Source organism: Variovorax sp. DXTD-1, from assembly GCF_003984625.1.
Taxonomy (GTDB): Bacteria; Pseudomonadota; Gammaproteobacteria; order Burkholderiales; family Burkholderiaceae_C; genus Variovorax.
On the sequence record NZ_RWKH01000005.1, the window covers coordinates 1 to 110,320 of the forward strand.

The window sequence follows — 110,320 nt, forward strand, 5'->3', positions numbered from 1 at the left end:
ATGTGCCATCCCAAGCTGGCCCAAAGTAGACATCATCCACTTAGCGGCATGGCGCGCGAGCGATTGCGAGCTGCAGCGTCATCACATTCAGATGTGACTGCAAAGGACGAGTCGAACGAATCCATCAAGCCGAACCGTCGGGTCAAGCGGCAGGGAATTTGTTGTTAATTGACTGCACATAGGCCTTGCCAGCCCAACTTTCCTTGACCAAATGTAACTCCTGCTTGCAGCATGGAATGCCCAAGTCTCGGGAGATGGGCTGTGTCCATAGTTCTGTCAGAGAAACGAGGTGCACTAACCGCCAGCCGGGACGTGTCTAGCGTTACCACTTTCATCGAGAAGTGGGGCCCTGGGGGCAAGTCGTACAAACTCGGTGAGCGGGCAGGCGCGCAAGCCCACTTCTACGAGTTATGCGGTGTTCTCGACGTGCCACTGCCGGATGACCCAGAAAGCTACTGCTTCGAAAAAGGGTTCCGCGCTATTGCTACCAGCCGCGGCTTTGCTGATGTGTGGAAACGGGGACACTTTGGCTGGGAGTACAAGGCTCCCAAGGGTGACCTCAACGCGGCGTTGCAGCAGCTCATTCTGTACGCGCTGCCTTTGGAAAACCCGCCCTTATTAATTGTCAGTGACCGGCTGACAATCGAAATCCACACTCATTTCACTGGACATCCCTCAGTGAAAACTGTGATTGGACTTCAGGAACTTCGCGATCCAGTGATTCGTGAACTCCTTCGAAGCGCGTTTACCGACCCCTACCGCTTCAGGCCTGGGACAACGGTACAACAGCTCACGGCAGATGTTGCCAGTACCTTCGCTCTGATTGCAGATCGACTGCGCGCGCGCGGGGTTGCACCGAGGCGGGCGGCGCATTTCCTAACGCAATGCGTCTTCTGCTTCTTTGCAGACGACGCAGGACTACTACCAGCGGATGTGTTCAAGAGGCTGATCCAGAAGAGGATCGCGCCCAAGGCACTTCGCAGTTCCCTCATCGAGCTGTTCCAGAAGATGCAAGCGGGCGGTAGCTTTGGTGTTGACGACATTCCATGGTTTAACGGCGGGCTGTTCAAGGAGATCGATGTCCCTGACCTCGTGAAGGAGGATGTCCACGCCCTTGCAACGGCTGCAAGTGAGAACTGGCGCTTCATAGACGCTGCGATTTTCGGCACGCTGTTCGAGCGCGGCCTCGATCCGTCCAAGCGGGCTCAACTGGGCGCACACTACACCGATCCGGAGACAATCATGCGGCTCCTGGAGCCCGCAATTCGGCACCCCTTACTCACAGAGTGGGCCGGCACACGAGAGCAGATCGCTTCGCTGCTCAGTAAACGCGACTACATGCGCGTCCGCGCCAAAGGCATTTCCAGCAAGTCACCGACCCTCCGCGATAGGTACGCGCGGCTGCGCACCCAGGCGAATGAGGTCGAGCGGGATGCAAAGGCTATTTTTTCGGGCTTCCTTCATCGCCTTTCTGCATTCAGGGTTCTCGACCCAGCCTGCGGCAGCGGAAACTTTCTCTACATGGCATTGAAGTGCCTGAAGGACATCGAGCACATCGTCAACATAGAGGGCGAGCAGCTCGGGCTGGAACGCCAGTTGTCTGTGACAGGGCCGCACAATTTGCTTGGGATCGAGACAAACGAATTTGCTAGCGAGCTGGCAAAGGTCACGGTATGGATTGGGGAGCTGCAGTGGCTGCGAGAGCACGGCTACACCGTGCACGAGACACCGATCTTGCAGCCTCTCGATCACATTCAAACAAGCGACGCTCTCATCGCGCTGGATGGAAGTGCAGCCATATGGCCGGAGGCGACAGTCATCGTCGGAAATCCTCCGTTCCTCGGCACAAAGAGGCAGTGGAAGGAGCTTGGCGTCGAGTACTCAGCGCACCTCCGCGGCAGATACAGCAAGCGCGTCCCAGCTTTTGCCGACTTGGTCTGCTACTGGTTCAGCAACGCTCATGAAGCCCTGAAATCAGGCCGCGCCGTGGTCGCTGGCCTGGTAGCCACAAACTCGATCCGCGGCGGTATGAATCGCGCAGTCTTAGATGCCATCGCGAAGGATTGTGAAATCTTCGATGCTTGGGACGAATTGCCGTGGATCAATGACGGGGCGGCCGTCAAAGTCTCACTGATCACCTTTGCTCTCAAGGGACACGGCCAGCCGGTGCGGCTGAATAACGTAGCAGTGAGCGCGATCAATCCTGATTTAACTGCTGGCAGTGACCTATCTAAAGCCGCTGTCTTGCCGGAGAACGTTGACTGCTGCTTCTACACGACCGTGAAGGGCGGCCCGTTTGAATGCGATCCCGTACTCGCTCGGCAATGGCTACAGCAGCCCAATCCGAATGGCTTGTCCAACGCGCAGGTGCTTCGCCGTTGGGCAAATGGCTTGGATATTGTTCGCCGCCCTGCGGACAACTGGCTGGTCGACTTCGGGTGCAACATGGTCGAAGCAGACGCCCAATTGTTTGCGGCTCCATACCGCCACGTTCGCGAGAACGTTCGCCCACTGCGGCTGAAAAGCAACCGTGAGAGCTACCGAAAGTACTGGTGGCTCTTCGCAGAGCCTGTGCCGCGTATGCGCGCCGCTGTGGCCGGTCTTCGGCGGCAACTTGTGACGGTCGTCGTTGCCAAACACCGCATCTTCACCTGGCTTGATCATCGAATTCTCCCTGACCACGCCTTGGCAGTGGTCGCCAGAGAAGATGACTACACGTTCGGCGTTCTGCAGTCGCGGTTCCACCGCCTTTGGTCGCTCCGGCTGGGCACGTCACTGGAAGATCGCCCAAGGTATACCCCGACCACCTGCTTTGAAACATACCCTTTCCCGGGGGGACTCACGCCTGCCGATACGGCAGGTAGAGGCACTGAAACTTGCGAAGGAGTGCTTCTCCCGGCCGGACTCGATATGGCCACCAAAGCCCGTGCGAGGAGCGTCGCCGTAGCAGCCAATCGCTTGTACGAGTTGCGCGAGCGATGGCTGAATCCGCCGGAGTGGACCATTAGCGTTCCTGAAATCGCTCCTGCCGGAATGTCTGCGTCTCCCTATCCAGACAGAATCGTCGTACGCCCCGACATCTCGGATGAGAATTCCAAGGTTCTAGCCCGCCGGACTATGACCAACCTCTACAACGAGGAACCGGAGTGGCTTCGGACAGCGCATGAGAATCTAGACCGGGCCGTCGCCGCTTGCTATGGATGGGAGTACGAGCCTTCTCTGTCTGACGAACAGGTGCTCGTAGCCCTTTTGCTGGAAAACAAGGCGCGAGCCCCCATGAAACAGCTCGCCTTGGGCGGCTCCGTCGCCGCCACTGCTAGCACTCACAACTCGACCGCAATGCCGATTAGTTGATTGGCAGTTTTAGGCGTGTTGCATCGTCAGCGGTATGCGTCCGGCAAATTCATTCTGCGCCAGGATGACGGCGAATTTTGCGCTCGATGCAAATGGATAGGCGCTGGGTTTTGGTCCTCTCAGCGGCTCGCTGCGCTTTTTGCTCACCCCGGCCGCAAACCCGGAATCACGCCATAAGAGTCCCACTCACGACGAGCGCAACGACTGGAGCTGACGATGCCCACTGATGAACAGGTCCACGTGCTGGTTGACCTTGAAAACGTGCAGCCACCTGCGGCTCTTCTGGATGAGCTGGCTCCCGGCTTCGCGGATGCCTGGATCTTTCATGGCCCCCATCAGCAGAAACTGAGCCAGACCTTCAAGACTCTGATCGGAGGTCGGGCTACGTTGGTGCCCATCACCCGAACGGGCAACAACGCGCTTGATTTTCATCTCTCGTTCTATCTTGGGTATGTCGCTGCAAAACATCCCGACGCACGGCTTGTGGTCATCGCCAATGACAAGGGCTACGAGCCCATGATCGAGCACGCCGTGGCGCTCGGTTTTGAGGTCCGCCGCGAAGGCTACGCCGCCGCGAAGAAGACCGCACCACCACTCAAGAAGGCTGCTACACCTAAGAAGTCGGCTGCTAAGAAGATAGCGGTGCCGGCGAAGAAGGCGGTTGCGAAGAAAGCAACGAAGCCCAAGAAGAAGCCTGCGGCCACGATGGCCGCACCATCGAAAAAGTTGGTTGCTGCAAAGGACAGCAGCGTTCCGGCAAGACTGCGCCGTGTTGCGAAGGCATTCGGGAAAATGGGTGCGGAGCGGCCCCAGAAGAAAGCCTCGTTCCTTCGGCATCTCGAAGCCATGCTCGGAAAAGATGCATCCGAAGCAACGCTTGCAGAAGCAGTGGCACATCTCAAGAGGTCCAGCATCGTTGCAATTGACGGCGACAAGGTGACATACCTACCCTGAGGGGTGCCTTCTAGAGAGCTGGCAGCAGCGACATTGATCATCGACAATGCTCCCAAGGAGCATGAAACCTATGATCCACGCACAGATGAACGGCATCGTCGAACAATCGGACGATGACCTCGCTATTCGCCTGACCGCACCGTTTGCTGAGATGGCCGGCCTCGCTGCTGGTATGCGTATCACCGTTGAAGCGATCCATGGAGGCGTGATAGTTCGGCGAGTCGATCGTTCGAAGGACTCCCTGGAAGCACTCTTGGCGCGGTTCGATCCTGCCTTGCATGGCGGAGAGGCCATGGCGTTCAGTCCTTACGGACGTGAGGTATTTTGGTGAGCACAACTACGACTCTTGGTCAGCTACCTCGACAGCTTGCGATGGAACAGGCGTTGGCGAACACGCGGATCTCAGGTCATGCACCAACACCCGAGTTCATAGCCGATTGCGACGCAGTCATAGAAGGCCGAATGACATACGAGCAGGCCGTTGCCGCCAGCCTTGAGCGAGCCACCCGCGGAACCGTCGCGGACGATCGTTCGTGAGCTGCACGAATTTTTCACTTTTCGTGGCGAGACTGCGGGATTTTTTCAATAATGGTGGCGCGTTCCGAGAACGTTGCGACACGGAAACTGAAAAACGCGTTTTAAATCAACGCTGCGTTTTTCACTTTTCGTGTCTTCCGACAAGAAGCGGGGCAGCGACTTGGCTGCCATGAACCGATTCGACAAAAGAAAAAGCGCCCAGCATTGCTGGGCGCTTTTTTAACGCCAGGCTCTACGTGCAGCCTGGAGTTCTTCGTGGTTTTTACTGAGGACTGGGGACTACTTCCCCTGTGCCTGTCCCAGGATATCCACCACCACGCGGCGGTCCGGCTGCAGGCAGGCCACCAGGCGCGGCGAGCGCTGCAAGCCCTGGCAGTCGCGCGTCACCGGCTCGCGCTCGCCCATCGAGCGCACCTCCATCGGCGCGCGCACGCCTGCGGCCTTCAGGTAGTCGCGCACGGTGTTCGCACGCTGCAGCGCCAGCCGGTCGTTGTAGGCCTCATCCCCCAGCCGGTCCGTGTGTCCCGTGATCGTCAGGCTCTGCACCTGCATCTCCGGGCCCTGCAGCACACGCGCCAGCGCATCCAGTTCGGCGCGGCCTTGCGGCAGCATGTCCGCCGCGCCCGAGCGGTCGAACCGGAACAGCGTGTCCGCGCTCAGGTTCACCCGCCGCGTCGTCGGCTGCGCCGGAGCCGGGGTGGGTGCGGGCGCCGGCGTCACCACCGGCGTGAGCGCGCAGTTCTGCCCCTGGCACCAGTTGTAGCGCTCGTCGTGCAGGCTGCCGCAACCGGCCAGGACGAGAGTGGCGAGAGCTGCGGCGCCGAGCGCGAGCCGTGTCGGAGTGTTCTTCGTTTGCATGTGTTCTTTCCTTGGCGTTGTCTGTTTATCGGCGGCGCTCACCACGCCACCCGCACGCCGAGTTGCCCCGAGACGCCCTCGCGGCCCTTGCCGCTGAGCGAGCGCTGGTACTGCACCCCGCCGTACAGGTAGGCCGCCTTGCCGAGCGGCAGCTGCGCCCCCACGCCCAGCTCGGCCCAGGTCTGCTTGGCCCACTGCTCGTCCACCGTGGTGTTGCCGATGGTCACGCCCTTGGGGTCCTTGAACTCGTGCAGCACATTGGCCGTCACGTAGAAGGTGTTGGTGCGCGTGAGCTTGTCGGCGCGCTCGGCCTTGTCGTTCCAGGCCAGGCGTGCGCCCAGGCGCCCGCGCAGGCTCTGGCTGGTGAAGCCGTCCACCGTGGAGATGTTGTCCGCAAAGCCGCGGTAGCGCGTGAGCTGGTAGCTCAGCTGCGCCTGCGGCTCGATCAGCCACTGGCTGTCGCCGATCTGCCAGGGGCGGCCCACTTCCACGCTCAGCCCCCCGCCGGTGCCCTTTTGCGTGCCCTCACCGCCGTACTTGTCGGTGTACTTGTTCTGCACCGCATGCAGCTGGCCGACCAGGTCCAGGTAGCTGCCGTTGTCGGCGTAGCGCGTGTGGTACGCACCCAGGGTGAGCATCTGGCCCTTCATCTTGCCGGTGTCGTAGCCCATGCCCGCGTCGCCGCGGCGGCGGTCGTTGAAGTGGGTGCTGGTGCGGCCATAGCCCACGCTCAGGCCGGTGTGGCTGCGCGACTTGTCGCCGGCGTCGCCGCTGTAGCGCACGGCCAGGTCCTTGCCCAGCTGGAAGAACTGCATTTCCTGCTCGAAGCCGAACTGGCGCTTGCCGTCCAGGTCCAGGCGCTGCGCGTGCAGGCGCATCCACGCCTGGTCGGCGGGGGCCTTGTCGTCGCAGCCGCAGTGGTCCCACTTGAGGGTCTGCTGCTCGCCCACGCGCTGGTGCAGCGTGCCCAAGAGGCCCAGGCCCAGTTCCTGGGTGGCGACCTGGCCCATCACGTAGCCGGCCACGGCGGGGCGCAGCACTTCGGGGGCCGGGACCGGTGCAGGTGCAGGAGGAGTCGGAATGCCGGGCACAGGAATGGGCACCGGCGTGTTGTAGACGCTGCTCAGGTAGAAGCTGTTGGCGTCGCCGTCGGTGCGCCCGCCGCGGTGCAGCCCGTACTCGTAGGCACCGGCCTGCACGGGGGCGGCCAGGGTGAAGTTGCCTTCGGAGGAGGTGCCGCTGACCTGGACCACCTGGATGCCGTTGATGGTGGCGGCGCCGGCGCCGCCGGCGTTGGCCACGAGCACGCGGGTGGTGCCGCTGGTGTTGCCGTTGACCACCAGCTTGTCGGTGGCGCTGGCGTCGTTGCCCAGTGCTGTGTTCAGCCGTACGAGGCCGTTGGTGCCGGCGTAGTTGCCATTGACGGTGAGCGCGTTGCCGGGCGTGCCGGCGGGGTTGCGCAGGTCAATGAGGCCGGCGTTGTGCACGTCGCCGGTGACGGTGAAGGCGGGTTGGCCCATGAAGACGCTGCTGGTGGGCTGGATGAACAGGCCCATCGGCGCGCCGCTGGTGTCCGCGCCTGCGCCGACCACGAGCGGGGCGCCGGCGAGGGTCAGGCGGGTGTTGTCCAGCGTGATGGTTTCCCAGTTGCGCAGGGTGTCGCCGCCCGCGGTGGCGGTGACGCCCTGCAGAGTCAGCCGGTCGACCCAGCCGTCGGCGGCCGAGACGTCGTCGCCGCCGTCCAGCACCTGGCTGCCGTTGTAGCCGGGGGCGGACACGAAGGCGGTGTCCGAGCCGTTCTGGCCGTAGAAGCCGCCCGCGAGGGTGCCGCCGGTCCAGGTGAAGCTGTCATTGCCGTCGGTGGCGCTGGCGACTTTGTCATCGCCGTAGATGTTGCCGCTGAAGCTGCCGCCGGTGAGCGTGAGGTTGTCGTTGCCCAGGCCCAGGATGGCGTCGCCGGTGACGGTGCCGGCGGTGGTGACGACGGCGTTGCCGCCGAGCGTGTCGGTGCCGGTTTGGGCGAAGTCGCCGTCGCGGATGGCGATGCCGGAGGCGGCGCCGTTGACGGTAGCGCCCGTGCCGATGTCGATGGTGCCGCCTGCGGCGGCCGTCGTGTGGATGGCTGCGCCCGCGCCGCTGCCGCCAGTCAGGGTGCCGCCGGTGACGTCGACGTCGTAGGTGCCGCCCCTGGCCGCAACGCGCAGGCCATCCCCATTCACGCCGGTGGCCGTCGCGGTACCGGCGCTCATGGTCGCCGCTGCAACTCCCGATCCCGTATTGGTGACGCTGATGGCGCGGTCGCCCGTCACCGAGCCGCCCTGCATGACCACCGCCGCAGTGCTCGTGCTCGCAAAGTTGGTGATGGCGCTTGCGACCCCAATGGATCCAGAACCACTGGTGGAGTTGATGGCGCCACCCGTGACTGTCACGGTCGAATTGCCCAACCCGCTCGTAACGGCGCCAAGGCCGTTGCTGAGGCCCGACGTGACAATCTGGCCATTCGTCATCGTGACGTTGACATCGGACGTATTGGCCTTGTTGGTGATTTGACCGATAAAGCCATTGGCGTTGTCGCCACTCGTTTTGATGCTGCCACCGCTCATTGACGCGGTCACGGCGCCAAGACCGTCGGTGATGGCACGTGCGCCATCGGCGGCGAGGCCGGTGGTTTCCACGGTCCCGCCCGTCATGGCCAGCGTGGTCGCCCCGGTGCCGTTGACATTGCTGGTTTTAGCGAAAATGCCATTCGCCGCGTCACCGCTGGTGGAGATGCTGCCGTTCGACAGCGTGGCGGTGGCCGCGCCCATGCCGGCGTTGGAACTGACGATGCCTGTGGCAGCGGCGCCCGATGTGGTGATCGACCCGCCGCTCATGATCGCCGTCGCCGTCGACGTGCTGGCAACAGTCCCGATGCTCGCTGAAATACCAACCGCATCTTGGCCAACCGTTGTGATCGTCCCTGAGTTCAGTACCGTTGCATTGCCCGCAGCGCCCTGATCAACTGCTGCTTGCATGCCTTGGGCTGCAATACCCGTGGTGGATATCGTCCCTTGATTCACGGCCGTGGCGTCACCTGCACCATAAAGCACGCGGGCTGCCGTTCCCTGCGCGAACTGCCCCTTGGTAGCGATGGCCCCCTGGTTGGTGGCAATCGCATCCCCATAGCCCATGACGTCCGCAAAAACGCCAATGCCGTAGGGAGACCCATTGGTCGCGACGGTTCCGCCGGCCTGTAGCGTTGCAATCGCAGTGCCGTGCTTTGACGAATCACTGTTGTCGATATGCGCACCGATCCCGGTGGAGTAGGGACCGTTGGTCGTGATAGCGCCGCTGGAGGTGGCCGTGGCCGTGCCATTGCCGCTGGTCACGGCATAGACGCCGTAGCCGAATGTGCCGGCGGTCGTGACGGTTCCGGTATTGCTCGCGCTGGCGTTACTGCCAGTCGCAACTGCATAGACACCAAAATTGCCGTCCAGGGCGCCGGCACCGGTCGTCAAGACAGATCCATTGTTGATCGCCGTCGCATTGCCGGTTCCCATGGCATGGGCCAGGATGCCCTTGGCGCCGTCGACGCCACCGGTCTGGATGGAAGTGCCCGCCGAAGAACTGGCAACCGCATCGCCAGTGCCGAGCGTTTCGGCATGCAGGCCGTAAGCGTAGGCGCCCGCGGTGCTGATGCTGCCGTTCTGCAGCGTGGCCGTGGCCGTGCCATTGCCGGCGTTGTGTGCGTAGACACCAGAGCCGGCGGCGCCGTTGGTGGTGATCTTCGAAGCTGCGGCATCCATGGTTGCCGTTGCCGCCGCCGTGCTGCCAGAGTTCAGGACAGAGGCCCAGATTCCGTAGCCGTTGCCACCTTGGGTCGCGATGCTGCCACCCGTCATCGACGCGGTCGCCGCGCCCGTGCCGACGGCCACCGCGTACAGCCCGGTGCCACCCGTTCCGTTGGCGATCACCGACCCTCCCGTCTGACTGGCAATCGCAGCGCCAGATCCTGAGCCGAATGCGCCGACGGCCCCGCTGGCGGCGTTGGTCGTCGCCGTGCCGCCAGAAATGGTGGCGTAAGCCGTGCCGGAGCCCATTGTCTGGGCCACAACGGCCGAGTTGTTCAAGGCCTGTGTGGTGGCCGTACCGCCCGTCATGGTGGCCACGGCATTGCCATTGCCGCGCGCCAACGCGTATGCCGCGTGCGAGCCATTTGTCGGGCTGACACCTGTATTGATCGAGCCGCCGTTCACCGTGACCGTCGCTGTGCCGATGCCGTTCGTTTCGGCAAACAGACCCACCGCCCAACCTTGCTGGCCGGTGGTGGTGATGGAGCCGCTATTGAGAATCGCGGTTGCGTTGCCGTTGCCGAAAGCGACTGCGGTGGGGCCAGTCGCGAAGTCGCCGGTGGTAGCGATCTGCGCACCATTGATGACGACGCTCGCATTGCCGTTACCGGCTTTCGTTTCGGCCAGCACCGCCCACATCGCAGTGGCCCCAGTGTTGCCCGCAGGCGCTGTCACATTGATCGTGACCGGGCCGTTGACTTCAATCTCTTGATTGCCTGCGCCGCTACCGCTCGAATAAACACCATGGGTGTTGACCGGCGCGATGGTGAAGGGCGCCGCGGTGCCGTCCACGACGACTTTGATGTTGTCGGTGCCGTACGCAATGCCGGTGGTGTTCGGGTTCGCGTCTCCCACGGGCGTTCCGTCACCGTTGCAAATCACGGTGCCGCCTGAAGCAACAACACCGCACTCGTTGGCTGCCCAGGCGGACGATGCGCTGCCGAAAGCCGCCGTGGCCAAGAGGGCCGCGCCGAGCGTGATGCTCGAGGATTTCTTGCCGCGCGCGCTGCAAACCTCGCTGGCCGCCACCCAGGCGCCGAGCGCCTCATTCCAGATGCTTCTAAATGACCGGTTCATTTTTTGACCCTCGCTCCAAAAAGTCCCAGCGATGCGGTCGATCCGGAAACCATTTCCGGCAACCCACTGCTGTGGCGCGCCGGCTTATGCGGCAGTCGTGGAGGCTATTGGAAGGGGCCCAATAACCCGAAGGCATTACTTCACAAAATTCAGCTTTTGTTTACATTACTTTGCGAAGGGATTTTTCATAAGGAAATTTATCACGACTTCGAGCGCAGGAGCAACCTGCAAAGTACCTATCTGTACTGGGAAAAACGAAAAAATCGACAGCATCCGATGACGTGCCTCTAGCGCTGGCCGCCAACACGTTCGACAGATTGGTTAAAATTTCAAAGTCGACTAGACGAATATTCGAATATGCAAATGCGCACAAAAGTAGTAAGTGCCGCTGGCTGACAGAAATTCTGAGAGTCTCCAAAGACAGTTTGCGATTGCCGAGGTGGGGGCATGAAAAATAAGCTTCCGGCGGGCCAATGAAAGCGGCCGGCATGGAAGGTGAATCTCTTCACCTTCCATGCCGGCCGAATCGTTTGGCAGGCTCAGTTGGGCAAGCTCGCAATGAAGCTGCGCATGTAACGGACGAACTCCGCAGGCTCTTCCTGAAACGGCCAGTGGCCGCTGTTGGCGAAATACTTCAGCGTCGCTCCGGGAATGCTCTTTGCCAATTTCTCATCGTCGCCAAAACGCCAAATATCACCTGCACCGTAGTGAACAGCGGTCGGAACGTTGATTGACGGCAATCGCAGAACAAAGTTGTAGTCGGCCAGGAGCTGATTGCCACGGTTGAACGCCGCTGCGGAGTAAATCGTCCGTTGGTCGACATCTGCGAGTACGCCTGCGGGCGGGCTCGCATTGTTGTAATACAAAGCTTCCACCTCCGCCCATTTTTTACGAAGATCCTCGTCACTGGCTGTCGGAGCGAGCAGCAATTGCCCCAGGGCAGCCTGTTGTGCAGGCGTGCCGCCCAACGGGCTGCGTTGGACGAACGATGAGGTATCAGGCGCGGTGCACGACAACACCAGGCCCGCGAGACGATGGGGGAATCGAAGCGCAAAGTCGAGCGCAATAAACCCGCCGTACGAGTGGCCGACGAGAACAAATTTGTCAATGCCGAGCGCCTTGGTCAAGACGTTGCAATCGGAGCTCAAGCGCTCGAGCGTCAGCTCGTCGAAATTGGCCGGCCGGTCCGATTTGCCTTGCCCCAGCTGGTCGTAGCAGATGATCTGGGCGTTGTCGGCAAGCGGATCGATGAAGGGTCGGAAATACTGATGGTCCAACCCCAAGCCACCGTGCAGAAAGACGACCGGAATTCCTTTTCCCACGCTCACGTGGTAGAGGTTTTTTCCGTTCACGGAAACGAACCCGGAGGTCTCGGCCTTGGAAGCACCCGGGGAATTTGCGGGCCATGCGCCGTTGCCGGCTCCGCCGCCTCCACTGCCGCCTCCACCACCACCACAACCTGCGACGGTCAGGACTGAAAAAATAGATCCGGCTGCATTGAATGTACGTCGACTGATCGTCAAGAAAATCTCCACGAAGCGGGCCCGGCAAGCGAGATTGCGGCCACCCCTGAACTGTCTCGGAAAGCCGCGAAAGCGGTGCGAAGGGCCTTTGAATTGATAAGCCCAAGCGAGTCTAGTTTTGCTTTTGCGCGGCTGATGCAAGCCTTCTCTTCGGATGATCTTTTTGAATCGATATCGAGAGATCGTTCACAGTCCAAATTCGATGGGATTACGCGTGACCGCTTCAATGTCCAATTCGGAGGAATATCTTTTACATTGAATTGAATTCGATCGTTGGTGCCAGCGAAAGTTACCGCTGCGTCTTTTGTATGGCGCAGCCGATCCCGCGTGATCCGCGACCTACGGCATCCGCATCGGGCGCCCGCCACCCATGCCGCCCTGCAAAAGCCGTGCGACACGTGCCAGTCCACCAGTGCCGCTTGCCGCGCGGCCGACCAGCGCGCCGCCCGCAGCACCAGCCAGCAGACGGCGAGCCAGCGAGCGGCTTCGCCCGGCGGTCAACAGCAGGAAGAGGCCTGCGCACAGCACCGCGAGGTGCTCACCCGGAAAGTCCGGCCGCTGCGCGTCCATCTTCTTGACTGCCTCGATCTTGGATCCGATGTTCATTTGAAGCTCCTTTTCTGTACGGACTTCTTCATAACAAGCGAGGCTGTGCACCGGTGTAGGCGCCGGCCACGTGCAACCCGCCGAATCGGGTGTACGGACACATCCCTCAGGGTTTTCATATAGAGGAAGAGCAGAAACAGCTCATGCGCCTGTCATACGGGCGTCATCAGCTATTAAAACAATAGCATTCAACATTTCCGCGAGGATCGTTCCTCGTAAACGCTATATCTAGCCCGACTCTTGCTAAGCAAAATCCTCGACGGATTCACGTCACCCATGATCGAGGACATCGAAGCAATGAACCTTATGCGTCTCCGGCAGCCGATGGCTGCGTTGGTATTGGGCGGCACAGCAGCATTGTTCGGGGCGATGACCACATCGGCCCATGCGTTCTCGAACCCGCCCATACAGATGGCGCAAGGCGTCGAATACATGTGCGGGGGCGCGAGCAAGGCCGAGGCGTCGTTCATGCAGATGGTGTCGCCGCGATGGGCCGCGACCATCGAGTTCGGCATCAACGACAGCACGCAAAAGAGCAACTTCCCGGTGCGGGCCGCGGTTCAGGTGCGTGAAAAGTACACGGGCCGTCCGGTGATGGAGGCGCAGTCGAACGGCCCTTACATGCTCGCCCGGCTCGATCCCGGTGCATACGACGTGAACGTGACGCTCGGCGGCTTGACGATCACGCAAACGCTGACCGTGATTGCCGGCGTGCCGGCCCGTGCGGTCTTCATGTGGCCTTCGAATTTCGACATGGCCTCGGTGCTGCCGCCCGCGCCGCAAACGCAGGCGCTCGCGCAGACCTCCACCGCCCGCTAGGCGGGGTTTTCTCTCCGGCTTCCGTCCGGGGCAGACGCCGGTCCTTCCTGTTAAGCCTTGTCTAAGCCGTGCGCCGCACAGTGGCGCCGTGGCCTTCCGCCACGCAGACAAGGAAGAAAGGATTCGGACCATGAGCACCCTGATTTCATCTCGCAGGCGGCCCGCTGCGGCCGCTGCACTGTGGGGCGCCGTTCTTCTCGCGGCGCTTTCTTCGGCACAAGCAGCAGTCAACCCGCCGATCTACATGACGCATGGCGTCGAATACATGAGCGGCGGCATCGGCAGCGACGAAGCCAAGCTGATGGAGACCGTGGCGCCGCGCTGGCCGGCCACTTTCGAATTTGCCATCAAGGACCACAAGGGCGCCGAGTTCGCGGCCGACGTCCACGTCACGGTGCGCGACAGCCGGGGTACGGCACTGATCGACAACGTGGTGTCAGGCGGCCCGTTCATGGTGGCGCGGCTCGACCCCGGCACCTATGAAGTGGAGGCTCGCTTGCTTGGAAACACGCTCAAGCAAACGCTGCATGTCCTGCCGGGGACGCCCGCCAAAGTGGCATTTGTGTGGCCGGCGGGCACCGACATGGCATCTGCCGGCACGCGCACGGTGCAGTAAGAAGGCAAGGCCGGTTCTCAGGCCCGCCGCCTGCGGCCTATATTCCGTCGCCGGTATCGTCCGCAACGCCTGCTATCCGGGTGCACCACTATGGAAAAAATAGCGCGCCGCGGGCCAGCCGGCGTCTTGAATGCACGGCATGCGCCTTGCAGATGTTGCCTCCCGGGCAGTGCCCGTTCCCATTGCCCCCATGCCGATACGTCCCCTGAGCGTTCTGACCGCGCTCCTGCATGTCTACATCGCGCTGCGCCTGGTGCCCGCGCTGGCCATGCTCACCCCGGCCTGGCCGCTGGCGCTCGTGGCGCTTGCCGTTTCGGCCTTCACGATTCCGCTGCCGTTCATCTCCCGCCGTTCCGAGCGCAACGCCTCCCTGAAGGACGCGCTCAAATGGACCGGGCTGATCAGCATGGGCTGGTTCTCCTCGATGTTCGTGCTGACGCTGGCGCGCGATGCAGGCCTGCTGCTCACCTGGCTGGCGAGCGCGTTGGCGGGCCTGCAGGTTTCCTGGAACGCAGTGCTGCCGTGGAGCGCCATGGCCGTGCTGGTGGTCGCCACGCTGGCGTCTTTTGTCGGTTTTCTCAATGCGCGACGCACCGCGGCCGTCAAGCGTGTCGAGGTTCCCATTCAAGGGCTGCCTGCCGCGCTCGAGGGCTTCACGATTGCGCAGCTCAGCGACATTCACGTGGGTCCGACGATCCGGAGCGACTACATCCAGCGCATCGTCGATGCGGTGAACCGGCTCGGCGCGGATGCCATCGCGATCACCGGCGACCTGGTGGACGGCACCGTGGCCGAGCTGCGCGAGCACATCGCACCCTTGGCCGGGCTGCGCGCGCGGCACGGTACTTTCGTGGTGACTGGCAACCACGAGTACTACGCCGGCGCGCACGCATGGATCGATGAGCTGCGCCGGCTCGGACTGAAGGTGCTGCTCAACGAACACGTGGTGCTGCAGACGCGCAATGTGCGCGGCGCGCAGAACGACGAAGAACTGTTCGAAAGCCAGCTGGTGCTGGCCGGCGTGACCGACTTCACCGCCGGCCATTTCGATCCCGCGCACGAAAGCGATCCGCATCTTGCGCTGCACGACGCGCCGCCGCTCGTGCACACGCGCGTGCTGCTTGCCCACCAACCGCGCAGCGCACCGCTCGCGGCCCGGGCCGGCTACCAGCTGCAGCTGTCGGGCCACACGCACGGCGGGCAGTTCTTTCCGTGGAACCTGTTCGTGCCGATGCAGCAGCCATTCACGGCCGGCTTGCACCGGCTGCACGACATGTGGATCTACGTGAGCCGCGGCACGGGCTACTGGGGGCCGCCGAAGCGCTTTGGCGCGCCTTCCGAAATCACGCTGGTCACGCTGGTGCCGGCGCGCAGCTGACGCTCTTGCCGGTCAGGCGCGCAGCTCGGCCAGGCGCCGGGCGTTCGACGTGGCCGCTGCATGGATCGGCTTCAGCCCTTCGCGCGCGATGCGAACCGCCGCACCCGAGAGCTGGCCTGCCGTGCTGGCCGCGCGCGTCGCGGCCTTGACGAAGGCATCGCCGCGCACCGCCGCCTGTGCGGGCGTGATGCTGCCGGCCATCGAAAGAAAAGCTCCCGCGCTCAGAAACCATTGCTGCAGCACGCGGCTTGAGAGCGACACATGGCTGCTGTGCCACTGCCTGACCATGGCGGCGCCCGCTTTGCCCGCCGCGGCGAGCTTTTCGTCGCCCATGAGCTGGAACTCGGCAAGGTCCGCCGCGCTGGGCGTGAGCCCCGCCTTGGCCATGCGTTCGGTGCGCATGTGGATCACCGAGCCGGAAGACAGCAGCATTTCCTGTGTCTTCAAGGCCACGTCGGCCCACAGCATCAGTGGGCTGGCCAAACGCGCGGCGGAGGTAAGGGACGACATGGATGAGGGCCGATCTATGGGAGATGAACGAACACCCACTATAGGCTTGGACGGCGGAATTTGTTGCGGTGCAACAAATTCAACTTTGCAGGAATGTTGAACAAGTACTACCTTTCGGCATGGCAATAGCCTCCGGCCAAGGCGCGGAACGGAGCGGAGCGGAAGGTAATTATTTCCATCCTTTCCTTGATTTGCTTTCAAAACCCACATCATGAAAGTACAACCGTCCGCGTCCTCCGGGGCTGCCGTGTCCGCAGGCGTTCGCTGCCTGCTGGGCACCGCGGCTCATGCGTTCGAAGACAGCGCACGTGGCATCTATTTCGAGGGCGGCCGTGCGCCGCACGGCGGCAAAGGGGCTACCAATCCGGCCACCGTGGGGGTCACGCTGCCCTGGTCGTTGCGCCAGCCGGTGCACGAAGGCGCGCTGACCTCCTATTGGGACCTGTTCATCAGCCAGTGGCATGCGCCGGCGCTTGGCGACGGCTCGCGCAACTACACGCAGATTGGCGCCATCTACACCTGGCACTATCGCTTCGGCGCCGGCAGCTCCCCGTGGTTTGCCGAAGGCGGCGTGGGCGCCACGGTGATGGACCACCTCTACAAGACGCCCGACCGCACCTTCAGCACCGCATTCCAGTTCACCGAGGTGCTGGGCGTAGGACGCAGCTTTGGCGAGAACGGCCGCCATGAACTCACGCTGCGCCTGCAGCACTTTTCGAACGCCGGCATCAAGAAGCCGAACCCCGGCGAAAACTTTGTCCGGCTGCGCTACACCTATCACTTCTAGAACAGGAAGAACGCTCAGCGCGTGGTCGTGCGCAGGCGCCGGGTGCGCAGTTCGGTCACGAAGTAGGCCACCGTGGCCACGGCCAGCGGCAAGAGGTAATAGAGCCCCCGGTACACCAGCAGCACGCCCAGCAGCCTGCCCTGCGGCACCTGGTGCGAGAGCAAGGCAATGAACACCGCTTCCAGCACGCCAAGTCCCGCCGGCACGTGCGTGACCACGCCCGCCACCGCAGCCACCAGCAACACCGCGAGCACCTGGTGGTAACCGACCTGGCCCTGCAGCAGCACCCAGATCACGCCGCCGATCAGCGACCAGTTCAGGCACGACATGGCCAGTTGCAGCAGTGCCATGCGCAGCTTCGGCACCTTGAACAGATAGCGGTGTATGCGAAAGCCGCGCCCGCTGGCCACCGCACACAGCACCAGATAAGCCGCCGCCACCAGCAACAGCACCGCGCCAAGAATGCGCAGGCCGCCGTTGTCGATCTTCCATTCGTCCGGCAGCCCCATCGGCCAGAAGCAGAAGGCCGCGCCCGCCACCACCAGGTAGCCGAGCCAGTTGGTCAGCATGCTGAAGCCGAGCACGCGCGTGATGGTGTCATTGGAAAGGCCCAGGCGCGAATAGAGCCGGTAGCGAAACGCCACGCCGCCCACCAGCGAGCCCAGGTTCAGGTTGAATGCGTAGCTGATGAAGGTCACGCCCATCACGCTTGCGGCGCGGAGCCGGTGGCGGGTGAGGTACCGCCCAAGCAGGTCGTACGTGCTGTAGGTCGCAAAACTGCCGGCGGCCAGCGCGCCTGCCAGCAGCAGCGTTGAAGCAGGCAGCGCGCGCATGGCGTCCAACACTTCTTGCCAGTCGATGGCCCGCGCCTGGTTGACCAGCAGCCAGGCAATGAGGCCGAAGAAGCTCCACACCGCGATGCGGCGAACCCAGGGCCACCAGGGCCGGTGCGCGAGGCTCATGGTGCTCATGGGAAAGCCGCCGCACCGCTCGCAGCCTGGTTCGCCTGGTGAGCAGCCGGCCGGGTCATGCCGCTTCCGTCGTCTGGGTGGCACCGTTCTCGCCGGTCTTCTCGCGCTGGTCGCGCTTTTCGGCAAGATCGGTGGCTTGGGCGAGCGTGAGGCGCGGCACCTGGCGCGGCAACCAGCCCAGCCATGAGGGATACCAGCGCAAGAAGTGGAAGATGAAGAAACTGCGCACCAGCCGCCAGCCGCTCCACTCGCTCTCCAGGTCGTCCTCGCGAATCAGCTTGCAACTCTCGCGCATGAGCGTGTCCATGCGCTGCCACAGCAACTCGTTGAACGCCTTGTCGCGCGCGATCACGTTGGCTTCCAGGTTGAGCGAGAGGCTCAGCGGGTCGAGGTTGCTCGAACCCACTGTGCTCCAGTCGTCGTCGATCAGCGCTATCTTTGCGTGCAGCGGACGGTCGCAGTATTCGAAGATGCGCACGCCCGAATGCAGCAGGTGGTGATAGAGCATGCTCGCAGCCGTCTTGACGATCGGCATGTCGGGCTCGCCCTGGAGGATGAGCCGCACATCCACGCCGCGGCGCGCGGCGCGTCGCAGCTCCTTGATGAGCCGGTAGCCCGGAAAGAAATACGCGTTGGCAATCACGATGCGCTTACGCGCGGCGCGGATGACGGCCAGGTACTGGCGCTCGATGTCGTTGGTATGGCGGCGGTTGTCCCGCGTGACGAACATTGCCTTCACTTCGCCCACGTGCTCCCGCTCAACCGGCGGTGCCTGCTTGAGGCGGCGGCGAAACCAGCGCGGCCCCTTGTCGCCGAGCGCAATGGCACGCAGCACGAACTGGTGGATCGGCGCCACGATCGGCCCGCGAAGCTCGACCGCGTAGTCCTGCTTGGCCTTGGGCCCGAAGTCGAGCAGATGGTCGGCCGAATAGTTGATGCCGCCGACGAACGCGAGCTCACCGTCGACCACCACGATCTTGCGGTGCATGCGGCGGAACACGTTGAGCCGCTGGCCGAGGATGCGCTTGCCCGGATCGAACACCCGCACCTTCACGCCGACGGAGCTCAGCCCTTCGATGAACTCGCGCGAAAGATCCGGCGAGCCGAAGCCGTCGACCAGCACATCGACCTTCACGCCGCGCTGGGCCGCCGCACGCATGGCGGCATGCAGCGCCATGCCGACCTTGTCCTCGAAGAGGATGAAGGTTTCGATGATCACTTCGCGCCTGGCCTGGCGAATGGCATCGAACACGCGTGGAAAGAACTCCTCGCCGTTCTCCAGCAATGAAATGCTGTTGCCACCGACCCAGCGGGCTCTCTGGTCCATGTCGGCCACCCTCTTCAAAGGTCGATGTTCGCCACCAGCGGCGCATGGTCCGACAGGTGCGACCAGGGCTTGCGCGGCAGCACCACCGGCGCATGAACGCCCGCGTTGCGAACATAGATGCGGTCGAGCGACAGCAGCGGAAAGCGCGACGGAAAAGTCTTGGCGGCCGAGCCGTTTGCACTGACGAACACCTCGCGCAGTGCGGCGCCTTCTTCGAGCACCCGGTGGGCACGCCCGCGCCAGTCGTTGAAGTCGCCCGCCACGATCAGCGGCGCATCGGCGGGCACCTCGTCGCGCACGATGTGGCACAGCAGCTCCAGCTGCTGCTGGCGGTGCGCCTCTGCCAAGCCCAGGTGGGCGCAGATCGCATGCACGTCGATGGGCCGGCCGGGGAGCCGCAGAACGCAATGCAGCAGCCCGCGCTTTTCAGGGCCGGCCACCGACACGTCGTGGTTGCGGTAATGCACGATCGGAAACTTGGACAGCACCGCATTGCCGTGGTGCCCGCGCGGGTACACGGCGTTGCGCCCGTAGGCGAACTGCGGCCACATGGTGTCGGCCAGGAATTCGTAATGCGGCGCCTCGGGCCAGTTGTTCACCTTGCGCGAGTGGCGCGAATGGGTGCCGAGCACTTCCTGCAAGAACACCACGTCGGCGCCCACCGTGCGCACCGCATCCCGCAGTTCCGGCAGGATGAACTTGCGGTTGAGTGCGGTGAAGCCCTTGTGGGTGTTCACGGTCATCACCTTGAGCGAGGTCGGCGCGGCGGCGGCGAGTGGAATCGGGGAAGAAGACATCGGTTCTGCGGTTGTACGTTGCCGCGCCGCCCGCGCCTGTAGGAACGCGCCACCTTCTTGCCGCCTTTGCTTCCGGCCTTCGCCACAGGAGGGCGGGCTCCTACAGGCAGGCCTGTCCCACCCCGACATGAGCGCCTTCGAGGGCCTCCTACGGTGAATTCAGGGTCAGGAGACGACCCGTCTTTCCACTTCATTCATCCGTCGAGACAAGCAAAGGAACACACCATGAAGCACGCAGTCTTTCACGCCACGGTGCTGGCCGGCCTGATGGCCGCCGCCGGCGCCGCCATGGCGCAAGCCACATCGATACCCGCGCAGCCCGACCCGGCCGTGGGCGGGCAGGCCAGCACGCAGACGCCCTCCGGCGTGCCCAACCCGCCGCAGCGGCCCGATGCGAGCATGCCCAATTCGCGCGAAGCGGTGAAGGCCGAGGCCCGCGCTCACAACCGCAACAACGTCAACAACCCGGTGCCCAAGGGCGAGGCCAGCACCACGGTGAACGCGCAGCCCAATGCCGTGCCGCAACCGACGGGCGCAATGTCGCGCGCCGAGGTCAGCCAGCAGGCCCGCAAGACCAAGCCGCAGTTCGGCCAGAAGGGTGAAAGGCCCGATGTGCCGACCAACCCGACCGAGAAAACCGGCACGCCGCAATAAGCACCCGTGTACGAAAAAAGCCCGCCATGCAGGAGTGCATGGCGGGCTTTTGCATGCGTGCGCCTTGTCAGGCGCCATCAGGCACGCAGGGCTCAGCTCTTGGCGGGAGCCGCGGTGTGGCCGGCGTCGCCATGGCCGTGATGACCACGGTGGCCGCGGTGCCCGTGCATGCCGGCATGCACCGTTTCCGCATCGAAGGTCTTCTGCTGCTCGGGCGTCAGCGCGGCATAGAAGGTCTTCGTGGCTTCAGCGCGCTTGGCGAACCTGGCGCTGCGTTCGGCCTGGCGGGCCTGCATGCGCTCCAGCCGCTCGGGCGTGGTCAGCTTGGCGAATTCCGCGCGGTCCATGCGCTGCGGACGGGCACCGGCCGGCGGCTGGGTGGCGGTCGTGAAGCTGGCCCATGCGCCTTCCTGCGCGGTGGTCAGCTTGAGCTTTTCCTTCAGCGCGGCCAGGCGTTTGGCGCGGTGCGCTTGCATGCGCTCCATGCGCTGGGCCGGGTCCATGCGCTTGTGCTGCGCCTTGGGTGCCGCGCCGTCGGCTTGCGCGACGGCGGCGGGCGGGGCGGCGGAGGTTGCGGGCGCAGCCGGGGCCTGTGCAAAGGCGCCTGAAGAGGCGAGGGCGGCCGAGCCGAGAAGGCTGGCCCAGACGATGCGTTGGCGAAGAGAGATCATGAGAAGTGCTTCCTTTCGAAGAAGCCCGCCGCCAATGGGCAGCAGGTGAAGCGAAGTGTGGAAGACCTCTGTATCTCCCAGGTGAGCCGAAAGTGAGCGTGCGTAAAGAATCATGAACCACCCGGCTCCCACCGCCCGAAGCGTGATTTATTTGGGCCTGGGGCGCTTCAATCCACGATCGGGCGACTGCAGCTTGCCGGTGCGCATCTCGCCCACCGCCAGCGCCACGGCGCGCGCCACGTTGCGCACCTCTTCCTGCACGTCTTCGTCGGCGTCGAGCACGTCGTGGCTGGTGGCATAGGGCTCGTAGTAGCCGATGTAGCGGTCGAAGCGGGCCTGCGGGCCGGCATCGATCAGGCCCATCCAGTCGAGCCAGTCCGACAGGTTGCGGCGCACGCTCTCCACGCCGGCCACGTCGCCGTGCGCCACCACGCCGTAGACGCGGCCTTCAAGGTGCTTGGGATAGCCCCAGCCCTCGAGTTCGAGCGCCTTGGCTTCTTCGGGCTTCTTGCCGTGGGTGCTGGTGGGGTCGGGATTGCCGCCGTCGGCGCACACCAGGCGATCGATCATGAGCTTGAGCGGGCTGGCCGACTGGTACCAGTGCGTGGGCGTGAACACGATCACCCCGTGCGCGGCCACCCAGCGTTCGTAGATCTCGTTCATCCAGTCGCCGGTCTGGCGCATCGAGTGGTTGGGGTAGCAGCTGCAGGGCCAGTGGCACAGCGGCATGGCGGTGGAGACACAGCCCTTGCAGGGATGAATGTGGCGCCCGTAGTCGGAGGTGAGCAGGCTCAGGTCGAGCACGTCGGCCTCGATGCCGCAGCCCTCGAGCACCTCGCGCGCAAGCTGCACCAGCCGCCAGGTCTTCGAAACTTCACCGGGGCAGGTGCCGTCGTTGCGCGGCGAGCCGTTGACCAACAGCACGCGCGACCGCGTCTGCGGGCTGCGCCAAGCCGTCTGGGCCGCATCGATGCGCGCCTTGGCTTCGAGCCAGTCGATGGAGAGGTCGTAGTCCGGGTCGGCATAGCCCGGGCCGGCCTTGCGCGTGACGGGCGCCTTGCGGCCCTCCTGGTAGGCCTCCCACGCAACGAGCTCGATGCGCTGCAACGCTTCTTTCTCGGCTTCGAAGGCGGGGTCGCGAAAAGGCTGCATGAAGCGCTCGTGAAACTGCTCGCGCTTCAATGTCTCGGGTGCCTGGCCCTTGCGGACTTGGGGAGTTTTGGTCGCGGCTGTCGGAGGGGTCGTGCTGGAGGGCATGACGGCAATCTATGCCGAGCCCCCGCGCCTGTGACCTGCGGACGGTGCCGATTTTCGGTAGGCCTGCGACTACAGCGTCATCCGAATTTGCCGTTCTGAAAGTCGTGCACGGCCTCTTTCACCTGCTCCTGCGTGTTCATCACGAAGGGGCCGTATTGCGCAATGGGCTCGTTCAGCGGCTTGCCGGCAATCAGCAGCACGCGCGCGGGGCTGTGGTTGGTGGCGCCCGCGCGCAGCACCACGCCGTCGCTGCCCGGGTCGTTCGCCAGAATGGCCATGCGGCGCGTCGGCACCTCGCTGCCCGCAATCCACACCGACTCCCGGTACACGTACACCAGCGCGTTGTGGTCGTCAGGCAGAGGCTGGGCAAACTCCGCGCCCGGCGGCAGGCTGAGGTCGAGGTACAGCGGCTCGGTGTGCTCGCGCCGCACCGCGCCTTCGATGCCGTGGCTTTCGCCCGCGATCACGCGCACGTGCACGCCCGCGGCGGTGGTGTATTCAGGAATTTCCTCGCTCTGGATGTCGCGATACCAGGGCTCGCGCATCTTGTCCCTGGCCGGCAGGTTGAGCCAGAGCTGAAAGCCCTCCATCAGGCCTTCTTCCTGCTCGGGCAACTCGCTGTGCACCAGCCCGCGGCCGGCCGTCATCCACTGCACGCCGCCGTTTTGCAGCAGCCCCTCGTGGCCCGCACTGTCGCGGTGGCGCATGCGGCCCGCAATCATGTAGGTCACGGTTTCGAAGCCCCGGTGCGGATGGTTGGGAAAGCCGCCGATGTAGTCGCCCGGGTTGTCGCTGCCGAAGGAGTCGAGCATCAGGTAGGGGTCGAGCCGCTTCTGCAGCGGCTGCTGCAGCACGCGGGTGAGTTTGACGCCGTCGCCATCGCTGGTGGAAACACCGGCCACGATGTGGTCGATGCCGCGCGGCGTGGCCACGGGATCGGTGGGGTGGTTTGCGTTCTTCATGCGGCCATGGTGGCACTAACGCCCCGACCGCGCCACCCGTGGGGGTGCCGGTTTCAGGCTACGAAATCAGCGCGGCCACTGCTGCCGCTGCCAGTAGCGGTACTGCCACTGCGTGGAAAAGCCCGCGCGCCGGTAGAGCGCGTGAGCCGGCATGTTGTGCGCATCGACCTGCAGGAACACGCGTTCGAAGCCGCGTTCGAGCGCGGCCTGCGCCAGCCCGGCCAGTACGCGCCCGGCCAGGCCCCGGCCACGGTGCGACTGCTCGGTGCGCATGCCGTGGACGCTGGCCCATCCATGACTGAAGGCCATGGCGCCCGCCGCGACAGTTCGGCGCCCCTCGCGCACGCTGGCATAGAGCGAGCCCTTGGCGCGGGAGAGCGCACGCACGCGGTGCGCCCCGTCTACCGGATCGAAGCCTTCGCCGAGGAACAGCGTGGCCCAGGCTTCGTCGGGTGCGGCATCGACGTCGGCCAGCGCCGCATCGGCCGACGCCACCTGCCGCATGCGCCTAGCGGAGCCGATCTGCACGCAGGTGGGCGAATCGCCCACGTAATGCCGCTGCTCCAGTTCGGCTCTCAGCGGGTCGAAGCATGCCGTGTCGGCCAGGCGGAACGCGGGCACGAACTGGTGGCTGTCGTAGCGGGCTTCGATGCGGTCGAGCGTGCTGTCGCTCACGGCCCCGCGGTGCAGCGGAACGGCCGACCTCGCGCGCTTGACGGTGCCATCGTCGAACGGCAGCAGCCAGCCGTCGAGCTCTTCGATGACAAGGGGCGACACGGCGGCGACGGTGGCGCGCTCGATGGCTTCGATCTCGCCGCTCTCCACGAATCCGCGGGTGTCGTTCATGGCGCGGCCTCCGGCGCCGGGAATTTGGCGGCCGCCACGCTCTTGAGCAGCGCCTCGCGCTGGTTGCGGCTGATGCCGCGCACGCTCTCGGCCACCCACCTGGTGCGGTCGGGGTCGATGCGGCCGTCGCGCCGCCATTGTTCGAGCACCGCATGCGGCTTGTGCAGCATGGCCGCGAGCCACACGGCCTGCGCAGGCTCCAGGTTGCGTGCCGGGCGCTTGAAGTAGCGCCGCGCGGCAGCTTCGGCGCCGCACAGGTTGCCGCCCCAAGGGGCGTTATCGAGGTACAGCTGCAGGATGCGCGCCTTGCCGAGCGTCTGTTCCATTTCGACCGCATAGAGCAGTTCGCGCAGCTTGCGTTCCGCCGTGCGGTCGCTGCCCGTCACCAGCAGCTTGGCCAGCTGCTGCGTGAGCGTGCTGCCGCCGCGCTTGGTCTGGCCGTCTTTCTGGTTGTTGTCGAGCGACGCGACGATTTCCGCCAGGTCGTAGCCGGCATGGCTGAAAAAGCGCTGGTCTTCGGCCGCGATGACGGCGCGCGCCAGCCAGCTGTCGTTGGCCAGCTTCGACGGGGCGCCGCAACCGGTGCGCGCGCCAAGCATGGCTTCGGTGCCCAGCCCTTCGACGGTGAACTGGCTGACGACGGGAGCCACCGCGAACGTGCCTTCGGGCAGCGCGACCTGCCCGCGAAGCGCCAGCGTGCCGCCGATGCGCGCGCGCTGCAGTTCGGGCAGGTTGGGCGCAAGCACCGCGTACCAGCGGGCAATGGGCGCGTCCTTGATGTCAGCGCTGAGCAGCAGGTTCTTGGGCGTGAGCCGGCCTTCCCACTGGCCGTGGATCACGGCCGACGCCTCGGCGCTGCGGGGCGTGGCCTCGAGAATGCCCGTCAGGGTGTTGCCGTCGCGCTTGACGGTGGCAAGCAGGCCTTCGACCCGGATCGGCTGCGTGCCGAGCGCCGGAACCTCGACCGTGCAGGGGGCGCAGCGCAATTCGAGCGCGCCGGCCTCGTACTTCCAGGCGAAATGCACGGTGCCGAAGCGGGTGTCGAGCGCGTGTCCGTCGAGGTGCGGCGCAAGCCACGGAGAAGTGGCCAGGCGCACCGCCGTGGGCATGCCGACTTCGAAACTCAGCGGACCGGCCTTGACCGTGCCGCGCCATTCGCCCGGTGCGGGCGCGAGGGCGAACTTCACTATCAGGAAGATAGCTATCGCTGCAGTGACCACAAGGGCCAACAGCCCGTAAATCGCAGATCTCAGGGTCTTGTTCACACAACTCTCACAAGGGTCTCGCCACCGTGACGGCTTGCCACGGACCGGTCGACTGCCCGCTGGCGGCCGCCCAGTACCAAGCTGAAGTGTCGGTGAAAGCCGTGCCTTCGGCATCGACGATGCGCTCGCAAACGCGGAACTTTTGCGCTCCGTGCATTTGCGCAACAAAACAGCGCCACAAGCGCTCCTGCGCATCGCGTTCAAGGCGCGCCTGCTCGATGCGATAGCCAAGCGCGCGGTAGCAATCGGCGGCCGGGTGAAGCATGCGTGTGGGCGTTTTCACCGCGCGCATCACGATCATCTGCCTGCCATCGGTCATGCGGCCGATGGCGCCCGGAAAGCGGTCCGCAAAGCGCTGCTCGACGTCGCCCAGCGCCATCGGCCGCAGCGGAACGCCGTCCCATTCGCGCGGCCATTCATGCGATGCCGCGGCCGCCAGGTGTTCTTGCGGCTCGCGCAGCGCGGCGGCGGTAGACCACAGCAGGCACAGCAGCATCGCGAGTGCAAAGCTCGTCTTGTGGCCGATGCGGTTGATGAAGTGATTAGCGAAAAAGCTTTCAAAGAACCGTGTCGACATGGCGGCCTCCCTGCGTGGTGATCATTCCAGGCATCGGCTGGTCGGCAAGTCCGGCTGAAGTGCGTTCCGGCACCATCAGACGGGCGATGCCGCCGCACACGGCCGCCAGCACCGCCAGGCCGAGCATGTTGTGCGCCCATGGTGCCAGCGGCTGCCCCGCGCCTTCGAAGGCAATCAGCACGCTGTTGCGCAGGATGTTGCCGCCCAGCACCAACAGGCCGACCATCGGCAGCCGGCGCAAAAAGCCGCGGTCGCTCTGCCGTGCCCAGAGTGCCACCGCGCAGGCCGTGAAATAGCCGAGCCACACCATCTGCACGCCGGAGCACGGCGCATCGACGATGACCAGCCGCCCGTCGACCACCAGGCTGCTGCCCTCGCGCGCCACGCTGAAGCCCGGGGCCAGCAGCCAGCGGCTCGCTTCGGCCGTGACCACGCGCAGCGGATAGCCGGCATAGAACTGCAGCGACGACAAAAGCGGCAAGGCCAGCACCGCCAGCCCTACGACCGGCAGCGCGGCCACGCGGCGCGGAAGAAAGGCCAGCAGCCCGCACGCCAGTGCCAGCACCGCCATCAGGCTTGCCGCGAGCGGCGGCAAGGCGGGCAGGGCGCCCACGCCGGTACGCAGCAGCGTGGCCAGCAAGGTGCCGGCGCCCGCCAGGGCCAGCCAGCCCAGCCGCGGTGCCGCGCGCAGCTCGCGCCGACGTTGCCAAGCCAGCGCCGCCAAGGCGGCCAATGCGAGCAGGCCGAGCGGATCGTCGGAGCCGTCGCGCATGCGCCGGACCATCCAGGCCCAGGTCGGCGCGAGCGCCGCGAATTGCAGCGCCAGCCAGAAGACGGCCGGTGCGCGGTCGATGTGAATGCCTCCATCCACGATGAGCGGATGGGGGTGAGCAAGTGCGGCCAATGACATTTCTTTTTTCCCTTTCCGCCGCGCTCAGGCCGTGAAGCGGCGCGGATCGTGGCGGCGCGCGCGGCGGCGCAGCATGGCAAGCATCGACAGCACCACGGCAATGGCGCCCAGGGTTTCGGGTTCGGGCGTGCTCGGCACTTCGGCACCGAGTGCCAGCTCGCTCACGCCCTGGGGCAGGGGCAGCGGCTGGTTCACGTCCACGCTGTTCTGCGGCGCAACGTTGCGCACCACCTTGTCGACCGCGATGAAGCTGGTGTACTGCGTCAGCAGGCTGTACTTCAGGCCAAGCTCGGTGATGCGCTCCTTGAAGGCGGCGCCGCCCTCGAGCGTTTCCTGGTCGCTCAGGCTCTGGATGCGGTGGCGCGCCCACAGCGTGCGCAGCGCAGCCGTGTCCTGGCGCATCTGCGGGTCGATGCGCAGTTCCTGGCGGTACGGGCCGTTGGCGCCCTGGCCTTCGATGATGACGCGTCCCCGGGCCTTGCCTTCGGCATCGGCGCGCCACTTGCCGAACACGATCACCGGGCGCTCGCCCAGCACGTCGGGCAGCGCTTGCGGCTCCACGTCGTACACGTCCAGGCCGCCGAAAGTGACCTTCACGTTGGTGAGCACCGGCGACTCCACCATGCGGCGGAAGCGCGCGGCCTGCTCCGGCGCCTGGATCGGGTCGGTGATGATGAAGGGCTCGCCCATGCCGGCGCGTGCAATGCCTTCCATCAGGCTGCGGTTCACCGACGAACCGATGCCGAATGCGAACACGTTGGCCTTCGAAAGGTTCTTGCGCACCAGCTCGAAGGCCTCGCGCTCCACGGTCACGTAGCCGTCCGTCACCAGCACCACGGTGCGCGACACGTTCTCTTCCTTCGGTTCGGCATACACACGCTTGAGTGCCGGAATCAGTTCGGTGCTTCCACTGCCGCTGTAGTTCTGGATGGTGGCCAGCGCCTGTTCGATGTTGGCGCGCGTGGCCGGCACCGATTGGGGCGAGAGCATCTTGTTGCTGCCCGAGAACAGCAGCACGTTGAAGGTGTCGCTCGGGCGCAGTCCGCCGATCAGCCGTTCGAGCACGGTCTTGGCGGTGTCCAGCGGAAAGCCGTCCATCGAACCCGAGATGTCGACCACGAAGATGTAGTCGCGTGGCGAAATGGCGCTGGCAGCCACCGCCTTCGGAGGCTCGACCATTGCAAGGAAGAAGTTTTCCGCGCTTCCATCGGCGTTCTGCCCCTGGCCCTTGTAGAGCATCAGGCCCGATTCGATCTTCTCGCCCGCGAGCCGGTAGTCGAGCACGAAGTCGCGGTTGTCCGCAGGGCGGCCATCGGCCGCAAGTGCCACGTCGGCGTGCCGGTCTTCATCGCTCTTCTTCACCTCGATGGTGTGCGACGAGGAGCGCACTTCCTTCAGGCCCATCGGCGTGTCGATGCTGGCCTTGAGCATGAAGCGGGTGCTGGGCGCCACGCCCGCGCGCAGCGTGGGCTGCGCCACCCATTGGGCCTGGGCGTTCTCGGACTGCGGGCTGTTGTAGCGCGGGCCCACCACGGTAGGAAACACGAAGGCGTAGTTGCCCGACTGCGGCACCAGCAGTTCGGTGTAGCGCAGTTCCACCTTCACATCGTCGCCCGGCAGGATGTTGGCAACGTTCATCTGGAACACGTTGGGCAGGTGCTGCTCGAGCAGCGCGGCGGTCTTGCCTTCCTTCTTGGCGGTGTCGTATTCGATCTGCGCCTGCTGCTTCTCGCGGATCTGCGCGGTGATGAGCCGATCGGCCAGGCGCACATTGAGGCCGCTCACCGCGGCCTTGGTCGAGCCGGGGAAAACATACTTCGCCTCGATAGCGCGCTGGCCTTCGTTGCGGTAGGTCTGCGTCACGGTCACGTCGGCAATGACGCCCGAGATCTTCACCGACACCTCGGTGCCTTTCAGCGGCAGCCGGTCGACCGAGGGGTCGTCGCTCTTCACGAAGAAATACGGGCTCTCGGTCTTCAGCCGCGGGCCGGGCGCTTCCTGCGCATGCACCGGGTGCACGCTGAGCACGACGAAGCCCGCGGCGGCCAGGCTCACGGTGGCGAGCCAGAGCCAGCGGCCGGGGCGGGTGGAGATATGGGCGTCCATGGCGGTGTGGAGTGGTGTCCGTGCGAACTTGCACAGCCGCAACTTTCGACGCCACGCGAGAAGGAAATTGGAAGGCTGCTTGAAGTGCGGCAACCGTTTGCCGCCTTGTGTGAAGCCTGTGTGAAGTCGGCCGGCGGGCGCGCTTCACACAGCCTTCGGGTTGCACGGCGAGCATCGCCGCTTCGTTATCGAAGAGGAAAAAAAACATGTTCCAGTTGTTCAAGGCCTTGCAGAGTTCCATGCTGGTCAAGGTGGCCGGCCTGCTATTGCTCACGCTCCTGCTGTGCATTCCGCTCGCTGAAGTCGATTCGATCAACCGCGAGCGCGGCCGCAGCCAGCGCGAAGCAGCCGAGGAGCTTGCCGCCACCTATGCAAGCGCGCAGACCATGGTGGGCCCGGTACTGCTGGTGCCTTATGTGGAGCGCTGGATGGAGCCGCTGCGCGATGCGAAAGGCAAGGTGATCGGCCAGGAGGCGCGCAGCAAGGAAATGGCCCACGCGGTGTTTCCCGACAAGCTGCACATCGAAGGCTCGATGACGCCGCAAGAGCGCTATCGCGGCATCTTCAAGATTCCGTTCTACACACTCAACGCCACGCTCGGCGGCGGCTTCGCGGCCTTCGACCCCAAATCGGTGGCGCACAGCGAAGCCGATTCGCGCATCGAGTTCAAGGCACCTTTCGTCGTGTTCTACGTGAGCGACCTGCGCGGGCTCGACGGTTCGCCTTCCATCGCAATGAACGGCGAGGGCCTGCGCTTCAGGCAGCGCGTGCCCGGCCTGGCGGACAACAGCTGGCTGGCCGACGGGGTCCACGCACCGCTCACCGGCGCCGCGCTTGCCGCATGGGAATCGAAGGCGCCGCTGCCCTTCGAGATGAAGCTCAGCCTCGTCGGGCAAGACACGCTCTCGATGGTGCCGATTGCCGAAGAGACCACCGCCCACCTGAGCTCACCCTGGGCGCATCCAAGCTTCGGTGGCCGCTTTCTCGCCGCGAAGCGCGAAGTGACCCCGCAAGGCTTCGATGCGCACTGGCGCGTGTCGTCACTGGTGACTTCGGCGCGCGAGCAGGTGCGCGCCGGACTGTCGGACCGCGAAGATCGCAGCGCTGCTGCCACCGCAGCTGCCGCGGCCGCCGCGGCGACAGCCGGCCATGCACCGCGCAACCTCGGCCCGCTGCAGACCTTCGATGTGTCGCTCGCACAGCCCATCAACGTGTATTCGATGAGCACGCGCGCCGGCAAATACGGCGCCCTCTTCATCGGCCTGGTGGTCATGGCCGCCTTCATGTTCGAGCTGTTCCGCAGGCAGCGCATGCACCCGGTGCAATACGGGCTGGTGGGCCTTTCGATTGCGCTGTTCTTCCTGCTGCTCTTGGCACTGTCCGAGAAGCTGGCGTTCTGGCTGGCCTATGCGAGCGCGGCCGGCGCGAGCGTGCTGCTGCTCGGCATTTATTTCAGCGCGGTGTTGCAAAGCTGGAAACGCGGGGCGGGCTTCGGGGCCTATGTCGCGGTACTCTATGGCGCGCTCTACGGCCTGCTGGCATCGGAAAGCAATGCCCTTCTGCTCGGCGCCCTGCTGACATTCGGCATGCTGACGGTGCTGATGCTCGCCACGCGCAAGGTCGACTGGTATGCGTTGTCCGTCGGGAACCCCCGAGCACCCGAGCCAGTCGTACCTGAAGTGGCTCCGTCCGTGTAACTGACGCTACCGACTGTTTTTTTCCAACTACTGATTTCCATGGACGATTCCTCTCCTTCCACCGAATCGGCGCGCTCCGAACGCTCGATGCGGCTGCGGCGCATTGCGCGGTGGAGCGCCATCGTGGGCGGTTCGGCCGTGCTGGTTGTGCTGGTGGCCGCCGGCGTGGCGGTGGCCGTCATCTCGCCCCGTCTGCCCGACATCTCGGAGCTTGCCGACTACAGGCCCAAGCTGCCTTTGCGCGTGTATTCGGTCGAAGGCACGCTCATCGGCGAATTCGGCGAGGAGCGCCGCACGCTCACGCCCTTTGCCAACATTCCCAAGGTGATGAAGGACGCGGTGCTGGCCGTGGAAGACGCGCGCTTCTACGACCACGGCGGTGTCGACTACAAGGGCTTTGCGCGCGCGGCCGTGGCCAGCCTGAAGGGTGGCCGCAAGCAGGGCGCCTCGACCATCACCATGCAGGTGGCGCGCAATGTGTACCTCAGCTCGGAGCGCACGCTGAGCCGCAAGACCTACGAGATCTTGCTGGCCCTGCGGCTCGAGCAGCAGCTCACCAAGGACCAGATCCTGGAGATCTACCTGAACCAGATCTACCTGGGCAATCGCGCCTATGGCTTTGCTGCGGCCTCCGAGGCGTACTTCGGCAAGCCGCTGCAGAACATCACCACCGCCGAGGCCGCCATGCTGGCCGGCCTGCCGAAGGCGCCCGGCGCCAACAACCCGGTGGCCAACCCGCGGCGCGCCCGCGCGAGGCAGCTCTATGTGATCGACCGCATGCAGGAGACCGGCTTCATCACCGCCGAGCAGGCGGCCGAAGCCAAGAAGGAAGAACTGCATCTACGCGATGCCGCCGATCCGAACCGGCTGCATGCCGAATACGTGGCCGAAACCGTGCGCCAGATGATGTACGCGCAGTACGGCGACAGCATCTACACCAGCGGCATGAAGGTCTACACATCGCTGGTTGCTGCCGATCAGGCGGCGGCCTACAAGTCGCTGCGCAAGGGCATCATGGACTACGAGCGGCGCCAGGCCTACCGCGGGCCCGAGCGCTTCATCGACCTGCCGGAGGACGCCAAGGAAGCCGACGAGGCGGTGGACGACGCGCTGGCCGAACACCCCGACAACGGCGACGTGATGGCGGCGGTGGTGCTGGAGGCCGGCCCCAAGGAAATCAAGGCCGTGCGCGCCAACGGCGAAACCGTGCAGATCACCGGCGAAGGCCTGCGGCCTGCGCAATCGGGCCTTGCGGCCAAGGCGCCACCCAACATCAAGATCCGCCGCGGCGCGGTGATCCGCGTGGCGAAGACGCCCAAGAACACCTGGGAAATCACGCAGCTGCCCGAGGTCGAAGGTGCCTTCATCGCCATGGACCCGCGCACCGGTGCCATCAAGTCGCTGGTGGGCGGCTTCGATTTCGGCAAGAACAAGTTCAACCACGTCACGCAGGCCTGGCGCCAGCCGGGCTCCAGCTTCAAGCCGTTCATCTATTCGGCCGCGCTCGAGAAAGGCTTCGCGCCGGCGACTATCGTGAACGACGCGCCGCTGTTCTTCGAGCCGAGCACTCCGGGCGGCCAGCCTTGGGAGCCGAAGAATTTCGACGGCGGCTTCGAAGGGCCGATGCCGCTGCGCACCGCGTTGATGAAGTCGAAGAACCTGGTGACGATCAGGCTGCTGCAATCCATCGGCGCGCCGTACGCACAGGACTGGATCACGAAGTTCGGCTTCGACAAGGACAAGCATCCCGCCTACCTGCCGATGGCGCTCGGTGCGGGCTCGGTCACGCCGATGCAGATGGCCACCGCCTACTCGGTGTTTGCCAACGGTGGCTACCGCGTCAATCCGTATCTGGTCACGCGCGTGACCGACCTGCGGGACAAGGTGCTGCTCGAAACCGAACCGCCGGTGCTCGACGAAACCCGCCGCGCCATTCCCGAGCGCAATGCCTTCATCATGGATTCGCTGCTGCAAAGCGTGGTGAAGGGCGGCACCGCCGCGCGTGCCTCCCAGGCGCTCAAGCGCGACGACCTGTTCGGCAAGACCGGCACCACCAACGATTCGTTCGACACCTGGTTCGCGGGCTTCCAGCCCACGACGGTGGGCATTGCATGGATCGGCTACGACACGCCGCGCCAGCTCGGCGTGCGCGGCGAAACCGGCGGCAGCCTGAGCCTGCCGATCTGGATCGGCTACATGCAGACGGCGCTCAAGGGCGTGCCGGTCAGCAAGATTCCGGAGCCGGCGGGTGTCGTCAATATCGACGGCGAGTGGTACTTCGACGACTTCACGCCGGGACACAGCGTGGCGAGCCTGGGCCTGGAGAACACCGAGGCGCCGCCGCCGGCGGAAGAACTCTCGGGCGTGCCGCTGGGCCCGCCGCCGCAGCCCGAGGAGCGCAACCGCATCCTCGAGTTCTTCCGGTAGCGCAGCGGGGGCGGGGACGAGGCGCAGCAGCGCGGAACAACGCGTTGTGAAGACGGGATGAAGCGGAGCGGTTCCGGGTCTCTACACTCGGTGCTGCCTTTCGCTTCACCTTCTCCACGCTCTCATGGAAATTCTTACCCTGGTGACGTTGCTCGTCATCGGCGCCTACATCCTCAAGTCCAGGGACCAGCGCCGGCGCATCGCGCTGCTCGGAAGCCATCTCGGCAAGTACCAGATCGAAAACTTGATGGAGACCCTCACCGAGGGGTACCTGCGCTGCCTCGGCGAAGACGACGCCGAGCGGCGCCAGCAGATCTGGAGCCTGCTCGATTCCACCGAGGAAAAGCTCTCGGCCCAGTTCGACAGCTTTGCGGCCGAGTTCGCACGCGTCGATGCGGCGGATGCACGCGTGAGCAAGCTGCCGTTGGCCGTTCCCTTCGCGCACCAGCTGTTCCCGGCCGCCACCTTCGACCTGCGGGAAGCGCTTGTGATCCATGCGCGCGGCATTGCCGAAGTGATGCGCAATGAATCGGGCCGCACGCCGAAGGCCAAGGCCTTCACCATGTCGGCCGAGCTGTTCTTGATGCAGCACACCTGCCACTGGTTCTGCAAATCGAAAACCGTGGCGTCGGCGCGCATGCTGGCGCGCCACAAGACCTCGTACGAGCAACTGCTCGATGCGGTGAGCCCCGGAACGCGCAGGGCATACGGCGTGCTCATCGGCCGGTAACCCACACCGCAGCCTCTGCTCAGTGATGTGACGACAGAAGCGGCAGCGTGAGCGTGGCCACCGCGCCGCCGCGGGCCGCATTGCCGAGTTCGATGCGTCCGCGGTGCAGCGCGGCAATCTCTTTCACGAAGGCCAGCCCGAGCCCGGTGCTCTTTTTCTGGCTGTGCGGCCGCGCCAGCGAATAGAACTTCTGAAAGACTTTTTCCTGTGCGTAGTCCGGAATGCCCGGGCCGCGGTCGCGCACCGTCACGCGCGCAAGCTTCGAGGTGGTCTCCAGGGTGAGCAGCACCTCGCTGCCCTCCGGTGAAAAATCGAGGGCGTTGTCGAGCAGGTTGCTGATGGCGCGCCGCAGCAGGAACGGATCGCCCTCGGTGCCGGCCTCGGTGCGGATGTTCACGCGCACGCCGATGTTGCGCTTGGCCGCCGCGGGCTGCGCGCTGATGGCGATGTCCTCGATCAGCGAAGCCAGCGCCACGGGCTCCGTGCGGTCGAGCCCGTGGCGGGTTTCCAGCGCGGTGAGCTCCATCATGCGGTCGACGATTTCCTGGATGCGCTGCGTTTCGCGCTCGATGTTCTTCAGGAAGCGCTCGCGCTCCGCATGCGGCATCGAGGGTTCCTGCAGCAGCTCGGCCGCGCCGCGAATCGCCGAGAGCGGGCTCTTCACTTCGTGCGTGAAGGTCTGCACGTAGTCGGCCACGTAGTTGCGGCCGGTGAGCGCATCGCGCATTTCGCTGAAGCCGGTGCGCACCGCATCGACCGCGCGCCGCGCCATGCGCGAAAGGCTCAAGGTGCGCTGCGCGCGCACCCAGCGCCAGTAGTCCGAAATCAGCCCGAAGGGCCGCACCAGCCAGACCGAGACGATCACCGCAAGCAGCAGCAGCGCCAGGCCCGAGCCCACGCCCACCCACAGGGTGCGGGCGCGCGCGTCTTCCACGAACTGGCCGAAGCTCTGCACCGGCTTGCCGACACTGACCATGCCGACGATTTCGTTGTTCCAGCGGATCGGCGCGCCCACGTACATCACCGAGGTGCGCGGGTCGCCGTCGACATCGCGCGAGGTGCGCGCGCCGTACAGCCCGGCGAGCGTGCGGTTCACGTCGCTCCACTGCGAATAGTCGGCGCCCAGGTGCCTGCCGAGCGAATCGAACATCACGCGGCCGTTGCGGTCGGTCACGTACACGCGCAGTTCGACCCGGTTCTTGTGCAGGTTGTAGATCTGGGCCGAGAACTCGCGTGCGTACACGGAGCGGAACAGCGGCTCGAGCCGCGCGGTGTTGATGGCGCCCGCGATCACGTCCTGCTCGACCAGGCTGGCAAGGAGTTGCGAGGTTTCGACCAGCGACTCTTCGGCCGATTCGCGGTAGCGCGGATCGATGTCGGACACCACGCGGTAGAGCAGGAATGCGATGCCTGCCGTGTAGATCAGCAGGATGCCGATAAAAATCCGCGTGCGGCGGCTCACGGCGTCTGGGGCAATTCTTCGTTCAACGCGTAGCCGGTGCCGCGCAGCGTGCGGATCGGCTCCACATCGGGCGCCACGGCCTTGAGCTTGGCGCGCAACGTTTTCACGTGCGCGTCGACCGTGCGGTCGAAGCTGTCGCTCGCATCGTCCCAGACCAGCTGCAGCAACTCGTCGCGCGTGAAAACACGCCCCGGCCGCTGCACCAGGAGCCGCAGCAGGCCGTATTCGTAGCGCGAGAGCTCGAGCAACCGCCCGTAGTAGCGGATTTGCATGCGCTCGTTGTCCAGCGCAAACGGCGTTGCGGGTGGCTGGGAGCTCGCAGGAGCCGCCGCACCCGAATTTTGAGGGGGACCCCCGTTGTTTGCTGCCGCAGGGCCTCCAGGGGCCCCGCGCGCGCTGCGCCGCAGGATGGTGCGAACCCGCGCCACCAGTTCACGCGGTGAAAAGGGCTTGGCAATGTAGTCGTCGGCACCGAGTTCCAGCCCGACCACACGGTCGATTTCATCGCTTCTCGCGGTGAGAAACAGCATCGGCACTTCGGCGCCGCCCTGCGACTGGTTCAGCGCGCGCAGGCGCTTGAAGAGCTCGAATCCGTTGAGGTCGGGCAAGCCAACGTCCAGTATGGCCAGCGCCGGCGGCTCCTGTGCGAACTGCGCGATGGCTTCCTCGGCCGTTGCGCACCACACCGGCGTGAAGCCATCGCTCTTCAGGACGTATTGCAGCGTGTCGGCAATGCCCGATTCGTCTTCGGCGATCAGGATCCGGGGTTTGAAACTCATCCCCGGATGTTAGCGAGGGGGCGCCGCCCGGCGAGGCTGGCTTTGCGGCGTGGCGCCAAGGACACGGCGCGGCCTTTCACGGTTTTTTTTCGGGCGCGGCGTTGGCTCTGTATCTTCTTCTTATCTCTCTTATTCAAATTAGTAGTAGTAGATAAGGGTCGCACCTGTCTGTGGACATGCCGCTTTTTTCCTTGTGTGACAGTCACTTGTCACACCTCTGTCACTGTGCGCAGCCGCGCTTCCGTGCTGTCGCGCCAAAAGGAACAACATTGGCCGGCGCGACCGCCCTGTGGATAACCGCATGCTTGTGCCAGAACTCTCCCCAGAGTTGTCCTTTGACAGGGTTCCGGAATTCTGCGAAAGACGGTTTCCGGCGCAAGAAATTCATTGCCGCTTATTTAGGCAGACTGTAGATTTGCCTTGCAAATCAAACACTTAGCTTTCTCCTACAAAGAAGTGCGAGTGTTATCCACAGAGTTGCCCAAGCTTTGTGGGGAGAACCGCAGCGGAACCTTCGCGCGCGGCGCCGCACGAACTTTGTCCTTCAACCAGCGGAATTTCCAACGTGACACCTACCGAAACCAAGGCCATCGTGACCCTCAGCCTCTTGTCCGCCTTTGTCGACGGCGAAAAGCACGAGCGCGAACGCGCGGAAATCAAGCGCATTGCCGAAGGCCTTTCGCAAGCGGACGGCGTGAACCTGCCCACGCTCTACCAGGACGTGCTGATGAAGCGCGTCTCGCTGGCTTCGGTGGCGAGCGAACTGCAAAGCACGGAATCGAAGCAACTGGCTTATGAAATGGCGGTGTGCGTGTGCGATGCGGACGGCACGCAATCGGAAGCGGAGCGCATGTTCCTGGCCGACGTGCGCACCTCGCTGGGTCTCGATGCCTCGGCTGCCCAGTTCTCGCGCCAGGCAGAGGAAATTGCCGCGGTTCCGGTGGCCGCCACCAGTGCCGCAGCGGCAGCGGCGCCCGTGCCCACGGCCGGAGCCGTCGCCGCGCAATTGCCCGATAGCGCCGAGCTCGATAAATCGATTCTCAACGCGGCCATCCTCAACGGCGCGCTCGAACTGCTGCCGGAAACGCTTTCGACCATGGCGATCATCCCGCTGCAGATGAAGCTGGTCTACCGCATCGGCAAGGCTCATGGCTACGAGCTCGACAGCGGCCACGTGAAGGATTTTCTGGCGACGGTCGGCGTGGGCCTGACTTCGCAGTACCTGGAGCAGGCCGGGCGCAAGCTGCTCGGCGGCCTGCTCGGCAAGATGGGCGGCGGCATGTTGCGCGGCCTCGGCAACCAGGCGGTGAGCTCGGGCATGAGCTTCGCATCGACCTATGCGCTGGGACACGTGGCCAAGCGCTACTACGCCGGCGGCCGCACGCTCTCCACGCAAATGCTGAAGGACGCCTTCGCCGGCGTGATGCAGGAAGGCAAGGGCCTGCAGACCCAATACCTGCCCGCCATCCAGGAAAAAGCCCGCACGCTCGACGCTGAAAAAGTGCTGTCGCTCGTAAGAGGAGCCTGAGTATTTTCCAGGACGACCTATTTCGCGAGGTCGTCCAGGATGGGGCAGTCGGGGCGCGCGTCGCCATGGCAGCAATGCACCAGGTGCGCGAGGGTGCTGCGCATCGACTGCATGTCGGCGATGCGCTGCTCCAGTTCGTCCAGGTGCTTCTGCGCCACGCGCTTCACGCTCGAGCTGGTACGCCGGCGGTTGTGCCACAGCCCGACGAGCTCGGCAATTTCTTCCATCGAAAAACCAAGATCGCGCGAACGCTTGATGAAGCGCAGGGTGTGGATGTCGGCATCGCCGTACTGCCGGTAGCCGCTTTCGGTGCGCGGCACCGCGGGCAGGAGACCCAGGCCTTCGTAGTGCCGCACCATGCGCGCGGAAACCCCCGAAAGCCTTGCGGCCTCGCCGATGGAGACGGTTCCGAAGCTGTTGCTCATTGCACCTTGTACCCGGCGTTCTCGATCGCGGCGACGATGTCCTGCCGCGGCTGCGTGCTCAGCACGTCGACATGGCCGGTTTCAAGATCCACCGTCACCTGCGCCTTGGGGTCGATGGTTTGCACCGCGTTCTGCACCGCGCTCACGCAATGGCCGCAGCTCATGCCCGAGACCTGGAATTTCTGGCTCATCTTTGTTGCTCCTGTTGGGAAGTTGAATCAAGGAAGCCGCCAGTTTGAACCCTCTCACGATGTCAATGTCCAGCGCAGGGGCACTGTGCTTTCGGCTTGACCTTGCCATGATGTGAGACTTTACCTTCGGTGCATGGACAATCTGCAGCACTACCCCTTGAACCCCATGAGCACCCTGGATCTTTCTGTCGGCGGCATGACCTGCGCTTCGTGCGTGATGCGCGTGGAGCGCGCGCTCAAGAGCGTGCCCGGCGTGCAGGACGTGAGCGTGAACCTCGCCACCGAATCGGCCCGTGTGGTGGCGGCCGATGGCGAAGACATGGATGCCCGCCTGCGCCGCGCCGTACGCGCCGCGGGCTACGAGCCACGCGTGGCCGGCAATGCGGCCGACGAAGCCGCGGCGGTATCGCCCTGGCACGGCTTCGGTCCCGTGGGTATCGGCCTGTTGCTCTCGATACCGTTGCTGGCGCCGATGCTGGGGCAATCCTTCGGCCAGGACTGGATGCTTCCGCCGTGGGTGCAGTTGCTGCTGGCGGGGCCGGTGCAGTTCTGGCTCGGCGCGCGGTTCTATCGCGCGGGCTGGCATGCCGCAAAGGCCCGCACCGGCAACATGGATCTGCTGGTGGCGCTCGGCACCAGCGCGGCCTTCGGTTTGTCGCTCTGGCTCTGGTGGCGCGCAGCCACGGGCGAGCATGCGGGGCATGGTGCCGCGCCTCACCTCTACTTCGAGGCGTCGGCCGTGGTGATCACGCTGGTACTGCTCGGAAAGTGGCTGGAGGCGCGCGCCAAGCGGCAGGCGACATCCGCCATTCGCACGCTGCAGCAACTGCGGCCCGAAATTGCGCACCTCGTCGGCCAGCGCGGTGAAACCGATGTGCCACTGGCCGAAGTGATGGTGGGTGACCAACTTGCAGTGCGGCCGGGCGAGCGCGTGCCGGCCGATGCACGTGTGATCGAAGGCCGCTCCGAAGTCGACGAATCGATGCTCACCGGCGAGCCGCTGCCAGTGGCCAAGGGTCCCGGCGATGCACTGACCGGCGGTGCCGTCAACGGCGACGGCCGCATGATCGTCGAAGTGAGCGCGGTGGGTGCCGAAAGCGTGCTGGCGCGCATCATCCGCCTGGTCGAGGACGCGCAGGCCGCGAAGGCGCCGATCCAGCGGCTGGTCGACCAGGTCGCGGCCGTGTTCGTGCCCGTGGTGCTGTTGATTGCGCTGGCCACGCTCGCGGGCTGGCTGCTTGCGGGCGCCGGCATCGAGATTGCAATGATCCACGCGGTGGCCGTGCTGGTCATTGCGTGTCCTTGTGCGCTGGGTCTGGCGACGCCCGTCGCGGTGATGGCCGGCACCGGTGTGGCGGCGCGACGCGGCATTCTCATCAAGGATGCGCGCGCGCTGGAACTCGCGCACAAGGTCGATACCGTGGCTTTCGACAAGACCGGCACGTTGACCCTGGGTCGTCCGGTGCTGACCGCGCTCATTCCCGAGGGAGACCTTGGCGATGAAGCCGGACTGCTGGCAACGGCAGCCAGCTTGCAAAGCGGCAGCGAACATCCGCTCGCGCGTGCCGTATCGGCGGCTGCGGCGCAGCGCGGCTTGCAGGTGCCGGCCCTGGGAACCATGCAGGCAATGCCGGGCCGCGGCGTGCGCGGTGAAGTGAATGGCGAAAACTGGGCCATCGCAAGCCTGCGCTGGTGCGCCGAGCTGGGCGTTGTTCCCGACGTGGCGCAGCTCGAGCGCCTGCATGCGCGGGGCGCCACCGTGTCGGCGCTGCTGCGCTTCGATGCGGCGGGTGCTGCGCAGATACAGGCGCTATTGGCCTTTGCCGACGAACCGAAGGCCGAGGCTGCGCAGGCGGTTCGCACATTGCGTGCACGGGGCCTGCGCGTGGTGATGATCTCGGGCGACAACGAGCGTGCCGCGCAAGCCATGGCGGCGCGGCTGGGCATTGCCGCCGCGGATGTGCGCGCCGACGTTCTGCCGGCCGACAAGGCGGCGCAGGTCAGTGCACTGCGTAACGACGGCCACGTGGTCGCGATGGTCGGCGACGGCGCCAACGATGCACCTGCATTGGCCGCGGCCGATGTGGGCATTGCAATGGCGCCTTCGGGCGGCGGTACCGACGTGGCCATGGAAGCCGCGGGCATCACGCTGATGCGCGGCGACCTGGCACTGGTGGCGCAGGCACTCGACCTTTCCGCACGCACGGTGGCAAAGATCAGGCAGAACCTCTTCTGGGCCTTTGCCTACAACGTGGCCGGCATTCCGCTCGCGGCGTTCGGGCTGCTGAGCCCCGTGGTGGCGGGTGCGGCCATGGCGCTGTCGAGCGTCAGCGTGATGGCCAATGCGCTGCTGTTGCGGCGCTGGAAGCCTTGAGGCTTCGGCGCTTGCTGCTGGTGCTTCAGTCGATCAGCAGTGCGAGCAACTGGTCGTCGATGTACTCGGCTTCACCGGCTCGCTTGTAGAACTTGCGCAGCGTGCCTTCGCATTCGAAGCCCAGCTTCTTGTAGAAGCGCAGCCCCGGTGCGTTGTCGCTTTCTACATAAAGCTCGATGCGCTTCACGCCGTCGGCCTTGAGGTGCGCGATAGCATCGCTCACCATTGCGTGGGCGATGCCCTTGCCGTGCAGCGCCGGATCGACCGCCAGCGTGCCGAAGCAGGCCACGTGCCGCACACGACCGGCGTAGCGCGTCGCACGATAGAAGCCGGCCACGCGGCCGCCGTCTTCATAGATGTAGAAGCAGCGGCTGTCGACCAGCTCTTTGTAGATGGCGCGAAATTCGTCCAGCGGCATCGGGTCGTAGCCGAGAAAGGGCACGACACGCTCGTGCATGTAGATGGTGAAGACCGCTTCGAGATCGTGAGGTGTTGCGAGCCTGCGCATGGTGACCGGGTGCCTGCGGATGCGGATGAGGCCGCTAGCATACCGAGTCCGGAGCAGACCTCGCATGCCGCGTTGAAGCGCTCCGCTCTTCAGCGATGCCCGCCACGGGAAGCAATCAGTACCGCGTTGGTGCCGCCGAATGCGAACGAGTTGGAAAGCACATGGCGCAGATCCCCGGCTTCGCGCGCATCGCCTCGCACCAGGTCGAGGTCGAAAGCCGCATCGGGCACGCGCAGGTTGGCGGTGGGCGGAAGCATGCCGCGCGCCAACGCGCGCAATGCGGCCACGAGTTCGATTGCACCGCCTCCGCCGAGCACATGGCCGTGGATGGCCTTGGTGGCGCTCACCGGCGTGGCATTGCCGAACACCTCGAGGATGGAAGCGGCTTCCGCGGCGTCGCCTGCCCGGGTGGCGGTGCCGTGCGCATTGATGTGGCCGACCTGCGAAGCCTCGATGCCGGCGTCGTGCAATGCCGCCCGCACGGCGCGCACCTGGCCGGCGGCGTTGGGGTTGGTGATGTGCGCGGCGTCGCAGCTGGTCGCATAGCCGGTCAGGGCGGGCGTCGTGTCGTCGGCCGCGCCGCTTGCCAGTGCATGCACTCCCGATTCGAGCACCAGCGCGGCGGCTCCCTCGCCCAGCGCAAAGCCCGCGCGGTCGCCCGAGAAAGGCCTGCAGGCGCTTTCGGGCGCACCGGGCGGCAAGGGCGCGGTCACGCGCATTGCGTGCCAGCTGGCCATCACGCCCGGCGTGAGCATCGCATCGTGTCCGCCAGCAATGGCCACGTCGATCCAGCCGCCGCGGATGGCGCGCATCGCTTCACCGATGGCCACCGCCGAAGAAGCGCAGGCGCAGGCGTATGCAATCGCGGCGCCTTGCGCGCCGAACTGCAATGCGAGCTCCGCCACCGCCGCATTGGGCATGACGGTGAGCACCGTCGTGGGCCGCATGCGGCGCTGCTCGGCGTAGAGCGCCTGCGTGGTGTCGTCGAAGGTGCCTGCGCCGGCCAGGCCGCTGCCCCAGAAGATGCCGAGGCGCGTGGGATCGACGCTGCCGGCGTCGAGCCCGGCCTCTGCAGCGGCGTCGTGCGCGGCCGCGAGCGCCATTGCGGTGCCGCGGTCGAGCGGCAGGCGCGAGTTGCTGCGCACCTCGGCCGCGTCGAACTCGCAGGCGGCAACGGCAAGTTCCATCGGATCGAGACCTTCGATGCAAAGCGTTCGCGCACGCACTGCCGAACGTGCATTGAAGAGCGCATCGTCGAAGGTGCGGACCGTGCGCCCGAGTGGTGTGACAAAGCCCAGACCCGTGACGTACACCGGCGCACCGGCCGGCTGGATTGAACGGGCCTTGCCGTTGCTCACGCGTGCACGGCCGCCGGCGACTCGGCGTCGCACCTGATCTGCTCTTCGATCGCGCCGCACAGGCTCTGGAGCGTGATGCCCGCTTCTCGCGGATCGAGCCGGTCTTCAGGAAGGCGCAGATGGAAAGCGTCTTCCACCGCGAAGACGAATTCCATCAGCCCGAGCGAGTCGAGGCCGAGCTCGGACAAGGCCGTGCCGGGCGCGATGGCCGTTCGCTCGACGTCGAACTTGCTCACCAGGATGGCGGTGATGTTGTTGAAGATCAGTGAAGACAGGGAAGAGGACATGAAAGGTTTCTTTCAGGCGAGAAAGCTGCTGCGGGTGGACGAAGCGACTGGCAAGCCGTGTGCCACGGCATCGGCAAAAGCGACCGTTTCGCGCACCACCTGGTTGCGGTCGTTGTCGATCGTGATCATGTGGTAGCTGTCGGGCAGCACCACGCTGCGAAATGCCTTGCAGCGCAGGCCCCGCGCGAGGATGTCGAGGTTGGCCACGCTGGCCACTTCGTCCTGCCGCGCATGCAGCGCGAGCACGCTCGCGCACTGCACGCGGCGAAGGTTGCGCTTCACATGGCGGATCAGCCGGTCGTGCTCGCGCAGGTGACCAACGCCGATCAGCGCGCTGCCGGCACTCGATACCTTGCGCTGGCGCAGTTCGCGCTCGATCCAGGCGCGCACGCGTTCGTTCTTCACACCGTAGGGTGGGCGCTCCCGGTACTGCCAGAGCCTGCCGAGCGGGGTGTACAGCGCCAGCGGAAGCAACATGTGCGTGCGCGGAATGGCCCAGCCGTCGAAGCGCAGCGTGGTCGACATCAGCACCAGCGCGTCGACATCGCTGCCACAGCGGATGGCCGCGCCGAGCGCAAGCGACGAACCGGCCGAGATGCCGACCAGCATCACACGCTCATGCTGCGCACGCAGCATCCTGACCTGCGCTTCGATAGTGTCGAGCCAGTGCTCGTAGGGCGCGGCATGCTGCACCGGCGCGGCGGCATCGAAGGAGTAGCCGTCGACGCGCATCGGATGCACCGGATACCCGCTGCCGCGCAGGGCCGATTGCACGGTCAGGAGCTCGTCAGGTGTGCTGCATAAACCATGCAGCAGCACGATGGCCGTGCGGCGCGCTGCGGGTTGCTGTCGTATGCTCATGGCGCGTTTATCGCCGGTAGGCACTGACGGGCCGCTGACCCTCCTTCGCGCAAGAATAGGCTTCTCAACCCACTACACACACCATGCGAATCCTGCTTGTCGAAGACGATGCCGTACTGCGCGACGTGATGCTGCGCAGCCTTGCGGATGCCGGCCATCGGGTCGACGTATCGACCAACGTCGAGGATGCCGACCACCTCTGGCGCGTGCAGCCTTTCGACGCGGTGCTGCTCGACCTGAACCTGCCGGCCACGGCAAGCCCCACGAGCGGCCTGGCAAGCGGCTTGACCGCCCTGCGCCAGGCACGCGCGCGAGGCGACCGCACGCCGGTGCTGGTGCTCACGGCGCGGGGCCGCACCGAAGAACGCATCGCGGGCCTCGACGCCGGTGCCGACGACTATTTGGGCAAGCCCTTCGACCTCGCGGAAGTGGAGGCACGCCTGCGCGCGCTCGTGCGCCGCGCCAAGGGCACCGAGGACATCGTGCTGCTCGGGCACCTCAAGCTCGATCGCAAGGCGCGCCGCTTTTCGACCGCGAACGGGCCGCTCGACCTGCCGGCGCGCGAGTTCGAAGTGCTGTGGGAGCTGATGAGCCCCCCCGGCCGCACGGTGAGCAAGCGGGCGCTGTCCGACAAGCTGTCGAGCTTCGACGAATCGCTGGGCGACAACGCGCTGGAGGCCTTCATCTCGCGGCTGCGCAAGAAGCTGGTCGGCTCGGGTGCGGGCATTCGCACGCTGCGCGGCATCGGCTACCTGCTCGAAGCCGAAGTGTGAGCCGCACCGCACCCGCCGCGCCGCGCCGGCAGAAGGCCGCGCCTTCGCTCACGCGCCGCGTACTGCGCAACGTGCTGGTGCCTTTGGCGCTCACCTGGATGCTGGGCGCGGTGATCGCGCTGGTCATTGCCAACTACTTTGCCGAGCAGGCCTTCGACCGCAGCATGCTGGACGACGCCTATGCGCTCTCGGCCAACGTGCAGGCGGGAGAGCGGGGCATCGAGCTGCTGCTGTCGCCGCGCGAAGTGGCCACGGTGCTGTTCGACCAGGTGGACCAGGTGTACTTCGCGGTGCAGCGGATGGACGGCACATTGATCTCGGGCCAGGCGGGCTTGAACGCGCCGCTGCCGGCGGAGGGCGCGCGCTATCGCTTCTCGGACGTGAACCATGGCGGCAAGGTGCTGCGCGCCGTGGTGCTCGATCACGACGCCGATCCCGGCCTGCTCATGCCGTATCGCGTGATCATTGCGCAGACCACGCTCAGCCGCGCGGCGCTGGTGCGGCAGCTGCTCGGTTTCGCGCTCACGCCGCAAGCATTGCTGCTGGTGCTGCTTGCCGTATGGCTCTGGCGTGGCATCCGGCGCGATTTGCGTCCGCTCGGCGAGCTCCAGCAGGCGCTCGACCGCCGCGACGTGTACGACCTTTCACCGGTGGCGGTGGTCGAAACCTCGCGCGAAGTGCAACGCCTGGGCAATGCGGTCAACGCACTGTTCGAGCGGTTGAACCACAGCGTGCGCGCGCAGCGCGAGTTCGTGGGCAATGTGGCGCACGAGTTGCGCACGCCGCTCGCCGGCATTCGCGCCCTGGCCGAATACGGCCTTGCGCAGCCCGACTCCAAAGTGTGGCGCGAGCAGCTTGCGCGCGTGGCCGAAAGGCAGGCCCGCGCGAGCCATCTCATCGACCAGCTGCTGGCGCTGGCCCTGGCCGACGAAGCGCGCACCGGCCTTGCGCGAGAACCGGTGCGGCTGGACGTGCTCGCCGAACAAACCGTGCTGCGGCACCTGGCCCGCGCCGACACGCGCGGTGTCGACCTGGGCGCGCGAGGCCTCGACGAGCGCGTGACGGTGCTGGCGAACGAAGCATTGGTCGAGGGGATTCTCGACAACCTGATCGACAACGCGCTGCGCTACGGCGGGCGCACCATCACCGTCGAGCTGGCGGGCCGCACCCTGAGCGTGATCGACGACGGCCCGGGCATTCCGCTCGAGGCGCAGCGCGACCTGATGCAGCGCTGGGCGCAAGGCCCGGCGGGCCAGAAGCTGGGGCAGGGCTCGGGGCTGGGCCTTTCGATCGTGGCGCGCTACGCGGAGCTGCTCGGCGCCGAGCTGCGGCTCGATGCGGCCGAGCCAACGGGATTGCGGGTGAGCGTGACTTTCGCTGAGATTCATCACCGTCCGCTGCAGGACGACTACGACGGCAGTGCGCCGGGCGGGGTGTCCGGCCCGGCCGCGTAGCGCTCCGGCGTCAAGCCTCGAATTCCACTTCGCCTTCGATCTCGACCGGGATGTTGAACGGAAGCTCCGCCATGCCCACGGCGCTGCGCGCATGCGCACCGACGTTGGGACCGAAGAGTTCGAGCACGAGGTCCGAGAAGCCGTTGATGACGGCGGGCTGCTTGTCGAAACCCGGTGCCGAGGCCACCATGCCGAACACGCGCGTCCACGCGGTGATGCGGTCCAGGTCGCCGAATGCGCGCTGCAGGCTGCCCAGCATCGCCAAGGCCGTCAGCCGTGCCGATGCGTAGCCTTGTTCCACCGTCAGTTCGCGGCCCAGCTTGCCGAGCGGCGCGGCAATGGTGCCGTCGGGGTTGAGCGGGCCGTGGCCGGAGATGAACGCGCGGCGGCCGACGATGCGCACGAAGCTGAAGGGCAGCACCACGCCGGGCGGCGGCGAGACCGGCGGCGGCAGCACGAGGCCGAGGGTTGCGAGTCGCTGTTCGATGCGGGCCATGGCGTTTCTCTCTTTTGTGCGGCGGGTCAAATGTGCCGCCGCATCTTGCCATGGCGTCGCGCCGCCTTGCGAACTCAGGCGAGCGTCGGATAGTCCGTGTAGCCCTTGGCGCCGCCGCCGTACATCGTGGCCTTGTCCACTTCATTGAGCGGTGCGTTCTCGCGCAGGCGGCGCACCAGGTCGGGGTTGGCGATGAAGGGCTTGCCGAAGGCAACGAGGTCGTCGCCCTCCTTGACGGCTTCGTCGGCCAGCGGTTTGTCGTAGCCGTTGTTGACCATCCATGCGCCCTTGCCGCCGGCCTGGCGATAGGCGGCCTTGAGTGCCTCGTAGTCGAACGGACGGTCTTCGATTTCGCGCGGGCCGCCGGTGGCGCCTTCGATGATGTGGATGTAGGCCAGGCCCAACGGCGCGAGCTGCTTCACCACATAGGTGAAGAGGGGCTGTGGATCGGAATCGTGCACGTCGTTGGCGGGCGTGACGGGCGACAGGCGAATGCCGGTCTTGCCGTCGCCGACCGCATCGACCACGGCGCGCGTGGCTTCGAGCAGCAGGCGGGCGCGGTTCTCGATGCTGCCGCCGTAGTCGTCGGTGCGCTTGTTGCTGCCGTCTTTCAGGAACTGGTCGAGAAGGTAGCCGTTGGCGCCATGCAGTTCCACGCCGTCGAAGCCGGCGGTTTCCACCGCGTTGCGCGCGGCAGCGGCGTAGGCGTGGACGATGCCGGGCAGCTCTTCGGCGTCGAGCGCGCGCGGCTCGGAGGTTTCGACGAAGGTCGGCACGCCGCCCTTGATGAGCACGGTCTTCGTCTTGGCGGTGATGGCCGAGGGTGCGACGGGCTTGCCGCCGTCGGGTTGGAGTTCTGTGTGCGACACGCGGCCCACATGCCAGAGCTGCACCACGATCTTGCCGCCCTTGGCGTGCACCGCGTCGGTCACGCGCTTCCATCCGTCGAGCTGTTCGGTGCCGTAGAGGCCCGGCACGTCGGCATAGCCCTGGCCCTGGTGGCTGATGGCGGTGGCCTCGGTGATGAGCAAGCCGGCCGAGGCGCGCTGCGCGTAGTAGGTGGCGGCCATCTCGGTCGGAATGGCATTCGGCGAGCGGTTGCGCGTGAGCGGTGCCATCACGATGCGGTTGGCGAGCTGCAGGTCGCCGGCTTTTACGGGGTCGAAGAGAGAGGGCATTGCGTGAACCGGAGATGGCCGGAAAGAGTGGGACAGAGGCCGCGAGGCTAAGCCTGCGCGGCCAACCCTGCTGCGGCACGGTTGCCCGTTTGCTGCTAGGCGCTCAGCCCGGCTCTATTTGCCGGGGTTCTGCCTTCAGCAGTGCGAGCCGCTCGACACCCACGCGCATCAGCATTGCGAGCAGGATCTGTCCCATGCCCTTGCCGAGTGCATCGTTGCGCAGCGATGCCATGCCGCCGCCGCCCAGCGCCTGTTCGCAGACGAAGTTGAAGGCGCCGATGCCTGGCACTTCGTAGCGCGTGACAGGTCCCTTGACCAGGTGCGCGAGCCATTCGGCCACGCGCGCTTCGGTCAGTTGCTCGCGCAGCAGCGGCAGCAGGGCAGGGTGGCGCGCGATGACGCCGATGTTGGAGGTGTCGCCCTTGTCGCCGCTGCGCGCCCAAGCGACGCGGATGAGCGGGACTTCGACGGTGTCGGCATCGGCGTCGGCGTCGGCGCCAAAGGATGCAGGCTGCGGTTCGGCAATGCTCGTTGGCGGCATCGGCGAGAACGTCTCTTCGTCGGCAGCAGGCCCCGCGTCGAACGGCACTTCGATGTGCTGCCCGCCGAGCGTCATCACCGCTTCGACCTTCGACTTGTCGAGCAGGAACGCGTACTGGCGAATGGACGGCGACACCGGCGAGCGCCCCCCACCAGCGCCCGTGGTGCCCGGCGCCCACGAAGTGCCGGCCGGAGCCACCTCGCGCGCGAAGAGCTCCAGCGCTTCCTTGCGCGAGTGCGTGACCGCAATCCGGAGCACGGCCTCGCGCGTTTGCATCGCGCGCGCGTGCGGACCGTAGCAAGACTCCGCGCCAAGCACTTCGAGTTGCGTACCGCTGTATGGACCAAAGCCATGTTGCGCAAACAGCGTGCTCGTGCGCGCGAGGATCGCCTCGCCGGTGCGTTGCGCCTTGGCCACCGCATCGAAGCCGACGATGGTGAGCTGCGACGCGGCCTTGAATCCATCCACATAAGTGGCGCACACCTTGTAGCTTGCAGTGGGCGGGCGGCCGCGCGCGCCTTGCACGCGCACGCGGTGTTCGCCGGCCTGTTCGATGCGTACCTGCGTGAAGTCCGCCACCACGTCGGGCAGCAGGTAGGCCGAGGGGTCGCCGATTTCATACAGCATCTGCTCGCCCACCACCGCCGGCGTCACCTTGCCGCCGGTGCCCGCGGGCTTGGTGACGACAAAGCGGCCGTCGGCATGGCACTCGACGATCGGGTAGCCGATGTTCGGCCAGTCGGGCACGGTGTCCCAGTCGGTGTGCAGGCCGCCCGTGGCCTGGCAGCCGCATTCGATGATGTGGCCGGCAAGGCTGCCGGCCGCGAGCAGATCGTGCTCGCCGGGCTGCCAGCCGAACTCGTGCATCAGCACGCCGAGCGTCACGGCGGAGTCGACGCACCGGCCGGTGATGACCACTTGCGCGCCCGCATCGAGTGCGGCCTGGATGGGCCTTGCGCCGAGATAGGCATTGGCCGTGAGCACGCGCTCCGGCAGCGGTGCGCCGCTTTGCAGTTCGCGCACCGCGGGTTGTTGCTGCCGAAGCTGCGGCAGCAGCGGCAAGACGTCGTCGCCGCTCACCACGGCGATCTTCAATGCAATGCCTTGCTCGGCGGCGAGTGCGGCCAGCGCATCGGCGCAGCCCTGCGGATTGACGCCGCCTGCGTTGCTCACCACGCGGATGCCTTGCTGCACAACGTCCTTCAGCACCGCCTTCATCGCAACCGAGACGAAGTCGGTGGCGTAGCCGAGCTCCGGCTTCTTGAGCCGCGCACCCGCGAGGATCGACATGGTGAGCTCGGCCAGGTAGTCGAACACCAGGTAGTCGATCTGCCCGCTGGCCACGAGCTGCGGCGCGCCCACGCTGCTGTCGCCCCAGAAGCCCGAGGCACCGCCGATGCGCACGACGCGGTTCATCGGCCGCTCCACTGCGGCTTGCGCTTCTCGCGAAAGGCGAGCTGGCCCTCCGCCGCGTCTTCCGTCAGGGCGAAGAGGCCGATCTGGCTTTCGGTGAACGCCATCGATTCCTCGAAGGCCATCGCTTCGATCTTCTTCATGGTGTACAGGCCGCGCCGTATGGCGGCGGGCGACTTGTCGAGCAGGCGGCCAAGCAGCCACTCGATGCTTGCATCGAGGTCGTCGCTCACGTGGTTGACGAGCCGGTACTCCAGCGCCTGTGCAGCGGTGATCGGTTCGCCGGTGATGCACATCTCGGCCAGCACGCGCCGCGGCAGCAGGTTGCCGACGACGCTGAGCACCTGCGCGGGAAAGAGGCCGACCTTGACCTCGGGCAACCCAAACACGGCTTGGCTGCTGGTCACGGCCATGTCGCACATGCCCATGATCCCCATGCCGCCCGCCATGCAGGCGCCGTTGACGCGCGCGATCAACGGCACGGTCGATTGGCGCGCCTGGCGAAAGAGGTTCGCAAAGCCCTGATAGGGCTCCGCATAGTCGAACTTGAAGGAGGAGGTGCCGCTTTGCAGATCAGCACCGGCGCAGAAGGCACGCGTGCCGCTGCCGGTGATGACGACGGCGCGCACCGCGCGATCCTGGTTGGCGCGCGCCAGTGCATTCGACATTGCCGAGAGCACGCCCGCGCTGATGGCGTTCCGGCGCTCCTCGCGGTCGATGGTGAGCCACATCACGGGCCCGCGCATCTCCTCGCGCAGTTCTGGGGCTGAAGGGGCTTCGGCCATCGTTCGGGTCCTTCGCTGCAAGGTCTGCAATTCGACCTCTAGCGTGGCCCGAAAAAAAAGCCGCAACATGCGGCTTGTGGCTGAAGCGGCCCGGGTTTTCCCTAGAGGACCGGACCGCTTGCAGGCGCGTTCACAGCGCTTCTTCTTACTTCAGCAGGCCTTCGGCCTTCATCGCCTCCTGAACGGCGGGGCGGGCAGCAACGCGCGCGTGCCATGCCTGCACATTGGCGAAGTCCGAAATGTCGACGCCGGTGGGCTTGGTCCAGTTGGTCACGGTGAACAGGTAGCCGTCGGCCACGGTGAAGTGGTCGCCCATGAGGTACTGCTTGTCGGCGAGCTGGCCGTCGAGCCACTGGTAGCGCGACTTGAGCTTGTCCTTGAAGATGGTCTTGGCTTCTTCAGGCATCGCCGAGTTGAGCAGCGGGCTGTAGCCCTTGTGCATTTCGGTGCCGATGAAGGTCAGCCACTCCTGCAGGCGATAGCGCTGCAGCGTGCCGGCGGCCGGCGCGAGGTTCTTGGTGGGCGCGAGATCGGCAATGTATTGGACGATGGCCGGACCTTCGCGCAGGCGCGTGCCGTCGTCGAGCTCGAGCAGCGGCACATAGCCCAGCGGGTTGATGCCGTAGTAGTCGGTGCCGTCCTGCAGCTTGTGGCTCTTGGTGCTGGCCAGCACGGGTTCGAAGGCGAGGCCGGCTTCGTGCAGCGCGATGTGGGGCGAGAGCGAGCAGGCGCCGGGCGAGTAATACAGCTTCATGCGAGGAATCTCCGAAGGATGTGGATAGCGAAAAAATCTTTGGACTGCCTGCATGCTAGCGGGTTTCACGATGCGCGTTTTGTCCTACGGCTGCTCGCGCGCGCCGACTATCGGTGCGGCGGCGAGCCCTTTCTAAGCTCGCCGCAACGGTGGGGTGGCCCACCACAAGGAGTTTCAGATGTTGAAGTACGCAATCATCTTTGCGGTCATTTCGCTGGTGGCCGGTGTCCTGGGCTTCGGCGGCGTTGCGGCCGGCGCGGCCGGTATTGCCAAGCTGCTGTTCGGCCTGTTCCTGGTGCTGGCGGTGATCTTCGTGGTTCTCGCGGCGTTGGGAATCGGGGCGGTCAAAAAGGCAATCGATTGATGCACGGGATTGTTCCGCGGTGGCCGCGCGCGCGTCCGCTCGGCGTACTGCTGCAGAGCCCGGCCCACCGCGTGATGCGGGTGCTGCTGGTGACGCAAACGCACTGGCAGCTTCCCGAGCACCGCTCGCGCCGCCGACGCGCCTGAACCCCGATCGACAACAACAAACCACCCAAGGCGCGCATGCACATCTCCCACATCGAGGCGGAACTCGGCTACGAAGTCAGCGCGCCCGCGCACATGCAACTCAACATCGAGGCCGCACAGGCGGGCTCGCAAGCCGTGATCAGCGAAGCGCTGACCATCGAGCCGCCGACCGAGGTGCAGGTGTACTGCGACGAGTCGAGCGGCAATCGCTTCGTGCGCTTCGATGCGCAGCCTGGCCCCTTGAAGATCCGCTACAAGGCGACCGTGCAACGCAGGCAGGTCGACGTGCCGCTCGATCTGCGGGAGGTGCCGGTCAACGAGGTGCCGAACGAAATCCTCCACTACATGATGCCGTCGCGCTACTGCGAGTCGGACCTGATGTCGCGTTGCGCGCAGCAGCTCTTCGGCGATCTTGCGCCGGGCATCGGCCGGGTGCAGGCCATCGTCGACTGGATTCACGACAGCATCACCTATGAGCCAGGCAGCAGCGACTCGACGACGACCGCACGCGAAGTGTTCGTGGAGCGCGCGGGGGTGTGCCGCGACTTTGCACACCTGGGCATTACCTTCTGCCGCGCGCTGAACATTCCGGCGCGGCTGGTGGTGGGCTACGTGTGGTTCGACGAACCGCCGCAGGATTTCCATGCCGTCTTCGAAGCCTGGCTTGGCGGACGGTGGGTGCTGTTCGACCCTACGCGCATGGCGCCGGTCGACCGGCTGGTGCGGGTGGGCACCGGGCGCGACGCCAAGGACGTGGCCTTCTGCACCATATTCGGCGCCGTGGCCATGACGGGCAAGACGCTTGTGATTCGCGAGCTGCAGGACGAGAGCGTGGCGCCGCCGGCCGAGCCCGAGCCCACGGGCGCGCTGGTGGGCATCGAAAAGCCGGTGCCTGTCGTGGAACTGGCCGCCGCAGCGGATTAGGCCTGATACAGCCCTGTTGTAGTGCTATCAAATGGATAGCACTTACGTGTTATTTTAGGGCAATTAACCACGTTGCCCCCATTCCGGGCGCAAAGCAGCACCCCCGATTAAAATTGGTGCCCCCTTTGCGCAGCGCACGCGTCAGTGCGCCCCTCTCTCATGCTGTATCCCGAAGAATTCGATGTCATCGTCGTTGGCGGTGGTCATGCCGGCACTGAAGCCGCGCTTGCTGCTGCCCGCATGGGCGCGAAGACGCTGCTGCTCTCCCACAACATCGAGACGCTGGGGCAGATGAGCTGCAATCCGTCGATCGGCGGCATCGGCAAGGGCCACCTGGTGAAAGAGGTCGATGCACTGGGCGGCGCGATGGCGATTGCTACCGACGAGGCCGGTATCCAGTTTCGCATTCTCAATTCGAGCAAGGGCCCGGCCGTTCGCGCGACCCGCGCGCAGGCCGACCGTGTCTTGTACAAGGCCGCGATCCGCCGCCGCCTGGAGAACCAGCCGAACCTGAGCCTGTTCCAGCAAGCGGTTGACGACCTGATGGTGGAAGGCGACCGGGTGGTGGGCGCGGTCACGCAGGTGGGCATTGCCTTTCGCGCGCGCACCGTGGTGCTCACTGCCGGGACTTTTCTCGATGGCCGCATTCACGTCGGCCTCGACAATTACCAGGCCGGGCGCGCGGGCGACCCCCCGGCCATCAGCCTTTCGGCGCGGCTCAAGGAGCTGAAGTTGCCCCAGGGTCGCCTCAAGACCGGCACGCCGCCGCGACTCGACGGCCGCACCATCGACTTTTCGAAGTGCACCGAGCAACCGGGCGACGGCATGCCGGGCGGGGCAGGGCCGATGCCGGTGTTCAGCTTCATGGGCCGGGTCGACATGCACCCGCAGCAAATGGCCTGCTGGATCACGCACACCAACGAGCGTACGCACGACATCATTCGCTCCGGCTTCGACCGCAGCCCGATGTTCACTGGCAAGATCGACGGCGTCGGCCCGCGCTACTGCCCGAGCGTGGAAGACAAGATCAACCGCTTTGCCGACAAGGAAAGCCATCAGATCTTTCTCGAGCCCGAAGGCCTGACCACCAACGAGTACTACCCGAACGGGATCTCGACCAGCCTGCCGTTCGACATTCAGTACCAGCTGGTTCGCTCGATGCCCGGCCTGGAGAACGCCCATATCTTGCGGCCGGGCTATGCCATCGAGTACGACTACTTCGATCCGCGTGAGCTCAAGAGCAGCTTCGAGACGCGTGCAATCAAGGGCCTGTTCTTTGCCGGCCAGATCAACGGCACCACCGGCTACGAAGAGGCTGCGGCCCAAGGTTTGTTTGCCGGCATCAACGCCGCGCTTCAATGCCGGGGTGAAGACGCCTGGCTGCCGCGCCGCGATGAAGCCTACCTGGGCGTGCTGGTCGACGACCTGATTACCAAGGGCGTGACCGAGCCGTACCGCATGTTCACCAGCCGAGCGGAGTTCCGGCTGCAGCTGCGCGAGGACAACGCCGACATGCGCCTGACAGAAGCAGGGCGCAAGCTCGGCTTGGTGGGCGATGAGCAATGGGATGCTTTCAGCCGCAAGCGCGATGCTGTTTCACGTGAAACACAACGGCTCAAGTCGATTTGGGTGAACCCGCGCAACCTGCCGGCGGCGGAGTCGGAGCGCGTGCTCGGCAAGGCCATCGAGCATGAATACAACCTGGCCGATCTGCTGCGCCGGCCCGATGTGAGCTATCAGACGCTGATGTCGCTCGACGGTGGAAAGTACAGCGCAGCCTCGGCGCTCAGCGAAACCGAGATCGAGCAGATCGAGATTTCGGCCAAGTATTCTGGCTACATCGAGCGGCAGCATGACGAAGTAGAGCGCGCCGCGCACTTCGAGAACCTGCGGCTGCCGGCGGATTTCGACTACAGCCAGGTCAAGGCCTTGAGCTTCGAGGTGCGCCAGAAGCTGGGCAAGCACCGGCCTGAAACACTCGGCCTGGCTTCGCGCATCTCGGGCGTGACGCCTGCTGCAATTTCGCTGTTGATGATCCATCTGCGAAAGGGCGGCCACAAGGCGTTCAACCGCGACGCCGCCACGGAAGCGACCGCAGAATCGCAGCCCACCCAATGAGCGCGCCCGTCGAAACGCTGCGCCAAGGTGCGGCAGCTCTGGGCACCGCTTTGTCCGACAAGCAGGCGGAGCAGCTGCTGGCTTACGGCACGCTCATGCTCAAGTGGAACAAGGTTTACAACCTGACGGCCCTGCGCGATCCGGCTAGCGTGTTGACGCACCATCTGCTCGACAGCCTGGCGGTGGTAGCCCCGCTGCAGCGGGAGTGGGCAGGGAAGGGGAAGCTTCTCGATGTCGGATCGGGCGGCGGGCTGCCGGGCGTGGTGATCGCCATCATGCGGCCCGATCTCGATGTAAGCTGCCTTGACGCCGTCGCCAAGAAGGCGGCCTTCGTTCAACAGGTGGCTGCCGAACTCGAACTGTCCAATCTGCGCGGCCTGCATGCGCGGGTCGAATCGCTCACCGGCAGCTACGAAGTGATCAGCTGCCGCGCCTTTGCCTCGCTTCCGGATTTCTTCAATGGATCGAAACACCTGCTCGCGCCCGGCGGCGTCTGGCTGGCCATGAAAGGCAAGGTGCCGAGCGATGAACTTGCCGTGCTGCCCGAAGGCGTTGTAGTGTTTCACGTGGAACAACTGACCGTTCCGGGCCTGGATGCCGAGCGCTGCATCGTCTGGGCGCGCAAAGAAACGACCTGATCCGGCAAAAAAGAGCGGCGCCGCCGGTGAAAGCCGGCGCCGAACGCTCCTTGCGGCACCTGCCTCGCTTAGACTCGACGCCTCCCCCTGGCTCTCTTTTTCGAGGCAAATCCCATGTTCGGCATTGCTGACTACGGCGCATTCGTTGTTGCCATCGTCCTCTTTCTCCTGATTCCCGGTCCGGGCAACCTGGCGCTGATTACCTCGACCAGCAAAGGCGGAATCCGCGGCGGGCTGGCTGCTACCTTCGGCGTGATCATTGGCGACCAGTGCCTCATGTGGGCGGCGGTGGCGGGTGTGTCGGCCGTGCTGGCCGCTTACCCGACCGCCTTTGCGGCCGTGCAGTGGCTGGGTGCGGCCTACCTTGCCTGGCTCGGCTTCAAGATGCTGCTCGCCAAGCCTGGTGCAGCGCCGATTCTCAACATTCGCCCAAGCCATTTCCTGCGCCAGGCGCTGACGATCACCTTGCTCAACCCCAAGGCCATTGTGTTCTATATGGCCTTTTTTCCGCTGTTCGTCGATCCGGCGCGCCACCAAGGCGTGGTCACTTTCGGCGCCATGGCGGTAACCATTGCCGTGCTCACCTTTCTGTACGGCCTCACGTCCACCCTGCTTACGCACTTTCTGGCCGAACGCATCCGCGCCAATCCGCGTATCTCGGGCGCCCTTGAAAAGCTCGCGGGTGTCTTTTTGATTGCCTTCGGCGTCAAGCTCGCCATTTCCCGCTGATCTCCACATGGCCAAGATTTTCTGTATTGCCAACCAGAAGGGCGGCGTCGGCAAGACCACCACCACCGTCAACCTTGCCGCCGGCTTGGCCAAGGTCGGCCAGCGTGTGCTGATGATCGACCTCGACCCCCAGGGCAATGCGACCATGGGTTCGGGCATCGACAAGCGCCAGCTGGAGCTGACGGTGTACGACGTGCTGCTCGAATCGGCCTCCGTGGCCGAGGCGCGCGTGAAGGCCGACAAGCTGGTGGAAGGCGGCTGCGGCTACGACGTGCTGGGCGCCAACCGCGAATTGGCGGGTGCGGAGGTGGAAATGGTGGCGCTCGACCGCCGCGAGAAACGCCTGCGCACCGCACTGGCCGCCGTCGGCGCCGAGTACGACTTTGTGCTGATCGACTGCCCGCCGAGCCTGAGCCTGCTCACGCTCAACGGCTTGTGCGCCGCCCATGGCGTGATCGTGCCGATGCAGTGCGAGTACTTCGCGCTCGAAGGGCTGACCGACTTGGTCAACACCATCAAGCAGGTGCACGCCAACCTCAACAAGAACCTGCAGATCATCGGCCTGCTGCGCGTGATGTTCGATCCGCGCATCACGCTGCAGCAGCAGGTGAGCGAGCAGCTCAAGTCCCACTTTGGCGACAAGGTGTTCGACACGGTCATTCCTCGCAATGTGCGGCTTGCCGAGGCGCCGAGCTACGGACTGCCCGGCGTGGTGTTCGATCCGGCCGCCCGTGGCAGCCAGGCCTTCATCGCCTTTGCCAAGGAACTGGTCGAGAAGATGCCGCCGGCCAGCGCATTCGCCTCCGGCGCCGCGGCGCCGCCCATTGCAGAGGTTGCGCCGGCTGCTCCCAGCTTTGCGATTCCCGATGACGTGCTGGCACCGGCAGCCGTACCCGACACCAGCGAAAAAAGCATCTGACACCGTCCACCCAGGACGTGTGCCATCAAGTTCGAGCAAATGACCATCTCACGCATCCTGTTGCTGCCGGGTTGGCAGAACAGCGGCCCCGGCCATTGGCAAACCCGCTGGGAGTCGCTGTATGGCGATCACCGTGTCGAGCAGCATGAATGGATGCACCCGCTGCGCGGCGACTGGTCTGCGCGGCTCGAGGAAGAAGTGCTGGCCGCGCCCGGCCCGGTGGCCTTTGCGGCGCACAGCCTCGGATGCATACTGGTGGCCGCCTGGGCTGCGCATTCGCGCAACACGCACAAGGTGCGTGGTGCCTTGCTGGTGGCCCCCGGCGACCTGGAACGCGATGACCTTCGCCAGCTGATTCCGGGTTGGGCCCCCATCGTGCGCAAGCCGCTGCCGTTTCCTTCGGTGCTGACCGCCGCCAACGACGATCCGTACTGCGACGCCGAGCGCTCCCGCCAGATGGCGGCCGACTGGGGCGCGCGCTTTGTCGACGCCGGCGCGGGCGGCCACCTGAACGCCGAGTCCGGCCTGGGCGACTGGCCCGAAGGCCGGCAACTATTGAACGAAATCTCGAAAGACACGCACTGATGGCGACCAAGAAACCCAAAGGCCTGGGGCGCGGCCTCGAAGCGCTGCTCGGCCCCACGGCCGCACCCGCCGCCGACAACAACAACGGGACGGAAGAGGGCGCCGCGGCGCAGAACCCGAACACGCTGATGCTCGACCAGATGGTGGCCGGCGTTTACCAGCCGCGCACCCGCATGGACGAAGGCGCGCTGTACGAACTGGCCGAGAGCATCAAGGCGCAGGGCATCATGCAGCCGATCCTGGTGCGCCGGCTCGACGAGGCATCGGCTGCCGCCAAGAACGCCGAGTACGAAATCATTGCCGGCGAGCGCCGCTTCCGGGCCGCCAAGCTGGCGGGCCTCGACCGGGTGCCGGTGCTGGTGCGCGATGTGCCCAACGAGGCTGCGGCGGCCATGTCGCTCATCGAGAACATCCAGCGCGAAGACCTCAACCCGCTCGAAGAAGCCCAAGGCCTGCAACGCCTGGTCTCGGAGTTTGGGCTCACTCACGAAGCCGCCGCCCAGGCGGTGGGCCGCTCGCGCAGCGCCGCCAGCAATCTGCTGCGCCTGTTGAACCTGGCCGAGCCGGCGCAGCAGATGCTGATGGCCGGCGACATCGACATGGGTCACGCCCGCGCCCTGCTGTCGCTGGACCGCGGCACGCAGATCACCGCCGCCAATCAGATCGCCGCCAAGAAAATGTCGGTGCGCGAGGCCGAGTCGCTGGTGAAGCGGCTCGCCGCCGAATTCACGCTCACGCCGTCGCGCCGCGGCAACGACGGCGAAAAGTCTCGCGACCTGCAGCGCGTTGAAGAAGAGTTGGCCGACCTGCTCACCGCCGAGGTCGAGGTCCGCATCAAGAAGCGCAGCAAGCGCGGCGGCAAGGTCGAGGAGAGCGGGGAGCTCGCCATTCACTTCGGCTCCATCGAGGCCCTTAACGGACTGATCGAACGCATCCGCCGAACGGCCTAGCCGGCGGGCCGCGGCTCGGACTTTTGCGTGATTGTTTCTTGCAATCTTTTACGCGTATCCTCTCCGCTGATTTTCAAATCGCAAATCTCGAGGAGAGGGAGTCCTTTCATGACATTCAACAAGTTTCCGCTCGCGGCCGTGGCCGTGGGTGCGCTGCTGCTGACCGGCTGCGCGGCCACCGACATGCAGATGGGCAGCCAGTCTGCCAAGACCACGGCCACCGGCAGCGCCGCCGGTTCGGCCACCGCGGGCGAAAGCAGCCAGCTCGAACGCTGCGATTCGCCGCTCGGCACCGTCTCGCTCATCGAGAACGTGAACTCGGGCTGGTACACCATCCTCACCGGCGAATACCGCCTGCCGCCTACGGCCAACCTGCTGCGCCTCTTGGTGCAGCAATCGAACTGCTTCGTGGTGGTCGAGCGCGGCGCGGCCGGCATGAACGCCATGAACCGTGAACGCGCGCTCATGCAGTCGGGCGAAATGCGCGGCGGCAGCAATTTCGGACGCGGCCAGATGGTGGCTTCCGACTACGGGCTTTCGCCCGAGATCGTCTTCAGCAACAGCGACGCGGGCGGTATCGGCGGCGCCTTGGGCGGCCTGGTGGGCGGCAACCGTAGGCGCGCCCTGGCTGCGGTCGGCGGCAGCATGCAGACCAAGGAAGCCAATGCGCTCCTGACCCTCATCGACAACCGGTCGGGCGTGCAGGTGGCGGCCTCCGAAGGCAGCGCCTCCAAGACCGATTTCGGCGCCTTCGGCTCGGTCTTCGGCGGCCGCGCCGGCGGCGGCCTCGGCGGCTACACCAACACGGCGCAAGGCAAGGTGATTGCCGCGGCCTTCATGGACGCATTCAACCAGATGGTTCGCTCGCTGCGCAACTACAAGGCGCAGACGGTGCGCGGCCAGGGCCTTGGCGGCGGTGGCCGCTTGGGCGTCGACGGCGGCGCGGCACCGTCGCAGACCTCCGCGCCCGCAGAGCAACCCGCACCGGCCCGCCGCCGCAGGTAATAGGTGGAAGTTGCCAATAAAAAGCCCGGCGGCTCGCGAGAGCCCCGGGCTTTTTTACCGGGTGCTAAAACAGATCAGAGCGCGAAGATCTTCCCCGGATTCATGATGTTCTTCGGGTCGAGCGCGCGCTTGATCGTGCGCATCATGTCGATGGCGCCCACGCCCGCTTCGGTCACCAGGAAGTCCATCTTGTGCAGCCCCACGCCGTGTTCGCCGGTGCAGGTGCCTTCGAGCGCCAGGGCGCGGCTCACCAGGTCGTGGTTGAGCTTTTCGGCCTTCACGCGCTCTTCGGGAATGTTCGGGTCGAGCAGGTAGCCGAAGTGGAAGTTGCCGTCGCCTACGTGGCCGACCAGGAAGTAGGGGATGCCGCTGGCGTCGGCCTCGGCCACCGAGTCGAGCAGGCAATCGGCCAGGCGCGAGATCGGCACGCAGGTGTCGGTGGAGATCACGCGGCAGCCCGGGCGCGACTGCACGGCTGCAAAGTAGCTGTTGTGCCGCGCGGTCCACAGGCGGGTGCGTTCTTCGGGCGTGCTGGCCCATTCGAAGGCATTGCCGCCGTGGCCGCTGGCGAGCTCCTGCACGGTCTCGGCCTGTTCCTTCACGCCGGCCGGCGAGCCGTGGAATTCCATCAGCAGCATCGGCTCTTCGCGCAGGTTGAGCTTGGCGTAGGCGTTCACCATGCGCACCGTGTTCACATCGATGAGTTCCACGCGCGCAATCGGCACGCCGAGCTGAATGGTTTCGATGGTGGTGCGCACCGCGGCTTCGATGCTCGGGAACGAGCAGATCGCGGCGGACACGGCCTCGGGCAGCGGGTAGATGCGCAGCGTGACCTCGGTGACCACGCCCAGCGTGCCTTCGCTGCCCACCATGAGGCGCGTGAGGTCGTAGCCGGCGGAAGATTTCTTCGCGCGCGTGCCGGTGCGTATGACGTCGCCGCTGGCCGTGACCACTTCGAGCGCGAGCACGTTCTCGCGCATGGTGCCGTAGCGGACCGCATTGGTACCGCTCGCGCGCGTGGCCGTCATGCCGCCGATGGAAGCGTCCGCACCCGGATCGATGGGGAAGAACAGGCCCGTGCTCTTGATCTCTTCATTGAGCTGCTTGCGCGTGACGCCGGGCTGCACCGTGACCGTGAGGTCGTCGGCGTTGACCGACAGCACCTTGTTCATGCGCGACACGTCGACGCTGATGCCGCCTTGCACCGCCAGCAGATGGCCTTCGAGCGATGAGCCCACGCCGAAGGGAATGACCGGCACGCTGTATTCGCTCGCGAGCTTCACGGCGTCGGCCACGTCCTGCGTGCTTTCGGCAAACACCACGGCGGAAGGAGGCGGGGCGTCGAACGACGACTCGTCGCGGCCATGCTGCGTGCGCACCGCCATGGCCGTGGAACAGTTGGCGCCGAAGCGCGCCTTCAACCCATCGATGAGTGCTGCGGGCACCTCGCGCAGATGAAGCTCCGGCAGCAGGTGCGAGGTTTGGGTCGGGGCGTTCATCGGCTGTCTCCTGAATGATGGGGGTGCTGGGGCTCTGTTCGGTCATTTTACGGAGCGAGCACCATAATGCGCTTCGGAAAAAGCCATGAACCCTACGACCCTCGCTGCCCTTGCGGCATTTCCCTCACTGCTCGAAGCGCATTTCGGGATCATTCCGGAGGCGCACCGCCATTGGGCCCCGCGCTCATGGGACGGCGTGCCCAGCGAGGCCTTCACGGCCATCGAGCAGCTGTGCCATGTGCGGGACATCGAGATCGAGGGCTACCACGAGCGTTTTCGCCGCACGCTGCAAGAAGACAACCCCACGCTGGCGTCGATCGACAGCGAACCGCTTGCCATCGAACGCGGCTACGGCAAGGCCGACGCGGCACAGGTGCTGGCCGAGTTCCGCATTGCGCGCGCGAAAACCATGGAAATCATCTCGCAGCTGAGCGACGAGCAACTCGCACGCCCGGCCGTGTTCGACGGCTACGGACCGCTCACCATGCGCAGCCTCATTCACTACCTTTGCAGCCACGACCAGCAGCATCTTGCAGGCCTGCAGTGGCTGCTCGGCAAGATCGACGCGTCCAAGGTCGGGCCATAAAAGAACACAAGAACAGGAGCGCCATGAGCAACCGACTTTCCCAAATCGCCACCCGCACCGGCGACGACGGCAACACCGGCTTGGGCGACAACACCCGCGTGCCCAAGGACCACTTGCGCGTGCATGCCATGGGCGACGTGGACGAGCTCAACTCGCAGATCGGCCTGCTGCTCTGCGAGCCCATGCCAGAGCCCGTGCGCGAGCTGCTGGTCGACGTGCAGCACCAGCTCTTCAACCTGGGCGGCGAGCTTTCGATGCCGGGCTACACGCTGCTGAAGGCCGACGCGCTGCTGCAGCTGGACAACGCCCTTGCCGAGCACAACGCCGCCTTGCCGCGCCTGGCTGAATTCATCCTGCCCGGTGGCACGCGCGCGGCCTCGCTCGCGCATGTGTGCCGCACGGTGGCGCGGCGGGCCGAGCGCGCGGTGGTGGCGCTCGGTGCCACGGCCGAACTCAACGACGCATTGCGCCAGTACCTCAACCGGCTCAGCGACCTGCTTTTTGTGCTCGCACGTGTGCTCAACCGCATGAACGGCGGCGACGACGTGTACTGGAAGAGCGAGCGCATGGCGCGCGCAGCGGCCGCCGATGCCAAAGACGAAGGAAGCCCATCATGAAGATGAAGACAACTGCCTACGCCTTTTCCGTTGCAGCAGCAGCAGCGGTACTGCTGTTGTCCGTGCCCGCCGTGCATGCGCAGAGCGCGGACAACCCGCCCAAGGCAGAGCGTGCCCACACGCTCAATCCGCTGCCGCGCGACAGCAAGGTTGTGAACAGCGTGCAGCGCGGCACCAACGCCGCCGGCCGCGGCATCGATCGCGCGGAAGACGCAACGCGGCGCGGTGTCAACAATGTATCGGAAAAAGCGAGCCGGCCTGTGCGCCGAGTCGGGGAGTCCTTTGGGCGGAAGCTGGCGCCGGGGTCCAGTGGCCGCGCTGCGCCGCCGCCTGTGGGGCCGCAAGGGAACGCGCCCTGATTGACGTGCTTTGTTCAGGGCGGCGCCCCCGCCGACGGGGTACCTTTCTCCGCGAATGTCCCCCGGCCTGCGGCCTCCTCCTTTATTTCGCTGCGCAAGGCACCCCGCCAGCGGGTGCGTTGTAAGGAGCAGTCGTTGATCAGCGGTACACCACGAGCGTGCCCCAGTGCACAGGGCATCGGGTGCTCCGCGCAGCGAAATAAAGGAGGAGGGGCGCAGCCCCGGGGGACATTCGCGGAGGGGAGTACCCGGTGGCCTTTGCACAAGCCCCGAACAAGAGCGCCCCGAGCAAGAGCCGCCAAACAAGCCCCTGAACACCGCACAAAGCGATCAACCACAGATGGCAAGAAACATAGAGATCAAGGCCCGCATCGACAGCGTGGAACGCGTTGCCCAATTGGCAGCCCAACTCGCCGATTCAGGACCCATCGAAATCGCACTGGACGACACCTTCTTCCGCTGCGAGAACACCGCCGACCGACTCAAGCTGCGCACCTTCGCGCCCGATCGCGCCGAGCTGATCTTCTATCGCCGTGCGAACAGCAGCGGCCCCAAGGAATCGTTCTATTTGATCTCGCCCACCACCACGCCCGACATGCTGCGCGAATCGCTCACGCTCGCCTGGGGCCAGGCAGGCCGCGTGCGCAAGCAGCGCCGGCTCTTCATCGTGGGCCGCACGCGCGTGCACGTCGACCGTGTGGAAGGGCTCGGTGAATTCCTCGAGCTCGAAGTGGTTCTGAAGGAAGGCGAATCGGCCGAGGCCGGCGTGGCAGAGGCCCATGCGCTCATGGCGCAACTCGGCATTGCATCCGACCAGCTGGTGCAGGGCGCCTACGTCGATCTGCTGCAGCAGGCCGCATGAGCGCTGTTGTCAGCGCCAGCCTGCGGCCTTGAGCTGGTCTGCGAGCTGCTCCGCGACTTTGGCGTATCCCTGCGCATTGGCATGGATGCGATCGGAGCGCAGCGATGTGTCCGACAGCACGCTCGAATACACATTGGCAACCAGCAGCGCTTGCCCTGACTTCGCAACTTCCTCGTAGAACGGCGCATCGCTCAGCGAGCCGACAGCCGCGCGCATGGCGTCGGGCGCCGGCGTGGCAAGCAGCGCGACATAAGGCGTGTGCGCACGTGCCTGGCTCACAAGCGATGCGAGGTTCTCGCGCGTGGCCGAGGGCGACACGCCGCGCAGCATGTCGTTGCCGCCAATGCCGATCAGGATGGCGTCATAGCTTTCCGCGGCCAGCAGCGCCGGCAAACGCTCCAGCGCTCCCGCGGACGTGTCGCCGTTGATGCCCGCGTTCTCGATCTGCCAGCCGGTGAGCTCACCCAGTTTCACGGGCCACGCCGCGCCCGGCGGTGCGCCGTAGCCGAAGGTCAGGCTGTCGCCCAGCGCGAGCACGCGGGCATCCGATTTCAATGCGGCGGCGGAAGGCTTGCGCTTGCCGCATGCGGCCAGTAGGGCGGTTGCGGGCGCGCCGGCCAGCAGGTGGAGGAGGTGTCGTCGCTTCATGCTGCGCGTGAGCTTAAACGCAGTCGAGGAGGAACCGCGAGCTTGCGCCGCCCCGTTCAATCGGGACGTTTGAAGAACCGGTACAGGCCGGCAACCACCATCACGGCGCCCAGGAACGCGACGGCCGTCTGGCCGCCCTCGTAGCCGCCCACGCCAGCGGGCGGGCCCGTCATGAACCACCGCAGGAGCATGCCTCCACCCCAGATTACGCCGATGGCACCGATGATCTTGTCGCGCATATTCGATGGATGGCGCCTCCAGCGCCTGATGATCTGTATACGCATTGTCCCCAAAGCCCTCGAGTTCGGCGCAAATCACCTGTGCAAAACCGGGATTGAAGGACAAAGCGCCGCCCCGATACCACCGCTTACCTCATTTCACCTGACGGCGACCTGATGTGCTCCGGGCAGACACAAGCGCCACTGACAATGGACTCGTCATCAACACGAAGGAGTTCCAGATGATCATCAAGTCAAAGAGCATGGCCGTCGCTGCTGCGGCGCTCGCGATGTGCATGGCCGCGGGAAGCGCCTTCGCGCAAGACCGTGGCCACGATCGCGGCTATGACCGCGGCGACGATAGAGGCAATGGCCGCTATGAACAACAGCATCGCCAGTTCGATCGGCATGACAACCGGCGCGGCGACCGCAGTGATCGCTACAGCCGCGAGGACTACCGGGCGGGCCGCCACTTCGACCGCCGCGGTTATCCGCAACCGCATGCCGAATGGCGCCGCGGTGGTCGCGTGCCCCACGAGTACCGTGGCCGCAACTACGTGGTGAACGACTATCGCGCCTACCAGCTGCAGGCGCCGCCCCGCGGCTACCAGTGGGTGGGTGTGGGCGGCGACTATGTGCTCGCGGCCATTGCCACGGGCCTGATTGCCCAGATCATCGTGGGCAACCAGTAAGCGCCAACCTCAGGCTGTCACGGTGGGCAGCGACTGGGCGCACACGTTGCGCCCGGTAATGGTGAGCCGCAGGCCGCCGCCGTGCCATTCGAGCCAGTTAAGGCTCACATACGCTTCGATGTCGCTGTCGTCGATGCGGTCGGCTTGGCGGCTTTGCAGCAACTCCACGGTGGCGGGCAACGCCCGTCTCAGCCGCTCGCGCCGTTCGGCGGCGTCGGCCGCCTTGAGGGCGGCCTTGGTTTGCTGTTGCTGCTGCGGGGTCGATGCCATTGCTGATCCGTTCCGGGAAGCCAAGGAATTAACCCGAATGTACGCTCCCTGTGTGAAGCCTCATGCTTCTTTTTAAAACCTGTTGCTCCGAGCGTCGAATACGTTGCATCCGCGCTAGATTTCGTAGTGCGAGCCCTTCGCTTCGCCGCCCAGAGCCTTTTCGACGACGGCTCGCGTCAACGTGGGTGCGAACGATTCGATGAACGCGTAGACGTACCTGCGCAGGTAGTTGCCGCGCCGCACCGCGAGCTTGGTCAGGTTGATGCCGAAGAGCCGGCCCGCATCGAGCGCACGCAACTGCGTGTCGCGCTCGGCCTCGTAGGCCACGCCGGCCACGATGCCCACGCCCATGCCCAATTGCACGTAGGTCTTGATTACGTCGGCGTCCATGGCCGACAGCACGATGTTGGGTGCAAGCCCGCGCTGTGCAAACGCCTCGTCGATGCGCGAGCGACCGGTAAAGCCGGTGTCGTAGGTAATGAGCGGAAAGCGCGCCAGCGCCTCGAGCGTCAACGGCGCGTCGAGCAGCGCATGGCCCGGCGGCACCACCACCGAGTGCGTCCAGCGGTAGCAGGGCAGGGCCACCAGCTGGGGATAGTCGCCGAGCGCTTCCGTAGCAATGCCCACGTCGGCCTCGCCGTCGATCAGCATCTGTGCAATCTGCTTGGGCGAGCCCTGGTGCAGGTGCAGCTTCACGCTGGGAAACTGCGCGCGAAATTCCTGCACCGCCACCGGCATGGCATAGCGCGCCTGCGAGTGCGTGGCCGCCACCGAGAGCAGCCCATTCTGCTGCGCCACGAACTCCTGCCCGGCATGCCGCAGGTTGCTGCTTTCCATCAGCATGCGCTCGATGATCGGCAGCACGTGGCCTCCTGGTTCGGTAAGCCCGGTGAGCCGCTTGCCGGCGCGCACGAACAGTTCGATGCCCAGTTCTTCCTCCAGCTCGCGGATCTGCCGGCTCACGCCCGGCTGGGAGGTGTGCAGCGTGTTGGCAACCTCGGTCAGGTTGAAGCCGCAACGAACGGCCTCGCGTACCGAGCGCAGTTGTTGGAAGTTCATCTGGCGCGAAGGGATCGGAGAGAGGGAAAACGGTGACGGGCCCGCAGCGGGTCGCCCGGCGATTCTCGGCAGAAGCGCTTATGCGGGGAACGATGCGTTTGTTGGTTTCACATGAGCAAATCATCTTTGCGGGCCTGCTGCATTGCGTCCGCACGCCGATTTGCAATTTCGCACGTATGTGCTAAAATTACTCGCATGGACGCCAAGACCCAGAAAAGCGAACTCACCCGCGCCGCCATCATCGGTGCGGCGATGGACGTTGCGTTGACCGAGGGTTTGGAAGCCATCACGCTCCAGGCCGTGGCCAGCCGCTTGGCGCTTTCCAAGAGCGGCGTGTTCTCCCGCGTGGGTTCGCGCGAGGCGCTGCAGAAGGCGGTGATCGAAGAGTACGGCCGCCGCTTCCTGGCCGACGTGTTCGTGCCCGCCATGCAAAAGCCCAAGGGCCTCGCACGGCTCAACGACATCGTCGACCGCTGGATTGCCCGCACCCGCGACATCGAGGCCGAAACCGGCTGCATCTACACGGCGGGCGCTTTCGAGTACGACGACCGCGAAGGCGAACTGCGCGACCTGCTGTTCAGCGAGGTCACGCGCTGGCGCGCCGCGTTGCGCCGCACGGTGCTGCAGGCGGTGGAAACCGGCGAGTTCCGGGCCGACACCGATGCTGCGCAGGTGGTCAGTGAAATCAACGGCGTCATCATCGGCCTCCTGCATGACGCGCGCTTTCTGCGCGATCCACAAGCCGCCGACCGCGCGATGCGCACTTGGCAGCGGCTTCTTTCCAGCTACCGCGCCTGAGCCATCGGACGGGTGGTTTCTTCGTTTTCTTTGGATCAATTTCGCACAACCGTGCGATAAAAAGGAGCAGCACCATGCTGATCATCGCCCTCTGCCTCGTTGTCTATGTGGGCGCCATCGGCGCCGAAACCGTCCGCGAAGCGTTGCACAGCCTGCCGCGCAGCAACGACGACTGGGTCTGGTTCTGAAGCGGGAGCCCATTGAATGACGAGCGCCAGCAGCACCTCTTCGTCCGCGGCAGCGCATGCCGCGCAATCGAACTACTACCGCCCCAGCCGCCTCATGCGCGCGGTGCGCTTCGGCCTGACCACCTCGGAGCGCCTTTGGCCCGCATTGGGCGTGCGGGCGGCCCATCGCATCTTCGGCACGCCGCTGCCGCTCAAGTGGCTCTACCGCGCGCAGGCGCCCGGCGCAGCATGGCGGCGTGAAGCCTGGAGTTTCGAGAACGCAAGCCTCGGGCTCTATCACCTCGCCACGCAGGATTCAGGCGCGGAATCTGCTCCCGTCGTGCTGCTGGTGCACGGCTGGGGCGGGCACGCGGGACAGATGCTGACCCTGGCGGAGGCCGTGGCCAACGCAGGCCTGCGGCCGGTGCTGCTCGAGCTCCCGGCCCATGGCCGGAGCGCCGGCATGATGAGCAACGCGCCGCAGTTCGCACGTGCCATCTCGTATGTGGTGGCAAGGCTCGTGGCAGACGGCCATGCCCTCCGCGCCGTGGTCGCGCATTCGATGGGCGCCAACGCGCTCGGCGTGGCCGCCGCGCAGGGCCTGCGTGCGGAGCGCCTGGTGCTGCTCGCACCCCCGGCGTCGGCGCGCGAATTCACGCGCTACTTCACGCACACCTTCGGACTGAGCGAGAAGACGCGGCTCGCCATGCAGCGGCTGTTCGAGGCGCAGGAAGGCTTCTTGATGGCGCAGCTCGAACCGGCCGCCGTCGGGCCGCGCATCGTGCAGCCGACGCTGATCGTGCATGACCGCGACGACCGCGTGAACCGGTTCGCCGATGCGCAGGCCTACCGCGATGCGATCAAGGGGGCGCAGCTGGTGGCCACGCAGGGGCTGGGGCACCGCCGCATCCTCAAGGAAGAGGGAGTGATCCAGCAGGTGACGCGCTTCATTGCGCGTGCGGACTGACCGAAGCCGCGCAGGCCGTGCGGGTTGCGCGGCCTGCCTGCCGGGCGCTCAGCGCGCCGGCGTGGGCGAGGCGTCGGGCAGTTCGATCTTGATGTCGAGCACTTCGAGGTCGTCCTGCTTTTCCAGGTGAACCTTGATGTCCTCGGCATTGATCTTCACGTACTTGGAGATCACCGCCATCAGCTCGCGCTGGAGGTCGGGCAGGTAGTCGGGGCGCTTCTTGCCGCTGAGGCTGGACCGCTCGTGCGCGAGGATGATCTGCAGCCGCTCTTTGGCGACGCTGGCCGTCTTCTTCTTTTCGCCGAGCAGGAACGAGAAAAAGGACATGGCCTACTTGCCTCCAAAGATTCGCTTGAAGAAGCCCGGCTTTTCCGCGTCGACGAAACGCATCGGCTTGTCTTCGCCCAGGAAGCGCGCGACCACGTCGCTGTAGGCCTTGGCCACGTCGGTGTCCTTGTCGTGGATGGCGGGCACGCCCTGGTTGGACGCCTGCAGCACGCTTTCGGATTCGGGAATGACGCCGATCAGCTTGATGCGCAGGATGTCCTGGATGTCTTCCAGCGAGAGCATCTGGCCGCCGGCCACGCGGTTGGGGTTGTAGCGGGTGATCAGCAGGTGCTCCTTGATGGGGTCGCCGCCTTCCTTCGCCCGCTTGGTCTTGCTGCTCAGCATGCCCAGGATGCGGTCGGAGTCGCGCACCGAGGATACCTCGGGGTTGGTCACCACCAGTGCTTCATCTGCAAAGTGCATGGCCATCATCGCGCCGGTCTCGATGCCCGCGGGCGAGTCGCACACGATGTAGTCGAAGTCCATGGCAGCCAGGTCGTTCAGCACCTTTTCCACGCCCTCTTGCGTCAGGGCTTCCTTGTCGCGCGTCTGCGAAGCCGCCAGCACGAAGAGGTTGTCGCACTGCTTGTCCTTGATGAGCGCCTGGCTCAGGTTGGCTTCGCCCTGGATCACGTTGATCAGGTCGTACACCACGCGGCGCTCGCAGCCCATGATCAGGTCGAGGTTGCGCAGGCCCACGTCGAAGTCGATCACCGCCGTCTTCTTGCCCGCGAGCGCGAGGCCCGACGCAAAGCTGGCGCTCGTCGTGGTCTTGCCGACGCCGCCCTTGCCTGAGGTCACCACCACAATTTTGGCCATTGCCATTCCTTCTTGTTTCGATTCGGTTGTTGGTCTTTAAGATTCGCCGCGTGCCCGGTCAGGGAATCGCGTCGATCACTAGCTTTTTGCCATCGAGGCGTATTTGCGCCGGCTTGCCGAGCACCGGGTCGGGCAGCGGCACTTCGTTGGTGCGGTAGATGCCCGCAATGGCTACCAGTTGCGCTTCCATGCAGGTCGAGAAGATGCGCGCCTCGGTGTTGCCGCGCGCACCGGCAATCGCCTTGCCGCGCAGCGGCGCATACACGTGCACGTTGCCGTCGGCGATGACTTCGGCGCCGAAGCTCACCACTGCCGTCACCACCACGTCGCCGCCGCGGGCGTAGACCTGCTGGCCCGAGCGCAGCGGCTTGTCGATCAGCAGGGTGCCATTCGCCGGCACCGGCACTTCCCGAACGATCTGCGGGGCCTCGCTCGCGGTGGTTGCGGGCGCGGCCGGGGGTGCCGGGGCGCGAGGCGCGGGCGCCACCGGCATGGCCGTCAGCGAGAGGCCGGCGGCGCGGGCCGCGGCATTCTGGGCGTCGTTGCCCCCGCGCACCGCAATGGGTTGCGTCTGGTGGCGCGCCAAGAGGCCGCGCAGCGCCGCAAAGTCGAGCTCGGCTGGTCCCTCGCCGCTCTCTTCGTCGGGCTGGAGCTGCGAAAGGTCGATGACCACCGGCTCCTGCTCGAAGAAATCGGGCGAGTCGGCCAGTTGCGCGTCGAGTGCCTCGGCCAGCACGGCCAGGTCGGCCGTCTTGAGGATCACTGCAATCAGCGGCAGCGTGGCGCTTTTGAATTCGAAAACCGCCTTGGTGCGCGCGGCGGAGACATCGGCCATTGGAAAACGTCGGTGCGAAAAGCGTTGGAGTCTAACGGGCGCGGGCTTCGGGCCGGCGACCGGCCCCTTCATCAATCACCCGCAACAACACTTCTTGCACGGCGTTTCACTTTTAAAAGGCTCAGGCGTTGCGCGCTCGGCCGAGCAGTGCGTAAAGAATGATCGCGCCGAAAGTGGCGGTTCCGATGCCGCCCAGAGCGAAGTCGCCGAACTTCAAGGTGAAGTCGGCCGTGCCGATGATCAGCGTGATCGCGGCCACGATCAGGTTCTTGTTCTGCGAAAAATCGACCCGGTTGTCGACCCAGATCTTGGCGCCGGCAATGGCGATGAGGCCGAACACCACGATGCTCACGCCGCCCATCACCGGCAGAGGAATCGCCTGGATCAGCGCGCCGAACTTGGGACTGAAGCCCAGCACCAGCGCGATGACGGCCGCCACCACGAACACCGCCGTCGAATAGATGCGCGTGGCCGCCATTACGCCGATGTTCTCGGCATAGGTGGTCACGCCCGTGCCGCCGGCGGCGCCGCTCACCACGGTGGCAATGCCGTCGCCGATGAACGCGCGGCCGATGTAGGGGTCGAGGTTGCGTCCCGTCATGGCGGTGACGGCCTTCAGGTGGCCCAGGTTTTCCGCCACCAGGATGATCGCCACCGGGGCAATCAGCAGCATGGCATTGGTCGTGAACACCGGCGCGGTGAAGGTCGGCATGCCGAACCAGGCCGCGTTGGCAATGCCGCTCAGGTCCACCGGCTTGCCCATGCCCAGGATGTTCGTCAGCACCGCATAGACCACGGTGGCAAGGATCAGCCCGACCAGGATCAAGAGGCGCTGCAGCATGCCGCGCGTGAACACCGCCACCAGTCCCACGCAGAGAAAAGTCACGGCCTGCATCCACGAATCGAAATTGCTGGCCGCCATGTTCTTGACCGGCACGCTCGCCAGGTTGAGCCCGATCACCGCCACCACGGCGCCCGTGACCACCGGCGGCATGAAGCGCTCGATCCAGCCCGTGCCGACGGCCTGCACGATGGCGCCGATGAGGATGTAGATCACCCCGCAAGCCACGATGCCGCCGAGCGCCACCGCGATGTTGGGGTTGGGCCCCTTGCCCGCATAGCCGGTGGCCGCGATCACCACGCCGATGAACGCGAAGCTCGAGCCCAGGTAGCTGGGCACCTTGCCGCCCGTCACCAGGAAGAAGATGAGCGTGCCGATGCCGCTCATCAGGATGGCGATGTTGGGGTTGAAGCCCATGAGGATGGGCGCCAGCACCGTGGCGCCGAACATCGCGATGACGTGCTGAATGCCCATGGCGCCGGTTTGCAGCCAAGGCAGGCGTTCGTCGGGCGCGATGACCGCGCCGCCGGCCAGTGTGGACACCGGCTTTTCTGTCCAGTTGAACATTTCTTTCTCCTCTTGTTGGTCGGGCGTGATTGTGGTCGATGAACCTCGCGCTGAACACACCCGCCGGACGAGAAGCAAGAAGGAAGCCGCGGCGGCCGGAGCCCGCCGCGCCGTACCTCAGCGCGGCTGCAGCACCGCCATCGTGATGCGCGACACGCAGGTCAGCTCGCCCGCCTCGTTCGTCAGGTCGATCTGCCAGACCTGCGTGCTGCGGCCGCGGTGCACCGGCCGCGCGGTGCCGGTGACCCAGCCGCTGGTGACCGCCCGGATGTGATTGGCGTTGATGTCCAGGCCCACGGCCCGGTCGCCTTCGGGCGCCGAATAGTGCGCGCCGCACGAGCCCAGCGTTTCGGCCAGCACCACCGACACGCCGCCATGCAGGATGCCGTAGGGCTGGCGGGTGCGCTCGTCCACCGGCACGCGGGCGCGGATGAAGTCGTCGCCCACCTCCAGAAACTCCATGCCGAGCGTGGAAACGGCGGTGCCGACGTGGTTGCGGGTGAGCTCTTCGACCGAGATCTCTTTCTTCCAGATGCGCATTCGTTTTCTCCGGTACGGATGTGCTGGAAACTATAGCGATGGCGGCTGACAATGGCAGTCTCCTTTGCGTGCTAACTTGCTGCGATGAAGCGCCCTCTCAGACTCTGGCTTGCCGGCATTGCCGCGGTCCTGCTGCTCGGGGCCGGGGTGCTGGTGTGGGTGGTGAGCACCCGCTTGCCCAGCGACGAAGAGGTGGCGGTCCGGATTTCCGAAGCCTTCGAAAAGCGCTTTGGCGTTGGCCTGAAAGTGGGCAGTGCGCATTGGGCGCTGCTGCCGGCGCCCGTGCTCGTGCTTTCCAACGTCGCGACCGACCAGCCCCGCCCGATCACGCTGCGCCGCATCACCCTCCAGTTCAAGCTCGGTGAGCTGCTGCGCCGCGTCGTCGCCCTCGACGAGGCCGAGATCGAAAGCCTGGTGCTGCCGCGCGAATCGTTCCGCGCATTTCGCGGCAAGGGCCCCAAGCCGAAGGAGGGCGGCAATATCGTCGCGTTGCCCGCGCCCTGGACGCTGGCCCCGGTGCCGCTGGAGAAGCTGCGCTGGCGCGACGTGGTCTGGATCGACCGGCGCGACATCGCGCTGGCCTACGACGGCGAGATCAGCTTCGACGCCAACTGGCGGCCCCGCCAGGCGCGCCTCGAACGCGCCGGCGCATCGCCTCCTGCCCGGCTGCGCCTGGACCGTGCCGCGGCAGGACAGGACCGGTGGCGCACCCGCATCGACGCGGGCGGCGGCACGTGGAACGGTGTCACTCTGCTGGAAACGCTGCCGGAAGACAGGCTGCGCGTGTCGGCCGAACTCGAACCTCGCCAGATCGACCTCGGAGGACTGGTGCAAGCCTTTGGCCGGCGCACGGCGGTCGCCGGCAAGGTTTCCGGCTTTTCCACGCTGGTGGCCGAGGCCGGCGACCTGGGTGGGCTGATCCGCGGCATGCGCACCCGCACCACCTTTTCGGTCCGCCCCGCCACGCTCACCGGGCTGGACCTGGCGAAGACGGTGCTCACCGCGGGCACCGAGCGCAGCGGCACCACGCCGCTCGACGAGCTCACCGGCACCCTCGAAACGCAGGGCACCGAAGACGGCATCGTGCTGCGCTACACCAACCTCAAGGCGCGATCGGGCGTGCTCACCGCCAGCGGCAACCTGCGGTTCTTCAATCGCAAGCTGGACGGCGAGCTGGCGGTCGATATCGTCGACGGCGTGGTGGGCATGCCGCTCAAGATCGGCGGCACCGCCAGCGACCCCGAGATTTCGCTGACCGGCGGTGCGCTGGCCGGCGCCGCGGTCGGCACCGCGGTGCTGCCGGGCGTGGGCACGGCCATCGGCGCGCGCGTGGGACAGCAGGTGGAAAAGCTGTTCGGCGCCGAAGAGCCCGCAAAGAAGAAAAAAGCCCCACCGCCGCGGCCCCCCAAGCCACCTGCGGTGTCGCGCTGACGCTTCAATCGCGCGGGCGTATCACCTGCAGGTCGTGGTGGGCGCCGGCATGCAGCCGTGCCACGTCGGCCGCGCGCCGCGTGAGCACCGCGCGCTGGTTGATGTAGCCCTTGTCGGTGATCTCGCCCGCATCGAGGCTCGGCGCCTCTGTAAGCACCAGCGCACGCGTGGGGCACTGAGAAGACCCCGCGCCCTCATCGCGCAGCGCGCGCAGCACGTCCGCAATTCGCGCGGCGAGTGCCTGCGGCGCAGCCTGGGGAGCGGCAAACACCAGCATGCCGATCTCGTCGCTGTCGTGGCCGGTGAGCACCACGTCCTGCGCATGCGGCGCCAGCATCGACACCAGCTTGACGCGCAGGGTACCCACCGACACCCAGGTGCCGCTCGAGAGCTTGAAGTCTTCGGCCACGCGGCCGTTGAAGACCACGCCGCGTTCGGGCCGGCCGGCGTCGGTCAGGTAGCCCGCATCGCCGATGCGGTAGTAGCCCTCTTCATCGAACGCCTCCGCCGTTTCGCGCGGCGCATGGCGGTAGCCCGGAAACACCGAGACGCCCTTGACGCGCATCTCGAGCTTCTGCCCGTTGGGCACGAACTTGAGCTCGAGCCCCGGCAGCGGCGCGCCAATGCAGCCCGCCCCGTCGAGCTTCCAGTGCGCCGAGGTGATGGCGGGCGAAGTCTCGGTCGCTCCCCACGAGGTGGTGAGCCACAGCGGCCGCTCGGGCCGCACGCGCTTGGCCACCGCTTCGAGCCGCTGCCAGGTCGAGGGCGCGAGCGCCGCCGCCGCATAGAAGGCCAGCCGCAGCCGCGAGAACACCTCGGCCGCGAGTGCATCGTCGGTTTCGAAAAACGGCAGCAGCATGTCGAACCCGCGCGGCACGTTGAACAGCAGCGTGGGCTTTACCTCGCGCAGGTTGCGCACGGTCTTTTCGATGAGCCCCGGCGCAGGCCGGCCCTCGTCGATGTACAGCGCGCCGCCGTGGCACAGCACCATGTTCAGGTTGTGGTTGGCGCCGAAGGTGTGGCTCCAGGGCAGCCAGTCGACCAGCACCGGTTTTTCCTGCGTGAGGAAGCGCCAGGTCTGCGTCATCATCTGCTGATTGGCACACAGCATGCGGTGCGTGTTGATCACCACCTTCGGCTTGCCCGTGGAACCCGAGGTCAGCAGGTACTTGGCGTGGGTGTCGGGCAGCACGGCCTGGTAGGCCTGCATCACGGCCGGTGTTTCGCTGGCTTCGAGAAACTGCGCAACGGGCAGGGCGCCGGCGTGTGCATCGGCATTGCGGCTGAACACCGCCACCGCCTCCACGCCGCAGCCCGCGAGCGCACCGCCGTACACCTTGGCATCCGATGCATAGATCAATGCCGGTTGCAGCGCCTGCAGCATGCCGTGCAGCCGCGACGGATCTTTTGCCATGCGCGAATAGGCGCTCGAGAGCGAGCACGCCGTGCGGCCGATGTGCATGGCCGCGAGCATCAGCACCGCATGGTCGATCGAATTATCCGAAAGGATCGCGATGGGTTTGCCCTCGGGCAGCTTCAGGTCGAGCAGCGCCTGCGCCACCGCACCCACGGCCTGGCGCAGCGCGCGGTAGTCGAGCCTGCGCCAGCCTTCGCCGCTCTCGTCGCGCTCCGCAAAGGCCAGCGCCTCGGGCGTTTCGCGCGCCCAGCGCTCGATCCATTCGCCGATGCAGCGCGCATAGGGCCGCAGGGCCACCGGTGAACGCAGCGCGAAGGAGCCGTCGTCGAAGTCGATGCGCACCGTGCGGGGCGGGGCAATCTGGCTCTCGTCCAGGAGGAAGTCGTCGTCGGTCATATGCGGTCGCTGCCGGGCCGCCCCAAAGCGAACCGCGCCTCCCCCACGGGGGGTGGCGAAGCACACGAAGTGGCAAGCCGGGGGGCAGTCATTTCTAGTCGAGTCTGCCGGTGTCGGCTTTGGCGCGAATCAGGTCTAACAGCAGGATGTCCCGCGCGGCTTCCAGGTCGGAAACGCGCCGCGCACCCAGTTCCTCGGCCACGCCTTGCGTCACCTGCTGCTTGAGGTCAGGCGTCATCGACGGCGCACCGAGGTCCTTCCACCAGTCCTCGATCGGCCCGCCCAGGTGCGCGAGCACGTGTTCGATGCCGCCCGCACCGCCGGAGAGATGCAGGTTCATGAACGGCCCCATCACCGCCCAGCGCAGGCCCGGGCCGTGCGCAATGGCGGCGTCGATATCGGCCACGCTCGCCACGCCTTCGTTGACCAGGTGAAAGGCTTCGCGCCAGAGCGCGGCCTGCAGCCGGTTTGCAATGTGGCCCTTGATCTCGCGCTTCACGTGGATCGGCCGCTTGCCGATGGCCGCATAGAACGCCATCGTGCGTTCGATGGTTTCGGCCGAAGTGCGCTCGCCGCCCACTACTTCCACCAGCGGAATCAGGTGCGGCGGATTGAACGGATGGCCCAGCACCACGCGTTCCGGGTGCTTGCACTCGGCCTGCACCGCGCTGATGGCCAGCCCCGAGGAACTCGACGCCAGAATAGCCTGAGCCGGTGCGGCCTCGTCCATGCGCCGGAACAGGTCCGTCTTGAAATCCAGCCGCTCGGGGCCGCTCTCCTGCACGAAGTCGGCGTGCGCCACGGCGTCTTCAAGCCGGGCGTGAAAGCGCAGCCGCCCGGCCGAAGCCCCGGCAGCCAGGCCGAAGCGTTCAAGCGTCGGCCAATGCGCGGCCACCGCCGCGCGCAGCCGCGCCTCGGCATCGGGCGAGGGATCGGTGGCGTCCACGTCCAGGCCCTTTGCCAGGAAGAAGGAGGCCCAGCTGGCGCCGATGACGCCCGTAGCAACCACCGCCACGCGTTTCGGAGTCAGTTCCATTCGCATCGCCTCAGGAATCCGCCGTGAAGCCGATCTTCTTCACCAGCGGCCCCCAGCGCTCCGCCTCGGCCCGCTGCGAACGTGCCATCTCCTCGGCCGTGGAGCCCTGGGCGATCAGTCCGACCACGGCCAGGCTGTCAGTCACCACCTTTTCCTTGATGGCCGCGTTGATCGCGGCATTGGCCGCGGCCACCACGCTGGCGGGGGTTTTGGCCGGTGCGTAGAAGCCGAACCACTCTTCGGTGGTCAGCTCGCCGAAGCCCTGTTCTGCAAAGGTCGGCACCTCCGGCGAGAAGGGCGAGCGCGCCTTGCCCGATGTGGCAATCAGCCGCAGCTTGCCGGCCTTGTGGTTGGGAATGAAGTCGCCGCTGGGCGTGACCATGGCGGCAATCTGCCCGCCCACCACATCGGTCACGCCTGGGATCGAGCCGCGGTAGGGCACGTGCTTCAGGTCCACTCCGTTGTTCAGGCCCAGCAGCGCGCCGATGAAGTGCGGCGTGGAGCCGGCCGCCGGCGAGCCGTAGCTGGCTTGGTTCGGGTTGGCCTTGGCCCAGGCGAGAAAGTCTTTCACCGTGCGCACATCGGGCGGCACCAGCGGGCCGACCGCCAGGCCGTGGTGCATGACGGCGGCGATCGACACCGGCACGAAGTCCTTGCTCGGGTCGTAGCTGAGCTTGCTGTAGATGTGCGGATAGATCGAGGTGCACGAGAACGGCGACAGCGCCAGCACGCTACCGTCGGCCGGCGCGCTTTTCAGGGTTTCGAGCGCGATGCGGCCGCCCGCTCCCGGCTTGTTTTCGACCACCGCCACGTTGCGGGTATAGGCAGAGCCCGCGAGCTTTTCGCCCACGCGGCGCGCCACGCTGTCGCCCGAGCTGCCGGCCGGAAAGCCGTAGTAGATCTTGACCTGCTCGAGCGCCTGGGCCAGCGCGGCCAAGGGCGAGAGGGTGCCCAGCGCGGTGGCTGCGCCCAGCGTGTGGAGGAAGTGGCGGCGGTTGTTCATGGCATGTCTCCTGTTTTTTTGGCAGGTATCTGGCAAGGTTCTGCGGGGCCGATCGGCCGCTTCAACGCGGCGCGAACTCGGGGCGCGGCCCGCCTCTGCGCGGCAGTCCCATCATCTGCCTTGCTTCGGCCGGCGTGGCCACTTCCATGTCGAGCTCATGGATAACGCGCACGATGCGTTCGGTCAGCTGCACGTTGGTGGCGAGCTCGCCCTGGCGGAAATAAAGGTTGTCTTCCAGGCCCACGCGCGCATGCCCGCCCAGCAGCAGCGCCGCCACGTTGGCCTCCAGCTGCGAGGTGCCAATGCCGCTCACGCCGAAGATGCTGCCCTTGGGCAGGGTGTCGACCATCATCTGCAGGAAGCGCGGCGAATACGGCATCGCGTTCTGGAAGTTGCGGTGCACGTTCATCACCAGGTTGATGAAGTAGGGCTCGTCGTCGTGGCCCTCTCCGATCAGCGTGGTCGTGTCCTGCAGGATGTGCGTGGGGCTGAACACCTCCCACTCGGGCTTGATGCCGCGCGCCTTCATGCCGGCCGCCAGCTCGCGGCCGCGGGTAATGGGCGTGTCCATCAGGATCTGCCTGCCCTCGAAGCTCAGGTTCAGGGTGGTCGCATCCAGCGTGCACATCTCGGCGCCCGCGTCCATGCCCTTGATGCGCTCTTCCCACGCAATCTCCCAGCGGTCGCCCGCCAGCGGCTTCACCATGTCGCCATGCACCCCGCCGCCGGTGGAGTTGTTGATGACGATGTCGCAGCCGGCGTTGCGGATGCGGCTGTTGATGTCGCGGTACACCTCGGCGTCGCAGGTGGCGCCGTCGTCGGGCCGCCGCGCGTGGATGGCCGCCACGCTGGCGCCCGCGTTCCAGCAGCGCAGCACGTCGGCCGCGATTTCGGCGGGTTGGGTGGGAAGGTGCGGGTTCTGCGATTTGTGCGCCATGCCGCCCGTGGGGGCAATGGTCACGATCACTTTGCGCTTCGACGACATGCTCCGGGTCTCCTGGTGTCTTCGTTCATGAGGGGCGCGCTATTATTTTTTGGAGGCGCAGGCACACTCAGTCATTGCGACGACATTTGGAGTCAGGGTTTACGCGGCGCGGCCCCTTTTCCGCGCCATCAGGAGCTTTCTTTTCATGTCCACGACGAAGCCGGCCATCAAGGCGGCATCGCTCACGATCGAGCAGTTGCTTCAGCGCTCGGCCTGGTTTCCGCTGCTCGACGAAGCGGCGCGCGAGCGCGTGCTCGACGAGATGCGCGAAGTCGAGGTTGCGGCCGGCGCCGCCCTGTGCCGCCGCGGCGATACGCCGCTGCACTGGTACGGCACGCTCGAAGGTCTGCTCAAGTGGTCCATCACCTCCAGCGACGGCCGCTCGGTCACCTTCGGCGGTCTCTCGGTCGGCTGCTGGTTCGGCGAAGGCACGCTGCTTCGCGCGGCCCCGCGCTCGGCCGACGTCATTGCGCTGCGGCCCAGCCGCGTGGCCCAGTTGCCGCTGGAGACTTTCGAGTGGCTGCACCGCACCCAGCGCGGCTTCGATCACTTTCTGCTGCGGCAGCTCAACGAGCGGCTGCACTGGTTCATGGGCAACTACGCAGCGCACCGGTTGCTGGACGCCGACGGCCAGGTGGCGCGCGCGCTGGCGGGGCTGTTCCACCCGTGGCTGTACCCGGGCAGCGAGTTGCACCTGCAGACCTCGCAGGAAGAGATTGCCAATCTCTCGGGGGTGTCGCGGCAGCGGTGCAATGCGGCGCTGAGCCGGCTGAAGGAGGCGGGCTTTTTGCGCATCGAGTACGGCGGCATCACCGTGATCGACCTGGAAGGGCTGCGGCGGTTTATCGAGTAGCTCCAGCCCGCCTTCACTGCGCCTTCTCGCGAACAGTCTACAGCTGCTCCGACGACGTGCTCAAGCCCTTTGCGGGCCGCTCGAGGCCCTACGCGCTGCCGTACCCGGACGGACGACATGTGCCGCTACGCATGCGGGTGTTCATCGATTTCCTGATCGCACGGCGGGACGCATGAGGCTCACACGCCCAGCAGCTCTTCCAGCGCCTTCGGCTCGGCCAGCAGGTCGGCCGATGCCCCATGCCGCACGATCTGGCCCTTTTCCATCACCACCGCAAGATCGGTGTGCGCAAGCACCTTGCGGTAATCGCGGTCCACGATCAGCGTGGCGATGCCGGTTGCGCGAATCTCGCCGATCACGCGCCAGATCTCGGCCACGATCAGCGGTGCGAGGCCCTCGGTGGCCTCGTCGAGGATCAGCAGGCGCGGATTGGTCATGAGCGCGCGGCCGATGGAAAGCATCTGCTGCTCGCCGCCCGAGAGCTGCTGGCCGCCATGCGAGAGCCGCTCGGCCAGCCGCGGAAAGGTGGCCATCACGCGGTCGAAGGTCCAGGCGCGCCGTCCGTCGATGCCCGCGCGCTCGCTCATCACGAGGTTCTCGCGCACCGAGAGGTTCGGAAAGATGCCACGGCCTTCGGGCACATAGCCGATGCCCAGGCGCGCCATCTTCTCGGGCGGCCAGCCCGTGACTGTGCGGCCATCGACCTGCACTTCGCCCGAGGCGGGCCGCACATAGCCCATCATGCTGCGGATCAGCGTGGTCTTGCCCATGCCGTTGCGCCCGAGCAGGCCCACCGACGTGGCGGCCGGTATGCCGGCATGCACGCCGCGCAGGATGTGGCTGTTGCCGTAGTAGGTGTTGAGATCGCGGACGACGAGCATGTCAGTGGCCTCCCGACGGGCCGCCCCTAGGGAGGCCATTGCCCCCTCGGGAGGCAGCGAATACACGAAGTGATGAGCGTGGGGGCATCAGTGGTCCTCTCCGAGATAGGCGGTGCGCACTTCGGGGTTTTCTCGAATCGAGGCCGGGTCGCCCGTGGCGATGACCGTGCCGTTCACCATCACGGTGATGCGGTCTGCAACGCGGAACACCGCATCCATGTCGTGTTCCACCAGCAGGATGGCGTGCGTGGCCTTCAGCCGCGCGAGCAGGGTGAGCATGCGGTCGGTTTCCTCGGCGCCCATGCCCGCGAGCGGCTCGTCGAGCAGCAGCACGCGGGGCCTGGTGGCCAGGCACATCGCCACTTCGAGCTGGCGCTGCGCACCGTGGCTCAGCGTGCCGGCGATGCGCGGGGCTTCGTTCGAAAGGCCGGCGGCTTCGAGCGCCGCATCGGCCGCCGCATTGCTGGCCTCGCATTGCTGCGACGACTGCCACACTGTCCACGGCCGGGCCGTGGCGGCCTGGGCCGCGAGCCGGCAGTTCTCGTGCACGCTGAACTCCGGGAAGATCGTCGTGCGCTGGTAGCTGCGGCCCACGCCCGCGCGGGCGCGGCGCCATTGCGCGCGCTGCGTGACGTCGACGCCGTCGAGCGTGATGCGGCCTTCGGAGGCCTCGATCTCGCCCGAGAGCATGTTAATGAGCGTCGACTTGCCGGCGCCATTGGTGCCGATCACCGCGTGCACCTCGCCTACGTGCAGGTCGAGGGTGACGACGTTGACGGCGGTGAGGCCGCCGAAGCGGCGGGTGAGGCCAGTGACGGAAAGAAGAGCGCCTGCATTCATAGTCTTGCTCCCTCTCCCCTCGGGGAGAGGGCTGGGGTGAGGGCACTGGGCGGTAGAAAGCGCAGGGCGACGGGCAGGACCGCAGCCCTCACCCTAGCCCTCTCCCGCTTGCGGGAGAGGGGACAAATCCCGAACGCGGGGGCAGTCATGCAGCCTCCTTCGGCGAGATGCGCTTCACAAGACCGATCAGCCCCTTCGGCAGCCATGCCACGAACACGATGATCGCGATGCCCAGCGTCAGCTGCCAATGGTCCGCGAGCGGCCCCATCACCGCATGCGTGGAGAAGATCTCCTTCAGCAGCGTGAACGCAACGGCGCCGATGACCGCGCCGCGCAGATGTCCCAGGCCACCCAGGATCACCATCAGCAGCACCTCGCCCGAGTTGTGCCACGCCATGAGCTCGGGGTTGACCACGCCGTCGCGCGAGGCCAGCAGAAAGCCCGCCAGCCCGGCCAGCGCACCCGCCAGCACGAAGGCCGCGAGCTTGTAGCCGTACACCGGAAAGCCCGCCGCGCGCATGCGCTGCTCGTTCACCCGAATGCCCGCCAGCGCCGCGCCGAAGCGCGAACGGCGCACCAGCGCCAGGAGCCCGTAGGTGAACACCAGCGAAGCAAGCACCACATAGAACAGCACCATGCGGTTTTCCATGTCGAGCTTGCCGATGGCGGGACGCACATACATGTAGATGCCGTCGCTGCCGCCGCCGACCGCGGTGTCGTGGAACACGAAGAACGCCATCTGCGCGAAGGCCAGCGTCACCATGATGAAGTACACGCCGCGCGTGCGCAGGCTGAGCGCGCCCACGAACAATGCATAGAGCGCAGCAGCACCCATGGCCGCGGGCAGCAGCAACGCGAGGTTGCCGCCCTCGTTGCCCGAGGCCAGCACCGTGACATACGCGCCGATGCCGTAGAACGCCGCATGCCCCAGGCTCACGAGGCCGGTCATGCCGACCAGCAATTCGAGGCTCAGCGCGAAGATCGACAGGATCATCACCTTGACGACGAAGTCCGAGACGTAGTTGCCCATGAGCGGGCCCAGCACGCCGATGGCGATGGCGCAGATCACCGGCACGAGAAACGCGCCGCGCCGCATGGAGGTGTGCGCTTGCGTCATGGCCGCCTCCCCATCAGCCCTTCAGGCTTCCAGATCAGCACGATGGCCATCAGCAGGTAGATGCCGATGCCGGCAAGGTCCGCGAAGAACACCTTGCCGAAGGTGTCGACAAAGCCCACCAGCAGCGACGCCAGCAGCGCGCCGGTGATCGAGCCGATGCCTCCGATCACCACCAGCACAAAGCAGATGATGAGTACGCTCGCGCCCATGTTCGGATACACGGAAGACATCGGGGCCGCGATCATCCCGGCCAGCGCGGCAAGCGCCACGCCGGCCGCGAACACGATGCGGTAGAGCCGCTTCACGTCGATGCCCAGGCCGCGCACCATGTCGCGGTTGCTGGCGCCGGCGCGGATCATCATGCCGAGCCGTGTGCGGTTGACCACCCAGTACAAGGCCACCGCGAGCACGATGCACGCGGCCGACGCGAAGAGCCGGTACCACGGGTAGCTCATGACGTTGCCGAGCGCGAAGCTGCCGTCGAGCCACGCCGGCACCTTGACGCCGTGCACGTCGTTGCCCACGAGGATGGAGCGCAGCTCCTCGAAAACCAGGATGAGCCCGTAGGTCATCAGCACTTGCTGCAGATGGTCGCGCTGGTAAAGGTAGCTGAAGAAGGCCCATTCGAGCAGATAGCCGAAGATGGCCGCCAGCACCACGCCGGCCACCAGCATCAGCAGGAACTGGTCGCCGAACAGCGGCGCGAGCGTGAACGCCATGTACGCGCCGATCATGTAGAAACTGCCGTGGGCCAGGTTGATCACGCCCATGATCCCGAAGATCAGCGTGAGCCCCGAGGCCACCAGGAAGAGCAGGAGTCCGTACTGAACCGAGTTCAGGCACTGGACAAGGAAGGTGCCGAAATCCACGTTAGATCATCCCGGTAGAGGGCTCAGAGAAAGAGCGAGGCGCGCAGCGCCCGCGATGTTCGGGGGACACCGCGGAACCGGCTTCGCCGGGCCGCCGGTGTCGCCCCCTCGAGGGGGGAGTCGAGCTACACGAAGTGAGCGAGGGACGGGGGTGGGTCACATCCTGCAGCCACGGGCCGGGTCCGCCAGCCCCTTGGCCGCGATGCTCACCAGCCGGTTCTCCTTGCCTTCCACCTTGCGCAGATAGATGTCCTGCACGGGGTTGTGCGACTTGCTCATCGTGAACGCGCCGCGCGGGCTGTCGATCTTGGCCTTCTCGATGGCGGCCGTGAACTCGGCCTTCTTGCCGATGTCGCCCTTGGTGGCGGCCAAGCCCACGCCCAGCATCTGCGCCGCGTCATAACCCTGCACCGCATACACGTCGGGCTGCAGCTTGAACGCCTTGGCATAGGCCACGCGGAACGCGTTGTCGCGCGCCGTGTTCAGGCCGTCGGCGTAGTGCAGCGTGGTCAGCATGCCCTGCGCGGCTTCGCCCTGCGCGTCGAGCGTGCCGTCGGTCAGGAAGCCCGGCCCGTAGAGCGGAATCGTCTTGTTGAGGCCGGCGGCCTGGTAGTCCTTGACGAACTTCACCGCGCCGCCGCCCGCGAAGAAGGCATACACCGCGTCGGGCTTGGCCGCGGCAATCTCGGTGAGCAGCGCCTGGAACTCGACGTTCGGGAACGGCAGCGTGAGCTGCTTGTCGACCTTGCCGCCGGCCTTCTCGAAGCCTTCCTTGAAGCCGTTGACCGACTCCTCCCCGGCCGCGTACTTCCAGGTGATGGTCATGACCTTCTTCTTGCCCTGCTGCTTGGCCGCGACTTCGCCCATGGCGTAGGCCGGCTGCCAGTTGCTGAACGAGCTGCGGAAGATGTTGGGCGCGCACATCGGACCGGTGACCGCGTCGGCACCGGCGTTGGGCACGATGAGCACGGTGCCGCTTTCCTTCGCGGCCTTGGCCATGGCCATGGCCACGCCGGAGTGCACGGTGCCCACGATCACGTCGACGTTGTCGCGCTTGATCAGCTTGTTGACGTTGTCGGTGGCCCTGGCCGGATCGGATTCGTCGTCGACCTTGAAGTATTCGATCTCGCGGCCCGCGAGCTTGCCGCCCTGTTCGTCGACATAGAGCTTGAAGCCGTTTTCAATGGCCACGCCCAGCGCGGTGAAGGTGCCGCTGTAGGGCAGCATCAGGCCGACCTTGAGTTTGCCGGTGCCCTGGGCGCCGGCGGCGGATGCCAGTGCGGCGAATGCGATCGCGGTGAGCGCGAGGCGTGCTGTGCGAACCGGGGTGAATGGGGTCATGGTGTTTGTCTCCTGTTTTTGGCAATGAAAGAAGTGGCCGCGACGATGACACGATCCGGCTGATCGCGATGCGGGGAATGCCCGCATTCAGGGATTTCGAGCAGCTCGCATCCACTGACGCGCGCCGCAATGCCGTGGATCTGCGCGAGCGTGCCGTACTCGTCGTCGATACCCTGGATGGCCAGCACCGGGCAGCGAATGGCGTCGAGCTCGGCCTCGATGTTCCATTCGCGAAACGGCGGATGCAGCCAGATGCGGTTCCAGCCCCAGAAGGCGGAGTCGGCACTGTCGTGGTAGCGGCCGAGCTTCTTCGCCAGGTCGGTGGAAACGTAGGCGGTGCGGGCCTGTTCGATGTTCGCGACGGTCACGTCTTCCACGAAGATGTGCGGCGCCAGGACCACGAGACCCTGCACCTTGTCGGGGAATCGCGAGGCATACAGCAGGCTGATCGAGCCGCCATCGCTGTGGCCGAAGAGCCAGGGCTTTTCATCATCGCCGAGCTGCAGTGCGGCGAAGAGGGCGGGCAACACCTCGTGCGCCTGGCGGTGCATGAAGTCGACGTCCCAGATCTCGTTTTCTTCACGCGGCGTGGAGCGGCCATAGCCGGGGCGTGAGAAGACGAGACCGCGGGCGTTGGCGGCTTCGCAGACCTGCGTGGGGAAGTCCTTCCACATGGCGATGGAGCCGAGGCCTTCGTGGAGGAAGACGATGAGGGGGGCATCGGTGCGCTCGGGGGCGATCCATTGGCATTCGATGCGCACCGCGCGGTTGCGCCATTCAATGGTGGCGAAGTCGGTGCTCATTGCATTGCTCCTTCCCCCGCTGGGGGAAGGTGGGGATGGGGGCTCGCGGCGCTGGCAGAGGCCATGCCTTTGCACAGGCCGCTTGCCCCCACCCCAGCCCTCCCCCAGGAGGGGAGGGAGAAAGACAGGGAGGCGCTCATGCCTGCCGCTCCCGCTCACGCAACCTGAACCTCTGAATCTTCCCCGTCGCCGTCTTCGGCAGCTCCTGCACAAATTCAAGAAACCGCGGGTACTTGTACGGCGCGAGCCGCTCCTTCACGAAGGCCTTCAGTTCCTCGTCCGCGACCGACTGGCCTTCCTTCAGCACGACAAAAGCCTTGGTCTTGGTCAGCCCGTCCGCATCTTCCTTGCCGATCACCGCGGCCTCGAGCACGGCCGGGTGCTGCATCAGCGTGGCTTCCACTTCGAACGGCGACACATAGATGCCGCTGACCTTCAGCATGTCGTCGCTGCGGCCGGCATAGGTGTAGTAGCCGTCGGCATCGCGCGTGTACTTGTCGCCGCTCTTGGTCCAGCCGCCCTGGAAGGTTTCGCGCGACTTCTCGCGGTTGCACCAGTACATGAGCGCCGCGCTCGGCCCGCGGATGTAGAGGTCGCCCACTTCGCCGTCGGGCACCGGGCGGCCGTCTTCGCCGCGCAGCTCCACCTCGTAGCCTTCCACCGGCCGGCCCGTGGTGCCGTAGCGCACGTCGCCGGGGCGGTTGGAGATGAAGATGTGCAGCATCTCGGTGGAGCCGATGCCGTCGATGATCTCGCAGCCGAAATGCGCCTTGAAGCGCTGTGCGATCTCGCCGGGCAATGCCTCGCCGGCGGAAGAACACATGCGCAGGGCCACGGCTTCGCGGGCCGGCAGCTTGGGCGATGCGAGCATGCCGGCAAAACCCGTGGGTGCGCCGAAGAACACCGTGGGCTTGTGCTCTACCCAGCGGCGGAAGGTGGCATCGGGCGTGGGGCGCTCGGCCATCAGCACGACGGTCGCACCGACCGACAACGGAAAGGTCAGCGCATTGCCCAGGCCATACGCAAAGTACATCTTCGCGGCCGAGAAGCACACGTCGTTCTCGGTGAGACCGAGCACCGGCTTGCCGTAGAGCTCAGCCGTCCACCACAGGTTGGCATGCGTGTGGACCGTGCCCTTGGGCTTGCCGGTGGAGCCGGAGGAATAGAGCCAGAAGCCGGGGTCGTCGGAAGCCGTAGCCGCGGCGGATGCCATCGGCTCGGCGGCGGCGATCAGGTTGTCGAACTCCAGCGCGCCTCCAGGCATCGCGCCCATGGGTTGCGAGACGATCAGCGTGTGCACTTCATGCGTGCCGCGGCCCATCGCCTCCTGCAGGCCCGCCAGCAGCGCACCCGACACCAGCGCGGCCTGCGCGCGGCTGTGGTCGAGCATGTAGGCGTAGTCGTCGGGCGTGAGCAGGGTGTTGACCGCAACGGGCACCACGCCGGCATAGAGGCAACCCAGAAAACTCACGGGCCAGTCGCTGCTGTCGAGCATGAGCAACAGCACGCGTTCCTCGCGCCGCACGCCGGCAGCCTTCAGCGCGGCGGCCAGGCGGCGCGCGCGATCTTCGAGCTGGCCGTAGCTCAACGTGCCGCGGTCGTCGATGTAGGCGATGCGTTGGGCGCGGCCGCGGTTGAGGGCGAACAGGTGTTCGGCAAAGTTGAATCGTGCGGGCGGGCTTGTCATGCGTGTCTCCTGGGGCCGTGTTCTTTTCTTCTCGGGTCTTCTTGCTACAGAGCTAAAGGCCGAGTTGCGCGAGCACGCCGGGGCTCGCTTGCACCGCGCTGCGGCGGTGATAGAAGTCCAGCGCGCGCAGTCCGCCGAGCTCGGCGCCGCCACCCGCGCGGCCGGGGCCGCCGTGCAGCGACATCGGCATCACGTTGCCATGGCCGGTGTGGGCCTGCGCCACCTCGGGCGTGATCACGTGCACGCGTCCGTGGCTGGGCGCGACGGCAACCGCGGCCTGCGCCAGCGCGGCGTCGTCGCTGCCGTAGAGCGACGTCACCAGCGAGCCCTGGCCGCGGTGCGCCAGCGCGATGCCGTGCGCAAGGTCGCGGTAGGGCAGCAGCGTGGCAACGGGTCCGAACACTTCCACGTCGTGCACGCGCTGCGCCGCGTCGGCATCGCGCGCGCCCAGCAGCACCGGGCCGATGCAGGCGGCCACCGAGGGCTCGGCGTCGATCAGCGGCGTGTTGCGGCCGTCATGCAGCACGGTGGTCTGCGCGGACAGCGCTACCAGGCCCTCGCTCACCGCATTCAGCTGCGCGCGGCTCACGAGCGAGCCCATGCGCACACTCTCGTTGCGCGGGTTGCCCACCGTCACGTTCTTGAGCTTGGCGCCGATGGCTTCTACCGCGGCGTCGTACACCTCGGCCGGCACCAGAATGCGGCGGATGGCGGTGCACTTCTGGCCCGACTTCACCGTCATCTCGCGCACCACTTCGCGCACGAGCAGGTTGAAGGCCTCGCTGCCGGGCGCCTCGCCGGGCAGCAGCAGGGCGCTGTTGAGGCTGTCGGCCTCGATGTTCACGCGCACCGATCGCTCGGTGACGGCCGCGTGCGAGCGGATGACCGCCGCGGTTTCGGCCGAGCCGGTGATCGAAGCCACGTCGAAGGGCTGCAGCGCATCCATCAGGCCGGCCGAGCTGCCGCAGATGACGGAGAGCGCGCCCGCGGGCAGCACGCCCGCATCGACCACGTCTTTCACCATGCGCTGTGTGAGCCAGGCGGTGGCCGTGGCAGGTTTCACGATCACGGGCACGCCCGAGAGCAGCGCCGGCGCCGCCTTTTCCCACAGGCCCCACGAGGGAAAGTTGAACGCGTTGATGAACAGCGCCACGCCATGCGTCGGCACCTGCAGGTGCTGCGACATGAACACCGGCTCCTTGCCGAGCTTCGCCGCATCGCCGTCGCGCAGCGCACGCACGTCGCCGAGCGCATCGCCCCATTTGGCGTACTGGCCCAGCGTGAAGATCGCGCCATCGATGTCGACGGCCGAGTCGTTCTTCACCGTGCCGGAGTTCGCGGTCGCAATCTCGCAATAGGTATCGCGGTTGGCCTGCAGCACCTTCACGATGGCAGCAAGCAGCCCCGCGCGCTGGCGGTAGGTGAGGGCGCGCAGTGCGCCGCCGCCCTGTTCGCGTGCAAAGGCAAAGGCCGCGGGCAGGTCGAGCCCGGTGGCGTCGACGCGCACGAGCTCGGTGCCCAGCACCGGATCGAAAAGAGGCGTGCCGGCGCCCGAACCGCTTTGCCAGCGGCCTGCGACATAGTTGGAAAGGAGCTCGGTCATTGGGTGAACTTGATCTGCCCTTCGGGCAAGAGATAGAGAACGAGCGCGCGGCCTTGCGCCACGGTCGGGCGGTGCGCGGTGCCGGGGCCGTAGACGCACCAGCCCGCGGGCCGGCCGTCGAAGGTGGCGCCGGCACTGCTTTCGAGCGGCATGATCAGGTCGATCTCGCCATTGGGATGCGTGTGGTGCGGCCCCGCGATGTCCTGCATGTCGACCACGTCGACGGAGAAGCGGTGCAGTGCGTCTTCGGCCTTGAACACGCGGCCGTAGCGGATGCCGCCGCCCTCGCGCTCGCACAGCCAGCCTTCGGCCACGCCGCCGATGCAGGCCTGGCGCAGCTGCTCGAAAGTGGCGGTGCCCACGCCGTGCGTGGCGTTCAGCCACTGGTCGAGCTGTTCGTCGAGCGGCCGGCCGGCAATTTCGGCGGTCAGGCCGGCAATCAACTGGTGAAATGCTTCCTTGCTGGACATTGGCGGGCTTCCTTTTGGAGGCTGGCTGGCAGGGTGGCGCCACAGCGAACTTATGAACTACATTGCAGGATCGTTGCGCGTGCAGTATCTTGCTTGTGGTCGAACGATAAGCACCGAGTCAAAAGGTGTCAAGCAATATAGTGCATATATGGTGTTTACCCTGAGCGCGCACAATCCCGGCCAAGAACGAGGACTTGCATGAACGAGCATGGAGACGCGGTGCTGTCCACCGCGCACGACGGCAATCACGCCGGCAACGCCGCCGCCGCACCGGCCGGGGAGGCCAGGAACCCATTGCTGGCGGCATTGGGGGACCGCGTGCGCAACCTGCGAGCGCAGCGCGGCCTCACGCGCAAGGCGGTGGCCATTTCGGCCGGCGTGTCGGAGCGGCACCTGGCGAACCTCGAATACGGCATCGGCAATGCGTCGATCCTGGTGCTGCAGCAGGTGGCGGGCGCGCTGCATTGCTCGCTGGCCGAGCTCGTCGGCGACGTGACCACCAGCTCGCCCGAGTGGCTGCTGATTCGAGAACTGCTCGAGAACCGCAGCGAAACCGACCTGCGTCGGGTGCGCCTGGCGCTGGGCGAACTGCTGGGCACGGCCTCTGTCGATCCGGCGCGGCACCGCCGCATCGCGCTGGTGGGCCTGCGCGGTGCAGGCAAGTCCACGCTCGGGCAAATGCTGGCCGACGACCTGGAGCTGCCCTTCGTGGAACTGAGCCGCGAGATCGAGAAGCTTGCGGGCTGCAGTGTGCGCGAAATTCACGACCTGTACGGCACCAGCGCCTACCGCCGCTACGAACGCCGCGCGTTGGAAGAAACGATCCAGATCTACAGCGAAGTGGTCATTGCCACGCCGGGCGGCATCGTGTCCGACCCCGCCACCTTCAACGAGCTGCTCGCGCACTGCACCACCGTGTGGCTGCAGGCCGCGCCCGAAGAGCACATGGGCCGCGTGGCCGCGCAGGGCGACACCCGCCCCATGGCCGCCAGCAAGGAGGCGATGGAAGACCTGCGGCGCATCCTGAACGGGCGCGCCGCCTTCTATTCGAAGGCCGATCTCTCGGTGGACACCAGCGGCAAGACGCTGGCGCAGAGCTTCCAGGCGCTGCGGGCCGCCGCGCGCCAGTCGATCGGCATCGGCGCCTGAACTGAAGTTTTGAAAAAAAGCGATTCAGGCATTGACTTGCCTATTCGCATGCAGCATGATGCATGTCATCGGAACCAGAAGATGCATTATTCTTCCGGTTTGCATCTGGCCCCCACAGGAGACTTCCGTATGACCGAATCCACGACCCTTCAGGCGCCTCCGCGCGTCGACTACCGCATCGAACCCGCGCAGTACAAGCACTGGAAGCTCAGCTTCGACGGCGCGGTGGCGCGCCTGGTGCTTGACATCGCGGAAGACGGCGGTATTCGCCCCGGCTACAAGCTCAAGCTCAACAGCTACGACCTGGGCGTGGACATCGAGCTGAACGACGCGCTCAACCGCGTGCGCTTCGAGCACCCTGAAGTGCGCAGCGTGATCGTCACCAGCGGCAAGGACCGCATCTTCTGTTCGGGCGCCAACATCTTCATGCTGGGCGTCTCGAGCCACGCCTGGAAGGTGAACTTCTGCAAGTTCACCAACGAGACGCGCAACGGCATCGAAGACTCGTCGAAGCATTCGGGCCTGAAGTTCATCGCGGCCGTGAACGGCGCCTGCGCCGGCGGCGGCTACGAGCTGGCGCTGGCCTGCGACGACATCCTGCTGGTGGACGACCGCTCCTCGGCCGTGTCGCTGCCTGAAGTGCCGCTGCTCGGCGTGCTGCCCGGCACCGGCGGCTTGACCCGCGTGACCGACAAGCGCCATGTACGCCATGACCTCGCCGACATCTTCTGCACCAGCGTCGAAGGCGTGCGCGGCCAGCGCGCGGTCGAGTGGCGGCTGGTCGACGCGGTCGCCAAGCCGGCGCAGTTTGCGGCTGCCGTGCAAGACCGCGCCGCGCAGCTCGCCGCCGGCAGCGATCGCCCCGCGGGCGGCAAGGGCGTGGCGCTGACCCGCCTGGAGCGCGAGGAAACCGCCGACAGCCTGCGCTATTCGAACGTCGAGATCCAGATCGACCGCAGCAAGCGCACGGCCACCATCACCGTCAAGGCGCCCACCGGCACGCAGCCGGCCGGCGTTGCCGACATCGAGGCCGCAGGCGCCGCATGGTGGCCGCTGGCCGTGTGCCGCGAGTTGGACGACGCCATTCTTCACCTGCGCACCAACGAGCTCGACATCGGCACCTGGCTGCTCAAGACCGAAGGCGACGCAGAGGCCGTGCTCGCGTCGGACGCCGTGATGCTCGCCCACAAGGACCATTGGCTGGTGCGCGAAACCATCGGCGCGCTGCGCCGCACGCTGGCGCGCCTGGACGTGTCGTCGCGCAGCCTGTTCGCGCTGGTCGAGGCCGGCTCGTGCTTTGCCGGCACGCTGGCCGAGCTGGCCTTTGCGGCCGACCGCAGCTACATGCTCGCGCTGCCCGACGAGGCCGAGCGCGCGCCGAAGCTCGTGCTCAACGAATTCAACTTCGGCTTCTATCCGATGGTGAACGACCAGAGCCGCCTGCAACGCCGCTTCTATGAAGAAGCCGCGCCGCTCGACGCAGCACGCGCCGCCGCCGGCAAGCCGCTCGACGCGGACGAAGCGCTGAAGCTCGGCCTGGTGACCGCCGCGCCCGACGACATCGACTGGGACGACGAGATCCGCATTGCCGTCGAAGAGCGCGCCGCCATGTCGCCCGACGCGCTCACCGGCCTGGAAGCCAACCTGCGCTTTGCCAGCAAGGAGAACATGGCCACCCGCATCTTCGGCCGGCTCACCGCCTGGCAGAACTGGATCTTCAACCGCCCCAACGCCGTCGGCGAAAAAGGTGCGCTCAAGGTCTACGGCACCGGCGAGAAAGCCGGCTTCGACCTCAATCGTGTATGACCCCCAGTCTTCGCGCACTTCGTGTCGCTTCGCCAACCCCCTTCCAGGGGGCAACGCCAGCGGCCCGGCAAAGCCGGTTCCGCGGCGTTCCCCGCACAGACATCTCTCCAGCAACCCATCGATAAAGGTTTCGCCATGAGCACGATCAACTACAGCGAGAAGATCCCCAACAACGTCAACCTCGGCGAGGACCGCACGCTGCAGCGTGCGCTCGAAGGCTGGCAGCCCAACTTCATCAACTGGTGGGACGACGTGGGCCCCGAGGGGTCGACCAACCACGAGGTGTACCTGCGCACGGCCGTGAGCGTCGATCCGCAGGGCTGGGCGCAGTTCGGCCATGTGAAGATGCGTGACTACCGCTGGGGCATTTTTTTGAACCCGGGCGACGCCAACCGCGAGATCCACTTCGGCGACCACAAGGGCGAGAAGGCCTGGCAGGACGTGCCGGGCGAACACCGGGCCAACCTGCGCCGCATCATCGTGACGCAGGGCGACACCGAGCCCGCATCGGTCGAGCAGCAGCGCCACCTGGGCCTCACCGCGCCGAGCATGTACGACCTGCGCAACCTGTTCCAGATCAACGTGGAAGAAGGCCGCCACCTGTGGGCGATGGTCTACCTGCTGCACAAGCACTTCGGCCGCGACGGCCGCGAAGAAGCCGAGGCACTGTTGCAGCGCACCTCGGGCGACGAGAACAACCCGCGCATCCTGGGTGCCTTCAACGAGCGCACGCCAGACTGGCTCGCGTTCTTCATGTTCACCTACTTCACCGACCGCGACGGCAAGTTCCAGCTCTCGGCGCTGGCTGAAAGCGCGTTCGATCCGCTGGCGCGCACCACCAAGTTCATGCTGACCGAAGAAGCGCACCACATGTTCGTGGGCGAGAGCGGCGTCTCGCGCGTTCTGGCGCGCACCGCGCAGGTCATGAACGAGCTGAAGACCGACGACGCGCAGAAGGTGCGCGCCGCGGGCGCCATCGACCTGGGCACCATCCAGCGCTACCTGAACTTCCACTACAGCGTGACGATCGACCTGTTCGGTGCCGACCAGTCGAGCAACGCCGCCATCTTCTACAGCTCGGGCCTGAAGGGCCGCTACGAAGAAGGCAAGCGAGGCGACGACCACGTCCTCAAGGGCCAGACCTACAAGGTGCTCGAGGTCAAGGACGGCCAGCTCGTCGAGAAGGACGTGCCGATGCTCAACGCGCTCAACGAAGTGCTGCGCGACGACTTCATCAAGGACTCGGTGGCCGGCGTCGGCCGCTGGAACAAGGTGCTCGAGAAGGCCGGCATTCCCACCCGCCTGGTGGTGCCGCACAAGGCCTTCAACCGCCAGATCGGCGCGCTCGCCGGCATCAAGATGTCGCCCGAAGGCCGCGTGGTGAACGAGGTCGAATGGGCCGCGAAGAAGAACGAATGGCTGCCCAGCACCGAAGACTTTGCTTTCGTGGCATCGTTGATGGGCCGCGTGGTCGAGCCGGGCAAATTTGCCGGCTGGATCTCGCCGCCGGTGATGGGTATCAACCGCCAGCCGGTGGATTTCGAATACGTGCGTTTCGGCTGATTGGGTATTACTCCCTCTCCCCGCGGGGAGAGGGCAGGGGTGAGGGTAGGCGGCGTCCCCACGACAAGCTGCTGCCCCCTCACCCTGACCCTCTCCCCAAGGGGCGAGGGAAAGGAGAAACAACATGGATACGGCCGTTGAAGCCGGGGTCATCAAGCAGCACCTGATCGACCCCGAGATATGCATCCGCTGCAATACCTGCGAGGCCACCTGCCCCGTCAACGCGATCACGCACGACGACAACAACTATGTCGTTCGCGCCGACATCTGCAATGGCTGCATGGCCTGCATCTCGCCGTGCCCCACGGGTTCGATCGACAACTGGCGCACCATGCCCGTGGTGCGCGCGTACTCCATCGAGGAGCAGTTCACCTGGGAATCGCTGCCTGCGGAACTCTCGCCAGAAGAACTCGAAGCCGCGGGCGTTGCGGCCGGCAGCGGCGATGAAACCGAGGCGGCCGCTGCGCCCGCGCCGGCGCAAGCGCAAGCCACCGCCGAAGCCGTTGAGCCCGTCTTCAATTCCGCCCAGTACGGCGCCACCGTGCCGCCCTGGTCGGCCGCGCACGCCTACACCAATCTCTTTCCGCCGAAGTCTCCGACAACGGCCACCGTGGTCGGCAACTTCAACTGCACCGAAGCGGGCTTCGACAGCGAGACGCATCACATCGTGCTCGACTTCGGCGTGGTGCCGTTCCCGGTACTCGAGGGCCAGTCGATCGGCATCGTTCCGCCCGGTGTCGATGCCATCGGCAAACGCCACCATGCGCGCCAGTACTCCGTGGCCAGCCCGCGCAACGGCGAGCGGCCTGGCTACAACAACGTGTCGCTCACCGTGAAGCGCGTGACCGAAGACCACCAGGGCGAACCGGTGCGCGGCGTGTGCTCCAACTATGTGTGCGACCTGAAGGTGGGCGACACAGTGCAGGTGGTCGGACCCTTCGGCGCTTCGTTCCTCATGCCGAACCATCCCAAGTCGCACATCGTGATGATCTGCACCGGCACCGGCAGCGCGCCCATGCGCGCCATGACCGAATGGCGCCGCCGCCTGCGCAAGAGCGGCAAGTTCGAAGGCGGCAAGCTCATGCTGTTCTTCGGCGCGCGCACCCAGCAGGAGCTGCCGTACTTCGGTCCGCTGCAGTCGCTGCCCAAGGACTTCATCGACATCAACCTTGCGTTCTCGCGCACGCCGGGCCAGCCCAAGCGCTATGTGCAAGACCTGATGCGCGAGCGCGCCGCCGACCTGGCCGCGCTGCTGAAAGACGGCGCAAGCCATTTCTACGTGTGTGGGCTCAAGAGCATGGAGGAGGGCGTAGTGCTCGCATTGCGCGACGTGGCGAAGGAAGCGGGCCTGGACTGGGACACCGTGGGTGCCGCACTGAAGCGCGAAGGCCGGCTGCACCTGGAGACGTATTAAGCTGCGGCGGATGAAGTTCGCCGACTTCCATGCGGGGCAGGTCATCGAGGCCGGGCCTTACGTTGTTTCCGAGGTGGAGTTGGTCGGGTTTGCGCAAGCGTACGACCCGCAGTGGTTCCACACCGATGCAAAGGCCGCGGCCGGCAGCGCCTTTGGCGGGCTCATCGCGAGCGGATGGCACACCTGCTCCATCGCGATGCGCCTCGTGGTCGATGCCGCGCTCGCGGGCTCCGAGTCGTTCGCGTCGCCGGGGCTCGAGCATGTGCGCTGGCCCCATCCCGTGCGGCCCGGCGATGCCTTGCGGCTCGTGGCCGACGTGATCGAGGTGCGGCGCTCGGAGAAGCGGCCCACGCTGGGCATCATGCGCTGGCGCTGGCGGCTCTTCAACCAGCGCGAGCTGATGGTGCTCGACGTCGAAGTCACGAGCCTATTCAGGCTTGAAGCGACCGGCTGACGCTCCATGAAGAAAAGCCCGCAACGCCTGGGCGCTGCGGGCTTTCTGGCCGCTAGCGGCCTTCGAGTGCGAAGCGGGTTACTTCGTCACGTCGACCGCGCCCGAGCCCTTGGCCTTGCCGCTCGCCTTCGCGCCCACGCCGGCGCCCGAAGGCTTCACGGCCCCGCCGGCCGAACCCACCGCACCTGTCGCGCTGTTCAGCGTGCCGCCGACCGTGTTGGTCACCCCGCCGGCTGCATTGGTTGGGCCGCCCACCGCGCCGGTGGCACCACTCACGGCCCCGGTGGCACCACTCACGGCCCCGGTGGCACCGCCTACCGTGTTCGTTGCGTTACCTACGGCACCCGTTGCCCCGCCGACCACGCCTCCGAGCGTATTGCCCAGGCCGCCCGCTGCGCCGCTGGTGCCACCGCCGGCATTGCCGCTGGCAGAGGTGCCCGCCGTTGCGGCCGTTCCCGCACCTGCACCTGCACTGCCCTGGGCCGGTGCGGTCTTCACCGCGCCCGACGTGTTGACATCGGCATTCACGCCTACACCGACTCCAACGCCTTGTGCCTGTGCAAAACCGCTCAGTGCGAGCAGGCTTGCGAGCAAGGCGCCGACGACGATGGACTTGTATTGTTGTTGCTGCTTCATAGGTAACTTTTCCTTTCGATTGAATGGTCGGATGACCAGAACCGGCTTTGGGCCAGTTCGGTCGCTACCGTGACCACACCCGCATATGTCGCCGTGTGCGAAGCAGTCGCTCACTTGCGTGGGATGCCTCCGTCAGCGGAAAAGGGGGCTCGCGCGTTAACCCGCCGCGTTCCGCCGCAGATTCACAACCGTTCGATCCGTAGGGGCAAATCGCATTCCTCTCGGCATGCTTCATTTCATGCAACTAATAATGTTGCATGAAACGAGACAGCAAGCTTTCCGCAGTTCTCCACGTGCTGCTGCACATGGCCGAGACCGACGGGCCCGTCACCTCCGAATCGCTGGCGGTGGCCATGAACACCAACCCGGTCGTGGTGCGGCGGGTCATGTCGGGCCTGCGCCAGGCCGGCTTCGTGAGCTCGGCCAAGGGCCATGGCGGCGGGTGGGTGCTGTCGTGCTCGCTGGCGGCGGTCACGTTGGGCGACATTCACAACGCGGTCGGCTCGCCCGCGCTGCTGGCCATGGGCAACCGCACCGAAAGCCCCGGCTGCGTGGTCGAGCAGGCCGTGAACGCCGCGCTCGATGGCGCCTGCCAGGAAGCCGAGGCCTTGCTGCTCAAGCGATTCAACAGCATCACGCTGGCCGATCTGTCGAAAGACTTTCATCGCCGCATGACGGGCGGCGGCTTCACTCACAAGGACATTGAACATGCGCTATGACGCTCTAGTCGTGGGCGGCAGCTTTGCCGGCCTTTCCGCTGCGATGCAGCTTGCCCGCGCGCGCAAGAAGGTGTGCGTGGTCGATGCCGGTGCGCCGCGCAACCGTTTCGCCGCCGCCTCGCACGGCTTTTTCGGCCAGGACGGCACACCGCCGCTGAAGATGATTGCCGACGCGCGCGCCAAGGTGCTGGCGTATCCGAACGTCACCTTCATCGAAGGGAGCGTGGCGAGTGCACATGCCGATGGTTCAGGCGGATTCAGCGCGTCCCTGGAAGGCGGCCGGCAGCTATCGGCCGGCAAGATCGTTCTGGCGTTCGGCGTGCAGGACCGCTTTCCGGACATTGCCGGCGTGCGCGAGCGCTGGGGCACCAGCGTGCTGCACTGTCCCTATTGCCACGGCTATGAGTTCAGCGACAGGCAACTGGGCATCCTGCTCGAGAGCCCGCACGCGCCCGAGCATGCAATGCTCATTGCCGAATGGGGGTCGGCCACGCTGTTCCTGAACGGCAACAACACGGTCGACGACGAGGTGCGCGCCAAGCTGCAGGCGCGCGGCGTGACCATTGAAACGGATCGCGTCGTGGCGCTCGAAGGGCCGGGGCAAGAGCTTTCGGCCGTGCGCCTCGAGGGCGGCCGCCTCGTGCCGCTCGACGCGCTGTTCCTGGCGCCCCGCACGCGACCGGGCAGCGCGTTGGCCGAACAACTGGGCTGCGCGTTCGACGACGGCCCATTCGGCCCGGTGATCCGCACCGACGCGATGAAGATGACCACGGTGCCCGGCGTCTTTGCCGCGGGCGACGCCGCCATGCTCATGCACAACGCCACGCTGGCCTCCGCCGACGGCGTGATGGCGGGGGTGTCTCTGCACCGGTCGCTGGTGTTCGAAACCTGACCCCGCCGAAACGGCCCCAAAATCCCTCTATAATTCGACTCCTGAAATGCGGGAATAGCTCAGTTGGTAGAGCGCAACCTTGCCAAGGTTGAGGTCGAGAGTTCGAGACTCTTTTCCCGCTCCACATTTCGTGCAAAAGGCCACCTCATCGGTGGCCTTTTCTTTTGGGCGCTGCAAAGTCTTCAGCCCCGTGCCGGCAGCACCGTCCCCCGGCTTTCGCCGAATCCGATGCGCGCATGCCCCGGCCTCTCGCACCAGCCGCGCAGCAGCACCGCATCGCCGTCTTCCAGAAAGCCGCGCTGCTCGCCGTTGGCCAGAGTGACCGGGCTTTGTGCGGCGCGCGTCAGTTCGATGATGGCGCCGGCCTCTCCGGGCCCCGGCCCCGAGATGGTTCCGCTGCCGAACAGGTCGCCCGGGTTCAGGGCGCAGCCGCCGACGGTGTGGTGCGCCACCATTTGCGCTACGCTCCAGTACTGGTGCTTGAAGCTCGTGCGCGACAGGCGGGAGGGGCCGCTCCTGTCGCTCCGCGCCTTCTCGCTTTCGAGCCACACCTCGAGCCGGATGTCGATGGCGCCGCTTTCGCGGTTCGCTTCGCTTTCCAGATAGTCGAGCGGCTGGGGCTCGTTCGCGGGCCGCGTCCAGGCCTGGCGATACGGCGCCAGCGCCTCCATCGTCACGATCCACGGCGAGATGGTGGTCGCAAAGTTCTTCGCCAGAAAAGGCCCGAGCGGCGCCATTTCCCAGAACTGGATGTCGCGTGCTGACCAGTCGTTGAGCAGGCAGATGCCGAAGATGTGTTCTTCCGCATGCGCGAGCGGAATGGGCTCGCCCGCCGCATTGCCTTCGCCGATCCACACGCCGAGCTCGAGCTCGTAGTCGAGCCGCGCGCAGGCGTGGTACGTCGGCGCCTTGGCGCCCGGCGCCATCGTCTGTCCCATGGGGCGGTGAAAGCGCTGGCCGCTCACGCCGATGGTCGACACGCGCCCGTGGTACGCCGTGGGAATCCAGCGGAAGTTGGGCGTCACGTCCCCGTCGGGGTTCATCAGCCGGCTGATATTGAGCGCGTGGTCGATGGAAGTGTAGAAGTCGGTGTAGTCGCCGATGCGCGCGGGAACCGTGTATTCGACCTCGGCTTGCGGCACCAGGCATTCGCGCACGGCGTTTCTCGTCACGACCGGTGCGTCGCCCCGCAGCAATGCGAACACCGCGTGGCGCAGCGCCCGCCGTGCCGCGCCGCCGAGCGCGAAGAAGTCGTTGAGCGCCGGCAGCGCGGCGGCTCGGGCCGCATCGAGCGCGAGTCCGTCGAGCAGCTGGCGCGCCGAAAGCGCCGCCATGTCGAGCACCTGGTCGCCAATGGCGATGCCGCCGCGAAACGGCTCCGGGCTGCCCGCACGGCGGAACACCGCATAGGGCAGGTTCTGGATCGGAAAGTCTGTTTCGGCGGCATTGGCCGTGTCGAGCCAGCTCCTGGCGCCGGCGTCATGTGTGTGGTTGAGCGCAATCATTTTGTCTTGACGCCCCAGGCTCAAACCGATGCCATCAGCGCATCGTCGAAGATCGCGACCGCGCGTGTCCAGCCCGCGGATGCGCCGCGGATCTTGTGCGGAAAGCAGCTGATGAAAAATCCGGTGGGCGGCAGCACCTCCAGGTTGTGCAGCTTCTCGATGTGGCAGTAGCCGATGTCGCGGCCGGCCTTGTGGCCTTCCCAGATCAGCGAGGCGTCCTTCGTTTCGCCGTACTTCCTGGCGGTGTGCACAAAGGGCGCGTCCCAGCTCCATGCATCGGTGCCGGTCAGGCGCACGCCGCGCTCCAGCAGGTACATGGTGGCTTCGTAGCCCATGCCTGCGCCTGCCGAGACATAGTCGGGATTGCCGTAGCGCGAACCCGCGCGCGTGTTCACCACCACGATCTCCAGCGGGCTCAGCGTGTGGCCGATGCGCTTGAGCTCGGCTTCCACGTCGTCGGCCGTGACCACGTAGCCATCTGCAAAGTGGCGAAAGTCGAGCTTCACGCCCGGCTGAAAGCACCATTCGAGCGGCACGTCGTGAATGGCGATGGCCGGCTTCTTCTCTCCCAGCGCCTTGTCCATCGTGGAGTGGAAGTGATAGGGCGCATCGAGGTGCGTGCCGTTGTGCGTGGAAAGCTGCACCAGCTCCACGGCCCAGCCTTCGCCGTCGGGCAGGTCTTCCTTCTTGAGACCCGGAAAGAAGGGCTCGATCTGCTCGTACGTTTGCTCGTGCGTGAAGTACTGGATCTTCGGCGCGAAGGCGGGCGGATCGGAGAGCACATCGTTCTCGAGAAAGATCGAAAGGTCGACAAACTTGCGTGGCATGGCGGGGCTCCTTGCAGGGTATTGATGTTGGCGTGAAGGGTTCGTCAGGGCTGCTGCCAGCGCAGCAGCCGCTTCTCGGCAAAGGCCAGCAGCGCGTTGCTCACGAAGCCGATGAGCCCGAGCAGCACGATGCCGGCGAAAAGATCGCTGGCGCGAAACGCGCGCGCCGCGAGAAGAATGGCCTGGCCCAGGCCGCTTTGCGAAGCGATCATTTCGCCCACCACCGCAACGATGAGCGCAATGGTCAGCGCGAGCCGCATGCCGGCCAGGATGTCGGGCATGGCATTGGGCAGGCCCATCTTCCAGACGAAGGCCGCGCGCGACATCTGCAGGCAGCGCGCCACTTCCGAAAGCCGCGGCTCCACGGCCGCAAAGCCGTGCACGGTGGCCAGCAGCACCGGCCACATCGCGCCGAAGGCCACCACGAACAGCACCATGCCGGGGTTCAGCCCGAAGATCGAAATGGCCAACGGCAGCAGCGCCGACGCGGGCAGGGGGCGAATGAATTCAAGCGTTGGCTGCACCCACGCGCGCACCGCGGGCGAAACGCCAATGGCTGCGCCCAGCAGCACGCCGAACAGAGAGGCCAGCAGCCAGCCTTGCACCATTCGGCCGACCGTCGCCTTCGTGAAGGCGAGCAACTCTCCGTTGCCTCCGTTGCCGTTCGCGTCCGAGAGGTTGAGCCCTTCGAGTAGGCTCGCGAAGGTGGCTTGCGGTGTCGGCAGGAACACGCGGCTCACCCAGCCCGCGTTGCTTGCAACCCACCACAGTGCGATGAGCGCGCACAGCACGGCCAACGAGCCGAGCCATTCCGTGCCGATGCGGCGGCGGTTTTGTTCGCTCATGGCAGCACCCCCATGCGCCGTGCCACCACGCGCTGCAGCAGCACCATGGCCGCATTGATCGCAAAGCCCACCACGCCGATCCAGCCCAGCCAGGCGAGCATCAGCGCAGGGTCGAAGCTCTGCTGCGCGATCATCATCGCGTAGCCCATGCCGTGCGGATTGGCCGCGATCTCCACCGTCACCGCCACCACCAGCGCCACCGCCACGCCGAGGCGGAGTGCGACGAACAGGCGCGGCACGATGGCCGGCAGCACGATCTTGAAGGCGCGCTCGCGCGGCGAGAGACCCAGCACGCGGCTCACTTCGAGCAGCCGGGGCTCGATCTGCTGCACCGCTGACTGCACCAGCACCAGGAGCGGCCAGAAGGTGGCGAACGCGACGATGGCCAGTTCCATGCGCACGCCGAAGCCGAAGGTCAGCATGGCGAGCGGAATCAGTGCGACCGAGGGCACCGGCCGCAGCACTTCGATGGAAAGCGAACCCAGCTGCGCCGCGCGGCGCGAGAGCCCGATCACCAGACCGAGTGCAATGCCGAGCACCGCGCCCACCAACAGGCCGAGCGCGGCCGTGCCCAGCGTGAAGCCCGTGGCCTGCCACAGCGAGCCGTCGAGCGCCGCACCCATGAAGGCCTTGGCCGCGGCGCTCGGTGGCGCAAGCGCGTCGCTGCCCAATGCGGCCGCGCGGCGTGCGTACCACTCGAACGCACCGACCAGTAGGGCCGGAAAGACCCATGGCCGCAGCCACCGAAAGATGCCGCGTTCAGTCATGGCCCTGCTCGATGAAGGCGAACAACTCGCGGCGCAGCCGCAGATACTCCGGATGCTCCTTGGTCGTGAGCTGGTCGCGCGGACGCGGAATCTTCACGTCGATCATCCGCGCGAGGCTCGGCCGCCCCGGCCCGGGGTTGGCCTGCAGCGCGATCACGCGGTCGCCCAGATAAATGGCTTCTTCCAGGTCGTGCGTGACGAACAGCACCGTCAGCCCGTCGTCGCGCACCAGCCGCGCGAGCTCGTCCTGCAGGCTCTGGCGCGTGAGCGCATCGAGCGCGCCGAAGGGCTCGTCCATCATCATGAGTTCGGGCTTTTGCGCCAAGCAGCGGGCAATCTGCGCGCGCTGCTGCATGCCGCCCGAAAGCTGCACCGGAAACTTCTGCGCGTGCTTTGCAAGGCCCACCTTGCCGAGCACGTCGGCAATGCGCGGCGCACGCTCGGCCGCGGGCACACCGGCGGCCTCGAGCGCCAGGCTCACGTTGCCTTCCACCGTGCGCCAGGGCAGCAGGGCACGGCCATAGTCCTGGAACACGAAGGCCACTTCGCGCGAAGGCTCCGTCATCTTCACGCCGTTGCGCCGCACTTCTCCGGCACTGGCGGTGACAAGGCCGCTGGCCGCGCGCAGCAGCGTGGTCTTGCCGCAGCCGCTCGGGCCGACGATGCAGACGAACTCGCCGCGCGCCACGTCGAACGAAGTGGGCGACAGGATCTCGCGCCCGCCGAGCCGGATCGCGACGCCGTCGAAGCGAAGAAAGTCGGCGGCAGCGTTCACTTGGCAATCAGCTTCGCAACGTCGATGGAGGTCTTCAGCATGTCCTGGTCCTTCATCAGGCCGACCCAGTAGCCCAGCTGCTTCTCGTTCACCGTGGCGCCCGGTGGCGAAATCTGGATCTTTGCGAGCACCTCGGGCGGCAGCTTGATGTACTTGCCAATGGCCACGCGCACCTTGGCGTCGTTCTTCGGCTGCTGCATGAAGGCCGCGGCCTCGACCAGCGATTCGCGGAACGCGCGCGCGGCGACCGGGTTCTTTGCCACCCACTCGCGCTTGGCCGCATGCACGATGGTCTGGTTGTTCTCCGGCAGGAAGGTGGAGTAGTACGAAGCCACGTAGCCCGCGCCGCTCTCGGTGATGCGGCTCATGAACGGGTCGGCCGACACCACCGCATCGACCGAGCCGCCGCGCAGCAGGTCGGCATGCTGCGGAAACGATGCCTCGACGAAGTTGACCTTGCGGTAGTCCACGCCGCTGTCCTTGAGCCAGGCGCGAAAGGTCACGTGCAGGAACGCGCCGAGCCCGGGCACGCCGATCTTCTTGCCCACGCAATCCTGCGGGTTCTTGATGCCCGAGCCCGCGCGTGCCACCAGGCCAAAGCCGGTGATCGTCTTCGACGTGAGCCCGCCGCCCGCAACCAGGACAAGGTCGAGCCCGCCATCCACCGCCTGCAGGAACACCGAGGGCGTGGGCCCGCCGATCTGCAGCGAGTCGGACTGCAGCGCCGCGGGAATGGTGGAGTTGAGCGGAATGAACTTGAGCTCCACCTCGAGGTTGCGCTTCTTGAAGTAGCCCTCTTCGGCGGCCACGAAGACGGAGGCGAAGTCCGACACGGCCGTGTAGCCGAACACGATCTTCGGGTTCGATTGCGCGCGCGATGGCAGGGCCGCGGCGGCCGATGCGGCGCCCAGCACCGACAGCAGGGTGCGTCGTTTCATCATGTCTTTTGTCTCCTGGGAGTGGTGGTTTTCTTTGGCGGGGCCTTCGGGCGCGGCAGCGCGGCACGCAGCCCGCCGACGATGAAGTTCACGAGCATTGGCGTGGCCGCCGGATCGCTGCGCACGTTCTCGCCGTGCGACAGCCGTTCGATGCGGCTGTCGTTCAGGTGATGCAGCAGGGCGCCCAGCGCAAACTGGTAGGCCCACGCCACCTGCCCGCGCGTGGCGTGCGGCATGGCGAGGTGCAGTGCGTCGATGTACGCCTCGGCCAGTGGATCGAAGTAGCCGCGCAGCACGCGGTCGGCTTCTTCGGTGGCGTGGTAGAGCTCGCGCGCCACCAGCAGCGCGTAGTACTCGCCCTCGGCACTGGCGCGCAGCGCAAGCACGGGGCCGGTGAAGGCTTCGATGATGCGCGGCAGCGTGCGCAGATCCGCCGGGTCGATGTGCACCGCCTTGAGGCCCGCCAGACGCTCATCGATGCTATGGCTCCAATGCTCGAAGATCGCGTGGAAGAGCTCGTGCTTCGGGCCGTAGTAGTAGCCCACCAGGGCCAGCGGCACGCCCGCCTCTTCGGCAATCTGGCGGATCGTGACCGCGTGATAGCCGTGCTGTGCAAAAAGCTTTTCGGCCGCCAGCAGGATGGCCTGCCGCCGGTCGGGCCGGGTGGCTTCGGCCACGGTGGCCGCAGCCCGGTGGGCGCTTCGTTTGGCGGGCGGGGTCCGGGTGTTCATCGGGCGTATTGAACGTCTGTACAAAACTATTGAACACACGTACAAACCCTGAGGTCAACCCCGATTGAGCGGCGTGGGATGCGGCATTACGCTCGATGCCATGCTCGCTCCCAACATTCCCCAGATCCGCCTCTACCAGGACTGGCTGCGCGACCAGCGCGGCCTCTCGTTCGACACCTACGACGCGCTGTGGCGCTGGTCAGTGACTGACCTGGACGCCTTCTGGCAGAGCATCTGGGACTACATGGGCATGTGGTCGCCCACGCCGCACACCGCGGTGCTGGGCGAAGCGCGCATGCCCGGCGCCACGTGGTTCCCGGGCGCGCAGGTCAACTACGCGCGCGAGGTGCTGCGCCATGCCGATGCGGCGCATGCGGCCGGCATGCCCGCCATCGTGAGCGACAACGAGCTCGGCGAAGTGCGCGAGATGTCATGGCCCGAGCTGCGCCGCCAAGTGGCTTCGGTTGCGCTCACGCTGCGCTCGCTTGGCGTGCGGCGCGGAGACCGCGTGGCCGCCTACATGCCCAACGTGCCCGAAACCATGGTGGCGTTTCTCGCATGCTCGAGCATCGGCGCAGTGTGGAGCGTGTGCGCGCCCGACATGGGCACGGCCGCCGTGGTCGACCGCTTTCGCCAGATCGAACCCACGCTGCTGATTGCCGCCGACGGCGTGCACTACGGCGCCAAGCCCATCGACCGCAGCGCCGTGGTGCAAGAGCTACGCGGCGCACTGCCCAGCGTGCAGAAGCTGCTGCTGCTCAGAACGCCGTGTGCCGCGCAACAGCTTGATGCCGATGTCGGCTGGCAAGACGCCATTGCGCGCAACGATGCCGAGGTGGCCGCCTTCGAGCCCGAGTGGCTGCCCTTCGACCACCCGATCTGGATCGTCTATTCGAGCGGCACCACCGGCCTGCCCAAGCCCATCGTGCACGGGCAGGGCGGCATCATCATGACGATGTATGCCTGCGGGCTGCACAACGACGTGGGCGCGAGCTACGGTGCCAACAACTTCGGCGAGCGCTTCCACTGGTACAGCTCCACTGGTTGGGTGATGTGGAACTGCCAGCTCGGCGGGCTGGCCTTCGGCTCGACCATCGTCATCTACGACGGCCACCCGGCCGGCAGCAAGGAGAAGCCCGACTGGGCCGTGCTGTGGCGCTTTGTCGCCAAGCACCGCATCACCTTCTTCGGCGCCGGCGCGGCCTACTTCACCAACTGCATGAAGGCCGGCGTGGTGGCGGCCGAATGCGGAGACCTCACGCGCGTGCGCGCCCTGGGCAGCACTGGCTCGCCATTGTCGGAAGAAGTGCAGCGCTGGGGTACGGAGCAGCTGCTGGCCGCTAGAGAAGCGCTCGGACCAACGAGCGCCGCGCCGGGCCGCCCCAAGCAAGCGAGCGGCCCCCTCGGGGGGCAGCGAGGACACGAAGTGCCGGAGCGTGGGGGCGACATATGGTGGTGCAACATTTCAGGCGGTACCGATTTCTGCGGCGCGTTCGTCGGCGGCAACCGCGAGCTGCCCGAGGTGCCCGGCCAGATGCAGTGCCGGCAGATCGGCCATTCGGTCGAGGCATGGAACGAAGACGGCAAGCCCGTCATCGGCGAAGTGGGCGAGCTGGTCTGTACCAAGGCCATTCCGTCGATGCCGCTGTACTTCTGGGGCGACGAGGGCAATGCGCGCTACCTGTCGAGCTACTTCGACACCTACCCCGGCGTGTGGCGCCACGGCGACTGGATCAAGATCGGCGAAGACGGCGGCTGCATCATCTACGGCCGCAGCGACGCCACCATCAACCGCCAGGGCCTGCGCATGGGCACCAGCGAGATCTACAGCGCCGTCGAGGGCCTGCCGGAGGTGCTCGACTCCATGGTGGTCGATCTCGAATACCTCGGCCGCGAAAGCTACATGCCGCTGTTCGTGGTGCTGCGCCCCGGCGTGTCGCTGGACAACGCCATGCGCGCGAAGATCAACGACGCCATCAAGACATCGCTTTCGCCGCGCTTTGCGCCCAACGACATCTTCCAGGTGGACGAAATCCCGCGCACGCTTTCGGGCAAGAAGCAGGAGCTGCCGATCAAGAAGCTGCTGCTCGGCCAGCCGATTGAAAAAGTGGTCAACCGTGAAGCAATGGCCAACCCCGGCAGTCTCGACTGGTACGTGGCCTTTGCCGCGCAGCGTGCCTCCGCATAATGGGCCGGATGAAAAGACGTACCAGCCTTCTGCTGCTTTCCGCCGCTGCCGGCGCCTCCTTGCTGAGCGCCTGCGCATCGCCCTCTTCGGCGCCAAAGCCAACCGCGGCCTCGTCGCTGCGCGTGAGCGGCACCGTGGCCTATCGTGAGCGCATTGCGCTCGACCCCTCGGCAGAAATCGTCGTGCAACTGCTCGATGTGTCGCGCACGGACGTCGCTTCGGTAACGCTCGCCGAGCAGCGTTTCAAGGCCAACGGCAAGCAGCCGCCCTTTGCCTACGAACTGCGGGTGGACGCCGCCCGCATCGATCCGCGCATGCGCTATGCCGTGTCGGCGCGCATCCTGCGCGGCGAGCAGCTGCTCTTCATCAACAGCGTTCAGTACCCGGTGCTCACGCAAGGCCAGGGCACCACCGTCGACCTGATGCTGGTGCAGGTCAAACCCGCGCCTCGCTGAGCCGTTCGCGAAAAGAAAAACCCCCGCTCAGGCGAGCAACTCGTAAAGCACCATGCGCGTCTGCCGGCCGCGCAGCTCGGCTTGCTCCTCGATGCGGCGCGTGGGCAGCCGTCCGCCCAGCGCCTCGAAGGTGGCTTCCGACACCAGCGTTTGCGTGCCCAGCTGCTTGTTGATGCCCTCGATGCGGCTCGCCACGTTGATCACGTCGCCAAAGGCGGTATAGGCCAGGCGGTCGTTCGACCCGAGCACGCCCGCAATCACCACGCCGGTATGAATGCCGATGCGCGTGCGGAATTCAGGCAGGCCTTGGGCGCGCCACTTGCGGTTGAGCTCGCCCATCTCGGCGTGCAGCCGAAGCGCCGCCGTGCAGGCCTGGTACTCCGCGTCCTTCAGGTCCGCGGGCGCACCCCACAGCACCATGATGCCGTCGCCGATGAACTTGTCGATCACGCCGCCGTGCTGCGCGAACACGCGCGCCGCAAGGTTGAAGTACTCCGTCAGCATGCCCACCAGCACATCGGGTTCGAGCGATTCGGAAATGCGGGTAAAGCCCTCGACGTCGGTGAACATCACGGCAATGCGGCGCGGCGAACCGCTGGGCGCCAGCGTGTGGCCTTCGGCAATGAGGCGGTTGATCACGTCCACCGGCACGAACTTGCTGAAGGCCTTGAGGCTTCGCGCCGATTCGTCCAAGGCCTGGTCCAGGTGCTGGATCTCGAGCACCCGGCTCGTTTCGCGCGGCAGGTTGTCCAGCTCCAGCAAGCCGATGCGCCGCGCGATGCGCGAGAGGTTCTCGACCGGAGACGTGACCAGCTTGGAGAGGCGCAGCGACAGCAGCAGCGTTGCCGCCAGGAACAGCACCGCCAGCAGCAGCCCCCACAGCACCGCGCGCCGCAGGCCGCCCAGCAGCATGTCTTCGGGAACCCAGCTCACCAGCTGCCAGCCGGTGGACGGAATACGTGAGGTTTGCACCAGGTAGCGCTTGCCTTCGAATGCGATGGAAAAGCTGGTGTCCTGCGGACCCGTTGCGCCGTCGGCAGCCATGTGCTCGTGCAGTGCGCCGAGCACGCCGCCCTTGGCCGGCGCCAGTTCGCGGACCACGCCCGGCACGTCGCTGCGGGCGAGCACTCGATACTCGGCGCTCAGCAGGGCGCTGTTGCCCTGGCCGCTGCCACTGCTGAAGAGGCGCACGAATTCGGACAGCCGCCCCAGCGACACGTCGCCCGCCACCACCATCGCGCGTTCGCCGCCTTCGTCCGGGCCCCGATTGCTCGGCAGCGCGTAGGTCACGCCCAGTTCCTGTGCGGCGGCAAAAACGTAGGGCTGGGTCCAGATCGGGCCCTTGGCCTGGCGGGCCTGCAGGTACCAGCTGCGCTGCGTCGGGTCGTAGCTGCTGCGGTAGGCCTCGACGTGAGTCGTGCCGTAGCGTTGCCGCACGTCGCCGGGCGTGTTGGACGCCGGCTTGTACTGCCATGTTTCGGTGGTGAACGCCGGTCCGCGCGAAATCTGCCTTACGGCAAGCGCCGGGTAGCGCAACACCATCAGCATCTGGCCGTCGTTGTCGGCCACGTAGGTGCTGTCGAGCTCGGGCGATTGCTGCAGCAGCGTCCACAGCAGCTCGGCGGTCTGGCCGGAGTTGTCGCCCGCGGGGCGCAGGTTGGGCGAGTCGCCGATAGCGCCCACCACCGATTCGGTCTTGGCCAGAAAGGCAAGCACCTTGTCTTCGGTGCGGTCGTGGTTTGCCTTGTGGGCCGATTGGCCGATGCTGGAAACCAAACGCTGCGAGCCCCAATAGCCCAGCGCCACCAGCAGCAGCGACTGGCTCAAGGCAACGGCGCTGACGACTGTGCCCACGTCCACTCTGAAGCGGCGCGGCTTGCGATAGGGGCCGGTGGCCCTTGGCGATGTTGGTGTTGTCTCCACAAAAAAGCAAAAGACGGCTGCCCCGTCGAGGAATGCAGCGGACATTTTGCGGTGGGTGCGCTAACAGGTGTCAGCGTAAGTGTGCAATGCGCTACTAACGCATCTAAGTTTTGGGCATAGGTGTGCAGAAATTCGCGGCCGTTGCAACACTTCAGCGGCGCAAGGGAACTATTTGGGTCAGCGCGCGTCGTGGAAAATTATTCCCAGCGTATGCCGCCGACCTGCGCGCACGCGGCTCACCCCATGCCGCATCGTCACGCGGTAGGTGCCGCGCGTGCCCGCCACCGGCCGCTGGTTGACCGCGAAGATCACCGCCTCGCCCTGCGCGAGCGACACCACCTCGGCGCGCGACTGCATGCGCGGCCGCTGCTCGGTCAGCACGAACTCGCCCCCTGTGAAGTCTTCGCCCGGCCGGCTCAGCAGCACCGTGAGCTGCAGCGGAAACTGCAGGTCGCCGTACAGGTCCTGGTGCAGGCAGTTGTAGTCGCCCTCGTCATAGCGAAGCAGCAGCGGGGTGGGGCGCAACTGGCCCGCCGCATGGCAGCGCGCGAGATAAGAGGCGTGGTCCGCCGGGTAGTCGGCCGGTTGGCCCGTGGCCGCGGCCCATGCGTTGGCAAGAGGCGCCAGCCGCTCGTAAAGGGCGCTGCGCCACCCGGCGAGCAAGGGTGGCAGCGGGTTGGCGAAGTACTGGTACTCGCCCTGGCCGAAGCCGTGGCGCTGCATCACCACGCGGCTGCGGAAGTGGCCCGGCTCGTCGTACAGCGCGGCGAGTGCGGCGCATTCCTTGGGGGTGAGCAGCACGCCCGCGGTGGCGCAGCCGCGCGTGGCGAGTTCGGTTTCGATGCGCGGCCAGTCGAGGGCCGCAGCGGATTTTTCGGGAGAGGTCGTCGGCATGCGGGCAGTGTGCTGCCGCTGCGGCGGCGGCGCTGGCCGTTTCCGGACACCACTTCCGGCGTGCTTACCGGTCGCCTATATTCACTTGCCGCCTACAGCCACTTGCCGCTGCCCGTCGGCATCTGGATGTTGGTGGCCGGATCGCTGCCGCTCACCAGCGCGCCGATGGCAATGCTCAGCAGCGAGATGAAGATGCTCGCGAAGAACGCGGTCCAGAAGCCGGAGAGCTTGAATCCGCGCACCAGCGCGGCCACCAGCATGATCATCAGCGCGTTGATCACCAGCAGGAAGAGGCCGAAGGTCAGCAGCGTGAGCGGCAGCGTGAGCACGATCAGGAGCGGCTTGACCACGGCATTGGCCAGGCCGAGCAGCAGGGCGGAGATCACCAGCGCCGATGTGCTCTCGAACTTGAGGCCGCGGAAGATCAGGCTTGCGACCCACAGCGCCAGCGCCGTGATGGCCCAGTGCACGAGAAAGGGGGCGAGGTTGTTCAGCATGGTGTGTGAAAGGCGGAAGAGGCGGAAGACGGCCCGCCTGGTGGTTCAGGCCATCATATCTGCAGCGTCTCAGGATGAGTCGCGACGTGCCTCGGCGAGCAGCCAGTCGCTGAAGAACTTCAGCAGTGGCCGCTGGTCGGCGCGCTCGGGCGTCACGAGGTAGTAGTTGCGCTCGCCCGAGAGGGGCCGCGCGCAGGCGACCACGAGTTCGCCGCGCGCAAGCTCGTCGGCCACCAACATGGTCGGCATCAGCGCCACGCCCAGGCCGTGCGACGCGGCTGCGGCCAATATGGAAAACAGCTCGTAGCGCGGCCCGCCGCGCGCATTGGGCGCATCGATCTGCTGCGC

108 protein-coding genes, 1 tRNA gene and 1 pseudogene (1 of these 110 cut by a window edge) are annotated in these 110,320 nt (G+C 66.0%); 45 read left to right on the forward strand and 65 right to left on the reverse strand.

Annotation, left to right across the window (positions count from 1 at the left end):
* Positions 1-312: 312 nt before the first annotated feature.
* The 4 genes from EJI00_RS25340 to EJI00_RS25565 all read left to right on the forward strand — a co-directional run bounded on the left by EJI00_RS25340 (position 313) and on the right by EJI00_RS25565 (position 4,845).
* Positions 313-3,354 (forward strand): class I SAM-dependent DNA methyltransferase, encoded by a 3,042-nt coding sequence (locus tag EJI00_RS25340; protein ID WP_185868072.1) that lies wholly within the window; start codon positions 313-315, stop codon positions 3,352-3,354.
* A 216-nt stretch (positions 3,355-3,570) separates the two neighbouring features.
* Positions 3,571-4,308, forward strand: coding sequence for a PIN domain-containing protein (locus EJI00_RS25025; protein WP_185868073.1), 738 nt, complete (start codon positions 3,571-3,573; stop codon positions 4,306-4,308).
* 70 nt (positions 4,309-4,378) lie between these two features.
* The gene (locus EJI00_RS05915; RefSeq protein ID WP_126746542.1) at positions 4,379-4,639 is read left to right on the forward strand and encodes a PbsX family transcriptional regulator; all 261 of its coding nucleotides are present in this window, start codon (positions 4,379-4,381) and stop codon (positions 4,637-4,639) included.
* A gap of 41 nt (positions 4,640-4,680) precedes the next feature.
* Complete coding sequence (locus tag EJI00_RS25565) at positions 4,681-4,845, forward strand: antitoxin VbhA family protein (protein ID WP_185868074.1); 165 nt, start codon at positions 4,681-4,683, stop codon at positions 4,843-4,845.
* A gap of 279 nt (positions 4,846-5,124) precedes the next feature.
* On the opposite strand, the gene EJI00_RS05920 is transcribed toward EJI00_RS25565, so the two are convergent.
* The 5 genes and pseudogenes from EJI00_RS05920 to EJI00_RS05935 form a co-directional block, all read right to left on the reverse strand.
* Entirely contained in the window at positions 5,125-5,703 is a 579-nt protein-coding gene (locus EJI00_RS05920; RefSeq protein WP_126746543.1) for an OmpA family protein, read from the reverse strand.
* Positions 5,704-5,741: 38 nt separating this feature from the next.
* The gene (locus EJI00_RS05925) at positions 5,742-10,388 is read right to left on the reverse strand and encodes an autotransporter outer membrane beta-barrel domain-containing protein (RefSeq protein WP_260590469.1); all 4,647 of its coding nucleotides are present in this window, start codon (positions 10,386-10,388) and stop codon (positions 5,742-5,744) included.
* Positions 10,389-10,526: 138 nt separating this feature from the next.
* Positions 10,527-10,610 (reverse strand): annotated as a pseudogene (locus tag EJI00_RS25570) (ESPR domain-containing protein); the annotation flags it as partial.
* Between the two features lie 539 nt (positions 10,611-11,149).
* Positions 11,150-12,133, reverse strand: coding sequence for an alpha/beta fold hydrolase (locus EJI00_RS05930; RefSeq protein ID WP_185868075.1), 984 nt, complete (start codon positions 12,131-12,133; stop codon positions 11,150-11,152).
* Between the two features lie 339 nt (positions 12,134-12,472).
* Positions 12,473-12,739: a hypothetical protein gene (locus tag EJI00_RS05935; protein ID WP_126746546.1), complete on the reverse strand. Its 267-nt coding sequence runs from the start codon at positions 12,737-12,739 to the stop codon at positions 12,473-12,475.
* A 297-nt stretch (positions 12,740-13,036) separates the two neighbouring features.
* On the opposite strand from EJI00_RS05935, the gene EJI00_RS05940 reads away from it, so the two are divergent.
* From EJI00_RS05940 to EJI00_RS05950, 3 genes are all read left to right on the forward strand, one after another.
* Positions 13,037-13,558: a hypothetical protein gene (locus EJI00_RS05940; RefSeq protein WP_126746547.1), complete on the forward strand. Its 522-nt coding sequence runs from the start codon at positions 13,037-13,039 to the stop codon at positions 13,556-13,558.
* A 130-nt stretch (positions 13,559-13,688) separates the two neighbouring features.
* Complete coding sequence (locus tag EJI00_RS05945; protein ID WP_126746548.1) at positions 13,689-14,174, forward strand: hypothetical protein; 486 nt, start codon at positions 13,689-13,691, stop codon at positions 14,172-14,174.
* A 130-nt stretch (positions 14,175-14,304) separates the two neighbouring features.
* Positions 14,305-15,552, forward strand: a complete 1,248-nt coding sequence (locus EJI00_RS05950) for a metallophosphoesterase (protein WP_126746549.1) — start codon at positions 14,305-14,307, stop codon at positions 15,550-15,552.
* Positions 15,553-15,564: 12 nt separating this feature from the next.
* Here EJI00_RS05950 and EJI00_RS05955 read toward each other — a convergent pair whose 3' ends face one another.
* A complete protein-coding gene (locus EJI00_RS05955; protein ID WP_126746550.1) occupies positions 15,565-16,062 on the reverse strand; it encodes a polyhydroxyalkanoate granule-associated phasin in 498 nt (165 codons plus the stop codon).
* A gap of 211 nt (positions 16,063-16,273) precedes the next feature.
* Between EJI00_RS05955 and EJI00_RS05960 the strand changes: the two genes are divergently transcribed.
* The gene (locus tag EJI00_RS05960; protein WP_126746551.1) at positions 16,274-16,849 is read left to right on the forward strand and encodes an acyloxyacyl hydrolase; all 576 of its coding nucleotides are present in this window, start codon (positions 16,274-16,276) and stop codon (positions 16,847-16,849) included.
* Positions 16,850-16,863: 14 nt separating this feature from the next.
* Here EJI00_RS05960 and EJI00_RS05965 read toward each other — a convergent pair whose 3' ends face one another.
* From EJI00_RS05965 to EJI00_RS05975, 3 genes are read right to left on the reverse strand one after another with little or no spacing between them, the layout of a single operon-like run.
* Positions 16,864-17,820: a lysylphosphatidylglycerol synthase domain-containing protein gene (locus EJI00_RS05965; RefSeq protein WP_126746552.1), complete on the reverse strand. Its 957-nt coding sequence runs from the start codon at positions 17,818-17,820 to the stop codon at positions 16,864-16,866.
* Positions 17,821-17,875: 55 nt separating this feature from the next.
* The gene (gene clsB / locus EJI00_RS05970; protein ID WP_126746553.1) at positions 17,876-19,147 is read right to left on the reverse strand and encodes a cardiolipin synthase ClsB; all 1,272 of its coding nucleotides are present in this window, start codon (positions 19,145-19,147) and stop codon (positions 17,876-17,878) included.
* A gap of 14 nt (positions 19,148-19,161) precedes the next feature.
* Positions 19,162-19,944 (reverse strand): endonuclease/exonuclease/phosphatase family protein, encoded by a 783-nt coding sequence (locus EJI00_RS05975; protein WP_126746554.1) that lies wholly within the window; start codon positions 19,942-19,944, stop codon positions 19,162-19,164.
* 225 nt (positions 19,945-20,169) lie between these two features.
* On the opposite strand from EJI00_RS05975, the gene EJI00_RS05980 reads away from it, so the two are divergent.
* Complete coding sequence (locus EJI00_RS05980; protein WP_126746555.1) at positions 20,170-20,598, forward strand: serine/threonine protein kinase; 429 nt, start codon at positions 20,170-20,172, stop codon at positions 20,596-20,598.
* Between the two features lie 92 nt (positions 20,599-20,690).
* Here EJI00_RS05980 and EJI00_RS05985 read toward each other — a convergent pair whose 3' ends face one another.
* The 8 genes from EJI00_RS05985 to EJI00_RS06020 form a co-directional block, all read right to left on the reverse strand.
* Positions 20,691-21,269 carry a Spy/CpxP family protein refolding chaperone gene (locus EJI00_RS05985; RefSeq protein WP_126746556.1) on the reverse strand — a complete coding sequence of 193 codons (579 nt, stop codon included), beginning with the start codon at positions 21,267-21,269 and terminating at the stop codon, positions 20,691-20,693.
* Between the two features lie 147 nt (positions 21,270-21,416).
* Positions 21,417-22,526, reverse strand: coding sequence for a flavodoxin family protein (locus tag EJI00_RS05990; protein ID WP_126746557.1), 1,110 nt, complete (start codon positions 22,524-22,526; stop codon positions 21,417-21,419).
* A gap of 77 nt (positions 22,527-22,603) precedes the next feature.
* Positions 22,604-23,488, reverse strand: a complete 885-nt coding sequence (locus EJI00_RS05995; protein WP_126746558.1) for a pirin family protein — start codon at positions 23,486-23,488, stop codon at positions 22,604-22,606.
* Between the two features lie 66 nt (positions 23,489-23,554).
* Positions 23,555-24,334 carry a GNAT family N-acetyltransferase gene (locus tag EJI00_RS06000; protein WP_126746559.1) on the reverse strand — a complete coding sequence of 260 codons (780 nt, stop codon included), beginning with the start codon at positions 24,332-24,334 and terminating at the stop codon, positions 23,555-23,557.
* Positions 24,331-25,521 carry a biosynthetic peptidoglycan transglycosylase gene (locus EJI00_RS06005; RefSeq protein WP_260590471.1) on the reverse strand — a complete coding sequence of 397 codons (1,191 nt, stop codon included), beginning with the start codon at positions 25,519-25,521 and terminating at the stop codon, positions 24,331-24,333. The genes EJI00_RS06000 and EJI00_RS06005 overlap by 4 nt, the downstream gene beginning before the upstream one ends.
* An 85-nt stretch (positions 25,522-25,606) precedes the next feature.
* The gene (locus tag EJI00_RS06010) at positions 25,607-26,176 is read right to left on the reverse strand and encodes a hypothetical protein (protein WP_126746561.1); all 570 of its coding nucleotides are present in this window, start codon (positions 26,174-26,176) and stop codon (positions 25,607-25,609) included.
* On the reverse strand, positions 26,157-27,086 hold the full coding sequence (gene xrtQ, locus EJI00_RS06015) for an exosortase Q (RefSeq protein WP_126746562.1): 930 nt from the start codon (positions 27,084-27,086) through the stop codon (positions 26,157-26,159). The genes EJI00_RS06010 and xrtQ overlap by 20 nt, the downstream gene beginning before the upstream one ends.
* A gap of 24 nt (positions 27,087-27,110) precedes the next feature.
* Positions 27,111-29,192 (reverse strand): VIT and vWA domain-containing protein, encoded by a 2,082-nt coding sequence (locus EJI00_RS06020; protein WP_126746563.1) that lies wholly within the window; start codon positions 29,190-29,192, stop codon positions 27,111-27,113.
* Positions 29,193-29,398: 206 nt separating this feature from the next.
* Between EJI00_RS06020 and creD the strand changes: the two genes are divergently transcribed.
* The 3 genes from creD (at position 29,399) to EJI00_RS06035 (ending at position 34,046) form a co-directional block, all read left to right on the forward strand.
* Positions 29,399-30,889 carry a cell envelope integrity protein CreD gene (creD, locus tag EJI00_RS06025; protein ID WP_126746564.1) on the forward strand — a complete coding sequence of 497 codons (1,491 nt, stop codon included), beginning with the start codon at positions 29,399-29,401 and terminating at the stop codon, positions 30,887-30,889.
* Positions 30,890-30,928: 39 nt separating this feature from the next.
* A complete protein-coding gene (locus tag EJI00_RS06030; RefSeq protein WP_126746565.1) occupies positions 30,929-33,316 on the forward strand; it encodes a penicillin-binding protein 1A in 2,388 nt (795 codons plus the stop codon).
* Between the two features lie 124 nt (positions 33,317-33,440).
* On the forward strand, positions 33,441-34,046 hold the full coding sequence (locus EJI00_RS06035) for a hypothetical protein (RefSeq protein ID WP_126746566.1): 606 nt from the start codon (positions 33,441-33,443) through the stop codon (positions 34,044-34,046).
* A 19-nt stretch (positions 34,047-34,065) separates the two neighbouring features.
* Here EJI00_RS06035 and creC read toward each other — a convergent pair whose 3' ends face one another.
* Together creC and creB are read right to left on the reverse strand one after the other, a co-directional pair.
* A complete protein-coding gene (gene creC, locus EJI00_RS06040) occupies positions 34,066-35,508 on the reverse strand; it encodes a two-component system sensor histidine kinase CreC (RefSeq protein ID WP_126746567.1) in 1,443 nt (480 codons plus the stop codon).
* Positions 35,505-36,287, reverse strand: a complete 783-nt coding sequence (creB, locus tag EJI00_RS06045; RefSeq protein WP_126746568.1) for a two-component system response regulator CreB — start codon at positions 36,285-36,287, stop codon at positions 35,505-35,507. The genes creC and creB overlap by 4 nt, the downstream gene beginning before the upstream one ends.
* 565 nt (positions 36,288-36,852) lie before the next feature.
* Here creB and EJI00_RS06050 point away from each other — a divergent pair.
* A complete protein-coding gene (locus EJI00_RS06050; RefSeq protein WP_126746569.1) occupies positions 36,853-37,815 on the forward strand; it encodes a YcjF family protein in 963 nt (320 codons plus the stop codon).
* A 17-nt stretch (positions 37,816-37,832) separates the two neighbouring features.
* On the opposite strand, the gene cueR is transcribed toward EJI00_RS06050, so the two are convergent.
* Positions 37,833-38,240, reverse strand: coding sequence for a Cu(I)-responsive transcriptional regulator (gene cueR, locus EJI00_RS06055; RefSeq protein WP_126746570.1), 408 nt, complete (start codon positions 38,238-38,240; stop codon positions 37,833-37,835).
* Complete coding sequence (locus tag EJI00_RS06060; protein ID WP_126746571.1) at positions 38,237-38,431, reverse strand: heavy-metal-associated domain-containing protein; 195 nt, start codon at positions 38,429-38,431, stop codon at positions 38,237-38,239. Before EJI00_RS06060 ends, cueR begins: the two co-directional genes overlap by 4 nt.
* Positions 38,432-38,564: 133 nt before the next feature.
* Between EJI00_RS06060 and EJI00_RS06065 the strand changes: the two genes are divergently transcribed.
* Positions 38,565-40,805 carry a heavy metal translocating P-type ATPase gene (locus tag EJI00_RS06065; protein ID WP_126746572.1) on the forward strand — a complete coding sequence of 747 codons (2,241 nt, stop codon included), beginning with the start codon at positions 38,565-38,567 and terminating at the stop codon, positions 40,803-40,805.
* Between the two features lie 25 nt (positions 40,806-40,830).
* Here EJI00_RS06065 and EJI00_RS06070 read toward each other — a convergent pair whose 3' ends face one another.
* From EJI00_RS06070 to EJI00_RS06085, 4 genes are all read right to left on the reverse strand, one after another.
* Positions 40,831-41,313: a GNAT family N-acetyltransferase gene (locus tag EJI00_RS06070; protein ID WP_126746573.1), complete on the reverse strand. Its 483-nt coding sequence runs from the start codon at positions 41,311-41,313 to the stop codon at positions 40,831-40,833.
* A gap of 89 nt (positions 41,314-41,402) precedes the next feature.
* A complete protein-coding gene (locus EJI00_RS06075; RefSeq protein ID WP_185868081.1) occupies positions 41,403-42,671 on the reverse strand; it encodes a beta-ketoacyl-[acyl-carrier-protein] synthase family protein in 1,269 nt (422 codons plus the stop codon).
* The gene (locus EJI00_RS06080; RefSeq protein WP_126746574.1) at positions 42,668-42,958 is read right to left on the reverse strand and encodes an acyl carrier protein; all 291 of its coding nucleotides are present in this window, start codon (positions 42,956-42,958) and stop codon (positions 42,668-42,670) included. The genes EJI00_RS06075 and EJI00_RS06080 overlap by 4 nt, the downstream gene beginning before the upstream one ends.
* 12 nt (positions 42,959-42,970) lie before the next feature.
* The gene (locus tag EJI00_RS06085) at positions 42,971-43,819 is read right to left on the reverse strand and encodes an alpha/beta hydrolase (protein WP_126746575.1); all 849 of its coding nucleotides are present in this window, start codon (positions 43,817-43,819) and stop codon (positions 42,971-42,973) included.
* 83 nt (positions 43,820-43,902) lie between these two features.
* Here EJI00_RS06085 and EJI00_RS06090 point away from each other — a divergent pair, with 83 nt between their 5' ends.
* A complete protein-coding gene (locus tag EJI00_RS06090) occupies positions 43,903-44,592 on the forward strand; it encodes a response regulator transcription factor (protein ID WP_126746576.1) in 690 nt (229 codons plus the stop codon).
* Positions 44,589-46,046, forward strand: coding sequence for a sensor histidine kinase (locus EJI00_RS06095; protein ID WP_260590472.1), 1,458 nt, complete (start codon positions 44,589-44,591; stop codon positions 46,044-46,046). Before EJI00_RS06090 ends, EJI00_RS06095 begins: the two co-directional genes overlap by 4 nt.
* Before the next feature lie 10 nt (positions 46,047-46,056).
* Here the strand turns inward: EJI00_RS06095 and EJI00_RS06100 are convergent, their stop codons facing one another.
* The 5 genes from EJI00_RS06100 to gstA form a co-directional block, all read right to left on the reverse strand.
* On the reverse strand, positions 46,057-46,542 hold the full coding sequence (locus EJI00_RS06100; RefSeq protein ID WP_126746577.1) for a RidA family protein: 486 nt from the start codon (positions 46,540-46,542) through the stop codon (positions 46,057-46,059).
* A 74-nt stretch (positions 46,543-46,616) separates the two neighbouring features.
* Complete coding sequence (locus EJI00_RS06105; RefSeq protein WP_126746578.1) at positions 46,617-47,720, reverse strand: alkene reductase; 1,104 nt, start codon at positions 47,718-47,720, stop codon at positions 46,617-46,619.
* A 103-nt stretch (positions 47,721-47,823) separates the two neighbouring features.
* Entirely contained in the window at positions 47,824-49,677 is a 1,854-nt protein-coding gene (locus EJI00_RS06110) for an acyclic terpene utilization AtuA family protein (protein WP_126746579.1), read from the reverse strand.
* Positions 49,674-50,459 carry an enoyl-CoA hydratase-related protein gene (locus EJI00_RS06115; protein WP_126746580.1) on the reverse strand — a complete coding sequence of 262 codons (786 nt, stop codon included), beginning with the start codon at positions 50,457-50,459 and terminating at the stop codon, positions 49,674-49,676. The genes EJI00_RS06110 and EJI00_RS06115 overlap by 4 nt, the downstream gene beginning before the upstream one ends.
* Positions 50,460-50,604: 145 nt before the next feature.
* Positions 50,605-51,213, reverse strand: coding sequence for a glutathione transferase GstA (gstA, locus tag EJI00_RS06120; protein WP_126746581.1), 609 nt, complete (start codon positions 51,211-51,213; stop codon positions 50,605-50,607).
* Between the two features lie 178 nt (positions 51,214-51,391).
* Here gstA and EJI00_RS06125 point away from each other — a divergent pair, with 178 nt between their 5' ends.
* From EJI00_RS06125 to EJI00_RS06165, 10 genes are all read left to right on the forward strand, one after another.
* Positions 51,392-51,577 (forward strand): DUF1328 domain-containing protein, encoded by a 186-nt coding sequence (locus EJI00_RS06125; RefSeq protein WP_126746582.1) that lies wholly within the window; start codon positions 51,392-51,394, stop codon positions 51,575-51,577.
* Positions 51,577-51,723 carry a hypothetical protein gene (locus EJI00_RS25035; RefSeq protein ID WP_185868076.1) on the forward strand — a complete coding sequence of 49 codons (147 nt, stop codon included), beginning with the start codon at positions 51,577-51,579 and terminating at the stop codon, positions 51,721-51,723. The genes EJI00_RS06125 and EJI00_RS25035 overlap by 1 nt, the downstream gene beginning before the upstream one ends.
* 36 nt (positions 51,724-51,759) lie before the next feature.
* Positions 51,760-52,647 (forward strand): transglutaminase-like domain-containing protein, encoded by an 888-nt coding sequence (locus EJI00_RS06130; protein WP_126746583.1) that lies wholly within the window; start codon positions 51,760-51,762, stop codon positions 52,645-52,647.
* Between the two features lie 159 nt (positions 52,648-52,806).
* The gene (gene mnmG, locus EJI00_RS06135; RefSeq protein ID WP_126746584.1) at positions 52,807-54,765 is read left to right on the forward strand and encodes a tRNA uridine-5-carboxymethylaminomethyl(34) synthesis enzyme MnmG; all 1,959 of its coding nucleotides are present in this window, start codon (positions 52,807-52,809) and stop codon (positions 54,763-54,765) included.
* A complete protein-coding gene (gene rsmG, locus EJI00_RS06140) occupies positions 54,762-55,403 on the forward strand; it encodes a 16S rRNA (guanine(527)-N(7))-methyltransferase RsmG (protein ID WP_126746585.1) in 642 nt (213 codons plus the stop codon). The genes mnmG and rsmG overlap by 4 nt, the downstream gene beginning before the upstream one ends.
* 114 nt (positions 55,404-55,517) lie before the next feature.
* On the forward strand, positions 55,518-56,132 hold the full coding sequence (locus tag EJI00_RS06145; protein WP_126746586.1) for a LysE family transporter: 615 nt from the start codon (positions 55,518-55,520) through the stop codon (positions 56,130-56,132).
* Positions 56,133-56,139: 7 nt separating this feature from the next.
* Complete coding sequence (locus EJI00_RS06150) at positions 56,140-57,051, forward strand: ParA family protein (protein ID WP_126746587.1); 912 nt, start codon at positions 56,140-56,142, stop codon at positions 57,049-57,051.
* Positions 57,052-57,090: 39 nt separating this feature from the next.
* Positions 57,091-57,636, forward strand: a complete 546-nt coding sequence (locus EJI00_RS06155) for an RBBP9/YdeN family alpha/beta hydrolase (RefSeq protein WP_126746588.1) — start codon at positions 57,091-57,093, stop codon at positions 57,634-57,636.
* Positions 57,636-58,586, forward strand: coding sequence for a ParB/RepB/Spo0J family partition protein (locus tag EJI00_RS06160; protein WP_126746589.1), 951 nt, complete (start codon positions 57,636-57,638; stop codon positions 58,584-58,586). Before EJI00_RS06155 ends, EJI00_RS06160 begins: the two co-directional genes overlap by 1 nt.
* 108 nt (positions 58,587-58,694) lie before the next feature.
* Positions 58,695-59,591, forward strand: coding sequence for a CsgG/HfaB family protein (locus tag EJI00_RS06165; protein ID WP_126746590.1), 897 nt, complete (start codon positions 58,695-58,697; stop codon positions 59,589-59,591).
* Between the two features lie 74 nt (positions 59,592-59,665).
* Here EJI00_RS06165 and EJI00_RS06170 read toward each other — a convergent pair whose 3' ends face one another.
* On the reverse strand, positions 59,666-61,090 hold the full coding sequence (locus tag EJI00_RS06170) for an FAD-binding oxidoreductase (protein ID WP_126746591.1): 1,425 nt from the start codon (positions 61,088-61,090) through the stop codon (positions 59,666-59,668).
* A gap of 85 nt (positions 61,091-61,175) precedes the next feature.
* Here EJI00_RS06170 and EJI00_RS06175 point away from each other — a divergent pair, with 85 nt between their 5' ends.
* The 4 genes from EJI00_RS06175 (at position 61,176) to EJI00_RS06190 (ending at position 63,514) form a co-directional block, all read left to right on the forward strand.
* Positions 61,176-61,676 carry a DinB family protein gene (locus EJI00_RS06175; RefSeq protein WP_126746592.1) on the forward strand — a complete coding sequence of 167 codons (501 nt, stop codon included), beginning with the start codon at positions 61,176-61,178 and terminating at the stop codon, positions 61,674-61,676.
* A gap of 23 nt (positions 61,677-61,699) precedes the next feature.
* On the forward strand, positions 61,700-62,293 hold the full coding sequence (locus EJI00_RS06180) for a cob(I)yrinic acid a,c-diamide adenosyltransferase (RefSeq protein WP_126746593.1): 594 nt from the start codon (positions 61,700-61,702) through the stop codon (positions 62,291-62,293).
* Positions 62,290-62,652, forward strand: a complete 363-nt coding sequence (locus EJI00_RS06185; protein WP_126746594.1) for a hypothetical protein — start codon at positions 62,290-62,292, stop codon at positions 62,650-62,652. The genes EJI00_RS06180 and EJI00_RS06185 overlap by 4 nt, the downstream gene beginning before the upstream one ends.
* A gap of 340 nt (positions 62,653-62,992) precedes the next feature.
* Complete coding sequence (locus EJI00_RS06190; protein WP_126746595.1) at positions 62,993-63,514, forward strand: class IV adenylate cyclase; 522 nt, start codon at positions 62,993-62,995, stop codon at positions 63,512-63,514.
* Between the two features lie 9 nt (positions 63,515-63,523).
* Here EJI00_RS06190 and EJI00_RS06195 read toward each other — a convergent pair whose 3' ends face one another.
* Positions 63,524-64,162, reverse strand: a complete 639-nt coding sequence (locus EJI00_RS06195; RefSeq protein ID WP_126746596.1) for a GDSL-type esterase/lipase family protein — start codon at positions 64,160-64,162, stop codon at positions 63,524-63,526.
* Positions 64,163-64,218: 56 nt separating this feature from the next.
* Positions 64,219-64,353, reverse strand: coding sequence for a hypothetical protein (locus tag EJI00_RS06200; protein ID WP_260590473.1), 135 nt, complete (start codon positions 64,351-64,353; stop codon positions 64,219-64,221).
* 269 nt (positions 64,354-64,622) lie between these two features.
* Here EJI00_RS06200 and EJI00_RS06205 point away from each other — a divergent pair, with 269 nt between their 5' ends.
* A complete protein-coding gene (locus EJI00_RS06205) occupies positions 64,623-65,072 on the forward strand; it encodes an RcnB family protein (protein WP_126746598.1) in 450 nt (149 codons plus the stop codon).
* Positions 65,073-65,081: 9 nt separating this feature from the next.
* Here EJI00_RS06205 and EJI00_RS06210 read toward each other — a convergent pair whose 3' ends face one another.
* Both EJI00_RS06210 and EJI00_RS06215 read right to left on the reverse strand, forming a co-directional pair.
* A complete protein-coding gene (locus EJI00_RS06210) occupies positions 65,082-65,342 on the reverse strand; it encodes a hypothetical protein (RefSeq protein WP_126746599.1) in 261 nt (86 codons plus the stop codon).
* A gap of 114 nt (positions 65,343-65,456) precedes the next feature.
* Positions 65,457-66,401 carry a CysB family HTH-type transcriptional regulator gene (locus EJI00_RS06215; RefSeq protein WP_126746600.1) on the reverse strand — a complete coding sequence of 315 codons (945 nt, stop codon included), beginning with the start codon at positions 66,399-66,401 and terminating at the stop codon, positions 65,457-65,459.
* A gap of 195 nt (positions 66,402-66,596) precedes the next feature.
* On the opposite strand from EJI00_RS06215, the gene EJI00_RS06220 reads away from it, so the two are divergent.
* Together EJI00_RS06220 and EJI00_RS06225 are read left to right on the forward strand one after the other, a co-directional pair.
* On the forward strand, positions 66,597-67,199 hold the full coding sequence (locus tag EJI00_RS06220; RefSeq protein WP_126746601.1) for a TetR/AcrR family transcriptional regulator: 603 nt from the start codon (positions 66,597-66,599) through the stop codon (positions 67,197-67,199).
* A 204-nt stretch (positions 67,200-67,403) separates the two neighbouring features.
* Positions 67,404-68,333 (forward strand): alpha/beta hydrolase, encoded by a 930-nt coding sequence (locus EJI00_RS06225; RefSeq protein ID WP_126746602.1) that lies wholly within the window; start codon positions 67,404-67,406, stop codon positions 68,331-68,333.
* Positions 68,334-68,381: 48 nt separating this feature from the next.
* Here EJI00_RS06225 and minE read toward each other — a convergent pair whose 3' ends face one another.
* From minE to EJI00_RS06250, 5 genes are all read right to left on the reverse strand, one after another.
* Positions 68,382-68,660 carry a cell division topological specificity factor MinE gene (gene minE, locus EJI00_RS06230; RefSeq protein ID WP_126746603.1) on the reverse strand — a complete coding sequence of 93 codons (279 nt, stop codon included), beginning with the start codon at positions 68,658-68,660 and terminating at the stop codon, positions 68,382-68,384.
* Between the two features lie 3 nt (positions 68,661-68,663).
* Positions 68,664-69,479 carry a septum site-determining protein MinD gene (gene minD / locus EJI00_RS06235; protein ID WP_126746604.1) on the reverse strand — a complete coding sequence of 272 codons (816 nt, stop codon included), beginning with the start codon at positions 69,477-69,479 and terminating at the stop codon, positions 68,664-68,666.
* 58 nt (positions 69,480-69,537) lie between these two features.
* Positions 69,538-70,314 (reverse strand): septum site-determining protein MinC, encoded by a 777-nt coding sequence (gene minC / locus EJI00_RS06240; RefSeq protein ID WP_126746605.1) that lies wholly within the window; start codon positions 70,312-70,314, stop codon positions 69,538-69,540.
* 121 nt (positions 70,315-70,435) lie between these two features.
* On the reverse strand, positions 70,436-71,722 hold the full coding sequence (locus tag EJI00_RS06245; protein WP_126746606.1) for a solute carrier family 23 protein: 1,287 nt from the start codon (positions 71,720-71,722) through the stop codon (positions 70,436-70,438).
* Positions 71,723-71,839: 117 nt separating this feature from the next.
* Positions 71,840-72,262, reverse strand: coding sequence for a hotdog fold thioesterase (locus EJI00_RS06250; protein ID WP_126746607.1), 423 nt, complete (start codon positions 72,260-72,262; stop codon positions 71,840-71,842).
* An 84-nt stretch (positions 72,263-72,346) separates the two neighbouring features.
* Here EJI00_RS06250 and EJI00_RS06255 point away from each other — a divergent pair, with 84 nt between their 5' ends.
* Entirely contained in the window at positions 72,347-73,693 is a 1,347-nt protein-coding gene (locus EJI00_RS06255; protein ID WP_126746608.1) for a hypothetical protein, read from the forward strand.
* Positions 73,694-73,697: 4 nt separating this feature from the next.
* Here EJI00_RS06255 and EJI00_RS06260 read toward each other — a convergent pair whose 3' ends face one another.
* The 4 genes from EJI00_RS06260 to EJI00_RS06275 all read right to left on the reverse strand — a co-directional run bounded on the left by EJI00_RS06260 (position 73,698) and on the right by EJI00_RS06275 (position 78,530).
* A complete protein-coding gene (locus EJI00_RS06260) occupies positions 73,698-75,506 on the reverse strand; it encodes a feruloyl-CoA synthase (RefSeq protein ID WP_126746609.1) in 1,809 nt (602 codons plus the stop codon).
* Between the two features lie 94 nt (positions 75,507-75,600).
* Positions 75,601-76,542: a 3-hydroxyacyl-CoA dehydrogenase NAD-binding domain-containing protein gene (locus EJI00_RS06265; protein WP_126746610.1), complete on the reverse strand. Its 942-nt coding sequence runs from the start codon at positions 76,540-76,542 to the stop codon at positions 75,601-75,603.
* A 10-nt stretch (positions 76,543-76,552) separates the two neighbouring features.
* Entirely contained in the window at positions 76,553-77,545 is a 993-nt protein-coding gene (locus tag EJI00_RS06270) for a Bug family tripartite tricarboxylate transporter substrate binding protein (RefSeq protein WP_126746611.1), read from the reverse strand.
* Between the two features lie 61 nt (positions 77,546-77,606).
* A complete protein-coding gene (locus tag EJI00_RS06275) occupies positions 77,607-78,530 on the reverse strand; it encodes a 3-keto-5-aminohexanoate cleavage protein (RefSeq protein ID WP_126746612.1) in 924 nt (307 codons plus the stop codon).
* A 145-nt stretch (positions 78,531-78,675) separates the two neighbouring features.
* Here EJI00_RS06275 and EJI00_RS06280 point away from each other — a divergent pair, with 145 nt between their 5' ends.
* On the forward strand, positions 78,676-79,383 hold the full coding sequence (locus tag EJI00_RS06280) for a Crp/Fnr family transcriptional regulator (RefSeq protein WP_126746613.1): 708 nt from the start codon (positions 78,676-78,678) through the stop codon (positions 79,381-79,383).
* A 179-nt stretch (positions 79,384-79,562) separates the two neighbouring features.
* Here EJI00_RS06280 and EJI00_RS06290 read toward each other — a convergent pair whose 3' ends face one another.
* From EJI00_RS06290 to EJI00_RS06330, 9 genes are all read right to left on the reverse strand, one after another.
* On the reverse strand, positions 79,563-80,264 hold the full coding sequence (locus tag EJI00_RS06290; RefSeq protein ID WP_126746614.1) for an ABC transporter ATP-binding protein: 702 nt from the start codon (positions 80,262-80,264) through the stop codon (positions 79,563-79,565).
* 87 nt (positions 80,265-80,351) lie between these two features.
* Positions 80,352-81,104, reverse strand: coding sequence for an ABC transporter ATP-binding protein (locus EJI00_RS06295; RefSeq protein WP_126746615.1), 753 nt, complete (start codon positions 81,102-81,104; stop codon positions 80,352-80,354).
* A gap of 145 nt (positions 81,105-81,249) precedes the next feature.
* Positions 81,250-82,221 carry a branched-chain amino acid ABC transporter permease gene (locus EJI00_RS06300; RefSeq protein WP_126746616.1) on the reverse strand — a complete coding sequence of 324 codons (972 nt, stop codon included), beginning with the start codon at positions 82,219-82,221 and terminating at the stop codon, positions 81,250-81,252.
* Positions 82,218-83,090: a branched-chain amino acid ABC transporter permease gene (locus EJI00_RS06305; RefSeq protein WP_126746617.1), complete on the reverse strand. Its 873-nt coding sequence runs from the start codon at positions 83,088-83,090 to the stop codon at positions 82,218-82,220. Before EJI00_RS06305 ends, EJI00_RS06300 begins: the two co-directional genes overlap by 4 nt.
* Before the next feature lie 156 nt (positions 83,091-83,246).
* Complete coding sequence (locus tag EJI00_RS06310) at positions 83,247-84,431, reverse strand: ABC transporter substrate-binding protein (RefSeq protein WP_126746618.1); 1,185 nt, start codon at positions 84,429-84,431, stop codon at positions 83,247-83,249.
* Positions 84,428-85,234, reverse strand: coding sequence for an alpha/beta fold hydrolase (locus EJI00_RS06315; protein ID WP_126746619.1), 807 nt, complete (start codon positions 85,232-85,234; stop codon positions 84,428-84,430). The genes EJI00_RS06310 and EJI00_RS06315 overlap by 4 nt, the downstream gene beginning before the upstream one ends.
* Positions 85,235-85,370: 136 nt before the next feature.
* On the reverse strand, positions 85,371-86,921 hold the full coding sequence (locus EJI00_RS06320) for a benzoate-CoA ligase family protein (RefSeq protein ID WP_126746620.1): 1,551 nt from the start codon (positions 86,919-86,921) through the stop codon (positions 85,371-85,373).
* Between the two features lie 52 nt (positions 86,922-86,973).
* On the reverse strand, positions 86,974-88,524 hold the full coding sequence (locus EJI00_RS06325) for a 3,4-dehydroadipyl-CoA semialdehyde dehydrogenase (RefSeq protein WP_126746621.1): 1,551 nt from the start codon (positions 88,522-88,524) through the stop codon (positions 86,974-86,976).
* Entirely contained in the window at positions 88,521-88,994 is a 474-nt protein-coding gene (locus EJI00_RS06330; RefSeq protein ID WP_126746622.1) for a DUF4863 family protein, read from the reverse strand. Before EJI00_RS06330 ends, EJI00_RS06325 begins: the two co-directional genes overlap by 4 nt.
* Positions 88,995-89,192: 198 nt before the next feature.
* Here EJI00_RS06330 and EJI00_RS06335 point away from each other — a divergent pair, with 198 nt between their 5' ends.
* The 5 genes from EJI00_RS06335 (at position 89,193) to EJI00_RS06360 (ending at position 95,380) form a co-directional block, all read left to right on the forward strand.
* Entirely contained in the window at positions 89,193-90,143 is a 951-nt protein-coding gene (locus EJI00_RS06335; protein ID WP_126746623.1) for a helix-turn-helix transcriptional regulator, read from the forward strand.
* A gap of 129 nt (positions 90,144-90,272) precedes the next feature.
* Positions 90,273-91,949, forward strand: a complete 1,677-nt coding sequence (gene boxC / locus EJI00_RS06340) for a 2,3-epoxybenzoyl-CoA dihydrolase (protein ID WP_126746624.1) — start codon at positions 90,273-90,275, stop codon at positions 91,947-91,949.
* Positions 91,950-92,084: 135 nt separating this feature from the next.
* Complete coding sequence (boxB, locus tag EJI00_RS06350; RefSeq protein ID WP_126746625.1) at positions 92,085-93,512, forward strand: benzoyl-CoA 2,3-epoxidase subunit BoxB; 1,428 nt, start codon at positions 92,085-92,087, stop codon at positions 93,510-93,512.
* 124 nt (positions 93,513-93,636) lie between these two features.
* Positions 93,637-94,926: a benzoyl-CoA 2,3-epoxidase subunit BoxA gene (boxA, locus tag EJI00_RS06355; RefSeq protein ID WP_126746626.1), complete on the forward strand. Its 1,290-nt coding sequence runs from the start codon at positions 93,637-93,639 to the stop codon at positions 94,924-94,926.
* Between the two features lie 10 nt (positions 94,927-94,936).
* Positions 94,937-95,380, forward strand: coding sequence for a MaoC family dehydratase (locus EJI00_RS06360; protein ID WP_126746627.1), 444 nt, complete (start codon positions 94,937-94,939; stop codon positions 95,378-95,380).
* A gap of 78 nt (positions 95,381-95,458) precedes the next feature.
* Here EJI00_RS06360 and EJI00_RS06365 read toward each other — a convergent pair whose 3' ends face one another.
* Complete coding sequence (locus tag EJI00_RS06365) at positions 95,459-96,016, reverse strand: adhesin (protein WP_126746628.1); 558 nt, start codon at positions 96,014-96,016, stop codon at positions 95,459-95,461.
* Positions 96,017-96,273: 257 nt separating this feature from the next.
* Here EJI00_RS06365 and EJI00_RS06370 point away from each other — a divergent pair, with 257 nt between their 5' ends.
* From EJI00_RS06370 to EJI00_RS06380, 3 genes are all read left to right on the forward strand, one after another.
* On the forward strand, positions 96,274-96,735 hold the full coding sequence (locus EJI00_RS06370) for an RrF2 family transcriptional regulator (RefSeq protein ID WP_126746629.1): 462 nt from the start codon (positions 96,274-96,276) through the stop codon (positions 96,733-96,735).
* On the forward strand, positions 96,725-97,627 hold the full coding sequence (locus tag EJI00_RS06375) for an NAD(P)/FAD-dependent oxidoreductase (protein ID WP_126746630.1): 903 nt from the start codon (positions 96,725-96,727) through the stop codon (positions 97,625-97,627). Before EJI00_RS06370 ends, EJI00_RS06375 begins: the two co-directional genes overlap by 11 nt.
* Positions 97,628-97,675: 48 nt before the next feature.
* Positions 97,676-97,751 (forward strand) — tRNA-Gly (locus EJI00_RS06380).
* A 58-nt stretch (positions 97,752-97,809) separates the two neighbouring features.
* Here the strand turns inward: EJI00_RS06380 and fahA are convergent.
* Genes fahA through EJI00_RS06415 form a run of 7 tightly spaced genes read right to left on the reverse strand, consistent with a single transcriptional unit; the run spans position 97,810 to position 104,015 of the window.
* Positions 97,810-99,132: a fumarylacetoacetase gene (fahA, locus tag EJI00_RS06385; protein WP_126746631.1), complete on the reverse strand. Its 1,323-nt coding sequence runs from the start codon at positions 99,130-99,132 to the stop codon at positions 97,810-97,812.
* A 20-nt stretch (positions 99,133-99,152) separates the two neighbouring features.
* A complete protein-coding gene (locus EJI00_RS06390) occupies positions 99,153-99,959 on the reverse strand; it encodes a cyclase family protein (protein WP_126746632.1) in 807 nt (268 codons plus the stop codon).
* A 44-nt stretch (positions 99,960-100,003) separates the two neighbouring features.
* Positions 100,004-100,804, reverse strand: coding sequence for an ABC transporter permease (locus EJI00_RS06395; RefSeq protein WP_126746633.1), 801 nt, complete (start codon positions 100,802-100,804; stop codon positions 100,004-100,006).
* Positions 100,801-101,571, reverse strand: a complete 771-nt coding sequence (locus EJI00_RS06400; RefSeq protein ID WP_126746634.1) for an ABC transporter permease — start codon at positions 101,569-101,571, stop codon at positions 100,801-100,803. The genes EJI00_RS06395 and EJI00_RS06400 overlap by 4 nt, the downstream gene beginning before the upstream one ends.
* Positions 101,564-102,346: an ABC transporter ATP-binding protein gene (locus EJI00_RS06405; RefSeq protein WP_126746635.1), complete on the reverse strand. Its 783-nt coding sequence runs from the start codon at positions 102,344-102,346 to the stop codon at positions 101,564-101,566. The genes EJI00_RS06400 and EJI00_RS06405 overlap by 8 nt, the downstream gene beginning before the upstream one ends.
* Positions 102,343-103,287 carry an ABC transporter substrate-binding protein gene (locus tag EJI00_RS06410; RefSeq protein ID WP_126746636.1) on the reverse strand — a complete coding sequence of 315 codons (945 nt, stop codon included), beginning with the start codon at positions 103,285-103,287 and terminating at the stop codon, positions 102,343-102,345. The genes EJI00_RS06405 and EJI00_RS06410 overlap by 4 nt, the downstream gene beginning before the upstream one ends.
* A complete protein-coding gene (locus EJI00_RS06415; protein ID WP_126746637.1) occupies positions 103,284-104,015 on the reverse strand; it encodes a TetR/AcrR family transcriptional regulator in 732 nt (243 codons plus the stop codon). The genes EJI00_RS06410 and EJI00_RS06415 overlap by 4 nt, the downstream gene beginning before the upstream one ends.
* 100 nt (positions 104,016-104,115) lie before the next feature.
* On the opposite strand from EJI00_RS06415, the gene EJI00_RS06420 reads away from it, so the two are divergent.
* Positions 104,116-106,203 (forward strand): acetoacetate--CoA ligase, encoded by a 2,088-nt coding sequence (locus EJI00_RS06420; protein WP_126746638.1) that lies wholly within the window; start codon positions 104,116-104,118, stop codon positions 106,201-106,203.
* Positions 106,204-106,211: 8 nt separating this feature from the next.
* Positions 106,212-106,658 carry a YbaY family lipoprotein gene (locus tag EJI00_RS06425; RefSeq protein ID WP_260590474.1) on the forward strand — a complete coding sequence of 149 codons (447 nt, stop codon included), beginning with the start codon at positions 106,212-106,214 and terminating at the stop codon, positions 106,656-106,658.
* 27 nt (positions 106,659-106,685) lie between these two features.
* On the opposite strand, the gene EJI00_RS06430 is transcribed toward EJI00_RS06425, so the two are convergent.
* From EJI00_RS06430 to EJI00_RS06445, 4 genes are all read right to left on the reverse strand, one after another.
* Positions 106,686-108,626, reverse strand: a complete 1,941-nt coding sequence (locus EJI00_RS06430; RefSeq protein WP_126746640.1) for an adenylate/guanylate cyclase domain-containing protein — start codon at positions 108,624-108,626, stop codon at positions 106,686-106,688.
* Between the two features lie 132 nt (positions 108,627-108,758).
* The gene (locus EJI00_RS06435; protein ID WP_126746641.1) at positions 108,759-109,475 is read right to left on the reverse strand and encodes a 2OG-Fe(II) oxygenase; all 717 of its coding nucleotides are present in this window, start codon (positions 109,473-109,475) and stop codon (positions 108,759-108,761) included.
* Positions 109,476-109,567: 92 nt separating this feature from the next.
* The gene (locus EJI00_RS06440) at positions 109,568-109,972 is read right to left on the reverse strand and encodes a phage holin family protein (RefSeq protein ID WP_126746642.1); all 405 of its coding nucleotides are present in this window, start codon (positions 109,970-109,972) and stop codon (positions 109,568-109,570) included.
* Between the two features lie 69 nt (positions 109,973-110,041).
* Positions 110,042-110,320, reverse strand: partial view of a LysR substrate-binding domain-containing protein gene (locus EJI00_RS06445; RefSeq protein ID WP_126746643.1) — the final stretch only. 630 nt of this gene lie beyond the right edge of the window; 279 of the gene's 909 nt are visible here — the last part of the coding sequence; the start codon falls outside the window, past its right edge; its stop codon occupies positions 110,042-110,044.

Excerpts from the sequence above, each read along its gene's own strand:
- EJI00_RS06390 (WP_126746632.1), bottom strand. The coding sequence starts at position 99,959 with ATGCCACGCAAGTTTGTCGACCTTTCGATCTTTCTCGAGAACGATGTG.
- EJI00_RS06150 (WP_126746587.1), top strand. The coding sequence starts at position 56,140 with ATGGCCAAGATTTTCTGTATTGCCAACCAGAAGGGCGGCGTCGGCAAG.
- EJI00_RS06320 (WP_126746620.1), bottom strand. The coding sequence starts at position 86,921 with ATGACAAGCCCGCCCGCACGATTCAACTTTGCCGAACACCTGTTCGCC.
- gstA (WP_126746581.1), bottom strand. The coding sequence starts at position 51,213 with ATGAAGCTGTATTACTCGCCCGGCGCCTGCTCGCTCTCGCCCCACATC.
- EJI00_RS06395 (WP_126746633.1), bottom strand. The coding sequence starts at position 100,804 with ATGAGCGAACAAAACCGCCGCCGCATCGGCACGGAATGGCTCGGCTCG.
- EJI00_RS06410 (WP_126746636.1), bottom strand. The coding sequence starts at position 103,287 with ATGATGAAACGACGCACCCTGCTGTCGGTGCTGGGCGCCGCATCGGCC.
- EJI00_RS06260 (WP_126746609.1), bottom strand. The coding sequence starts at position 75,506 with ATGACCGACGACGACTTCCTCCTGGACGAGAGCCAGATTGCCCCGCCC.
- EJI00_RS06155 (WP_126746588.1), top strand. The coding sequence starts at position 57,091 with ATGACCATCTCACGCATCCTGTTGCTGCCGGGTTGGCAGAACAGCGGC.
- EJI00_RS05975 (WP_126746554.1), bottom strand. The coding sequence starts at position 19,944 with ATGTCTTCTTCCCCGATTCCACTCGCCGCCGCCGCGCCGACCTCGCTC.
- EJI00_RS06165 (WP_126746590.1), top strand. The coding sequence starts at position 58,695 with ATGACATTCAACAAGTTTCCGCTCGCGGCCGTGGCCGTGGGTGCGCTG.
- EJI00_RS06200 (WP_260590473.1), bottom strand. The coding sequence starts at position 64,353 with ATGCTCCTGCGGTGGTTCATGACGGGCCCGCCCGCTGGCGTGGGCGGC.
- EJI00_RS06145 (WP_126746586.1), top strand. The coding sequence starts at position 55,518 with ATGTTCGGCATTGCTGACTACGGCGCATTCGTTGTTGCCATCGTCCTC.
- EJI00_RS05945 (WP_126746548.1), top strand. The coding sequence starts at position 13,689 with ATGAGCACCCTGATTTCATCTCGCAGGCGGCCCGCTGCGGCCGCTGCA.
- EJI00_RS06085 (WP_126746575.1), bottom strand. The coding sequence starts at position 43,819 with ATGAGCATACGACAGCAACCCGCAGCGCGCCGCACGGCCATCGTGCTG.
- EJI00_RS06220 (WP_126746601.1), top strand. The coding sequence starts at position 66,597 with ATGGACGCCAAGACCCAGAAAAGCGAACTCACCCGCGCCGCCATCATC.
- EJI00_RS05965 (WP_126746552.1), bottom strand. The coding sequence starts at position 17,820 with ATGAGCACCATGAGCCTCGCGCACCGGCCCTGGTGGCCCTGGGTTCGC.
- EJI00_RS06215 (WP_126746600.1), bottom strand. The coding sequence starts at position 66,401 with ATGAACTTCCAACAACTGCGCTCGGTACGCGAGGCCGTTCGTTGCGGC.
- EJI00_RS06325 (WP_126746621.1), bottom strand. The coding sequence starts at position 88,524 with ATGACCGAGCTCCTTTCCAACTATGTCGCAGGCCGCTGGCAAAGCGGT.
- EJI00_RS06295 (WP_126746615.1), bottom strand. The coding sequence starts at position 81,104 with ATGAATGCAGGCGCTCTTCTTTCCGTCACTGGCCTCACCCGCCGCTTC.
- EJI00_RS05935 (WP_126746546.1), bottom strand. The coding sequence starts at position 12,739 with ATGAACATCGGATCCAAGATCGAGGCAGTCAAGAAGATGGACGCGCAG.
- EJI00_RS06370 (WP_126746629.1), top strand. The coding sequence starts at position 96,274 with ATGAAACGAGACAGCAAGCTTTCCGCAGTTCTCCACGTGCTGCTGCAC.
- EJI00_RS06435 (WP_126746641.1), bottom strand. The coding sequence starts at position 109,475 with ATGCCGACGACCTCTCCCGAAAAATCCGCTGCGGCCCTCGACTGGCCG.
- EJI00_RS06105 (WP_126746578.1), bottom strand. The coding sequence starts at position 47,720 with ATGCCCTCTCTCTTCGACCCCGTAAAAGCCGGCGACCTGCAGCTCGCC.
- EJI00_RS06420 (WP_126746638.1), top strand. The coding sequence starts at position 104,116 with ATGCTCGCTCCCAACATTCCCCAGATCCGCCTCTACCAGGACTGGCTG.
- EJI00_RS06225 (WP_126746602.1), top strand. The coding sequence starts at position 67,404 with ATGACGAGCGCCAGCAGCACCTCTTCGTCCGCGGCAGCGCATGCCGCG.
- EJI00_RS06185 (WP_126746594.1), top strand. The coding sequence starts at position 62,290 with ATGAAGATGAAGACAACTGCCTACGCCTTTTCCGTTGCAGCAGCAGCA.
- EJI00_RS06065 (WP_126746572.1), top strand. The coding sequence starts at position 38,565 with ATGGACAATCTGCAGCACTACCCCTTGAACCCCATGAGCACCCTGGAT.
- EJI00_RS05990 (WP_126746557.1), bottom strand. The coding sequence starts at position 22,526 with ATGCCCTCCAGCACGACCCCTCCGACAGCCGCGACCAAAACTCCCCAA.
- EJI00_RS06195 (WP_126746596.1), bottom strand. The coding sequence starts at position 64,162 with ATGAAGCGACGACACCTCCTCCACCTGCTGGCCGGCGCGCCCGCAACC.
- EJI00_RS25025 (WP_185868073.1), top strand. The coding sequence starts at position 3,571 with ATGCCCACTGATGAACAGGTCCACGTGCTGGTTGACCTTGAAAACGTG.
- EJI00_RS06290 (WP_126746614.1), bottom strand. The coding sequence starts at position 80,264 with ATGCTCGTCGTCCGCGATCTCAACACCTACTACGGCAACAGCCACATC.
- creD (WP_126746564.1), top strand. The coding sequence starts at position 29,399 with ATGTTCCAGTTGTTCAAGGCCTTGCAGAGTTCCATGCTGGTCAAGGTG.
- EJI00_RS06360 (WP_126746627.1), top strand. The coding sequence starts at position 94,937 with ATGAAGTTCGCCGACTTCCATGCGGGGCAGGTCATCGAGGCCGGGCCT.
- EJI00_RS05940 (WP_126746547.1), top strand. The coding sequence starts at position 13,037 with ATGAACCTTATGCGTCTCCGGCAGCCGATGGCTGCGTTGGTATTGGGC.
- EJI00_RS06090 (WP_126746576.1), top strand. The coding sequence starts at position 43,903 with ATGCGAATCCTGCTTGTCGAAGACGATGCCGTACTGCGCGACGTGATG.
- EJI00_RS06425 (WP_260590474.1), top strand. The coding sequence starts at position 106,212 with ATGAAAAGACGTACCAGCCTTCTGCTGCTTTCCGCCGCTGCCGGCGCC.
- EJI00_RS06070 (WP_126746573.1), bottom strand. The coding sequence starts at position 41,313 with ATGCGCAGGCTCGCAACACCTCACGATCTCGAAGCGGTCTTCACCATC.
- EJI00_RS06335 (WP_126746623.1), top strand. The coding sequence starts at position 89,193 with ATGAACGAGCATGGAGACGCGGTGCTGTCCACCGCGCACGACGGCAAT.
- EJI00_RS06160 (WP_126746589.1), top strand. The coding sequence starts at position 57,636 with ATGGCGACCAAGAAACCCAAAGGCCTGGGGCGCGGCCTCGAAGCGCTG.
- EJI00_RS06110 (WP_126746579.1), bottom strand. The coding sequence starts at position 49,677 with ATGAACCGCGTCGTGCGCATCGGCGGTGCCTCGGGCTTCTGGGGCGAC.
- EJI00_RS06060 (WP_126746571.1), bottom strand. The coding sequence starts at position 38,431 with ATGAGCCAGAAATTCCAGGTCTCGGGCATGAGCTGCGGCCATTGCGTG.
- boxA (WP_126746626.1), top strand. The coding sequence starts at position 93,637 with ATGGATACGGCCGTTGAAGCCGGGGTCATCAAGCAGCACCTGATCGAC.
- EJI00_RS06300 (WP_126746616.1), bottom strand. The coding sequence starts at position 82,221 with ATGACGCAAGCGCACACCTCCATGCGGCGCGGCGCGTTTCTCGTGCCG.
- EJI00_RS06250 (WP_126746607.1), bottom strand. The coding sequence starts at position 72,262 with ATGCGCATCTGGAAGAAAGAGATCTCGGTCGAAGAGCTCACCCGCAAC.
- EJI00_RS06205 (WP_126746598.1), top strand. The coding sequence starts at position 64,623 with ATGATCATCAAGTCAAAGAGCATGGCCGTCGCTGCTGCGGCGCTCGCG.
- EJI00_RS06270 (WP_126746611.1), bottom strand. The coding sequence starts at position 77,545 with ATGAACAACCGCCGCCACTTCCTCCACACGCTGGGCGCAGCCACCGCG.
- EJI00_RS06365 (WP_126746628.1), bottom strand. The coding sequence starts at position 96,016 with ATGAAGCAGCAACAACAATACAAGTCCATCGTCGTCGGCGCCTTGCTC.
- EJI00_RS05920 (WP_126746543.1), bottom strand. The coding sequence starts at position 5,703 with ATGCAAACGAAGAACACTCCGACACGGCTCGCGCTCGGCGCCGCAGCT.
- EJI00_RS05960 (WP_126746551.1), top strand. The coding sequence starts at position 16,274 with ATGAAAGTACAACCGTCCGCGTCCTCCGGGGCTGCCGTGTCCGCAGGC.
- EJI00_RS06125 (WP_126746582.1), top strand. The coding sequence starts at position 51,392 with ATGTTGAAGTACGCAATCATCTTTGCGGTCATTTCGCTGGTGGCCGGT.
- cueR (WP_126746570.1), bottom strand. The coding sequence starts at position 38,240 with ATGAGCAACAGCTTCGGAACCGTCTCCATCGGCGAGGCCGCAAGGCTT.
- EJI00_RS06035 (WP_126746566.1), top strand. The coding sequence starts at position 33,441 with ATGGAAATTCTTACCCTGGTGACGTTGCTCGTCATCGGCGCCTACATC.
- creB (WP_126746568.1), bottom strand. The coding sequence starts at position 36,287 with ATGAGTTTCAAACCCCGGATCCTGATCGCCGAAGACGAATCGGGCATT.
- EJI00_RS06100 (WP_126746577.1), bottom strand. The coding sequence starts at position 46,542 with ATGGCCCGCATCGAACAGCGACTCGCAACCCTCGGCCTCGTGCTGCCG.
- EJI00_RS25035 (WP_185868076.1), top strand. The coding sequence starts at position 51,577 with ATGCACGGGATTGTTCCGCGGTGGCCGCGCGCGCGTCCGCTCGGCGTA.
- EJI00_RS06315 (WP_126746619.1), bottom strand. The coding sequence starts at position 85,234 with ATGAGCACCGACTTCGCCACCATTGAATGGCGCAACCGCGCGGTGCGC.
- clsB (WP_126746553.1), bottom strand. The coding sequence starts at position 19,147 with ATGGACCAGAGAGCCCGCTGGGTCGGTGGCAACAGCATTTCATTGCTG.
- EJI00_RS06010 (WP_126746561.1), bottom strand. The coding sequence starts at position 26,176 with ATGTCGACACGGTTCTTTGAAAGCTTTTTCGCTAATCACTTCATCAAC.
- EJI00_RS06180 (WP_126746593.1), top strand. The coding sequence starts at position 61,700 with ATGAGCAACCGACTTTCCCAAATCGCCACCCGCACCGGCGACGACGGC.
- EJI00_RS06310 (WP_126746618.1), bottom strand. The coding sequence starts at position 84,431 with ATGACCCCATTCACCCCGGTTCGCACAGCACGCCTCGCGCTCACCGCG.
- EJI00_RS05995 (WP_126746558.1), bottom strand. The coding sequence starts at position 23,488 with ATGAAGAACGCAAACCACCCCACCGATCCCGTGGCCACGCCGCGCGGC.
- EJI00_RS06130 (WP_126746583.1), top strand. The coding sequence starts at position 51,760 with ATGCACATCTCCCACATCGAGGCGGAACTCGGCTACGAAGTCAGCGCG.
- EJI00_RS06020 (WP_126746563.1), bottom strand. The coding sequence starts at position 29,192 with ATGGACGCCCATATCTCCACCCGCCCCGGCCGCTGGCTCTGGCTCGCC.
- EJI00_RS06275 (WP_126746612.1), bottom strand. The coding sequence starts at position 78,530 with ATGTCGTCGAAGCGCAAAGTGATCGTGACCATTGCCCCCACGGGCGGC.
- fahA (WP_126746631.1), bottom strand. The coding sequence starts at position 99,132 with ATGATTGCGCTCAACCACACACATGACGCCGGCGCCAGGAGCTGGCTC.
- minE (WP_126746603.1), bottom strand. The coding sequence starts at position 68,660 with ATGTCCTTTTTCTCGTTCCTGCTCGGCGAAAAGAAGAAGACGGCCAGC.
- minD (WP_126746604.1), bottom strand. The coding sequence starts at position 69,479 with ATGGCCAAAATTGTGGTGGTGACCTCAGGCAAGGGCGGCGTCGGCAAG.
- EJI00_RS05955 (WP_126746550.1), bottom strand. The coding sequence starts at position 16,062 with ATGTCGTCCCTTACCTCCGCCGCGCGTTTGGCCAGCCCACTGATGCTG.
- EJI00_RS25565 (WP_185868074.1), top strand. The coding sequence starts at position 4,681 with ATGGAACAGGCGTTGGCGAACACGCGGATCTCAGGTCATGCACCAACA.
- EJI00_RS06415 (WP_126746637.1), bottom strand. The coding sequence starts at position 104,015 with ATGAACACCCGGACCCCGCCCGCCAAACGAAGCGCCCACCGGGCTGCG.
- EJI00_RS06440 (WP_126746642.1), bottom strand. The coding sequence starts at position 109,972 with ATGCTGAACAACCTCGCCCCCTTTCTCGTGCACTGGGCCATCACGGCG.
- EJI00_RS06210 (WP_126746599.1), bottom strand. The coding sequence starts at position 65,342 with ATGGCATCGACCCCGCAGCAGCAACAGCAAACCAAGGCCGCCCTCAAG.
- EJI00_RS06265 (WP_126746610.1), bottom strand. The coding sequence starts at position 76,542 with ATGGAACTGACTCCGAAACGCGTGGCGGTGGTTGCTACGGGCGTCATC.
- EJI00_RS06080 (WP_126746574.1), bottom strand. The coding sequence starts at position 42,958 with ATGTCCTCTTCCCTGTCTTCACTGATCTTCAACAACATCACCGCCATC.
- EJI00_RS06280 (WP_126746613.1), top strand. The coding sequence starts at position 78,676 with ATGTCCACGACGAAGCCGGCCATCAAGGCGGCATCGCTCACGATCGAG.
- EJI00_RS05915 (WP_126746542.1), top strand. The coding sequence starts at position 4,379 with ATGATCCACGCACAGATGAACGGCATCGTCGAACAATCGGACGATGAC.
- EJI00_RS06030 (WP_126746565.1), top strand. The coding sequence starts at position 30,929 with ATGGACGATTCCTCTCCTTCCACCGAATCGGCGCGCTCCGAACGCTCG.
- boxB (WP_126746625.1), top strand. The coding sequence starts at position 92,085 with ATGAGCACGATCAACTACAGCGAGAAGATCCCCAACAACGTCAACCTC.
- EJI00_RS06255 (WP_126746608.1), top strand. The coding sequence starts at position 72,347 with ATGAAGCGCCCTCTCAGACTCTGGCTTGCCGGCATTGCCGCGGTCCTG.
- EJI00_RS05950 (WP_126746549.1), top strand. The coding sequence starts at position 14,305 with ATGCACGGCATGCGCCTTGCAGATGTTGCCTCCCGGGCAGTGCCCGTT.
- EJI00_RS05980 (WP_126746555.1), top strand. The coding sequence starts at position 20,170 with ATGAAGCACGCAGTCTTTCACGCCACGGTGCTGGCCGGCCTGATGGCC.
- EJI00_RS06115 (WP_126746580.1), bottom strand. The coding sequence starts at position 50,459 with ATGGCCGAAGCCCCTTCAGCCCCAGAACTGCGCGAGGAGATGCGCGGG.
- EJI00_RS06170 (WP_126746591.1), bottom strand. The coding sequence starts at position 61,090 with ATGAACGCCCCGACCCAAACCTCGCACCTGCTGCCGGAGCTTCATCTG.
- EJI00_RS06000 (WP_126746559.1), bottom strand. The coding sequence starts at position 24,334 with ATGAACGACACCCGCGGATTCGTGGAGAGCGGCGAGATCGAAGCCATC.
- EJI00_RS06400 (WP_126746634.1), bottom strand. The coding sequence starts at position 101,571 with ATGACTGAACGCGGCATCTTTCGGTGGCTGCGGCCATGGGTCTTTCCG.
- boxC (WP_126746624.1), top strand. The coding sequence starts at position 90,273 with ATGACCGAATCCACGACCCTTCAGGCGCCTCCGCGCGTCGACTACCGC.
- EJI00_RS05985 (WP_126746556.1), bottom strand. The coding sequence starts at position 21,269 with ATGATCTCTCTTCGCCAACGCATCGTCTGGGCCAGCCTTCTCGGCTCG.
- EJI00_RS06245 (WP_126746606.1), bottom strand. The coding sequence starts at position 71,722 with ATGTTCAACTGGACAGAAAAGCCGGTGTCCACACTGGCCGGCGGCGCG.
- minC (WP_126746605.1), bottom strand. The coding sequence starts at position 70,314 with ATGGCCGATGTCTCCGCCGCGCGCACCAAGGCGGTTTTCGAATTCAAA.
- EJI00_RS06375 (WP_126746630.1), top strand. The coding sequence starts at position 96,725 with ATGCGCTATGACGCTCTAGTCGTGGGCGGCAGCTTTGCCGGCCTTTCC.
- EJI00_RS06330 (WP_126746622.1), bottom strand. The coding sequence starts at position 88,994 with ATGTCCAGCAAGGAAGCATTTCACCAGTTGATTGCCGGCCTGACCGCC.
- xrtQ (WP_126746562.1), bottom strand. The coding sequence starts at position 27,086 with ATGTCATTGGCCGCACTTGCTCACCCCCATCCGCTCATCGTGGATGGA.
- EJI00_RS06430 (WP_126746640.1), bottom strand. The coding sequence starts at position 108,626 with ATGTCCGCTGCATTCCTCGACGGGGCAGCCGTCTTTTGCTTTTTTGTG.
- EJI00_RS06175 (WP_126746592.1), top strand. The coding sequence starts at position 61,176 with ATGAACCCTACGACCCTCGCTGCCCTTGCGGCATTTCCCTCACTGCTC.
- mnmG (WP_126746584.1), top strand. The coding sequence starts at position 52,807 with ATGCTGTATCCCGAAGAATTCGATGTCATCGTCGTTGGCGGTGGTCAT.
- EJI00_RS06190 (WP_126746595.1), top strand. The coding sequence starts at position 62,993 with ATGGCAAGAAACATAGAGATCAAGGCCCGCATCGACAGCGTGGAACGC.
- rsmG (WP_126746585.1), top strand. The coding sequence starts at position 54,762 with ATGAGCGCGCCCGTCGAAACGCTGCGCCAAGGTGCGGCAGCTCTGGGC.